Source organism: Alloalcanivorax sp. C16-2 (genome assembly GCF_046507615.1).
Lineage (GTDB): Bacteria > Pseudomonadota > Gammaproteobacteria > Pseudomonadales > Alcanivoracaceae > Alloalcanivorax > Alloalcanivorax marinus_A.
This window is the reverse complement of record NZ_JBKFTL010000002.1, coordinates 458,301-569,879: the sequence shown is the minus strand read 5'-3', so window position 1 is coordinate 569,879 and position 111,579 is coordinate 458,301. Positions and strand designations below refer to the sequence as shown.

109 protein-coding genes and 1 other RNA gene (2 of these 110 running past the window's edge) are annotated in these 111,579 nt (G+C 64.2%); 72 read left to right on the top strand and 38 right to left on the bottom strand.

Annotated elements, in window-relative coordinates:
• The 18 genes from rnpB to lpxC all read left to right on the top strand — a co-directional run.
• Positions 1 to 32, top strand: an RNA gene (gene rnpB, locus ACLD02_RS12865) — RNase P RNA component class A (it extends 329 nt beyond the left edge of the window).
• A 126-nt stretch (positions 33 to 158) separates the two neighbouring features.
• Positions 159 to 962: an MBL fold metallo-hydrolase gene (locus ACLD02_RS12860; protein ID WP_410298869.1), complete on the top strand. Its 804-nt coding sequence runs from the start codon at positions 159 to 161 to the stop codon at positions 960 to 962.
• A 321-nt stretch (positions 963 to 1,283) separates the two neighbouring features.
• Entirely contained in the window at positions 1,284 to 1,727 is a 444-nt protein-coding gene (mraZ, locus tag ACLD02_RS12855; protein WP_203105221.1) for a division/cell wall cluster transcriptional repressor MraZ, read from the top strand.
• A gap of 18 nt (positions 1,728 to 1,745) precedes the next feature.
• Positions 1,746 to 2,684, top strand: coding sequence for a 16S rRNA (cytosine(1402)-N(4))-methyltransferase RsmH (gene rsmH, locus ACLD02_RS12850; RefSeq protein ID WP_203105220.1), 939 nt, complete (start codon positions 1,746 to 1,748; stop codon positions 2,682 to 2,684).
• Positions 2,681 to 2,947 (top strand): cell division protein FtsL, encoded by a 267-nt coding sequence (gene ftsL / locus ACLD02_RS12845; RefSeq protein ID WP_203105219.1) that lies wholly within the window; start codon positions 2,681 to 2,683, stop codon positions 2,945 to 2,947. Before rsmH ends, ftsL begins: the two co-directional genes overlap by 4 nt.
• Positions 2,944 to 4,677 carry a peptidoglycan D,D-transpeptidase FtsI family protein gene (locus ACLD02_RS12840; RefSeq protein WP_410298868.1) on the top strand — a complete coding sequence of 578 codons (1,734 nt, stop codon included), beginning with the start codon at positions 2,944 to 2,946 and terminating at the stop codon, positions 4,675 to 4,677. Before ftsL ends, ACLD02_RS12840 begins: the two co-directional genes overlap by 4 nt.
• Complete coding sequence (locus ACLD02_RS12835; RefSeq protein ID WP_410298867.1) at positions 4,674 to 6,155, top strand: UDP-N-acetylmuramoyl-L-alanyl-D-glutamate--2,6-diaminopimelate ligase; 1,482 nt, start codon at positions 4,674 to 4,676, stop codon at positions 6,153 to 6,155. The genes ACLD02_RS12840 and ACLD02_RS12835 overlap by 4 nt, the downstream gene beginning before the upstream one ends.
• The gene (murF, locus tag ACLD02_RS12830; RefSeq protein ID WP_203105216.1) at positions 6,152 to 7,486 is read left to right on the top strand and encodes a UDP-N-acetylmuramoyl-tripeptide--D-alanyl-D-alanine ligase; all 1,335 of its coding nucleotides are present in this window, start codon (positions 6,152 to 6,154) and stop codon (positions 7,484 to 7,486) included. The genes ACLD02_RS12835 and murF overlap by 4 nt, the downstream gene beginning before the upstream one ends.
• Positions 7,486 to 8,568 (top strand): phospho-N-acetylmuramoyl-pentapeptide-transferase, encoded by a 1,083-nt coding sequence (gene mraY / locus ACLD02_RS12825; RefSeq protein WP_203105215.1) that lies wholly within the window; start codon positions 7,486 to 7,488, stop codon positions 8,566 to 8,568. The genes murF and mraY overlap by 1 nt, the downstream gene beginning before the upstream one ends.
• Before the next feature lie 17 nt (positions 8,569 to 8,585).
• Positions 8,586 to 9,911 carry a UDP-N-acetylmuramoyl-L-alanine--D-glutamate ligase gene (gene murD, locus ACLD02_RS12820; RefSeq protein WP_410298866.1) on the top strand — a complete coding sequence of 442 codons (1,326 nt, stop codon included), beginning with the start codon at positions 8,586 to 8,588 and terminating at the stop codon, positions 9,909 to 9,911.
• 7 nt (positions 9,912 to 9,918) lie between these two features.
• The gene (ftsW, locus tag ACLD02_RS12815) at positions 9,919 to 11,058 is read left to right on the top strand and encodes a putative lipid II flippase FtsW (RefSeq protein ID WP_203105382.1); all 1,140 of its coding nucleotides are present in this window, start codon (positions 9,919 to 9,921) and stop codon (positions 11,056 to 11,058) included.
• Positions 11,055 to 12,122, top strand: a complete 1,068-nt coding sequence (gene murG, locus ACLD02_RS12810; protein WP_203105213.1) for an undecaprenyldiphospho-muramoylpentapeptide beta-N-acetylglucosaminyltransferase — start codon at positions 11,055 to 11,057, stop codon at positions 12,120 to 12,122. The genes ftsW and murG overlap by 4 nt, the downstream gene beginning before the upstream one ends.
• Entirely contained in the window at positions 12,112 to 13,554 is a 1,443-nt protein-coding gene (gene murC, locus ACLD02_RS12805) for a UDP-N-acetylmuramate--L-alanine ligase (RefSeq protein WP_203105212.1), read from the top strand. Before murG ends, murC begins: the two co-directional genes overlap by 11 nt.
• Before the next feature lie 16 nt (positions 13,555 to 13,570).
• Positions 13,571 to 14,509 (top strand): D-alanine--D-alanine ligase, encoded by a 939-nt coding sequence (locus ACLD02_RS12800; protein WP_410298865.1) that lies wholly within the window; start codon positions 13,571 to 13,573, stop codon positions 14,507 to 14,509.
• Positions 14,506 to 15,324 (top strand): cell division protein FtsQ/DivIB, encoded by an 819-nt coding sequence (locus tag ACLD02_RS12795; RefSeq protein ID WP_338015229.1) that lies wholly within the window; start codon positions 14,506 to 14,508, stop codon positions 15,322 to 15,324. Before ACLD02_RS12800 ends, ACLD02_RS12795 begins: the two co-directional genes overlap by 4 nt.
• Positions 15,325 to 15,346: 22 nt before the next feature.
• The gene (gene ftsA, locus ACLD02_RS12790) at positions 15,347 to 16,582 is read left to right on the top strand and encodes a cell division protein FtsA (protein WP_410298864.1); all 1,236 of its coding nucleotides are present in this window, start codon (positions 15,347 to 15,349) and stop codon (positions 16,580 to 16,582) included.
• A gap of 174 nt (positions 16,583 to 16,756) precedes the next feature.
• A complete protein-coding gene (gene ftsZ / locus ACLD02_RS12785; protein ID WP_203105210.1) occupies positions 16,757 to 17,920 on the top strand; it encodes a cell division protein FtsZ in 1,164 nt (387 codons plus the stop codon).
• Positions 17,921 to 18,029: 109 nt separating this feature from the next.
• A complete protein-coding gene (gene lpxC, locus ACLD02_RS12780) occupies positions 18,030 to 18,944 on the top strand; it encodes a UDP-3-O-acyl-N-acetylglucosamine deacetylase (protein WP_203105209.1) in 915 nt (304 codons plus the stop codon).
• A gap of 117 nt (positions 18,945 to 19,061) precedes the next feature.
• Here the strand turns inward: lpxC and ACLD02_RS12775 are convergent, their stop codons facing one another.
• Entirely contained in the window at positions 19,062 to 19,511 is a 450-nt protein-coding gene (locus ACLD02_RS12775) for a hypothetical protein (RefSeq protein ID WP_410298863.1), read from the bottom strand.
• 128 nt (positions 19,512 to 19,639) lie between these two features.
• Between ACLD02_RS12775 and ACLD02_RS12770 the strand changes: the two genes are divergently transcribed.
• From ACLD02_RS12770 to ACLD02_RS12755, 4 genes are all read left to right on the top strand, one after another.
• Positions 19,640 to 20,566, top strand: coding sequence for a M23 family metallopeptidase (locus tag ACLD02_RS12770; protein WP_203105207.1), 927 nt, complete (start codon positions 19,640 to 19,642; stop codon positions 20,564 to 20,566).
• Between the two features lie 178 nt (positions 20,567 to 20,744).
• Positions 20,745 to 23,480 (top strand): preprotein translocase subunit SecA, encoded by a 2,736-nt coding sequence (gene secA / locus ACLD02_RS12765; RefSeq protein ID WP_410298862.1) that lies wholly within the window; start codon positions 20,745 to 20,747, stop codon positions 23,478 to 23,480.
• Positions 23,481 to 23,482: 2 nt separating this feature from the next.
• Entirely contained in the window at positions 23,483 to 24,685 is a 1,203-nt protein-coding gene (gene argJ, locus ACLD02_RS12760; protein ID WP_410298861.1) for a bifunctional glutamate N-acetyltransferase/amino-acid acetyltransferase ArgJ, read from the top strand.
• A 5-nt stretch (positions 24,686 to 24,690) separates the two neighbouring features.
• On the top strand, positions 24,691 to 25,629 hold the full coding sequence (locus ACLD02_RS12755; protein ID WP_203105204.1) for a Nudix family hydrolase: 939 nt from the start codon (positions 24,691 to 24,693) through the stop codon (positions 25,627 to 25,629).
• A gap of 57 nt (positions 25,630 to 25,686) precedes the next feature.
• On the opposite strand, the gene ACLD02_RS12750 is transcribed toward ACLD02_RS12755, so the two are convergent.
• The 5 genes from ACLD02_RS12750 to pilB all read right to left on the bottom strand — a co-directional run bounded on the left by ACLD02_RS12750 (position 25,687) and on the right by pilB (position 30,427).
• Positions 25,687 to 25,878 (bottom strand): DNA gyrase inhibitor YacG, encoded by a 192-nt coding sequence (locus ACLD02_RS12750; RefSeq protein ID WP_203105203.1) that lies wholly within the window; start codon positions 25,876 to 25,878, stop codon positions 25,687 to 25,689.
• Entirely contained in the window at positions 25,868 to 26,473 is a 606-nt protein-coding gene (gene coaE, locus ACLD02_RS12745; RefSeq protein ID WP_203105202.1) for a dephospho-CoA kinase, read from the bottom strand. The genes ACLD02_RS12750 and coaE overlap by 11 nt, the downstream gene beginning before the upstream one ends.
• A 109-nt stretch (positions 26,474 to 26,582) precedes the next feature.
• A complete protein-coding gene (locus tag ACLD02_RS12740; protein ID WP_410298860.1) occupies positions 26,583 to 27,452 on the bottom strand; it encodes a prepilin peptidase in 870 nt (289 codons plus the stop codon).
• A 3-nt stretch (positions 27,453 to 27,455) separates the two neighbouring features.
• The gene (locus tag ACLD02_RS12735; RefSeq protein WP_203105200.1) at positions 27,456 to 28,682 is read right to left on the bottom strand and encodes a type II secretion system F family protein; all 1,227 of its coding nucleotides are present in this window, start codon (positions 28,680 to 28,682) and stop codon (positions 27,456 to 27,458) included.
• Positions 28,683 to 28,705: 23 nt separating this feature from the next.
• Positions 28,706 to 30,427 carry a type IV-A pilus assembly ATPase PilB gene (pilB, locus tag ACLD02_RS12730; protein WP_410298859.1) on the bottom strand — a complete coding sequence of 574 codons (1,722 nt, stop codon included), beginning with the start codon at positions 30,425 to 30,427 and terminating at the stop codon, positions 28,706 to 28,708.
• A gap of 333 nt (positions 30,428 to 30,760) precedes the next feature.
• On the opposite strand from pilB, the gene ACLD02_RS12725 reads away from it, so the two are divergent.
• From ACLD02_RS12725 to ACLD02_RS12700, 6 genes are read left to right on the top strand one after another with little or no spacing between them, the layout of a single operon-like run.
• A complete protein-coding gene (locus tag ACLD02_RS12725) occupies positions 30,761 to 31,201 on the top strand; it encodes a pilin (protein ID WP_203105198.1) in 441 nt (146 codons plus the stop codon).
• Between the two features lie 43 nt (positions 31,202 to 31,244).
• Positions 31,245 to 33,215, top strand: a complete 1,971-nt coding sequence (locus ACLD02_RS12720; protein ID WP_410298858.1) for a hypothetical protein — start codon at positions 31,245 to 31,247, stop codon at positions 33,213 to 33,215.
• A complete protein-coding gene (locus ACLD02_RS12715) occupies positions 33,187 to 34,041 on the top strand; it encodes a glycosyltransferase family 2 protein (protein WP_238401089.1) in 855 nt (284 codons plus the stop codon). Before ACLD02_RS12720 ends, ACLD02_RS12715 begins: the two co-directional genes overlap by 29 nt.
• Before the next feature lie 38 nt (positions 34,042 to 34,079).
• Entirely contained in the window at positions 34,080 to 35,267 is a 1,188-nt protein-coding gene (locus ACLD02_RS12710; RefSeq protein ID WP_203105196.1) for a glycosyltransferase family 4 protein, read from the top strand.
• A gap of 7 nt (positions 35,268 to 35,274) precedes the next feature.
• A complete protein-coding gene (locus tag ACLD02_RS12705; protein ID WP_238401110.1) occupies positions 35,275 to 36,294 on the top strand; it encodes a glycosyltransferase family 4 protein in 1,020 nt (339 codons plus the stop codon).
• Position 36,295: 1 nt separating this feature from the next.
• Complete coding sequence (locus tag ACLD02_RS12700; RefSeq protein ID WP_410298857.1) at positions 36,296 to 37,024, top strand: hypothetical protein; 729 nt, start codon at positions 36,296 to 36,298, stop codon at positions 37,022 to 37,024.
• A 1-nt stretch (position 37,025) separates the two neighbouring features.
• Here the strand turns inward: ACLD02_RS12700 and ACLD02_RS12695 are convergent, their stop codons facing one another.
• The 5 genes from ACLD02_RS12695 to ACLD02_RS12675 form a co-directional block, all read right to left on the bottom strand.
• Positions 37,026 to 38,279: an oligosaccharide flippase family protein gene (locus ACLD02_RS12695; protein WP_410298856.1), complete on the bottom strand. Its 1,254-nt coding sequence runs from the start codon at positions 38,277 to 38,279 to the stop codon at positions 37,026 to 37,028.
• The gene (locus tag ACLD02_RS12690) at positions 38,272 to 39,579 is read right to left on the bottom strand and encodes a nucleotide sugar dehydrogenase (protein ID WP_203105192.1); all 1,308 of its coding nucleotides are present in this window, start codon (positions 39,577 to 39,579) and stop codon (positions 38,272 to 38,274) included. The genes ACLD02_RS12695 and ACLD02_RS12690 overlap by 8 nt, the downstream gene beginning before the upstream one ends.
• Before the next feature lie 100 nt (positions 39,580 to 39,679).
• Positions 39,680 to 40,054 (bottom strand): glycine zipper family protein, encoded by a 375-nt coding sequence (locus ACLD02_RS12685; protein WP_238401088.1) that lies wholly within the window; start codon positions 40,052 to 40,054, stop codon positions 39,680 to 39,682.
• Positions 40,055 to 40,127: 73 nt separating this feature from the next.
• Positions 40,128 to 40,976, bottom strand: a complete 849-nt coding sequence (nadC, locus tag ACLD02_RS12680; protein ID WP_203105191.1) for a carboxylating nicotinate-nucleotide diphosphorylase — start codon at positions 40,974 to 40,976, stop codon at positions 40,128 to 40,130.
• On the bottom strand, positions 40,969 to 42,303 hold the full coding sequence (locus ACLD02_RS12675; RefSeq protein ID WP_203105190.1) for an alanine/glycine:cation symporter family protein: 1,335 nt from the start codon (positions 42,301 to 42,303) through the stop codon (positions 40,969 to 40,971). Before ACLD02_RS12675 ends, nadC begins: the two co-directional genes overlap by 8 nt.
• Positions 42,304 to 42,653: 350 nt before the next feature.
• Here ACLD02_RS12675 and ACLD02_RS12670 point away from each other — a divergent pair, with 350 nt between their 5' ends.
• The 5 genes from ACLD02_RS12670 (at position 42,654) to aceF (ending at position 51,192) form a co-directional block, all read left to right on the top strand.
• Positions 42,654 to 44,939 carry a DUF1631 domain-containing protein gene (locus tag ACLD02_RS12670; RefSeq protein WP_410298855.1) on the top strand — a complete coding sequence of 762 codons (2,286 nt, stop codon included), beginning with the start codon at positions 42,654 to 42,656 and terminating at the stop codon, positions 44,937 to 44,939.
• A 151-nt stretch (positions 44,940 to 45,090) separates the two neighbouring features.
• Positions 45,091 to 45,627 (top strand): 1,6-anhydro-N-acetylmuramyl-L-alanine amidase AmpD, encoded by a 537-nt coding sequence (gene ampD / locus ACLD02_RS12665; protein WP_410298854.1) that lies wholly within the window; start codon positions 45,091 to 45,093, stop codon positions 45,625 to 45,627.
• Between the two features lie 136 nt (positions 45,628 to 45,763).
• Positions 45,764 to 46,591 (top strand): hypothetical protein, encoded by an 828-nt coding sequence (locus tag ACLD02_RS12660; RefSeq protein WP_203105187.1) that lies wholly within the window; start codon positions 45,764 to 45,766, stop codon positions 46,589 to 46,591.
• A 180-nt stretch (positions 46,592 to 46,771) separates the two neighbouring features.
• A complete protein-coding gene (gene aceE / locus ACLD02_RS12655) occupies positions 46,772 to 49,441 on the top strand; it encodes a pyruvate dehydrogenase (acetyl-transferring), homodimeric type (protein WP_410298853.1) in 2,670 nt (889 codons plus the stop codon).
• 20 nt (positions 49,442 to 49,461) lie between these two features.
• Positions 49,462 to 51,192 carry a dihydrolipoyllysine-residue acetyltransferase gene (gene aceF, locus ACLD02_RS12650; protein WP_410298852.1) on the top strand — a complete coding sequence of 577 codons (1,731 nt, stop codon included), beginning with the start codon at positions 49,462 to 49,464 and terminating at the stop codon, positions 51,190 to 51,192.
• A gap of 79 nt (positions 51,193 to 51,271) precedes the next feature.
• Here the strand turns inward: aceF and ACLD02_RS12645 are convergent, their stop codons facing one another.
• From ACLD02_RS12645 to ACLD02_RS12635, 3 genes are all read right to left on the bottom strand, one after another.
• The gene (locus ACLD02_RS12645) at positions 51,272 to 51,607 is read right to left on the bottom strand and encodes a Spy/CpxP family protein refolding chaperone (RefSeq protein WP_410298851.1); all 336 of its coding nucleotides are present in this window, start codon (positions 51,605 to 51,607) and stop codon (positions 51,272 to 51,274) included.
• Between the two features lie 136 nt (positions 51,608 to 51,743).
• Positions 51,744 to 52,427, bottom strand: coding sequence for a response regulator (locus tag ACLD02_RS12640; protein WP_203105183.1), 684 nt, complete (start codon positions 52,425 to 52,427; stop codon positions 51,744 to 51,746).
• Between the two features lie 87 nt (positions 52,428 to 52,514).
• A complete protein-coding gene (locus ACLD02_RS12635) occupies positions 52,515 to 53,876 on the bottom strand; it encodes an ATP-binding protein (RefSeq protein ID WP_410298850.1) in 1,362 nt (453 codons plus the stop codon).
• A 200-nt stretch (positions 53,877 to 54,076) separates the two neighbouring features.
• On the opposite strand from ACLD02_RS12635, the gene ACLD02_RS12630 reads away from it, so the two are divergent.
• Complete coding sequence (locus ACLD02_RS12630) at positions 54,077 to 54,652, top strand: cob(I)yrinic acid a,c-diamide adenosyltransferase (protein WP_203105181.1); 576 nt, start codon at positions 54,077 to 54,079, stop codon at positions 54,650 to 54,652.
• A 29-nt stretch (positions 54,653 to 54,681) separates the two neighbouring features.
• Here the strand turns inward: ACLD02_RS12630 and ACLD02_RS12625 are convergent, their stop codons facing one another.
• The gene (locus ACLD02_RS12625; RefSeq protein WP_203105180.1) at positions 54,682 to 55,572 is read right to left on the bottom strand and encodes a ketopantoate reductase family protein; all 891 of its coding nucleotides are present in this window, start codon (positions 55,570 to 55,572) and stop codon (positions 54,682 to 54,684) included.
• A 123-nt stretch (positions 55,573 to 55,695) separates the two neighbouring features.
• Between ACLD02_RS12625 and ACLD02_RS12620 the strand changes: the two genes are divergently transcribed.
• A complete protein-coding gene (locus ACLD02_RS12620) occupies positions 55,696 to 57,042 on the top strand; it encodes an AmpG family muropeptide MFS transporter (RefSeq protein ID WP_410298849.1) in 1,347 nt (448 codons plus the stop codon).
• A 108-nt stretch (positions 57,043 to 57,150) separates the two neighbouring features.
• On the opposite strand, the gene ACLD02_RS12615 is transcribed toward ACLD02_RS12620, so the two are convergent.
• A complete protein-coding gene (locus tag ACLD02_RS12615; protein ID WP_203105179.1) occupies positions 57,151 to 57,471 on the bottom strand; it encodes an MGMT family protein in 321 nt (106 codons plus the stop codon).
• A gap of 37 nt (positions 57,472 to 57,508) precedes the next feature.
• Complete coding sequence (locus tag ACLD02_RS12610) at positions 57,509 to 58,270, bottom strand: SDR family oxidoreductase (protein ID WP_203105178.1); 762 nt, start codon at positions 58,268 to 58,270, stop codon at positions 57,509 to 57,511.
• A 251-nt stretch (positions 58,271 to 58,521) separates the two neighbouring features.
• Here ACLD02_RS12610 and ACLD02_RS12605 point away from each other — a divergent pair, with 251 nt between their 5' ends.
• Together ACLD02_RS12605 and groL are read left to right on the top strand one after the other, a co-directional pair.
• On the top strand, positions 58,522 to 58,812 hold the full coding sequence (locus ACLD02_RS12605) for a co-chaperone GroES (protein WP_138774085.1): 291 nt from the start codon (positions 58,522 to 58,524) through the stop codon (positions 58,810 to 58,812).
• 88 nt (positions 58,813 to 58,900) lie between these two features.
• Entirely contained in the window at positions 58,901 to 60,547 is a 1,647-nt protein-coding gene (gene groL / locus ACLD02_RS12600; RefSeq protein WP_203105177.1) for a chaperonin GroEL, read from the top strand.
• Positions 60,548 to 60,648: 101 nt separating this feature from the next.
• Here the strand turns inward: groL and ACLD02_RS12595 are convergent, their stop codons facing one another.
• A complete protein-coding gene (locus ACLD02_RS12595) occupies positions 60,649 to 62,106 on the bottom strand; it encodes an SLC13 family permease (RefSeq protein WP_203105176.1) in 1,458 nt (485 codons plus the stop codon).
• A 126-nt stretch (positions 62,107 to 62,232) separates the two neighbouring features.
• Here ACLD02_RS12595 and rrtA point away from each other — a divergent pair, with 126 nt between their 5' ends.
• Genes rrtA through rimI form a run of 3 tightly spaced genes read left to right on the top strand, consistent with a single transcriptional unit; the run spans position 62,233 to position 64,209 of the window.
• The gene (gene rrtA, locus ACLD02_RS12590; protein WP_203105175.1) at positions 62,233 to 62,838 is read left to right on the top strand and encodes a rhombosortase; all 606 of its coding nucleotides are present in this window, start codon (positions 62,233 to 62,235) and stop codon (positions 62,836 to 62,838) included.
• Positions 62,839 to 62,881: 43 nt separating this feature from the next.
• On the top strand, positions 62,882 to 63,709 hold the full coding sequence (locus tag ACLD02_RS12585) for a hypothetical protein (RefSeq protein WP_410298848.1): 828 nt from the start codon (positions 62,882 to 62,884) through the stop codon (positions 63,707 to 63,709).
• Complete coding sequence (gene rimI, locus ACLD02_RS12580) at positions 63,709 to 64,209, top strand: ribosomal protein S18-alanine N-acetyltransferase (RefSeq protein WP_238401086.1); 501 nt, start codon at positions 63,709 to 63,711, stop codon at positions 64,207 to 64,209. The genes ACLD02_RS12585 and rimI overlap by 1 nt, the downstream gene beginning before the upstream one ends.
• 65 nt (positions 64,210 to 64,274) lie before the next feature.
• Here the strand turns inward: rimI and ACLD02_RS12575 are convergent, their stop codons facing one another.
• The 5 genes from ACLD02_RS12575 to flgA all read right to left on the bottom strand — a co-directional run bounded on the left by ACLD02_RS12575 (position 64,275) and on the right by flgA (position 67,589).
• Positions 64,275 to 64,694: a hypothetical protein gene (locus tag ACLD02_RS12575; RefSeq protein WP_203105173.1), complete on the bottom strand. Its 420-nt coding sequence runs from the start codon at positions 64,692 to 64,694 to the stop codon at positions 64,275 to 64,277.
• 89 nt (positions 64,695 to 64,783) lie between these two features.
• Positions 64,784 to 66,025: an EAL and HDOD domain-containing protein gene (locus ACLD02_RS12570; protein WP_338015228.1), complete on the bottom strand. Its 1,242-nt coding sequence runs from the start codon at positions 66,023 to 66,025 to the stop codon at positions 64,784 to 64,786.
• Between the two features lie 49 nt (positions 66,026 to 66,074).
• Complete coding sequence (locus tag ACLD02_RS12565; protein ID WP_203105172.1) at positions 66,075 to 66,524, bottom strand: flagella synthesis protein FlgN; 450 nt, start codon at positions 66,522 to 66,524, stop codon at positions 66,075 to 66,077.
• Between the two features lies 1 nt (position 66,525).
• Complete coding sequence (gene flgM, locus ACLD02_RS12560; protein ID WP_410298847.1) at positions 66,526 to 66,804, bottom strand: flagellar biosynthesis anti-sigma factor FlgM; 279 nt, start codon at positions 66,802 to 66,804, stop codon at positions 66,526 to 66,528.
• An 86-nt stretch (positions 66,805 to 66,890) separates the two neighbouring features.
• Complete coding sequence (gene flgA, locus ACLD02_RS12555) at positions 66,891 to 67,589, bottom strand: flagellar basal body P-ring formation chaperone FlgA (RefSeq protein WP_203105170.1); 699 nt, start codon at positions 67,587 to 67,589, stop codon at positions 66,891 to 66,893.
• A gap of 159 nt (positions 67,590 to 67,748) precedes the next feature.
• On the opposite strand from flgA, the gene flgB reads away from it, so the two are divergent.
• The 11 genes from flgB (at position 67,749) to flgL (ending at position 77,907) form a co-directional block, all read left to right on the top strand.
• Positions 67,749 to 68,159: a flagellar basal body rod protein FlgB gene (gene flgB, locus ACLD02_RS12550; RefSeq protein ID WP_410298846.1), complete on the top strand. Its 411-nt coding sequence runs from the start codon at positions 67,749 to 67,751 to the stop codon at positions 68,157 to 68,159.
• A gap of 32 nt (positions 68,160 to 68,191) precedes the next feature.
• A complete protein-coding gene (gene flgC, locus ACLD02_RS12545) occupies positions 68,192 to 68,596 on the top strand; it encodes a flagellar basal body rod protein FlgC (protein WP_203105168.1) in 405 nt (134 codons plus the stop codon).
• Complete coding sequence (gene flgD / locus ACLD02_RS12540) at positions 68,596 to 69,270, top strand: flagellar hook assembly protein FlgD (protein WP_203105167.1); 675 nt, start codon at positions 68,596 to 68,598, stop codon at positions 69,268 to 69,270. The genes flgC and flgD overlap by 1 nt, the downstream gene beginning before the upstream one ends.
• A 26-nt stretch (positions 69,271 to 69,296) precedes the next feature.
• On the top strand, positions 69,297 to 70,487 hold the full coding sequence (gene flgE, locus ACLD02_RS12535; RefSeq protein WP_203105166.1) for a flagellar hook protein FlgE: 1,191 nt from the start codon (positions 69,297 to 69,299) through the stop codon (positions 70,485 to 70,487).
• 15 nt (positions 70,488 to 70,502) lie between these two features.
• Positions 70,503 to 71,243, top strand: a complete 741-nt coding sequence (locus ACLD02_RS12530; RefSeq protein ID WP_203105165.1) for a flagellar basal body rod protein FlgF — start codon at positions 70,503 to 70,505, stop codon at positions 71,241 to 71,243.
• A 25-nt stretch (positions 71,244 to 71,268) separates the two neighbouring features.
• Positions 71,269 to 72,051 carry a flagellar basal-body rod protein FlgG gene (flgG, locus tag ACLD02_RS12525; RefSeq protein WP_410298845.1) on the top strand — a complete coding sequence of 261 codons (783 nt, stop codon included), beginning with the start codon at positions 71,269 to 71,271 and terminating at the stop codon, positions 72,049 to 72,051.
• A gap of 19 nt (positions 72,052 to 72,070) precedes the next feature.
• Positions 72,071 to 72,748: a flagellar basal body L-ring protein FlgH gene (locus ACLD02_RS12520; protein ID WP_203105163.1), complete on the top strand. Its 678-nt coding sequence runs from the start codon at positions 72,071 to 72,073 to the stop codon at positions 72,746 to 72,748.
• A gap of 18 nt (positions 72,749 to 72,766) precedes the next feature.
• Positions 72,767 to 73,885 (top strand): flagellar basal body P-ring protein FlgI, encoded by a 1,119-nt coding sequence (locus ACLD02_RS12515; protein ID WP_203105162.1) that lies wholly within the window; start codon positions 72,767 to 72,769, stop codon positions 73,883 to 73,885.
• A complete protein-coding gene (gene flgJ / locus ACLD02_RS12510; RefSeq protein WP_410298844.1) occupies positions 73,885 to 74,871 on the top strand; it encodes a flagellar assembly peptidoglycan hydrolase FlgJ in 987 nt (328 codons plus the stop codon). The genes ACLD02_RS12515 and flgJ overlap by 1 nt, the downstream gene beginning before the upstream one ends.
• 181 nt (positions 74,872 to 75,052) lie before the next feature.
• Positions 75,053 to 76,672, top strand: a complete 1,620-nt coding sequence (flgK, locus tag ACLD02_RS12505) for a flagellar hook-associated protein FlgK (RefSeq protein WP_410298843.1) — start codon at positions 75,053 to 75,055, stop codon at positions 76,670 to 76,672.
• A gap of 23 nt (positions 76,673 to 76,695) precedes the next feature.
• Positions 76,696 to 77,907 (top strand): flagellar hook-associated protein FlgL, encoded by a 1,212-nt coding sequence (gene flgL / locus ACLD02_RS12500; RefSeq protein WP_203105159.1) that lies wholly within the window; start codon positions 76,696 to 76,698, stop codon positions 77,905 to 77,907.
• 78 nt (positions 77,908 to 77,985) lie between these two features.
• On the opposite strand, the gene fliR is transcribed toward flgL, so the two are convergent.
• The 13 genes from fliR to fliF form a co-directional block, all read right to left on the bottom strand.
• A complete protein-coding gene (fliR, locus tag ACLD02_RS12495) occupies positions 77,986 to 78,765 on the bottom strand; it encodes a flagellar biosynthetic protein FliR (protein WP_203105158.1) in 780 nt (259 codons plus the stop codon).
• Positions 78,762 to 79,031 (bottom strand): flagellar biosynthesis protein FliQ, encoded by a 270-nt coding sequence (gene fliQ, locus ACLD02_RS12490; RefSeq protein ID WP_203105157.1) that lies wholly within the window; start codon positions 79,029 to 79,031, stop codon positions 78,762 to 78,764. The genes fliR and fliQ overlap by 4 nt, the downstream gene beginning before the upstream one ends.
• Positions 79,028 to 79,777 (bottom strand): flagellar type III secretion system pore protein FliP, encoded by a 750-nt coding sequence (gene fliP, locus ACLD02_RS12485; RefSeq protein ID WP_203105156.1) that lies wholly within the window; start codon positions 79,775 to 79,777, stop codon positions 79,028 to 79,030. Before fliP ends, fliQ begins: the two co-directional genes overlap by 4 nt.
• Positions 79,774 to 80,181, bottom strand: coding sequence for a flagellar biosynthetic protein FliO (gene fliO, locus ACLD02_RS12480; protein WP_203105155.1), 408 nt, complete (start codon positions 80,179 to 80,181; stop codon positions 79,774 to 79,776). The genes fliP and fliO overlap by 4 nt, the downstream gene beginning before the upstream one ends.
• Positions 80,178 to 80,654 (bottom strand): flagellar motor switch protein FliN, encoded by a 477-nt coding sequence (fliN, locus tag ACLD02_RS12475; protein ID WP_203105154.1) that lies wholly within the window; start codon positions 80,652 to 80,654, stop codon positions 80,178 to 80,180. Before fliN ends, fliO begins: the two co-directional genes overlap by 4 nt.
• The gene (gene fliM / locus ACLD02_RS12470) at positions 80,647 to 81,669 is read right to left on the bottom strand and encodes a flagellar motor switch protein FliM (RefSeq protein WP_203105153.1); all 1,023 of its coding nucleotides are present in this window, start codon (positions 81,667 to 81,669) and stop codon (positions 80,647 to 80,649) included. Before fliM ends, fliN begins: the two co-directional genes overlap by 8 nt.
• A 13-nt stretch (positions 81,670 to 81,682) precedes the next feature.
• Entirely contained in the window at positions 81,683 to 82,162 is a 480-nt protein-coding gene (locus tag ACLD02_RS12465; protein WP_410298842.1) for a flagellar basal body-associated FliL family protein, read from the bottom strand.
• Between the two features lie 321 nt (positions 82,163 to 82,483).
• Positions 82,484 to 83,620: a flagellar hook-length control protein FliK gene (locus tag ACLD02_RS12460; RefSeq protein ID WP_410298841.1), complete on the bottom strand. Its 1,137-nt coding sequence runs from the start codon at positions 83,618 to 83,620 to the stop codon at positions 82,484 to 82,486.
• 22 nt (positions 83,621 to 83,642) lie between these two features.
• On the bottom strand, positions 83,643 to 84,083 hold the full coding sequence (gene fliJ / locus ACLD02_RS12455; protein ID WP_410298840.1) for a flagellar export protein FliJ: 441 nt from the start codon (positions 84,081 to 84,083) through the stop codon (positions 83,643 to 83,645).
• The gene (gene fliI / locus ACLD02_RS12450) at positions 84,080 to 85,453 is read right to left on the bottom strand and encodes a flagellar protein export ATPase FliI (RefSeq protein ID WP_410298839.1); all 1,374 of its coding nucleotides are present in this window, start codon (positions 85,451 to 85,453) and stop codon (positions 84,080 to 84,082) included. The genes fliJ and fliI overlap by 4 nt, the downstream gene beginning before the upstream one ends.
• The gene (gene fliH / locus ACLD02_RS12445; RefSeq protein WP_203105148.1) at positions 85,450 to 86,166 is read right to left on the bottom strand and encodes a flagellar assembly protein FliH; all 717 of its coding nucleotides are present in this window, start codon (positions 86,164 to 86,166) and stop codon (positions 85,450 to 85,452) included. Before fliH ends, fliI begins: the two co-directional genes overlap by 4 nt.
• Positions 86,159 to 87,154 (bottom strand): flagellar motor switch protein FliG, encoded by a 996-nt coding sequence (fliG, locus tag ACLD02_RS12440; protein ID WP_203105147.1) that lies wholly within the window; start codon positions 87,152 to 87,154, stop codon positions 86,159 to 86,161. Before fliG ends, fliH begins: the two co-directional genes overlap by 8 nt.
• Positions 87,147 to 88,862 (bottom strand): flagellar basal-body MS-ring/collar protein FliF, encoded by a 1,716-nt coding sequence (gene fliF, locus ACLD02_RS12435; protein WP_203105146.1) that lies wholly within the window; start codon positions 88,860 to 88,862, stop codon positions 87,147 to 87,149. Before fliF ends, fliG begins: the two co-directional genes overlap by 8 nt.
• Before the next feature lie 241 nt (positions 88,863 to 89,103).
• Here fliF and fliE point away from each other — a divergent pair, with 241 nt between their 5' ends.
• Positions 89,104 to 89,442, top strand: coding sequence for a flagellar hook-basal body complex protein FliE (gene fliE / locus ACLD02_RS12430; protein ID WP_410298838.1), 339 nt, complete (start codon positions 89,104 to 89,106; stop codon positions 89,440 to 89,442).
• Positions 89,443 to 89,455: 13 nt separating this feature from the next.
• On the opposite strand, the gene ACLD02_RS12425 is transcribed toward fliE, so the two are convergent.
• On the bottom strand, positions 89,456 to 89,824 hold the full coding sequence (locus ACLD02_RS12425; RefSeq protein WP_203105144.1) for a flagellar protein FlaG: 369 nt from the start codon (positions 89,822 to 89,824) through the stop codon (positions 89,456 to 89,458).
• A 362-nt stretch (positions 89,825 to 90,186) separates the two neighbouring features.
• Entirely contained in the window at positions 90,187 to 91,464 is a 1,278-nt protein-coding gene (locus ACLD02_RS12420) for a FliC/FljB family flagellin (protein WP_410298837.1), read from the bottom strand.
• A 222-nt stretch (positions 91,465 to 91,686) separates the two neighbouring features.
• On the opposite strand from ACLD02_RS12420, the gene ACLD02_RS12415 reads away from it, so the two are divergent.
• The 20 genes from ACLD02_RS12415 to flhA all read left to right on the top strand — a co-directional run.
• Positions 91,687 to 93,351, top strand: coding sequence for an HD domain-containing phosphohydrolase (locus tag ACLD02_RS12415; RefSeq protein WP_410298836.1), 1,665 nt, complete (start codon positions 91,687 to 91,689; stop codon positions 93,349 to 93,351).
• Positions 93,352 to 93,483: 132 nt separating this feature from the next.
• Positions 93,484 to 94,833, top strand: coding sequence for a flagellar filament capping protein FliD (gene fliD, locus ACLD02_RS12410; protein ID WP_410298835.1), 1,350 nt, complete (start codon positions 93,484 to 93,486; stop codon positions 94,831 to 94,833).
• A gap of 25 nt (positions 94,834 to 94,858) precedes the next feature.
• Entirely contained in the window at positions 94,859 to 95,284 is a 426-nt protein-coding gene (fliS, locus tag ACLD02_RS12405) for a flagellar export chaperone FliS (protein ID WP_203105140.1), read from the top strand.
• Entirely contained in the window at positions 95,281 to 95,679 is a 399-nt protein-coding gene (locus ACLD02_RS12400; RefSeq protein WP_203105139.1) for a flagellar protein FliT, read from the top strand. The genes fliS and ACLD02_RS12400 overlap by 4 nt, the downstream gene beginning before the upstream one ends.
• Complete coding sequence (locus ACLD02_RS12395; RefSeq protein WP_410298834.1) at positions 95,676 to 96,836, top strand: flagellar hook-length control protein FliK; 1,161 nt, start codon at positions 95,676 to 95,678, stop codon at positions 96,834 to 96,836. Before ACLD02_RS12400 ends, ACLD02_RS12395 begins: the two co-directional genes overlap by 4 nt.
• Positions 96,826 to 97,119: an EscU/YscU/HrcU family type III secretion system export apparatus switch protein gene (locus tag ACLD02_RS12390; protein ID WP_203105137.1), complete on the top strand. Its 294-nt coding sequence runs from the start codon at positions 96,826 to 96,828 to the stop codon at positions 97,117 to 97,119. The genes ACLD02_RS12395 and ACLD02_RS12390 overlap by 11 nt, the downstream gene beginning before the upstream one ends.
• 341 nt (positions 97,120 to 97,460) lie before the next feature.
• The gene (gene flhD, locus ACLD02_RS12385) at positions 97,461 to 97,766 is read left to right on the top strand and encodes a flagellar transcriptional regulator FlhD (protein ID WP_203105136.1); all 306 of its coding nucleotides are present in this window, start codon (positions 97,461 to 97,463) and stop codon (positions 97,764 to 97,766) included.
• 9 nt (positions 97,767 to 97,775) lie between these two features.
• On the top strand, positions 97,776 to 98,321 hold the full coding sequence (flhC, locus tag ACLD02_RS12380; protein ID WP_203105135.1) for a flagellar transcriptional regulator FlhC: 546 nt from the start codon (positions 97,776 to 97,778) through the stop codon (positions 98,319 to 98,321).
• A gap of 160 nt (positions 98,322 to 98,481) precedes the next feature.
• Positions 98,482 to 99,357 carry a flagellar motor stator protein MotA gene (motA, locus tag ACLD02_RS12375; protein WP_203105134.1) on the top strand — a complete coding sequence of 292 codons (876 nt, stop codon included), beginning with the start codon at positions 98,482 to 98,484 and terminating at the stop codon, positions 99,355 to 99,357.
• Positions 99,354 to 100,226 (top strand): flagellar motor protein MotB, encoded by an 873-nt coding sequence (gene motB / locus ACLD02_RS12370; protein ID WP_203105133.1) that lies wholly within the window; start codon positions 99,354 to 99,356, stop codon positions 100,224 to 100,226. The genes motA and motB overlap by 4 nt, the downstream gene beginning before the upstream one ends.
• A gap of 2 nt (positions 100,227 to 100,228) precedes the next feature.
• Positions 100,229 to 102,298, top strand: coding sequence for a chemotaxis protein CheA (gene cheA / locus ACLD02_RS12365; protein ID WP_410298833.1), 2,070 nt, complete (start codon positions 100,229 to 100,231; stop codon positions 102,296 to 102,298).
• Positions 102,295 to 102,792, top strand: coding sequence for a chemotaxis protein CheW (locus ACLD02_RS12360; RefSeq protein ID WP_410298832.1), 498 nt, complete (start codon positions 102,295 to 102,297; stop codon positions 102,790 to 102,792). The genes cheA and ACLD02_RS12360 overlap by 4 nt, the downstream gene beginning before the upstream one ends.
• Before the next feature lie 42 nt (positions 102,793 to 102,834).
• Positions 102,835 to 104,490: a PAS domain-containing methyl-accepting chemotaxis protein gene (locus tag ACLD02_RS12355; protein ID WP_203105130.1), complete on the top strand. Its 1,656-nt coding sequence runs from the start codon at positions 102,835 to 102,837 to the stop codon at positions 104,488 to 104,490.
• Positions 104,480 to 105,334 (top strand): CheR family methyltransferase, encoded by an 855-nt coding sequence (locus tag ACLD02_RS12350; RefSeq protein WP_238401085.1) that lies wholly within the window; start codon positions 104,480 to 104,482, stop codon positions 105,332 to 105,334. The genes ACLD02_RS12355 and ACLD02_RS12350 overlap by 11 nt, the downstream gene beginning before the upstream one ends.
• A gap of 162 nt (positions 105,335 to 105,496) precedes the next feature.
• Positions 105,497 to 106,498: a chemotaxis response regulator protein-glutamate methylesterase gene (locus ACLD02_RS12345; protein ID WP_238401106.1), complete on the top strand. Its 1,002-nt coding sequence runs from the start codon at positions 105,497 to 105,499 to the stop codon at positions 106,496 to 106,498.
• Between the two features lie 37 nt (positions 106,499 to 106,535).
• On the top strand, positions 106,536 to 108,332 hold the full coding sequence (locus ACLD02_RS12340) for a methyl-accepting chemotaxis protein (RefSeq protein ID WP_203105127.1): 1,797 nt from the start codon (positions 106,536 to 106,538) through the stop codon (positions 108,330 to 108,332).
• A 49-nt stretch (positions 108,333 to 108,381) separates the two neighbouring features.
• Positions 108,382 to 108,771, top strand: a complete 390-nt coding sequence (gene cheY / locus ACLD02_RS12335) for a chemotaxis response regulator CheY (RefSeq protein WP_203105126.1) — start codon at positions 108,382 to 108,384, stop codon at positions 108,769 to 108,771.
• Between the two features lie 30 nt (positions 108,772 to 108,801).
• Complete coding sequence (cheZ, locus tag ACLD02_RS12330) at positions 108,802 to 109,491, top strand: protein phosphatase CheZ (protein ID WP_203105125.1); 690 nt, start codon at positions 108,802 to 108,804, stop codon at positions 109,489 to 109,491.
• A 113-nt stretch (positions 109,492 to 109,604) separates the two neighbouring features.
• Positions 109,605 to 110,741, top strand: a complete 1,137-nt coding sequence (gene flhB / locus ACLD02_RS12325) for a flagellar biosynthesis protein FlhB (protein ID WP_203105124.1) — start codon at positions 109,605 to 109,607, stop codon at positions 110,739 to 110,741.
• Positions 110,738 to 111,579 carry the 5' portion of a flagellar biosynthesis protein FlhA gene (gene flhA, locus ACLD02_RS12320; protein WP_203105123.1) on the top strand. 1,243 nt of this gene lie beyond the right edge of the window, so 842 of the gene's 2,085 nt are visible here — the first part of the coding sequence; it begins with the start codon at positions 110,738 to 110,740; the stop codon falls past the right edge of the window. The genes flhB and flhA overlap by 4 nt, the downstream gene beginning before the upstream one ends.

The window sequence follows — 111,579 nt, the reverse complement described above, 5'->3', positions numbered from 1 at the left end:
GACAGAACCCGGCTTATCGACCGGTCCACCCAAATTCCGCCGCGAGCCGGCTCGCGGCTTTTACCCCGTCTCTTGTCTAAAGGTCACTCTCTTGACCTTGATCAGTCCACCTGACGCCGCCGCTGGCTATGCTCCTGCCGGAGACAGACGGGGGAATCATGGCCAAAGCGGATATTCTGTTCGAAAGCGACGACCACCGGGTGGTGCGTTACGCCGATCTGGTGAAGGGCGAGGGCATTCAGGCCAATCAGTTCGCCATCCGTCATGGTTCCCACGGCGCCCTGATTGATCCGGGCGGCGACCTTACCTTCACGCCGCTCACCATCGAGTTGAGCCGGCATCTCAATCTCCAGGGTCTGGATTACATCCTCGCCTCCCACCAGGACCCGGATATCATCGCCTCGCTGCCGCGCTGGATGCTGCATTCCAACTGCAAGGTGGCGGTTTCCCGGCTGTGGTCCCGGTTCCTGCCTCATCTGGCGTCCACCTTCGTCACCAGTCGGGTGGGGGAGCAGTGGCAGTCGCGCATCCTGGCGTTACCCGACGAAGGCGCCCGGCTGCCCTTCGGGGACACCGAGCTGTGGGCCCTGCCTGCCCATTTCCTGCATTCGGTGGGGAATTTCAGCTTTTTCGATCCGATCAGCCGGATTTTGTTTTCCGGCGATATCGGTGCCTCCCTGGATGGCGAGGAAGCTGCGGTGGAGAAGTTCGACGACCATGTGTCCGCCATGGCCGGCTTTCATCGCCGCTATATGGCGGGCAACCGGGCCTGCCGGTTGTGGGTGCATATGATCCGGGAACTGAAGCCGGCGATGATCGTACCTCAGCACGGTGGTTACTTTGACCGCCCCGATACCGTGGCGAGCTTCCTGGACTGGCTTGAGCAGCTCGAATGTGGTCCGGATTTGATGGAGCCCCGTCAATACCGGCTTCCCCCGCGAGTCAGTACTTACCCGGAATAGAACGCTGTAAGCAAAAATAAGCCTTTCTTATAATAAAAAAGTCTAATACTTAAAGTATTTTCTCGGAAACGCCCGTCAGTGCCCTGATTCCGCACATAACAGCCTCCCCCACACCTTCCCCAGCCTCTTTGTGACTCAGCTAACAAACTGATTTGCAAAGAGTTTCTTTTACATTCGCCATTGTCGTCGTGCTTGACTTGCCGAATAGGGTGGACCTAGAGTGTCGCAATGTGGTGAAAAGTGGGATGAAGTGGAGAAAAACATTCATCCGGTGGCTCGAAGTGGGGTGAACCCGCACAGACCCGAGAGAGGGGAAGGCCAGTGTTCAACGGGCGTACGGCGCTCAATCTGGATGCCAAGGGTCGGCTGACCGTGCCGACCCGCTACCGTGAGTCGCTGAATAGCGCTTGCGGCGGTCGCCTTGTGCTTACCCAACACCCCTACGACGCCTGTCTGGTGATGTATCCCGCCCCGGAGTGGCGCGATATCGCCCGCCAGGTGGCGAGCCAGAGCGACGCCCATGCCCAGGTCCGCGCTCTTAAGCGGCGGTTTCTGGGTCAGGCCGCGGAAATGGAAATGGACGGCAGCGGCCGGCTGCTGGTGCCACCGGAGTTGCGTGACGTGGTTGGCCTGGAGAAGCGCGCCATGCTGGTGGGCTTGATGCACCGTTTCGAGATCTGGGCCGAGGACACCTGGAACGAACTGGAACAACAGAGCCTGGATCAGGAAGCCATGCCCGAAAGCGTGCAGGCCCTGTCCTTCTAGGGTCATAGGGCGGCGGGTATGAGCAACGACAACAAGCAGTACGAACACCAGCCGGTGATGCTGGAGGAGGTACTGGAAATGTGGTCCACCCGCGCGGATGGCTTTTACGTGGACGGCACCTTCGGGCGCGGCGGTCACAGTCGCGCGCTGCTGGGCCGTCTCGGTGCCGCCGCCCGGCTGGTGGGCGTGGATCGGGACCCGCAGGCGGTGGCCGCCGGCGAGGCCCTGGCCGCCGAGGACCCGCGTTTCCATATTCACCGGGCCCGTTTCGACTGTTTGCCGGAGCTGGTGGCGGCCGAGGGGCGCGCCATCGATGGCCTGTTGCTGGACCTGGGCGTGTCCTCGCCGCAGCTGGACGACGCCAGCCGTGGTTTCAGTTTCCTGCGTGACGGTCCGTTGGACATGCGCATGGACCCGGAGCATGGCGAAAGCGTGGCCGACTGGCTGGCCCGCGCCGAGGAAAAGCAAATTGCCGACGTGCTGTATCAGTACGGCGAGGAACGCAAGTCACGCCGCATTGCCCGGGTGATCCGGGAGCGGCGTGAGCAGACACCGATTCGCGGCACCGCCCAACTGGCGGAGCTGATCGAGTCGGTGGTAGGGCGTGGCGAGCCGGGCAAGCATCCGGCCACGCGCAGCTTTCAGGCGTTACGCATCCACATCAACGGTGAGCTGGATGCGTTACGCAACGTGTTGGATCAGGCTCTCGAGACGCTCGCCATCGGCGGGCGTCTCGCCATTATCAGCTTCCATTCCCTGGAAGACCGGCTGGTGAAGCGTTTCATTCGCGATCACTCCGGCCTGGCCCCCAAGGGCCGGGGCGGCCTGCCGATGATGGACGAGCCGCCCGAGCGGCTGCGACCGCTGGGCAAGGCCCGCCGTGCTGGCGAGGCGGAAGTGCGCGTCAACGCGCGCAGCCGCAGCGCGGTGCTGCGCGTGGCGGAGAAAGTAGCGTGAGCGCGCGCTGGCTGGCGCCGCTGCTGGTTGCCCTGGTGGTGCTGACCGCCCTGGGCGTGGCCTATAGCGTGCACGAGGCGCGCCGGCTCACCGACCGCGCCCAGCAACTGCAGCGAGAACAGGCACAACTGGAAACCCGTTGGGGCCAGCTGCTGCTGGAACACAGTACCTGGGGCAGCTACGCCCGGGTGGAGCGCCTGGCTCGCGAGGAGCTGGGTATGAAGTTACCGCAAAACGACGAGCGAGTGTTGATACGGCCATGAAAGGGGCGCGTCGAACCTCACAACCGGCCAAACGGCAAACCAACCGGACCCTGCGCTGGCGCTTCGTGCTGGGTTTCTGGGCGGTATGCGGTGCCGTTCTGGTGGGGCGCGCGGTGCAGTTGCAGGTCGTGGAGCAGGAGTTTCTCGCTCATCAGGGCCAGATTCGCAACCTGCGTGTGGAGCCGGTGGCCGCCCATCGTGGCGTGATCCGTGACCGTGAAGGCCGCCCCCTGGCCGTCAGCACCCCGGTCACTACCCTGTGGGCCAACCCCAGCGAAGCCCTGGAACACCCGGAGCAATGGAGCCGGCTGGGCAATAACCCGATCATCGACCGGGCCCGTTTCGCCAAGCGTATCGAGCGTCATCAAAACAAGGAATTCATCTACCTGGCTCGTGGGCTGGCCCCGGAGCAGGCGGCCACCGTGCTCGACAAGAGCGTGCCCGGCATCCACAAGCTCACCGAGTACCGCCGTTATTATCCGGCCGGTGAGGTCACCAGCCATGTGGTCGGTTTCACCGACATCGACGAGCGCGGCCAGGAAGGCGTGGAGCTGGCGTTCGAGGATCGTTTGTCCGGCCAGCCCGGCCGTAAGAAGGTTGTCCGTGACCTGCTCGGTCGGGTGATTCAGGACATCGAGGTAATCGAGCCGGCGGCGCCGGGCAAGGACGTCACCCTGAGCCTGGATCTGCGCCTGCAATACCAGGCCTATAAGGAACTGCTCGCCGCCACCCGCCGCTTCAAGGCCAAGGGCGGTTCCGCCGTGGTGCTGGACGTGAAGACCGGCGAGATCCTGGCGATGGTCAACCAGCCCGCCTACAACCCCAATAACCGGGGCAACCTGGATACCGCCAGCCTGCGCAACCGGGCGGTCACCGATCTGTTCGAGCCTGGGTCCACCATGAAGCCGTTCACCGTGGCCGCCGCCATGGAACAGAACCTGGTGACCCCGACCACGGTGATCAACACGCATCCGGGCTATCTGCGCGTGGGTTCCAAGACCATTCGTGACCACCGCGATTACGGCGTCATCGATGTCACCACCGTGCTCACCAAGAGCTCCAACGTGGGCACCAGCAAACTGGCCCTGGCCATGGAGCCGCTGGTGCTGCCCGGTTATCTGGAGCGGTTCGGTTTCGGCCAGCCCACCGGCATCTCCTTCCCCGGCGAGAGCAACGGCATGCTGCCGCTGCGCACCCGCTGGCGGGACGTGGAACGGGCCGCGCTGTCCTATGGCTACGGCGTGAGCGTGTCCGCGCTGCAGCTGGCCCAGGCCTACGCCATCATCGCCAACCACGGTCGCAAGGTGCCGCTGTCCCTGCGCAAGGTGGACACGCCGCCGCAAGGCGAGCAGGTGATCGCGCCGGAAACCGCCGATTCCCTGGTGCGCATGCTGGAAACCGTGGTCAGCCTGGAAGGCACCGCCCGGCGCGCGCGCATTCCCGGCTACCAGGTGGCCGGCAAGACCGGCACCGTGCACAAGGTCACCAGCCACGGTTACGCCGACGACCGTTACATCGGCCTGTTCGCCGGCATCGCCCCGGCGTCCAATCCGCGTATCGCCGCCGTTGTGGTGATCGATGATCCGCGCGGCGACGCCTATTACGGTGGCCTGGTGGCGGCGCCGGTGTTTTCCTCCATCGTTGGTGGCGTGCTGCGCACCCTGCATGTGCCGCCGGACAAGACCGACGGTCTGATCGCCGGCGATCTGGACGGGGAGGGGCGCTCATGATCACGCTGCGCGACCTGCTTCCCGATCAGCCGCTGCCGGCGGCCCTGCAGGCACGGAGCGTGCCTGCCTTGCGTCTCGACAGCCGCGCCGTGGAGCGCGGCGATCTGTTCCTGGCGGTGCCCGGCCACCAGGTCGATGGCCGCCGCTTCATCGACGCCGCGATCCGCGCCGGCGCCGCCATCGTGGTGGAGGAGGGTGACACCTTCGCGGTGCATGGCCAGGAGCCGGTGGCGCGTATCGTGGTGCCGGATCTGCGACGCCAGGTAGGCGATCTGGCCGCCCGTTTTTACGGCCAGCCCGGGCGGCAGCTGAAAGTGATCGGTGTCACCGGCACCAATGGCAAGACCAGCATCACCTGGTTCCTGCGCGATGCCCTGGACGCCCTGGGTTATCACTGCGGCCTGATGGGGACCCTGGGCCTGGGCCTCAAGGGCGAGGAGATCGCCACCGGCCACACCACGCCGGACCCGATCACCCTGCAGCGCGGCCTGCGCGAGCTGTGCGATGCCGGCGCCGATATCGTGGCCATGGAGGTCTCTTCCCACGCTCTGGATCAGCACCGCCTGGGCGACACTCCGGTATGGGCGGCGGTGTTCAGCAATCTGAGCCGCGACCATCTGGATTACCACGGTGACATGGACAGTTACCTGCTGGCCAAGGTGGCCTTGTTCACCCGCCCGGATCTGCGCGAGGCGGTGATCAATGGCGATGACCCGTCGGCGCCGGTGCTGCTCAGCCGGCTAAACGACGGCGTGCGCTGCATCATTTTTGGCGCCCAGGCCGGCGCCACGGTGCGCTGCGTGGCCAGCCAGCCCCATGAAGCGGGCGTGGACCTGCGGCTCACCGTGGGCGGTGAAGCGATCAACGTGTCGGTGCCGCTGTTCGGCGCGTTCAACCGCAGCAACCTGATGGCCGTGGCCGGGGTGCTGCATGGTTTGGGCGTGGAACCGGAGCGTCTGACCACGGCGCTCAACGCCATTACCCCGGTGCCGGGCCGCATGCAGCCGGTGCGGGAGCCAGGCAAACCCACCGTGATCGTCGATTACGCGCACACTCCGGATGGTCTGGAAAAAGCGTTGGCGGCGGTGCGCGAGCATTTCCCCGGTCGGCTGCACTGCGTGGTCGGCTGCGGCGGCGATCGGGACACCGGCAAACGCCCGTTGATGGCCGCCGTCGCCGAAGCCGGCGCCGACCAGGTGATCCTGACCAGCGACAACCCCCGTGGCGAGAACCCGCAAGCGATTGTCGACGCCATGCTGGAAGGCGCCACCAACGCGGCGGCGCTGATCGTGGAGCTGGACCGCCGGACGGCGGTGAACCAGGCCGTGGCAGCGGCCGGTCCCGGTGACGTGGTGCTGTTGGCTGGCAAGGGCCATGAGGATTATCAGGAAATTCACGGTGAGCGGTTGCCCCTGGACGATCGCCTTCTGGCCCGCGAGGCCCTGGCGGCCTGGACCGGCCAAGGGGGTGCGGCATGATGCGTTTGTCCGAGATTCGTGACTGGACCGGCGGCGAACTGCGCGGCGTGGATCACGCCATCACCTCGGTGAGCACGGACACCCGCTCCCTGGGCGAGGGCAGCCTGTTCGTGGCGCTGCGCGGCGAGCGCTTCGATGGCCACGATTTCCTCGCCAGTGCCCGTGATGCCGGCGCCCGGGCCGCCCTGGTGGAACGGGATCAGGAGGTGTTCGACAGCCAGGTGCGCGTGGCCGATACCCGTCAGGCCCTGGGCCGGCTGGCCGCCGGCTACGCCACCCGTTTCCCGATTCCGCGCGTGGCGGTGACCGGCAACGCCGGCAAGACCACCGTCAAGGAGATGATCGCCACTCTGCTGGGCGAGGGCACCCTGGCCACTCGGGGCAACCTGAACAATGACATCGGCGTGCCGTTGACCCTGCTGGGGCTCAATGAAAGCCACCGCCGCGCGGTGATCGAGCTGGGCGCCAACGCCCCTGGCGAAATCGCCTGGACGGTATCGCTGGTGAAGCCGGACGTGGTGCTGGTCACCAATGTCACCGGCGCGCATCTGGAAGGCTTCGGCAGCATGGATGGCATCGCCCGCGCCAAGGCGGAAATCTTCACCGGCTGCGCGGAAGGCGCCACCGCCATCATCAACAATGACGACAGCTACGCGGACTTCTTCGCCGAGCGGGCTCGGGAACAGGGTTTGACCCTGTGCCGCGTGGGCGGCACCGACGGTGATCTGCGCGCCGAGTTCGTCTGTCTGGATGACGCCGGCGCCGACTTCTTGCTGCAGCCCCTGGGCGTGCGCGTACGCCTGCCGCTGGTGGGTGCCCATCAGGTCGGTAACGCCCTGTTGGCACTGGCGGCGGTGCGGGCCCTGGGCGTGGATCTGGCCGAGGCGGCGCCGCGCCTGAACGAACTGAAGCCGGTGCCCGGGCGCATGAACGTGATCCCCTGCGCCGGCGGCACTGTGGTGGACGATACTTACAACGCCAACCCGGGTTCGGTGCGCGCCGCCATCGCCTGGCTGGCGGGCCGACCGGCGCCGCGCGCGCTGGTGCTGGGCGCCATGGGTGAGTTGGGGCCGGACGCCGAGGTGCTGATCGGTGAATTGGGCGAGGACGCCAAACAGGCCGGTATCGAGACGCTGATTACCCTGCCCGGGGCGGAAGCCGCCGCCGAGGCATTCGGGGACGGCGCCCGGCCGGTGGACAATCATGACCACGCCGCCCGTGAAGCCGGGGGAATCCTGGCCGTCGGCGGCACCGTACTGGTCAAGGGGTCGCGCTTTGCCCGCATGGAGCAGGTGGTGCAACGGCTTACCAACGAGGGGGAGAAGCACTGATGCTGCTTTGGCTGGCGGAGCAACTGGCCGATTTCTATAACGGCTTTCTGGTGTTCCAGTACATCACTCTGCGCGCCATTCTGGCGGTGCTGACGGCGCTGTTTCTGGCGTTCTGGATCGGTCCGGTGATGATTCGCAAACTCCAGGAAAAGCAGGTCGGTCAGGCGATCCGCGACGACGGCCCGAAAAGCCACCTGAGCAAGGCCGGCACGCCGACCATGGGCGGTGGTCTGATCCTGGTGTCCATCGCCATCGCCACCCTGCTGTGGGCGGACCTGGAGAACCGTTTCGTGTGGATCACCCTGGCGGTGCTGGTGGTGTTTGGCGCCGTGGGCTGGGTGGACGACTGGCGCAAGGTAGTGGAGAAGAACCCGCGCGGCCTGCCGGCGCGCTGGAAATATTTCTGGCAATCCGTGGGTGCCCTGGGCGCCGGGCTGGCGCTGTATTTCACCGCCCAGAGCCCGGCGGAAACGCAGTTGATCGTGCCGTTCTTCAAGACCGTGGCCATCAACATGGGCGTGTTCTACGTGGTGCTCACCTATTTCGTGATCACCGGCGCCTCCAACGCGGTCAATCTCACCGACGGCCTGGATGGTCTGGCGATCATGCCCACCGTGCTGGTGGCGGCGGCGCTGGGCATTTTCGCCTATGCCAGCGGTCACGCGGAGTTCGCTACCTATCTGCAGATTCCCTACATCGCCGGCGCCGGTGAGCTGGTGGTGATCGTTGCCGGCCTGTGCGGCGCCGGGCTGGGTTTCCTCTGGTTCAACGCCTATCCGGCCCAGGTGTTCATGGGCGATGTGGGCGCGCTGGCGCTGGGCGCGGTGCTCGGTGTGATGGCGGTGATCGTCCGTCAGGAAATCGTGCTGTTCATCATGGGTGGCGTGTTCGTGATGGAGACCGTGTCGGTGATGTTGCAGGTGGCCTCGTTCAAGCTCACCGGCCGTCGCATCTTCCGCATGGCTCCGATTCACCATCACTTTGAACTGAAGGGCTGGCCGGAGCCGAAGATTATCGTCCGGTTCTGGATCATCACCGTGATGCTGGTACTGGTGGGTCTCGCGACCCTGAAAATCCGCTAGGGGTTTTGAGTAAACGTATGACGAAAGACGCGTTCGATCTGGTCATTGGTCTCGGGGTAACCGGGCGCTCCGTGATCCGTTATCTGACGGATCAGGGCATGCCCGTGCGCGCCCTGGACACCCGGGAAGCTACCGCCGGGCTGGATGAACTGCGCGCCGAATATCCCAAGCTCAAAATCCACACCGGAGGTTTCAAGAACGGCTGGATGAAGCGGGCCCGGCGGCTGATCGTCAGCCCCGGCGTGGCGGTCTCCACGCCGGCCATCGCCGAGCAGGCCGCCGAGGGCAAGGAAGTGATCGGCGACATCGAACTGTTCGCCCGCGCCGCCAGTCGACCGCTGGTGGCGATCACCGGTTCCAACGCCAAGAGCACCGTGGTTACGCTGCTGGGCGAAGTGGCGCGGGCCTGCGACGCGCGCCCGGGCGTGGGAGGCAATCTGGGTGTGCCGGCCCTGGACCTGCTACGCGAGGAGGCGGGGTTGTTCGTGTTGGAACTGTCCAGCTTCCAGCTTGAGACCACCTACAGCCTCAACGCCCAGGTGGCCAGCATTCTCAATGTGTCCCAGGACCACCTGGACCGCTACGCCGGGTTTGGCGATTACCTGGCCGCCAAGCAACGTATTTACGACGGCTGCCAGGTGGCGGTGTGGAACCGTGATGACCTGGCCACCCGGCCGCAGAACCCGGCGCCCCGGGAGGTGACCTTTGGCAGTCACCCCGAGGCGCATTACCGTCTGGACACCGAGCAGCAGGCGCTGACCCGCCAGGGCGAGGTACTGGTGCGCCTGAACGAACTGGCGCTTACCGGCCACCACAACGCCATGAACGTGCTGGCGGTGCTGGCGATGAGCGATGCGCTGGGTTTCCCCCGCGACCTGACGCTGGCCACGGTGAAATCGTTCCAGGGCCTGCCGCACCGCTGTCAGCAGGTGGCGGAGGCCGGTGAGGTGCGCTGGATCAACGATTCCAAGGCCACCAATGTGGGTGCCACGCTGGCCGCGCTCACCGGCATTGGCGAGGCGGTTCCGGGCAAGGTGATCCTGATCGCCGGCGGTCAGGGCAAGGGGCAGGATTTCTCGCCCCTGGGCGAGCCGGCTCGCCAGTACCTGCGTGCCGCGCTGCTGCTTGGCCAGGACGCGGATAAGGTCGCCGACGGCCTGTCCGGGGTGCCCTGCGAGCGGGTGGCGGACATGGTCGCCGCCGTGGAGCGGGCCCGCAAGCTGGCCCAGCCCGGTGATGCGGTGCTGCTGTCGCCGGCCTGCGCCTCCTTCGATCTGTACAGCGGCTACGTGGCTCGTGGCGATCACTTCGCCGACCTGGCCAGGGAGGTGACCGGTGGCTAACCCCCTGATGTCTCTGCGTCAGCCCGGCCTGGACCGCCCCCTGCTGTGGACGGTGGCGCTGCTGTCACTGGCCGGCCTGGTGATCGTCACCTCGGCGTCGTTGCAGATCGCCGAGACGCGCCTGGGTAACCCTTTCTACTATGGCGTGCGCCATGGTCTTTATCTGCTGGCCAGCGTCGGCGTGGGCCTGTTCGTGTACTGCTGCGTGCCGTTGGCGCTGTTGGAAAAAATGCGCTTCGTCACTCTGCCGGTGGCGATGGTGGCCCTGGTGCTGGTGTTCGTGCCCGGCCTGGGTCGGGAAGTGAACGGCTCCACCCGCTGGATCGCCCTGCCGGGGCTCACCATCCAGGCCTCGGAAGTGGTCAAGCTGTGCTTCGTGCTCTACCTGGCCGGCTATATCGCTCAGCACAAGGCCGCTCTGGAGAAAAACTGGAAGGCGTTTCTGATTCCGCTCGGCGTGCTTGGCGTGCTGACCTTCATGTTGCTGTTGCAACCGGACTTCGGTGCCGTGGTGGTGTTGGGCATTACCGCCATGGGCATGTTGTTCCTGGCCGGCGTGCCGACCCTGCGATTCCTGCTGATTGGTCTGGTGGCCGTGTCCTTGGCGGCGGTGGTGGCCCTGGCCGAACCTTACCGGGTGGCGCGGTTGATGAGTTTCACCGACCCCTGGGCCGACCAGTACGGCGCTGGCTACCAGCTCACCCAGAGCCTGATCGCCTTCGGTCGCGGCCATTTCCTGGGCGTGGGGCTGGGCAACAGTGTGCAGAAACTTTTCTACCTGCCCGAAGCGCATACCGACTTCGTATTCGCGGTGCTGGCCGAGGAATGGGGCCTGATCGGCGTGCTGGCCATGCTGGGCGGCTTCGCGGTATTGGGCTGGCGGGTGTTTCTGATCGGCCGTGGCCTGGAGGAGCGGGGTTTCCTGTATCACGCCTATCTGGTGTACGGCTGCGCGTTGGTGTTCTGCGCTCAGGCTTTCATCAACGTGGGCGTGAACATGGGGGTGCTGCCCACCAAGGGGCTGACCCTGCCGTTCGTCAGCTACGGCGGCTCATCCCTGCTGATCTCGGCGGCCATGATCGGGCTGGTGCTGCGCGCCGGCGCCGAGCAAACCCGCCTCAAGGCCAGGGGGAGGGCGAAATCATGACCGGGACGGTTCTGATCATGGCCGGCGGCACCGGCGGCCACGTGTTCCCCGCGCTGGCGGTGGCCCGCGAACTGGCCGATGCCGGTTACCGCATTCTCTGGCTGGGCGCTGAAGGCGGCATGGAGACCCGGCTGGTGCCCAAGCACGGTTTCGAAGTGGCCACCCTGGGGGTGGGACGGCTGCGTGGCGGCGGGCTCAAGCGCAAGGTGCTCGGCCCACTGCAGCTGTTGCGTGCGCTGTGGCAGGCACGGCGCCTGATTCGTCGGGTGAAGCCGGTGCTGGCGGTGGGCTTTGGCGGTTTCGTCAGCGCCCCGGGCGGCCTGGCCGCGCGGCTTGCCGGCGTGCCCCTGGTGATCCACGAACAGAACGCCGTGCCCGGCCTCACCAACCGCATGCTGGCGCGCTTTGCCCAGGAGGCCCTGGAGGGCTTCGAGGGTGCCTTGGTGGGTGGCGTCTGGGTGGGCAACCCGGTGCGCGCGGAAATCGCTGGTCTGCCGTCGCCTGACGAACGCTACGAACAGCGCCGGGGCCCTCTGAGGGTGCTGGTGCTGGGTGGCAGTCAGGGCGCGCTGGCGCTCAACCAGGATCTGCCGGAGTTGCTGATGGCGGCGTTGGGCAGCCATCTGGAAGTGCGCCACCAGTGCGGCGCCGGTCGCGAGGAAGAGGCGGCGCCGGTGTACAAGGCGCTGGGACTGAATGCACGGGTCAGCGAATTCATCGACGACATGGCCGAGGCCTACGCCTGGGCGGATCTGGTGGTATGCCGGGCCGGTGCCCTGACCGTGGCGGAGGTGGCCGCCGCCGGAGTGGCGGCCCTGTTCGTGCCCTTGCCGACCGCGGTGGATGACCACCAGACGCTGAATGCGCGCTGGCTGGTGGATCGCGGCGCGGCCTTGATGATGGCCCAGCGCGACATGAACGCCGGTGCCCTGGCGCGCAGCCTGGCCGGCATGACGGAACGGGACGCCCTGGCGCAGATCGCGCGCCGCGCCCGCCAACTGGCGGTGCCGGACAGCGCCGCGCGGGTGGCGAAACTGTGTGAGGAGGTGGCCCATGGCGATTAAACATACCGTGCCGGAGATGCGCCGCATCCGTGGTATCCACTTCGTGGGTATCGGCGGCGCCGGCATGTGCGGCATCGCCGAGGTGCTGGCCAACCAGGGCTATGCGGTAAGTGGCAGTGATATCAAGGAATCACCGGTGGTGGCTCGCCTGCGCGAACTGGGCGTGCGGGTGGATATTGGTCATCGCGCGGAGAACATCGAGGATGCCGACGTGGTGGTGACCTCCACGGCGGTGAATACCGACAACGTGGAAGTGGCCGCCGCCCACGAGCGCCGGGTGCCGGTGGTGCCGCGGGCGGAAATGCTCGCCGAGCTGATGCGCTTCCGTCATGGCATCGCCGTGGCCGGAACCCATGGCAAGACCACCACCACCTCCATGGTGGCGTCGATTCTGGCGGAAGCCGGGCTGGACCCGACCTTCGTGATTGGCGGTCGCCTCAACAGCGCCGGTGCCAATGCGCGCCTGGGGCAGAGCCGTTACCTGGTGGCCGAGGCGGATGAATCCGATGCCAGTTTCCTGCATCTGCAGCCGATGAGCGCCATCGTTACCAACATCGACGCCGACCACATGCATACCTATGGCGGTGATTTCGCGCAGTTGGAAAACACCTTCATCGAGTTCCTCCACAACCTGCCTTTCTATGGCGTGGCGGTGATGTGCGTGGACGATCCGGTGGTGCGTAAGTTGCTGCCCCGGGTCAATCGCCAGGTGATTCGATACGGTTTTAGCGACGATGCCGACCTGCGCGCCGAGAACCTCACCCAGGACGGCATGAGCACCACCTTCCGGGTAGTGCGTACCGAGGGCGAACCGTTGCAGATCACCCTCAACATGCCCGGTCGCCACAACGTGCTCAATGCCCTGGCGGCAATCGCCGTGGCCGCCGACGAAGGCGCCGACGACGATGCCATCGTGCGCGGGCTGAGTGGCTTTGGTGGTGTCGGCCGGCGCTTCGACGTGCTTGGTGAATACCCCTGCGCCGACGGCGGCAGCGCCACCCTGGTGGACGACTACGGTCATCATCCCCGCGAGGTGGCGGCGACCATCGCCGCGATCCGCGAGGGCTGGCCAGAGCGGCGGTTGGTGATGCTGTTCCAACCGCACCGTTACACCCGTACCCGGGATCTCTACGAGGATTTCGTCGATGTGCTCGGGGATGTGGATCAATTGCTGATGCTGGAGGTCTATGGGGCCGGCGAAGCGCCGATCCCCGGTGCCGACAGCCGCGCGCTGATGCGCAGCCTGCGCCAGCGGGCCCGGGTCGAGCCGGTGTATGTGGACGATCCCGCCAAGCTGCCGGGTTTGCTGGATACCATTCTTCGCGACGGTGATCTGCTGGTGACCCAGGGCGCCGGCAACGTGGGTGCCATCGCCCGGGAACTGGCGGAACAGGTGAAAGGGCAAGTGAAAGGAGAACCGGACCGTGGTTAATCGCCTGGACAACGCAATGAAGCAGCGTCTGGCCCGTATCGGTCGGGTGGCGGTGTTGGCCGGCGGCGATTCCGCCGAGCGCTCGGTATCGCTGAAGAGCGGCGCCGCGGTGCACCAGGCGTTGCGCCAGTTGGGCCTGATCGCCGAGCTGGTGGACCCGGCGGACACCGGCGTCGCCACCCTCAAGGGGTTCGACGTGGCCTTTGTCGCCCTGCATGGCCGTGGCGGCGAGGATGGCGTGATCCAGGGCGTGCTCGATCATCTGGCCGTGCCGTACACCGGCTCCGGGGTCATGGCCTCGGCGATCGGCATGGACAAGGTGCGTACCAAGCAGCTTTGGAAAGGCGCCGGTCTGCCGACCCCGGATTTTTACGTGGACGGTGTGTCCGAGGCGCCGGCGGCGATGGGTTTCCCGCGCATGGTGAAGCCCTCCCACGAGGGTTCCTCCATCGGCATGGCCAAGGTGGACAACGAGACGGAACTGGCCGCCGCCCTGGCTGAAGCACGCCGCTATGACAGCGAAGTACTGGTGGAAGCCTGGGTTAACGGCCCGGAATACACGGTGGCGGTGGTCGGCGATCAGGCGCTGCCCGCGATCCGGTTGCGCACGCCCCATGCCTTTTATGACTTCGAGGCCAAATACCAGTCCGACACCACCGAGTATCTGTGCCCGGCGGGCCTGGATGACGCTGATGAGCAGGCCTTGCGCGAGCTGTCGTTGCGCGCCTTCCGGGTAGTGGGCTGCCAGGGCTGGGGCCGGGTCGACGTGATGCGCGACGAGCAGGGCCGCTGGCAGCTGCTGGAAGTGAACACCGTGCCCGGCATGACCGATCACAGCCTGGTGCCGATGGCCGCCAAGGCCGCCGGTGACGACTTCGCCACCCTGGTGGCGCGCATCCTTCTGGAGGCGGTGGACCGGTTCGCCGCCGACCGTGACAGGGAGCAACGGACGTGACACGCCAACACGCCGCCAAGCGCCCGGTGACCAAGCGGGGCGCGCGCAACACGGTACCGCAGCGCGGTGCCCGCCGCCGCGTCGCCAAACCGCAGCGTGCGCCGCTGCGCGAGCGGCTGGCGGCGGCGCTGCCCGGGGTGCTGGCGTCACTGGTGGCGGCGGTGCTGGTGGCCGGGGTGATCTGGCTGCCCCGGGTGCTGGATCACTATCCGATCCGCAAAGTGGGCGTGGATGGCGTTACCGATGTGCGCCGGCAGCAGCAGGTGCAAACCGCCCTGGCGGCTCTGGTGCGCGACGCCAACTATTTTTCGGCGCCGCTGGAAGATATCTACCAGCGCGCGGCCAGTCTGAGCTGGGTGTCCGATGTGTCGGTGCGCCGGCAGTGGCCGGACACGGTCAAACTGGTGATCACCGAGCGTGAGCCGGTGGCGGTGTGGAACGACACCGTGCTGGTGTCGCGTAACGGCGAGCCGTTCAAGGCGCTGAAACAGTACGACCTGACCGGTCTGCCGCGACTCAACGGGCCGGACCAGCGGCTGGAGGCGGTGATGGGCTTCTACCACAGCATGAGCAAGCTGTTGCGGGAGGTAGGGTTGGGCATCGAGCGGATGGAAGTGAACGCGCGGCTCACCGCCCGGCTGACCCTGGACAACCAGATGCAGGTGGTGGTGGACCGGGAAAATTACGTGGGTAAGTTACGCCGCTTCACGCGGCTCTACCGTGGCGTGCTGAGCAGCGACAGTCGCGGAGTGGCCCGGGTCGACCTGCGCTATGCCGATGGCATCGCGGTGACCTGGCGGGATCAAAAGGCATGAGCAAACAGAGGACGTACCTCTAATGGCGAACGCAGTGGACAACATGATCGTGGGCCTCGACATCGGCACCTCCAAGGTGGTGGCCATCGTCGGCCAGGTCACCGAGGAGGGCACCGTGGAGGTGGTGGGCCTCGGCTCCCAGCCGTCGCGGGGGATGAAGAAGGGCGTGGTGGTGGACATCGAGGCCACCGTGCGCTCGATCCAGCGTGCCGTGGAAGAAGCGGAGCTGATGGCCGGCTGCCAGATCCATTCGGTGTACGCGGGCATCGCCGGCTCCCATGTGCGCAGCCTCAATTCCCACGGCATCGTGGCGATCCGCGACCGGGAAGTGACCCAGGCGGACATCGACCGGGTCATCGACGCGGCCCAGGCGGTGGCGATCCCGGCGGATCAGAAAACCCTGCACGTGCTGCCCCAGGAATACGTGGTGGACAATCAAGAGGGCGTGCGCGAGCCGGTGGGAATGAGCGGCGTGCGCCTGGAAGCCAAGGTGCACCTGGTGACCTGCGCGGTGAACGCCGCCCAGAACATCGAAAAGTGTGTGCGGCGCTGCGGCCTGGAGGTGGAGGACATCATCCTCGAACAGCTGGCCAGCGCCCATTCGGTATTGACCGAGGACGAGCGTGAGCTGGGTGTGTGCATCGTCGACATCGGCGGCGGCACCACCGACATCGCCATTTTCACCGAAGGGGCGATCCGCCACACGGCGAACATCCCGATCGCCGGCGACCAGGTCACCAACGACATCGCCATGGCGCTGCGCACCCCCAAGCAGCACGCCGATGAGATCAAGATCAAGTACGCCTGCGCGCTGACCCAACTGGCCGGCGCCGACGAGACCATCAAGGTGCCCAGTGTCGGTGACCGGCCGCCGCGCACCCTCAGCCGCCAGAACCTGGCCGAGGTGGTGGAGCCGCGCTACGACGAGCTGTTCACCCTGATTCAGGCGGAAATCCGCCGCTCCGGGTTCGAGGACATGATCCCCGGCGGCATCGTGCTCACCGGCGGCTCCTCGAAGATCGAGGGCGCGGTGGAACTGGCGGAAGAGATATTCCACATGCCGGTGCGGCTGGGTACGCCCCAGGGCGTGGCGGGCCTCACCGACGTGGTGCGCAACCCGATTTATTCCACCTCCGTGGGCCTGCTGCTGTACGGCCACCGGATGGAGAAGGAAGGACGCAGCCCGCGGGCCCAGGCCGGCGGCGGCGAAGTGAACTGGATGGAACGCTTCAAGAAGTGGTTCCAGGGCAATTTATGATGAAGACGCGGGCACGCAACACGCCAGCACGCAACACGCTGAATCGGAGTGGTTTTCGCGTGTTGCGTGGAGCATGCAAGCGTGCAAGCGGCTTAGAGGTTTCAAACCCGTCCGGGTGGTCCGGTCGGGATTGGAAAAAGCAGTAAACAGGGAAGCATTAACGGGAGATCAACCATGCAATTCAAACTTGAAGATTCCGTACCCCATGGCGCGGTGATCAAAGTAGTGGGTGTCGGTGGTGGTGGCGGTAACGCCGTGGACCACATGGTGCGCTCAAACGTGGAAGGCGTGGATTTCATCTGCGCCAATACCGACGCGCAGGCTTTGCGCAACTCCTCGGCCAAGACCGTGATCCAGCTCGGCAGCCAGGTCACCAAGGGCCTGGGTGCCGGCGCCAACCCGGACATCGGTCGGCAATCCGCTCTGGAAGACCGTGAGCGCATCGCCGAGCTGCTGGACGGCGCCGACATGGTGTTCGTCACCGCCGGCATGGGTGGCGGCACCGGTACCGGCGCGGCGCCGGTGGTGGCCGAGATTGCCAAGGAACTGGGTATCCTCACCGTGGCGGTGGTTACCAAGCCGTTCCCGTTCGAGGGCAAAAAGCGCATGCGCTCCGCCCAGGAAGGCATCGAGGCGCTCAAGGAGCACGTTCACTCCCTGATCACCATTCCCAATGAGAAGCTGCAGTCGGTGCTGGGCGGCTCCACCACCCTGCTGGACGCCTTCAAGGCGGCCAACGAGGTGCTGCAGGGCGCGGTCAAGGGCATTGCCGACCTGATCGTGCGTCCCGGGATGATCAACGTGGACTTCGCCGACGTGCGCACCGTGATGAGCGAGCTGGGCACCGCGATGATGGGCACCGGCGTGGCCAGCGGCGACAATCGTGCCGCCGAGGCGGCCCAGGCGGCGATTTCCAGCCCGTTGCTGGAGGACGTGGACCTGCGCGGCGCCCGTGGCATCCTGATCAACATCACCGCCAACGAGTCCATCGCCCTGGACGAATTCTCCGAGGTGGGTGATATCGTCAGCGAGCTGGCCAGCGAGGACGCCAACGTGATCATCGGCACGGCCATCGATCCGGATATGGGTGACAATATCAGCGTGACCGTGGTCGCCACCGGGCTGGGCGCCGCCCAACAGGAACTGAAGGTGGTGCGTGGGCGTCAAACCCCCGTCGGCGCTGACGGTCGGGTGGATTACAATGACCTGGACCGCCCCGCCGTGGAGCGTAAACGCGCCCAGCAGCAGGCCGCGGGTGGCGGTCGGCAGGCGGTGAACACCGCGGAAGACCTCGATTTTATCGATATTCCGACCTTCCTCCGCCGTCAGGCTGACTGACGGCGGCGGATACGTGGTGCGAAAAGGGGATTTTTGCTATCATCGCCCCCTTATTTCGCGTTGAGGATGGACGTATCCTCGCGGATACCGGCAATTTTGTGACGGATCAATGATCAGACAACGAACCCTCAAGAACGTCATCCGCGCCACCGGCGTGGGTTTGCACACCGGTGAAAAAGTCTATCTCACGGTGCGTCCGGCACCGGCGGACACGGGCATCGTGTTCCGGCGGGTGGACCTGGATCCGGTGGTGGAGATTTCCACCGGCGCCGAGAACGTGGGCGAGACCACCCTGTCCACCACCCTGGTGAAGGATGGCGTCAAGGTGGGGACCGTCGAGCATCTGCTCTCGGCCATGGCCGGTCTGGGGATCGATAACGCCTACGTGGAGTTGTCGGCGCCGGAAGTGCCGATCATGGACGGCAGCGCCGGTCCCTTCGTGTTCCTGTTGCAGTCCGCGGGTATTCGGGAGCAGGAAGCCGCCAAGAAGTTCGTGCGGATCAAGAAGGAAGTCACCGTTCGCGAGGGCGACAAGGTGGCCACCTTCGTACCGTTCGACGGCTTCAAGGTGACGTTCTCCATCGAATTCGACCACCCGGTGTTCGAAGAGCGCAACCAACTGGCCAGCATCGATTTTTCCTCCACGTCCTTCGTGAAGGAAGTGGCGCGGGCCCGGACCTTCGGGTTCATGCGCGACATCGAGTTCCTGCGCAGCCAGAATCTGGCGCTCGGCGGCAGCGTGGATAACGCTATCGTGGTGGACGAGTTCCGTATCCTCAACGAGGACGGGCTTCGCTATGACGACGAATTCGTCAAGCACAAGATGCTGGACGCCATCGGCGACCTGTATCAGCTTGGCCACAGCCTGATTGGCGAATTCGTGGGCCATAAATCGGGCCATGCCCTGAATAACGCCCTGCTGCGTGAGTTGCTCAAGCAGGAGGACGCCTGGGAACTGGTCACGTTCGAGGACGCGGATACCGCGCCGATCTCCTACGTGAAACCGATCATGGCCGCGGAGTAACCGCGCCACTTGTATCGCCGCGATGGATCGCGGTGGATGCCTCCCTGTGCGCCCCGGTCGTCTCCCGCGACCGGGGCGCTCTCGTTTACGGCGGTGCGGTTCACCGCGGGAGCGGCTTCAGCCGCGATCAGCCCGCCCGGCCAGCCGCCGCAGCGCCGCCGCCAGATCCGCGTCCTCTATATAGTCCGCGGCCTGACGCAGATGCGCGGCGCTGCTGGCATCCAGCACCGGCCCCGCGTCGGCCTGGGCCGGCTTCGAGGTCGCGATACCCACCTCCCTCTTACCGGTGACCACGATCTTCAAATCACCGCCCGGTGGCAGGGCCCGTCGCAGGCGGGGCAGGTGAAAGCGCAGCAGCTGGGCGGTGGCGCTGGTTTCCACCAGGGCCAGCCAGCGATGTTCGGCCTCCACCAGGCGTACCCTGTCGCGCAGGGCCGGTGGCAGGCAGTCACGAGGGTCCTCGGCGGGTGCCGGACCATTGGCGCGGGCTGCCCGCGCCAAGCGCGCCAATCCCGGCGTGGCGCGGATCAGGCCCTGGAGTTCATCGGGCAGGGTTTTCTTGCTCATGCCAAATCCTTACGCTACCCTGCGATTGTAAAAATATTTTAAGGAACCCTTGATCAATCCGTAAAAGCCCGCTTACACGCGGAGCCCGGGGCCTTTTGCGACCCGGATTATCGGACGTCCTTATCACCATGAACATCATATTGTTGAACAGCAAGCGGGGCCACTCCCGCACCTTTTCGCTGCCGCGCTTCCTGCCGCTGATCGCGCTGGGCGTGCTGGTGGCGTTGCCGGTGCTGGTGGGCGTGGGGGCCTACTGGATCAGCTACCGTGTGGCGCCGCCGTCCTACACCGACGCCGTCGCGGAACGCTTTCAGGACAATCTGCGGGTTCAGGCCGACGAAGTGGCCGAGCTCAAACGCCTCAGCGAGGAACAGATTCGCGCCCTGACCCTGAAGCTGGCGGACGCCCAGGCCCGGCTTACCCGACTTGATGCCCTGGGGGAGCGGCTGGTGGATGTGGCCGGCATCGACAGCGATGAATTTGATTTCGGCGCCGATCTGGCCGTGGGTGGCCCGGAACCGGCGGAGAGTAGTGCCTTCACGCCGCCGTCCTTCATGGCCGAGCTGGAGTCTCTCACCACCACCCTGGAACGCCGCGAGCAGCAGTTGAACATTCTCGAGAACCTGCTTGCCAACCGTCATCTGCAGAATGAGACCTTCCTGGCTGGTCGCCCCATCGCGCAGGGCTGGATGTCCAGCCGCTTCGGTCGTCGCACGGACCCGTTCAGCGGCAAGCTGGCCTGGCACGAGGGCGTGGATTTCGCCGGCAAGGACGGTTCCGACATCGTCGCCACCGCCGCCGGTGTGGTGACCTACGCCGGCAAACGAACCGGCTATGGTCGTCTGGTGGAGATCAATCACGGCAACGGCATCAGTACCCGCTACGGCCATGCCAAGGAAGTACTGGTGGAGGTGGGGGATATCGTGCGCACCGGCGACGTGGTCGCCAAAATGGGGTCCAGCGGCCGCTCCACCGGCCCACACGTGCATTACGAAGTGCTCAAGAACGGCCGTCAGGTCAATCCGCACCCCTATATCTACCGCGCCCGCCGCTGATGGGGGAGCGGGTTGATCGCGGCTGAAGCCGCTCATACCGCATCCTGAGCACCGTAGGAGCGGCTTCAGCCGCGATTCCCGGCCCTTGAATAGTCGCCCCCCGCACCTTATCTCCCTGGTCTATTGTGTTTAGAATGGCATCCTTTCGCCCCACCCATTGATCGGAAACGGACGTTTCATGCTGGCTACCATCGTCAAGAAAGTCTTCGGGACCAAGAATGACCGCGAGCTCAAGCGAATCAGCCGCCTGGTGGCGTCGGTGAACGCCCACGGCGACGAAATGGCGCAACTGGACGATGCGGCGCTCCAGGCCAAGACCGCCGAGTTCAGAGCCGCCTACGCCGACGGCAAGACGCTGGACGAGTTGCTGCCCCAGGCCTTCGCCGTGGCGCGGGAAGCGGCCACGCGGGTGATGGGCATGCGACACTTCGATGTCCAGTTGATGGGGGGGATCGCGTTGCATGAGGGGCGCATCGCCGAGATGCGCACCGGCGAGGGCAAGACCCTGACCGCCACCCTGCCCACCTACCTGAACGCGCTCACCGGCAAGGGTGTGCACGTGGTGACGGTGAATGACTATCTGGCCGAGCGTGACGCCAACTGGATGCGCCCGTTGTATGAGTTCCTGGGCCTGAGCGTGGGGGTGATCTTCTCCCAACAGCCCCAGGAGCAGAAACGCGAGGCCTATGGCTGCGACGTCACCTACGGCACCAACAACGAATTCGGTTTTGACTACCTGCGCGACAACATGGCCTTCCGGCTGGAAGACCGGGTGCAGCGTCCGCTTTACTTCGCCATTGTCGACGAGGTCGACTCAATCCTGATCGACGAGGCGCGCACGCCTCTGATCATCTCGGGGCCGGCGGCGGATTCCTCCGAGCTGTACAAGCAGATGAACGTGCTGATCCCGAAACTCAAGGCGCAGACCGAAGAGGATGAGGGCCACTATTTCATCGACGAGAAGCAGCGTCAGGTGGAGCTCACCGAGGAAGGCCACCAGTTGATCGAATCGCTGCTGGTGGACAATAAGCTGCTGGAGGAGGGCGAGAGCCTTTACGCCGCCCACAATCTGAATCTGCTGCACCACGTGCACGCCGCGCTCAAGGCCCACGCCCTGTTCCATAAGGATCGTGAGTACGTGGTGCAGAACGGGCAGATCGTGATCGTTGACGAGCACACTGGCCGCACCATGCCGGGCCGGCGCTGGTCCGAGGGTATCCACCAGGCGGTGGAAGCCAAGGAAGGGGTGCGCATCCAGCAGGAGAACCAGACCCTGGCCTCCACCACCTTCCAGAACTATTTCCGTCTTTACGAGAAACTGGCCGGCATGACCGGTACCGCCGACACCGAGGCGGTGGAGTTCCGGCAGATTTACGGCATGGACGTGGTGGTTATTCCCACCAACCGGCCCATGGTCCGCAAGGATGCCAACGATCTGGTCTACCTGACCCTGCAGGAGAAGTTCGACGCCATCGTCGAGGCAATCCGCGACTGCGTGGAGCGGGGTGCCCCGGTACTGGTGGGGACCGCCACCATCGAAGCATCCGAATACCTGGCGCAGCGGCTCATCAAGGACAAGATCAAACACCAGGTGCTGAACGCCAAGCAGCACCAGCGGGAGGCGCAGATCATCGCCCAGGCGGGTCGCCCCGGGACCGTGACCATCGCCACCAACATGGCGGGCCGCGGTACCGACATCATGCTCGGCGGCAACCCCGAGGAAGAGATCAAGCACATGGAGGAGCCTTCCGAGGAGCTGGCGGAAAAGATCCGCTCCGAGTGGGAGGAGAACCACAAGAAGGTGCTGGAGGCCGGCGGCCTGCACATCATTGGCACCGAGCGCCACGAATCCCGCCGCATCGACAACCAGTTGCGAGGCCGTGCCGGTCGTCAGGGCGACCCGGGCTACACCCGTTTCTTCCTGTCCATGGAAGATGATCTGATGCGCATCTTCGCTTCCGACCGGGTGCGCAACATGATGCGCTCCCTCGGGCTCAAGGATGGTGAAGCCATCGAGCACCGCTGGGTAACCCGCGCGATCGAAAACGCCCAGCGCAAGGTGGAAGCCCGCAACTTCGATATCCGTAAGAATCTGCTCGAATACGACAATGTCGCCAACGATCAGCGCAAGGTGGTTTATAGCCAGCGCGAGCAGATTCTGGAAAGCGAGGATCTGTCCTCTTCCGTGGAAAGCATCCGTCGCGACGTGATTCCCGAGGTGGTACACAGCTACATGCCACCGGGTTCCGTGGAAGACCAGTGGGACGTGGAGGGCCTGGAAAAGACCCTGTACGCGGAGTACGGCTGTGACGTGCCGCTGCGTCACTGGCTGGAGGACGATAAGAACCTGCACATCGAAGGCATTACCGAGCGTGTCATTGAGCGCATGGAGCAGCTCTACGAGGGTAAACGCGCCGAGATCGGTGAAGACACGCTGCGCCAGATCGAGAAGCATCTGATGCTGCAGATTCTCGACCGGCACTGGAAAGAACACCTGGCGAGCATGGATCACCTGCGGCAGGGCATCCACCTGCGTGGTTACGCGCAGAAGAACCCCAAACAGGAATACAAGAAGGAAGCCTTCGAGCTGTTCCAGACCATGCTTAACCAGATTCAGCATGAACTGATCCGTGTTCTGCACAGCTTCGAGGTACGCCGCGACGATGAGGTGGAACGTCTGGAGGCCCAGCGCCGCGAGGAAGCCCGCGAGCAGGCCGAGAAGATGAACGCCCGGCAGGAACAACTGGCGGCACCCACCGCCGACGAAAGCACCGGTGGCGCCGCGCCGCCTTCACGGCAGCCGGAGAAGCCGCGCACCGTGGTGCGTGAAGGCCGCAAGGTGGGCCGTAACGAGCCGTGTCCGTGCGGCTCCGGCAAGAAATACAAGCAGTGTTGCGGGAAGCTGGAATCCTGATCATGACGCAGACGCAGTGGTTTCCGGTGGCCGGCGTCAAGCTGGCCGCCGTCGAGGCGGGCATCAAGAAAGCCAATCGCAAGGACCTGGTGGTGGTCGAGGTGGCCGAAGGCGCCCGGGTGGCCGGGGTGTTCACCACCAACCGTTTCCAGGCCGCACCGGTGCGCGTGGCGCGTAGGAACCTGGCCGAGGCCGCGCCCCGCTATCTGATGATCAACACCGGCTACGCCAACGCCGGCACCGGTGACAAGGGTTTCGCTTACTGCGAGGAAACCTGCCTGCTGCTGTCGGAGCTGGCTCACTGCCCGCCGGCGGCGGTGCTGCCATTCTCCACCGGGGTAATTGGCCAGACCTTTCCCATGAAGCCGTTCGAGGAAGGGCTTCCCAAGGCCCTGGGCGCGCTTGACGAGCACGGCTGGGGCCGTGCCGCGGAAGGCATCATGACCACCGATACGGTGCCCAAGGTAGCCAGTCGACGCATCGAGCTGGGTGGCGACACCATCACCGTTACCGGCATGGCGAAGGGGGCCGGCATGATCAAGCCGAACATGGCCACCATGCTGGGCTTCATCGCCACCGACGCCAAGGTGGCCAAGCCGTTGCTGGACCAGTGGGTCAAGCAGTTGGCGGATGCCTCCTTCAACCGCATTACCGTGGACGGCGATACCTCCACCAATGACGCCTGCATGCTGATCGCCTCCGGCCAGGTGGGTGCGGAAATTGATGACGGTGACGACCGCCCGGCGGTGCTGCTTTACCAGGCACTGGAAGCGGTGTTCGTGGAATTGGCCCAGGCACTGATCCGCGACGCGGAAGGCGCCACCAAGTTCGTCTCCATCGAAGTATCCGGCGCGTGCAGCGACCAGGATGCCCAGCTCGTGGCGGAAACCATCGGCCACTCGCCGTTGGTGAAGACGGCCCTGTTCGCCTCCGACCCGAACTGGGGCCGTATCCTTGCCGCCGTGGGGCGTGCTCCCATTGAGCGTTTGGATGTGGAGAAAGTGGCGGTGTGGCTGGATGACGTGCAGATCGTCGCCGAGGGTGGTGTCGCCGACAGCTATACCGAAGAGCAGGGCGCGCGGGTCATGGCGCGGCCGGACATCACCATCCGCGTGGACCTGGGAGCCGGTGATGGCCGGGGCCAGGTGTGGACCTGCGATTTCAGCTACGACTATGTGAAGATCAACGCCGAATACCGGACCTGACGCGGATGTCGTCCCCCCTCGCCGAAATCGTCGTCGTCGCGGCGATCATCCCGGACGGCGACGACCGTCTCTGCCTCAGTCGCCGCCCGGAGCACAAGCACCAGGGTGGCCTCTGGGAATTCCCCGGCGGCAAGGTGGAGGCCGGCGAAGCCCTGGACCACGCCCTGGCCCGGGAGCTTCATGAGGAGCTGGGCCTGGACGGCGTCCGCTCGACGCCTTTTCTTACCGTCCGTCATCGCTACCCGGATCTGGCGGTGACCCTGCATTTCCGCGAAGTGACCGCTTACAGTGGTGTCGCTCACGGTCGCGAAGGCCAGCCCGTGGAGTGGGTGCCCCGAAGCGAGCTTTCCGCCCGTGCCTTCCCGGAGGCTAACCGACCGGTGGCGGTGGCGCTGCAATTACCAGCGGAGTGGGTAATTCCGCCGCAAGACCTGGACGAAGCCGATGTCATCGAGGGGCTGGCGCGTTTGGACCCGGCGCGCCAGGGCGTTTATCTGCGCGGCTGGAGTGACCGCCCGGCGGTGACCGCGGCCTGCCGCGCCCGGGGATTGCGGTTCTGGATTCGCGACGACGCCGGGGCGGCCCGTCGGGAAGGAGCGTTCGGACTTCATCTCAGTGGCGAGGGGCTGACGCGGGCGGAACGGGATGGGGCGCCGACCTTCGGCGGTCTGCTGTCGGTGGCCTGCCATGACGCCGCGCAAATCGAGCGGGCTATGGCCCTGGGAGCGGATATGGCCACCCTGTCGCCGGTGCGCGCCACGCCCACCCATCCGGAAGCGGCACCCCTGGGCTGGGAAGGCTTGGCCGATCTGATCGCGGGCAACCCGCTGGTGTTCTATGCCCTCGGCGGCGTCGGCCCGGGCGACCTGGCCACTGCCCGCGCCCATGGCGCTTACGGGGTGGCGGGTATTCGCGGCTTCTGGCCCGCTCCCACCGATCTGTAGGAGCGGTCGTTCGACCGCGATTACCGGAAACGCCGCATCGGGGTCGAACGACCCTCCCTACGACAGATCGTCCAGGTCGTCCGTCGGTGCATCCGGGTCACCGGGAATGCCGTGGCGCTCCGACGCCCAATCCCCCAGATCAATCAGTTTGCAACGTTCGCTGCAGAACGGCCGCCAGGGATTGTCATCCCAACGGGTGGGCTTCTTGCATTGTGGGCAGGGGTAAATCCGAGTGGGTTTATCCGGCATGATGTTCCGCGAGTTTCAGATATTTTTGATGCAGGTGCTCAAGCTGATCGTGGAGCAGAGGTAACGGGCCGTGGTTTTCCACCACGTCATGGGCCTGGGCACGGCGCCGCTCCCGCGCCATCTGCGCCCGCATGATCGCCGCCACCTGCTCCTTGGGCACCTGGTCACGGGCGATGGTGCGCGCCACCTGTACCTCCGGCGGCGCATCGATCACCAGGATCCGATGGGTCATGTCCTTTTGCGAACCTTCCAGCAACAGAGGTGACACCAGCACCGTATAAGGCGTGCGGCTACCCCTGATCTGACGGCGCAACTCGTCGCCGATGGCCGGGTGCGTGATTGCCTCCAGATCGCGGCGCGCGGCCTCGTCACTGAACACGATCTCACGCAGCGCACGGCGGTTCAAAGTGCCGTCGTCCTGGAGTACCGGCTGGCCGAAACGGTCGACAATGGCGTCCAGGGCTGGTTGTCCCGGCTCCACCACCACCCGGGAGGCGAGATCCGCGTCCACCACGGTGATGCCGCGCCTTGCGAGATAGTCCGTGGCCGCGGTCTTGCCGCTACCAATACCACCGGTCAGGCCCACTACGAACATGGAAGGCTCCTGGAAAAGAGAGAGCCAAAAGATACAGGATCAGGCGCGAGGGATACAGGCGGGAGCAGTGATCGGGGCGGAAGCGAAACGCCGCTCCCAGTCACGTTCCTTACAGCGCGAATAACCCGAGATAGGAACTGACGATCCGTTCACCCCACAGAAGCGCGATCCAGCCAGCGATGGCCAGATACGGCCCGAACGGGATGCCCTGACCACGTTTGACGCTACCGGAGGCCATCATGGAGAGCGCGAATACCAGCCCCACCAGCGACGAAAGCAGAATCACCAGTGGCAGGAACTGCCAGCCCAGCCAGGCCCCCAGCGCGGCGAGCAGTTTGAAATCGCCGTAGCCCATGCCCTCCTTGCCGGTGAGCAACTTGAACACCCAATACAGGCTCCACAGGGACAGGTACCCGGCCATGGCGCCGATCACCGCGTCCGGCAAGGACACCGGCGATACTCCCAACAACGCGGCCAGCAGGCCCGCCCAGAGCAGGGGATAGGTGAGATCATCGGGCAGCAGCGTGGTATCAAGATCGATCACCGCCAAAGCCAGCAGCGTGAAGCTGGCCCCCAGGGTGAACAGCAACCAGGGGCCATAGCCAAAGCGCCAGGCACACAGGGCCGCCACCAGGGCGGTGAGCAGCTCGATAATCGGATAGCGCTTGCTGATCGCGGCGCCACACTGGCTGCAACGGCCTTTCAGGAGCAGCCAGCTCAGCACGGGAATGTTTTCATGCCAGCGGATGCCATGGCCGCACTTGGGGCAGCGCGACCGTGGCACCACCAGGTTGAACGCCGGCTCGTCCTCCGCCGGCTGCTCCAGCAGTTCGCGGGCCTCGCGGCGCCAGCCCGCTTCCATCATGCGTGGCACCCGGTGGATCACCACGTTCAGAAAGCTGCCCACCAGCAGCCCGAACAACGCGCAGACGGTGATCAGGGCGACCGGATAAGCCGCCAGCGGCTCCATTACCCCCATGCCTTACACTACCTGGCCGAGCTGGAAGATGGGCAGGTACATGGCAATGATCAAGCCGCCGATCAGCACGCCGAGCACGGCCATGATCAAGGGTTCCAGCATACTGGTCAGACCATCCACCATATTGTCCACTTCATCCTCGTAGTAGGTCGCCACCTTGGCCAGCATGGCGTCCAGGGAACCGGATTCCTCACCGATGGCGGTCATCTGCAGCGCCATGGCGGGAAACACCCCGGTGGCGCGCATGGCGAACTGTAACTGCTGGCCGGTGGCCACGTCTTCCTTCACCTGCAAAACCGCCTTGCGATACACCACGTTGCCAGTGGCCCCGGCACAGGCGTCCAGCGCCTCGATCAGGGGAACGCCGGCGGCAAAGGTGGTGGACAGCGTTCGCGCGAAGCGGGCCACCGTGGCTTTGTGGGTAATGGGGCCGATGATCGGCAGCCGCAATAGCAGGCGGTCCACCGCGTCGTGGAAGCCCTTGGAGCGCTTGCGGCCCTCCACGAAGCCGAAAATCAACCCCGCCGTGATAAGAAGAATGGGAAGGAAGTTGGCTTGCAGTCCTTCGGATAGCCCGATCACGAATTGAGTGAAGGCGGGTAATTCGGCGCCGAACCCCTGAAACAGTTCCTGGAAGGTGGGTACCACCTTCACCAGCAAAATGCCGGTGACGATCACCGCCACCACGACGACCGCGATGGGGTATTTCACCGCCTTCTTGATCTTGGCCTTCAGAGCCTCGGTCTTTTCCTTGTAGAGTGCCACCCGGTCGAGCATGGTTTCCAGGGAGCCGGAGGCCTCGCCGGATTCGATCAGGCTGCAGTAGAGATCGTCGAACAGGCGTGGATGCTGGCGCAGGGCGCCGGCGAAATTGTTACCGCCTTCCACATCCGTTTTAAGGCGCATCACCACGTCGCGCATGGATGGATTGTCCAGGCCGTCGGCAACGATCTCAAAGGCCTGCACCAAGGGCACCCCGGCTTTCATCATGGTGGCCATCTGCCGGGTGAAGAGGGCGATATCGGCGGGCTTGATTTTCTTCTTGCCGCCCAGAATGGAAATTTCCCGCTTCTTGACCACCTTTTTGGCCTGGATGCCCTGCTTGCGCAGTTCGGCGCGCACCAGGGCCGGGCCTTTGCCGGAGATTTCCCCCTTTACGCGGGTACCCTTGCGATCGATCCCCTCGTAGGTGAACGTGGCCGTTTTTTCTTGAGCCGCTGTTTTCGCCATAATGCTTGTCCCCGCCGTCGCCGTCAGTGGCCGCTGGTCACGCGGCTCACCTCCTCAAGACTGGTGACGCCCTGCATGACCTTGACCAGGCCGGAACGGTACAAATCGTTGAACCCCTCTTTGCGGCATTGATCGCCGATCTGGATGGAATTCCCTTCCTCCATGATGATCCGGCTGATGCCATCGGTAATACGGACGACCTCGTAAATCCCCACGCGCCCCTTGTAGCCGCCCCGACACTTGTCGCATCCCTCGGCGTGGGGCGCGTACACAGTAAAACCGGTTTGCAGGTCGGCGTCCGTGAAACCCATCTCAAGCAATGACTGCTCCGGCACGTCCACCGTCTCCTTGCAGTGCTCGCATAACCGCCGCGCCAGACGCTGAGCGATGATCAGGATCACCGAGGTAGCGATGTTAAACGACGGCACGCCCATATTGCGTAAACGGGTCAGCGTCTCCGGCGCACTGTTGGTGTGAAGGGTGGAAAGCACCAGGTGACCGGTTTGCGCCGCCTTCACGGCGATTTCCGCGGTCTCCAGGTCACGGATCTCGCCGACCAGCACCACGTCCGGGTCCTGACGCAGAAAAGCCCGTAACGCGGTGGCGAAATCCATACCCTGCTTGGGGTTCACGTTGACCTGGTTGATGCCCTCCAGGTTGATCTCCACCGGGTCCTCCGCCGTGGAGATATTACGCTCCGGCGTATTGAGAATATTCACCCCGGTGTACAGAGACACCGTCTTACCGGAGCCGGTGGGGCCGGTCACCAGAATCATGCCCTGGGGCTTTTCGAGCGCGTCCAGATACATCTGCTTCTGCTCCGGCTCATAGCCCAGGGCGTCGATGCCCATCTTGGCGCTCTCCGGATCCAGAATCCGCAGTACGATTTTCTCCCCGAACAGGGTCGGGCAGGTATTCACCCGGAAATCGATGGCGCGGGTCTTGGAAATCTTCAGTTTGATGCGCCCGTCCTGGGGCACCCGCCGCTCGGAAATATCCAGCCGCGCCATTACCTTCAAGCGCGCCGCCAGCTTGCTGGCGATATTCACCGGCGGCTTCGACACCGTTTGCAGAATGCCGTCCTGACGGAAGCGCACCCGGTAGGCCTTTTCATAGGGTTCGAAATGCAAATCCGAGGCGCCGCCCTTGATCGCGTCCAGCAGCAGCTTATTGACGAAGCGAACGATGGGCGCGTCATCCGAGCCGGAGCTGGCATCGTCGCCGCCGGACGGCGCCGTCTCGGTATCCGCTGCCTCCAGGTTATCCAGATCGTCATCCAGATCCTCGAACGCCTTGCCCTCCTGCTCGGATTCCAGCAGCTCGATCCGCCGGCGCAGCTTATCGTCCTCGACGATCACGGTCTCCACATTGAGACCGGTATTAAAGCGAATCTCTTCCAGAGCCGGCAGGTTGGTGGGGTCCGACACCGCCACGAACAGACGGCTGCCACGGCGCAACAGTGGCAGGATGGTGTGTTTGGTGATCAGTTTCGGGTCCACCACGTCCTTGACCACGGAATCCCGCGCGATCGCGTCCAGATCCACGAGAGGGTCACCGAACTCTTCGGCGGCGGAGCGGGCCACCACCGCCGCCGATACACGGCCCCCAGCCACCAGATGATGAACCAGCGCCGCCCGCGCTTCCCGTGCCTCCGACGCGGCGGCCTGAGCCGCCTCCATGGAGAGATGCCCTTCCTTCACCAAACGGCGGGCAAGGCCGCTCAAGGACGATACCGAATTAGTCATGGGTCATAGTCAGGACGATCATTGTGGTTATGAGAAGAAGGGCCTACCCCCGGAAAGAGATTGGCAGCCTTCCCCGGCCCTGTAAAGAGCGCTGAATCAGGCAGTTGGCGCAAACAGCTGCGACCGCTTCTTAAACTGACAAAGAAGGGCAGGCGGGCTGACACAAGCTGTCACACGGTGACAAAAAAGGGCATGGGAACCGTATCACAAAAGCTCTGAAACAAGGGCAAACCGGGTGCTGCAAAACTTGGCCCAATAGCTGCATAAAAGGGGTGCAGGCGCTCGCCTCGGGGGTGAGCACACATAAAAAGTTTCCAGTGTGGAGAGACTGTTATGAAACAAGTGCAGAAGGGTTTTACTCTTATCGAACTGATGATCGTGGTCGCGATTATCGGTATTCTGGCGGCCGTGGCGATTCCTGCTTACCAGGATTACACCATCCGTTCGCAAGTTTCCGAGGGCCTGAATCTGGCGGCTGGCGCGAAAACTGCCGTGGCTGAGTACTACAACCAGAAAGGGGCTTTCCCAAGCACCAACGCGTCGGCAGGATTGGCTGATGCTGGTGATATTCAAGGCAGTTACGTCGACGAAGTGGATGCAGCTTATGGCACCGGCGGCGTTATTCAGGTCAAGTTCGGCAATGATGTCAACGCTAATATTGACCAATCAACCCTGCTTATTTCTGCTATCACTACGGCGGGTAGCATTAAGTGGAAATGTAAGACTGGCGGTTCCATCGACGAAAAGTATGTTCCCACTAGCTGTCGCAATTAATTAGAAGTTAGTCACGAAAAGCCCGCCGAAGGCGGGCTTTTTTATGGTTGGCATTATGACTCGTCAAACGGCCATTGCATTAGGCATTATTGCGCTTTTCTACTCAGCTCTTTCTGTCGCATGGGTGATATATCAGCCTGGGCTCACTGGCAGCTTCATTTTCGACGATCTAACAAACCTTGCGCCTTTGGGGGGCAATGCAGGGGTAGTGGATTGGCAGAGCTTTACTAATTACATAAGAAGTGGTTTCTCTGGACCAACAGGGAGGCCTCTATCATTGCTTAGCTTTTTGATAGATGCGAACAACTGGCCTGCTCCGCCTGAACCATTTAAAAGAACAAATATACTCCTCCATTTACTAAATGGTTGCCTCCTTTTTTGGTTGACGCATTTGCTGGTGTCCGTCATGGATGACGGATTGTCGTCAACAAAGAAAAAAATCGTTGCTTTGATCGTTGCCGCTCTATGGCTTTTCCATCCCTATCTCGTGTCAACGACATTGTATGTCGTCCAGCGGATGGCAATATTATCCACATTATTCGTTTTCTTCGGGTTGATAACCTGGCTGAAAGGCAGAATGCTGCTGGGCCAAAAACCAAGGCTGGCATACTGTTTGATGAGCTTGGGACTTTTTGTTTTTTCGGTATTGGCCGTCCTGTCAAAAGAGAACGGCGCGATTCTGCCTGCGTTGGCGCTAGCAATGGAATTTTTCCTGCTTAGGGATCTGAAAAACCTAAAGCGCCCGGCCATGCTTTGGCAGGCCACATTTTTGTTGCTTCCTACTTTAATTATCCTTTCTTACCTTGTGTACATTCCAATGAGGAATGGTCTTTTTTCTGATTATGTATCCAGGGACTTTTCTCCTTGGGAGAGGTTGCTTACGCAATTTAGAGTTCTTTGGATTTATATCTTTCATTGGTTTGTGCCTAAAATGACCACGACTGGCGTTTTCCATGACCAGATTTTGGTAAGCCAATCAATAATTAAGCCCTGGACAACTTTATTGTCGGTGATTGGGTGGTTAGGTACTATTTTTGTAATATGGAAGCTCAGAAGACGACTGCCTCTGCTTGCTATGTCGTTGTTCGTTTGGCTTGGAAGCGTTCTGATTGAGTCCAGCACCGTGGGCCTGGAAATGCTTTTTGAACACAGGATGTATATGGGGGGAGGGTTCCTATTTCTTCCTGCGGTGTATTATGGATCACTGTATGCAAAACCATGGAAGTTCACGATTTGCGGCGGTATAGCCCTGATGGTATTGGCTTCCTTCTGCTGGCGAGGGGCCATGCTTTGGGGGCATTACCCTACCATGATAATGGTTTGGGCTGAGAAAGCCCCTGATTCCGCCAGAGCCCAGATAGAGGTGGCGCGAATGCTGTATGAAACTGGGAATCATCTGCAGGCAGCGGCATGGCTGGACAGGGCGTCCCAGCGAATCCCCCAAGATTTTCCGTTAAGATTTAGTCAAATGCTGACCCGGTGTCGAACGGATCGGGTGAGCAAAGAAGATAGAGATGTTTTAGTTCAATTATCAAATAGCCAAAAATATTCGCATACATGGTTTAATTTAATGCAAAGGTCCATCGACTGGTCTTCAAAAGATAGCTGCATAGGGCTGTCTCCAGTTTTCGTTGGTGAGCTCTCCAAGAATTTTCTCGATCAGGGTCGTTATCCAAGTAATACACAGTCGTATGCACAGCTTACCTATTTGTTTGGAATTTCGCAGTTGTATGCTGGAAAAATAGATGTGTCTGTAGAGTATTTGAATGCCTCGGTATCGAGCCGGGAGGATGCTCAGAAATTAATGTCCTCGGCAGCTTACTTGGCCACGTTCGGGGTTTTGGGTAAGGCTTTGGAATACGCTGAGAGCGCGAAAAAAATCGTCGAATCAGGCAATCTACACGGCAGGGCGTTGGGGGAAGCTCCCCAGCTTTCTGACATCAATGTGTTTATAGAAGCAGTAAAAAAAGATGGAAAAGATAAGATTGAGCATCGTCATTCCGGCCAAAAATGAAGCAGAGGGCCTAGGCATACTTCTGCCAGAGCTTGTGGATTGGGCCGGATATGATGAATTGATAGTGGTCAGTGACGGATCATCAGATGCAACGGCTGAAGTTGCAAGGTCTTACGGGGCTAAAGTTATAGTTCACAATGAAAGCATGGGAAATGGAGCATCCATTAAGAATGGCTTTCGTGAGGCTACAGGCGAATGGGTTTTGTTCATGGACGGAGATGGCCAGCATCGGGTTGAAAGCGTCATTGCCATATTGCAGGAGATGAAGAAAGGAGAGGCGGCTATGGTGGTTGGGGCGCGATCTTCCGATGGGCAGGCCAGTAAATGGCGCCATCTGGCTAATGCGTTCTATAACCGCTTTGCCAGTTTCGTGACGGGGAACAAGATTCGAGATCTTACTTCGGGCCTCAGAATTGTTGTTGCCAGCCGTTTTTCTGAAGTGCTTGATTTGCTCCCTAATGGGTTTTCATATCCCACGACATCAACGATGGCTTTCATGAGGAGCGGTTATGTCGTGAGGTATGTTGGTGTTGATGTTTTAAAAAGAAAGGGAAGAAGTCATATCAGGGTTTTCAAGGACGGAATGCGATTTCTATTGATAATTTTTAAAGTCGCGACCCTGTACTCACCACTAAAAGTGTTTATCCCCATTTCCTCTTTGCTCTTTTTGCTTGGGCTGGTTCGTTATATTTACACCTATGCGACAATGGGTACCTTTACAAACATGTCCGCGCTTCTCATGGTGTCTGCTGTACAGGTTTTCCTCGTAGGGCTGGTTTCCGAGCAAATAACCGCACTGATGTATCAGGCGAAAAGTCGACGTTGAGGTCTGGCATGTCTAGTAAGAGGAGGCGCATTCTGGTGATGGCTTCTACCTTTCCTCGCTGGTTGGGAGATCATCAGCCGAGATTTGTCTTGGACTTATGTAAGACGCTGCGAGGCCGGTTTGATCTGACAGTGCTGGTCCCGCATTGCGAGAAGGCTAAGACGAAAGAGAATCTGGAAGGTATTGATGTTGTTCGATTCCGCTACGCTCCACCTTGCTTTGAAAATCTTGCTTACGATGGAGGCATGATTAACCGACTCAGAGAAGCCCCTTTTCGTATTTTGCTTCTTCCCGTTTTCTTCATGTCCATGTTTTTTCGCGCAACGTTTCTTGTTTTTAAAAATAAAATTGATGTTATTCATGCTCATTGGATTATTCCGCAGGGCGTGGCGGCCGTCGCGATAAAGAAGATATTCAGGCGGAGGGGAGTGATGGTTGTAACTACTTCTCACGGTGCTGACCTGTTTTCTTTAAGAGGCAAAGCGTGGGGAGTACTAAAGAAGTGGGTTCTCGAGAACTCCGATGCCATTACAGTGATGAGCTCGCCAATGGTTGAGGAGGTCGCTCGCATATCGCCTTCCTTAGAAGAGAAGACGCATGTTGCGCCAATGGGAGTGGACTTGATAGACACCTTTTTTCCAAATACTAATTTCCCCGAGGGTTCGGGGGGGCGTAAGCTGGTTTTTGTCGGCCGGTTAGTCGAGAAAAAAGGGGTGGAGTGTTTATTAAGGGCTTTTCCAAAGGTTAGAAGTATCTTTCCCGATGCCTCTCTTGATATCGTTGGCGACGGGCCTTTAAGGAAAAATTTGAATGGTATTGTTTCGGCTTTGGATCTGGATGACGCGGTTTTTTTTAGAGGCGCCGTTAGTCATGCCGGTCTTCGTGATATTTTCGGTGGCGCGGATGTGGCGGTTTTCCCATTCCTGGAAGCAGAAGATGGGGATCAGGAGGGGTTTGGTTTAGTCGTGGTCGAGGCTATGGGGTGCGGCTGCCTGGTCGTTGCCTCTGAGGTTAAGGCTATGAAAGATACTATGAAGGCGGGCAATTCTGAAAGGCTGTGTGCTCCGGGTGATAGTGACGGTCTGGCGCATCGAATTATAGAAACGTTAAGCTTGAACAAGGTGGATGCACGGAAGGCTCGAAAGAAAAATCGAATTTTTGTTCTAAATAAATTTGATTGGTGTGTGGCAGGAAGAAGGTACGAAGCTCTCTTTGAAAAGAGATAAGGTGTCCATGTTGGCAAAAGGTGGTCTTGGTGTTTGGTTTCCCGCCATTAAAACAGGAACCGGCGTGGATACATTCACAAAAATGCTCTGCGATGGTTTGTCTGCCAGAGGTGTCAGGGCGGAAATTCATTGGATTCCCCATGCGGCGGAATTTTTTCCATGGCGCATAAAGACTCCGGCTATTCCGCCGTGGGTGAACGTGGTACATGTTAATACTTGGCTCCATCACCGCTTTGTCCCGAGTCAAACGCTGCCTGTTGTCGCCACCTCTCATTTGTGCGTCCACGACCCGGCGCTGAAAGAATACAAAAGCATGGCCCAAAGCCTGTACCACAGGCTGTGGATTAAAAGTCTAGAAGCTGCATGGATGTCGCGTGCATCACGTGTCGTTGCGGTGAGTGACTATACGGCACTTAAGACAAAAGAAGCGTTTAATATAGAAAGTGTGCTTACCATTAGAAATGGGGTTCCTGAAAGCTTTGGGCGAAGTGGGTTGAAAAAAATAAGGAACAAGCCGCTTAAGTTGCTGTTTGTGGGCACATGGGCTCGGCGCAAGGGCGTTGATATGCTTTTTCCAATAATGAGAGAGCTGCGGGGCTATGCTGAACTATTTATCGTGTCTGACAGTGTGGATAAAAGTAATATGCCGGGTAATTGTTTTTTTCTCGGGCGCCTCGATCACGATGAGGTGTTATGTAAATATTCGGAGATGGATTTTTTGTTGTTCCCTTCCAGGCTGGAGGGGCTGCCCATTGTAGCGGCTGAAGCTATGATAAACGGCGTTCCGGTCATTGCGTCGAATACGTCATCACTGCCCGAGATTGTTGGGAACTCCGATGGGGTATTGTGCCAAAAGGATAATGTTTCGGATTTTGTTAGCAAACTGAAAAAGCTTTCCCTTGAGGATGGCGACGCATACGTGTTGAGATCTGATAATTCCAGAAAAAAAATAAGAGAAAATTTCACTTTGGATAAGATGGTTTCCAGTTACATCCGTTGTTACGAAGAGTTGTTGTTTCGAGGTTAAGATGAAGCTTCGCTTGATTGTTTGGCAGGCGGTTGTTTTTACTTTTAAAGTATATATGTTTTTGAAGGGTTTTTTCTCTAGAAAAAGAACCCCCGAGCTGACTGACCACGGCGTGCTGTTTGTGCATCCGCCTAAATCGGCGGGTTTGGCTATACGGAAAATTTATTTTTCCGATGAGGTTTTGAGGGGGCATTTGCCGGCCGTTTACTGGCGATCTGCTTTAGGTAAGGAATACAAAAAGGTCAAAGTTTTTTCCATAATCAGAGATCCTGCCAAAAGGTTTAGGTCAGCATTTTTTTTTATGAAAAATGGAGGGTTGACCGATAGGGATCGTAAAGTTTCTCGCCGACTTGGATTTCACCGTATGGAGTTCTCGGATTTCGTCGAGAGGCTGGAATCGGATCTGTTGTTCTCATGTCGGGTTCTACTAATAAAGCATTTTCTCCCCCAGGTGTGGTACGTCACGGATTGCTTTGGGGATGTTATCGTAGGTGATTTGCTGCCGCTTGAGCAGCCTGAAAAAATTGAAACATGGATGTCGCAGAATATCGGTATAAAAAAGGAGCTTGAACGGGTAAATGAAACTTTTTATCCGGATTTGGATAAAACAAATGTGGATATAGAGAGTTTTATTGATAGCTGTTTTTTTCAAAAAATATACGGGAAGGATGTTGCTTTGTGGAAAGGGCTTGTTGGCCCATTTAATGCCAGGTCCAGCGGGGAGGGTTGAGTCAGTCCTCGCTTTTCCTTCTTATTGTAATAATAATGATTAAAAGTCCTGCGGTGGCGGTTATCCATTGAGACAACATATAGGATGTAGCCAGTCCCACAGCTTTCAGGTGCAGTGTAAGTGGTATCGAAGCCCCTAAAAAGAAAACTATCCCCGCGGCTTCGCACCAGGTACGGCTTGCTGGTTTGCTGAGCGATAAAAGTGTATTGTTGCTTACTATTCGTAGCGTCATGGCGGGAACGCCAAAGCAAAGTATCCGGAGTATTTCTTCTATTCCTGCGTAACCGGGGCCGAATAAAAGATGCACCCATGGGGCGGCAATCCATAATGGCAGGGAGATGATGATCGAGTATGCGGTTGCACTCAATATAGTAAGAGTTAGCAGTCTGTTTTCATTCTCTCCACGTAAAAGCCGAGGTAGTGCTGAGAGCATCAGCGCGGTTATCGGCATGGTTAAAGCCGCTGTTGTGCGTGCGGCGACGGTATAAACACCGGAAAGGCCGGCTCCTATCAGAGAAGGAGCGATAGCTTTGTCGATTTCTGATGGTGCGGCGGATGTTATGTCCATTATCGAAAAGGAAATGGACTCCCTCAGCTCTCCTGAGGTTGGGCAACGCCAGAGTCGGGGGCGTGGAATTTCTGTGGGCCTCGTGTAAATAATGGTTGAAAGAACAAAAAGGGGGGCAAGGAGGTAAAGTCCGGCATATACCATTAGGGGGTTGGTTGGGGGTGATATAAAAATAAGAGAAATGGCGAGAACCCTGAATCCCAAAGGAGCGGACTGGATGGCTTGCGATGCGGCTACGTTGTTTTTGCCTAGTTGGGTCATCGCGAACAGAGTTATCAGTGGTGCGCCAATTAATTCGGCCAGGCCTATCGCCATCACTGGCCATATGCCCAAATTATTATAGTCGGATGTTAGATAATGTGTGGCTGTAAAAAAAATGATGAAAATAAAAAGACCAGAAAAAATTGTCGTGGGTATTGCGTAGCTGAGAGTTTTTTCTTCTGATTCGTTTTCTTTTGCTGCTGCACGAAGGAGAGGGTACTGTGTACCCATTGTCGCCAATTTTCCGAGCAGAAGAGCAGATGCCATTATGGCGGCGAGAACACCGAATTGGCTGGCCCCTAGCAGGCGAGCAAGCAGTATTATGTGGATGGCTTGGAAAAGAACCCTAAAGCCAAATATGAAGGTGGTGTGGATGCTTGATCTGGCAATTGGGCCCTTTGCCCAAAAGAGCAATTTTTTAAGCATGAACAACTTTACTCGATGACTCCGTGCGGAACTTGCCGCGTGTGTCGATTATGAGTGCGCTGTTGTTTTTTATAAGATTGTAATCAAAGGCGTCGTGCTCGGTACATAGAATGGACGCGTCAAAAAGAGGAAGGGTCTGGTCATTTAGCGGGGTACTATTTAATTTGTACTGTTTCTTTCTTAGCATTGGAAAAACAGGTACATGCGGGTCGCTGTACTCGATAATCCCGCCTTTCGATTCAATTAGCTGCATAATCTCCACGGCTGGTGACTCACGCATGTCGTCGACGTTTTTTTTATAAGCGATGCCGAGAATCAATATTCGGCTGCCCTTGAGCGCCTTGCCCTGTTGGTTCAGGCCATCCATCAGTTTGCCTACCACGTATTCGGGCATGGCGCGGTTCACTTCCCCGGAGAGTTCGATAAAGCGCGTGTTGACGCCGTACTCCTTGGCTTTCCAGGTGAGGTAGTACGGGTCAATGGGGATGCAGTGGCCTCCAAGTCCGGGCCCTGGGTAGTAGGGTGTGAAACCAAAGGGCTTGGTCGCGGCGGCGTCGATAACCTCGAAGATGTCGATTCCCATCTTGTCGGCGACGATTTTCATTTCGTTCACCAGGCCGATGTTGACCGCGCGATGAATGTTCTCCAGTAATTTGGTCATTTCGGCGACCTTGGTGCTACCTACGGGGACCACTTTGGTAATGCAGCCTTGATAGAGGGCGATGCCGGCTTGCAGGCAAGCTTTGGTGTGGCCGCCTACCACTTTTGGAATGTTCTGGGTTTGGTATTGTGTATTGCCGGGGTCTTCCCGTTCCGGTGAGTAGACAAGGAAGATGTCCTCGCCGACGGAAAAGCCCTGGCTTTCGATACGTGGCAGGAGTTCTTCTTCGGTGGTGCCGGGGTAAGTGGTGCTTTCCAGGGAGACAATCTGGCCCGGTTTCAGGTGAGGGCTGAGTGCATCCACGGTGCTGGTGACGAAGCTGAGGTCCGGCTCTCGGTATCGGTTGAGAGGCGTGGGGACGCAGATAATCAGTGCATCGCATTCAGCGGCTCTTTCAAAATCGCCGGTGGCTTCAAAACCTTGTTCGCGAGCCTGGGCGATTTGTTCTGGTGTGATCCTTTCAATGTAAGAGCCGCCATGGTTGAGGGTGCGCACCTTGCCGGAGTCTATATCGAATCCTCGCACCTTGAAGCCACTTTTGCCGTAGGCAAGGGCGAGCGGTAGCCCGACATAGCCGAGACCAATGATGCCGATGCGTGCCTGGCGGCTTTCCAGCTTGCTAAGCAGGGTGCAATGCATATCCAAGAGTATTCCCCACCCGATGTTCGGAAGCGTTCTCTACTTATTTACTCGTATCTTAATGCTTGGTGGGGAGCCGCGGATAGCCGCCGATGCGGACTCAGTTCAAAACCCGATAACCCCGCCCGCGCATACAATTCTTGAGCACCTGTTCCTTTTCTTGCTGAGCATCGCCGGCCTTGCCGGCGGCGCCGACCACCGCGCCGCCGCCGGCCATGCGGCCGGCGGTGCCGGAGTTGCCGAAGATGGCGCCGAGCACGCCGCCGATGAGCGCGCCGCCGACGGCGCCTTCGGCGGCATCGCGGCCAGTGCCGACCTGGTCGGCGATGGCGCGGCAGTCGCTGAGGTCCTGCTGGTACCGGGCTTCATCCACGTTCTGTTTGTCGACGATGACGCGGTCGGTGGAGGCGCAGGCGGCCAGTAGCAGGGCGCTGAGGCCCAGGGCGGCGGTGCGGGGGTGGGTCAGGCGCATCATTGGGGGCTCCTTGGCATGGCCGGCCGGACGATTGCTTTCATTCTAGGAGGCCGTCGAGCCCGGGGCCAGTGCGTCAGCCGAGGCGCAGGGAGAGGTCCACGGCCTGCACGTGCTTGGTGAGCGCGCCGGAGGACAGGTAGAGGTCGCGGCTGCCGGGCAGTTCGCGGGCGTCTTCCAGGGTGCGGTTGCCGGAGATCTCCAGGGCGGATTGCGGCGCCAGGTCCATGGCCTGGGCGATCATGTCCGGGCTGAAGTTGTCGAGCATGATCTGGTCCGGGGCCAGGGCCGCGGCTTCGCGGAGTTCGTCCAGGTTCTCTACCTCGATGATGATTTTCTTGCCGGGGCCTTGCTCGCGGGCGGCGCGGATGGCGCCGGTGATGGAGCCGCAGGCGGCAATGTGGTTTTCCTTGATGAGGAAGGCGTCGTGGAGGCCGAGGCGGTGGTTGCGGCAGCCGCCGCAGAGAACCGCGTATTTCTGGGCGGCGCGCAGGCCGGGCAGGGTCTTGCGGGTATCCAGCACGGTGACCCGGGTACCGGCCACGGCGTCAGCGTAGCGGCGCGCGGTGGTGGCGGTGGCCATCAGTGTCTGCAGGAAGTTGAGCGCGGTTCGTTCGCCGGTGAGGATGCGCCGGGTGTTGCCGCGCAGGGTGCAGAAGGTGGCGCCGGCGGAGAGCCGGTCGCCGTCGTGGGCGTGCCATTCCAGGTCCACGCCGCCGAGTTGGCGGAACACTTCCTCGGCCCAGGCGGTGCCGCAGAGCACGGCGTCTTCGCGGGTGAGGATGGTGGCCGTGGCGGTGGCGTCTTCCGGGATCAGCCCGGCGGTGAGGTCGCCGTCGCCCAGGTCTTCCTCGATGGCGAAGGCCACCACTTGATGCAGATGTTCGCGGGCGTAGTCCGGCAGTTGCGGTGCGGCGTTATCCATGGGTATCGAAAAACTCTTTGCTCAGGCGCACCACCACGGGTGCCAACAGTAACAGGGCGATCAGGTTGGGCACGGCCATCAGGATGTTCATGATGTCCGCCAGGGCCCAGACCAGGTCCAGGCCGACGATGGCGCCCACCGGCACCACGATCACCCAGATCAACCGGAACGGCAGCAATGCCTTGTCGCCGAACAGGTACTGGGTGCAGCGTTCGCTGTAGAGGCTCCAGCCCAGCAGGGTGGTGAAGGCGAACACCGCCAGACCGCAGGCCACCACGATATCGCCGAGGGTGCCAAAGGTGCTGGAAAAGGCCAGCGCGGAGAGGGGCGCGCCTTTTTCGCCGCTGGTCCAGGCGCCGCTGGCGATGATCGCCAGGCCGGTGACGGAGCATACCACGATGGTGTCGATAAAGGTGCCCAGCATGGCGATCGTGCCCTGGCGGGCCGGGTGGTCGGTATTGGCGGAGGCGTGCGCGATGGGGGCGCTGCCCAGGCCGGCCTCGTTGGAGAAGATCCCCCGGGCCATGCCGAAGCGGATCGCCTCCTTGACGGCGGCCCCGGCGAAGCCGCCGGCGGCGGCGGTGCCGGTGAAGGCGTCGCTGAACGCCAGGGTCAGGGCGTCGGGCAGCGCGGCGGCGTGGTCGAACAGAACGAACAGGCCGGCCAGCAGATAGGTGATGGCCATGAACGGCACGATGAAGGTGGCGACCCGGGCGATGCGTTTCATGCCGCCAAGCACCACCAGGCCCACCAGCACCGCCAGAGTCAGGCCGGTGATCCAGGTGGGGACGCCGAAGCTGTCGTGGAGACCGTCCGCAACGGAGTTGGCCTGCACGGTATTGCCGATGCCGAAGCCGGCGAACATGCCGAAAAAGGCGAACACGACCGCCAGCCAGGTCCAGTTACGGCCCAGGCCGTTGCGAATGTAGTACATGGGCCCGCCGACATACTGGCCGAGGCTGTCCTTCTCCCGATAATGCACGGCGAGCACCGCCTCGGCGTATTTGGTGGCCATGCCCACCAGGGCGATCATCCACATCCAGACCAGGGCGCCGGGGCCGCCGGAGTGGATGGCGGTGGCCACGCCGACGATGTTGCCGGTGCCGATGGTGGCGGCCAGGGACGTGGCCAGGGCGGCGCCGGCGCCGATGGTGCCCTCGCCGCTGGCCGGGCCGAAAACTTGCCGGAAGCCGAAACCGAGCCGGCGCAGGGGCAGGAAGGTCAGGCGCACGGTCAGATAGAGCCCGGTGCCGGCGATCAGCACCAGGGCGGGCCAGCCCCACAGCACCTCGCTGATGGCTTTCAGGATAACGACGGCTTCGCTCATGAGGGCGGTTCCCCGTGATGTTGGTTGTTATCGGTCTTGCAGGGAGCGTGCCGGACCGCCGGCGCGCCTTCACACAGCGCTCAAGGGTAGGGAAATAGACTGGTCCATGGAAGCGTCCCGCCAGGCGGGGCGCCCCGCTACGTCATTCCGGGTAAATGCCGAAGCTGCAAACTGGTTCAAAATTCCGATACCCGGGTCGTGATAGCGTCGTATTCGGGTGAGGAAGAGTTGAGTTTTCTGAGTTTGCTGGCAGAGTTTGCCGAGAGTCCCCGTGCTGGCCGACTTTCCGCCGGCACCCTTATCCGAACCAGGCAATCCAGAGTCGAGCAGTCGACAGAGTCGAGAGTCCCATGGCCAAAGTGACGCGGTTGACACCGGTGGGCGGCGGAAAACAGCCCGCGCGAGGCCTGCCCCGGCCGCTGGAGCAGGTGCGAGAGCATGTGCGTGGCCGCGCCGCGACGTTATTGTCGGATATGCTTGATGGCGCGGACGACACCCTGTTCGACCTGGCCGAGAAAGAGACCGACAGCGAGCGCGACCGCTATTTCGACGCCATGCGTGAATTGCGTATCCAGCGCGCCGGCATTGAGGCGGGTTTCCGCCAGGCACTGGATAATCTGTTCCAGGGCGTCGTGCGCGAGCCGGAGGCCGCCGAAACCGTGAGCGACCGGGTTGATGTGGAGAACCTGTCGCTGGTCAAGCACGACGAGCTGGAAATCTCCGTGGCCCTGGACAACCTGGCGCGTCGCGCCCGGCAGGGCTGCGACGATGCCCTGGGCGTGCTCCGGCACCGGCTGGAGTATCTGTTCGAGGGGCAGCGCCCGGTCACCGAGAAGACCAATCCCCTGGAGCCACGTAATCTGGCGGCCTGCTTCGCCGCCTGCCTGGAACGCCTGCAGTTGGATATTCGTGCCCGCCTGATCGTGCTTAAACTGTTTGAACGGGTGGTCATGGACGAGGCTGGCGCCCTGGTGTCCGAGGCCAACCAGATGCTGGCCGACGCCGGCGTGCTGCCGGATCTGAAAAGCGTCCCGGTGGGCCGCCCCCGCCAGATGGGCGCCAGGAGCGGGCCCGGTCGCGATCAGGACGCCGACGCCTCGATTCGCCAGAACGAAACCGCATCGGCTGGAGAAGCCGGAGCCGCCGCCGCCGCCGGTAATGACCAGATGTTCGGCCTGCTGCAGGAGCTGCTGACCACGCTGCGAGGCCTGGGCGGCGCCGCGTCGGCGAGCGGAACCCCGGCCGCCGGTGGCGTGCCCGCCGCGCCGACGCCGTCGTCCGGCATGGCGGTGATGTACAACGGCGTGCCCTATATGGACGGCGCGCCACTTGCCGCCGATGCTCGGGTGGAGTCACTCAGCACCCGGGATCTGTTCGGCATGCTCACCCGGCTGCAGCGTCTGGAGCAGGCCCTGGAAGGGCCCGAGCAGAGTGAGCGCAACGTCCGCGAGGAGCTCAGTGAGCTGCTCGACAGCGAACACGGCGAGGCCATCCATGCTCTGGAGCAGGCCGATGACGACGTCATCAACCTGGTCTCCATGCTGTTCGACTTCATCCTTGATGATGATGGCCTGCCTTCGGAGATCAAGGCGTTGATCGGTCGCCTGCAGATTCCGCTGCTCAAGGTGGCCATCGCCGACAAGACCTTCTTCAGTAACGACAGCCATGAAGCGCGCCTGCTGCTCAACATGCTGGCCCGGGCCGGCAGCCAGTGGGACACGCAACAGGGGCGCGACGACGAATTGTTCCAGCGCATCGAAGGGGCGGTGCACGCGATCATCGATGACTATGACGAGGACGCGGGTCTGTTCCGTGCCCTGCTGGACGATTTTGACCGTTATTTCAGCGCCCAGCGCGACCGCGCCGAGCGCGTCGCTGAACGGGTCCGCGAGGCGGAGGAGGGCGCCGCCCGCGCCGAACAGGCCGGTGAAGCGGTGCAGGCCTATATCGATACCCGCCTGGCGGGCCGCTCGGTACCCGACGTGGTGGTGCGGTTATTGAGCCAGGGCTGGCAACAGGTGCTCTACCTGACCTGGTTGCGCGAGGGAGAGGACAGCGACGCCTGGCGGCGTCAGACCAAGGTGGTGGACGCCTTGATCTGGAGCGTGCTGGCGCCGCGCGACCAGGCGGCTCTGGCGAAGCTGCGTGATCTTGTGCCCAAGCTGCGGCGGGCTCTGGAACACGGTTTGGAGAGCATCGAGTACGACGTGGTCGAGCGCCGCGCCGTGCTGGACGATCTCGCCCGGGTGCACGAAGCGCTGCTCGAAGGGCTGGAAACCGAGCGCGTGACGGTGCCCAGAGTGGCGCGGCAGGAGGCGCCGCGGGCCGAGGCCGAGCGTCCCCTGCTGGCGGAGGACCACGAGCGGGTGGTCGCGGCGCGGCAACTGCGCGCCGGCCAGTGGCTGGAGTTGGGATACGGCGAGGAGGCCCAGCGGGTCAAGCTGGCCGCCAACCTGCGCGACGGCGCCAAGCTGGTATTCATCAACCGCCGAGGCATCAAGGTGCGTGAGTACGAAGCCCGGGAACTGGGTACCGCCCTGGAAGCCGGTGATGCGCGGCTGATCGAGGACGGCGCCTTGTTCGACCGTGCCCTGGAAGCGGTCATCGGCGACCTGCGCCGTCGCCACGACGGCTAACCCGGGCGGTGCCCCCACGGCCACCCTGGTGCGGTAGGAGCAGCTTTAGCCGCGATCCACGCCCCGCCGCATCCACCTCGCTTGGCAGGACTGACATCCGCCGCGACACTCCCGCTTGCGGTCCGCCGCCAACGGTCGGACACTACCGACCATGCTCACCCTCACCGACCACTGGATCGACCAGGCACGCCGGGTGCCGTCGCCGAATTTCAATGAACGGCCGGACCCGGACGACCTCGCCCTGGTGGTGATCCACAACATCAGCCTGCCGCCGGAGCGTTTTGGCGGCGCCCACATCGAAGCGTTCTTCCAGAACCGCCTGGACCCGGACGCCCATCCCTATTTCCAGACCATCCGTGACCTCAAGGTGTCGTCGCATTTCCTGATCCGCCGCGACGGCGAGCTGGTGCAGTTCGTGGCCTGCGACCGCCGCGCCTGGCACGCCGGGGTGTCGAGCTGGCGAGGCCGGGACAACTGCAACGACTTCGCCCTGGGCATCGAGCTGGAAGGTGCCGACCATATTCCCTACGAGGAGGCCCAGTACCGTCGCCTGAACGCGCTGCTGGACACGCTAATCGCCCATTACCCCGGGCTCTCGCGGGACACCATCACCGGCCATGAACACATCGCCCCGGGCCGCAAGACCGACCCGGGCCCGGCGTTTGACTGGTCCCGCCTGCCATCCTGATTTCCCACCGCCGCCTCATCCCCGCCCAGTCGCTCCTGCGGCGGTGGGGGAATCCGCTGCCGGTGGTGTGGCCGTGATCGCGACGTGCCCGCCGCTCCCGTATGATGCGGAGTGAACGCTGTTGGGAGGAACCGGGATGAAGTTCTTGGTATTGCTTCTGGCGCTGGCCCTGCGCCGCCGCGATGGTGGTTGGCCGGCCTGGTTGAGCCGCGATGACAGGCACCGGCGTCTGCTGGCCTCGTTGTCGGCGGGGGAGGGCGCCCTGGGCTGGTGGTTGGCGGTGGCGCTGCCGGCGTTGTTGGTGGCTCTGCTGTTCAGCTGGTTCGACGGTGTCCTGGGGGCGCTGGCCACGCTGGTGTTGGGCACCGCCCTGGTGCTCTGGATGGTGGGCGTGGAGAGCGAGTTCCGCCGCCTGGATACCCTGCTGGTCCGTGGCCGCATGAACGATCGTCAGGCGCTGGCCCGGGGCGCCGATGAGGCGTTCGGGCAACCCGCCGGCGAATGCGACCGGGCCTGGTTTCAGGGCTTGGAGCAATGCGTATTGAGACGCGCCGCTTTGCTGTTCGCCGTGGTGTTCTGGGTCACGGTGCTGGGCTTCGGCGCCGCTTTGTTGTTGGTGCTCAACCGGGCCTGGTTGTGGCGGCACCCGGACGGTGGCGATTGGGCGCGCAGCCTGGACGCCGCCCTGTGCTGGATTCCGGCGCGGCTGACCACCCTGGCCCTGGCGCTGGTAGGCCACTTCGGCGCCGTCACCGCCGCCGCCACGGGGCGACTGTGGCGCCTGGATGACGGCGGTGCCTTGTTGGCCGCCGTCGCCGAGGCCGGCCTGGAACGTGAAACCTCCCCCGACGACGATGGCTTCCAGCACGGCGTGGACCGCCTGGAAGCGCTGCAGGGCCTGTTATTGCGGGCCCTGGCGGTGTGGCTGATCCTGGCCGCCCTGTGGACCCTGCTGGCGGCTTGAGGCCGTCGCCGCCCGGAGCCATGCTCTGTTGCAATTTGGCGCCCGGGCCTCCGTGGCTGCCCGGTCACGGGACCTGTTAAGATACCGAGAGACGGCCTATTTACCCCGGCCGTTTTTCTTACCCATGTCGGCGTGGCGATCCCGCGCCGGCCTTGGCAACGCGATAAAGGACGCACGCCCATGCAGAAAAGAAACTTCTTCGACGATGTCGATCCGGCGGAAACGCGGGAGTGGCTCGAGGCCCTGGAATCGGTGCTCGAGCGGGAGGGGCCGGAACGGGCTACCTGGCTGCTGGAAACCCTCACCAACGAAGCCCAGGAACAGGGCGCGATTCGGACCCACCTCAACACCCCCTACCTGAACACCATCGCGCCCAAGGACGAAGCGCCGATTCCCGGTGATATCTACATGGAACGCCGTATCCGTTCCCTGATTCGCTGGAACGCGCTGGCCATGGTGGCCAAGGCCAACCTCAACGACGATGAACTGGGCGGGCACATCGCCAGCTTCGCGTCCTCGGCCACCCTCTACGACATCGGTTTCAGTCATTTTTTCCGCGCTCCGCACGACGACAATCCCGGTGACCTGGTCTATTACCAGGGCCACTCGGCGCCGGGTATTTATGCGCGGGCCTATTTGGAAGGGCGCATCAGCGAGAAGCAGATGGACAACTTCCGCCGCGAGGTGGATGGCGAAGGTTTGTCCTCCTACCCGCACCCCTGGCTGATGCCCGACTTCTGGCAATTCCCCACGGTGTCCATGGGGCTCGGCCCGATGCAGGCCATCTACCAGGCCTACGTCATGAAGTATCTGCAGAACCGGGAGCTGATCCCGGACCGCAAACGCAAAGTCTGGGCGTTCCTGGGCGACGGCGAGATGGACGAGCCGGAATCCCTGGGCGCGCTGTCCATGGCCGGTCGTGAGCAACTCGACAACCTGGTGTTCGTGGTTAACTGTAACCTGCAGCGCCTGGACGGCCCGGTGCGCGGCAACGGCAAGATCATCCAGGAGCTGGAAAGCCTGTTCCGTGGCGCCGGCTGGAACGTGATCAAGGTGGTCTGGGGCCGGCTCTGGGACCCGCTGCTGGAGAAGGATTCCCAAGGTCTGCTGCGCCGCCGCATGGAAGAAGCGGTGGACGGTGAGTACCAGGCCTACAAGAAAGAAGGCGGCGCCTACACCCGCGAGCATTTCTTCGGCAAGTACCCGGAGCTGAAGAAAATGGTCGAGCACATGAGCGATGAAGACGTGTATCGCCTCAACCGTGGCGGCCACGACCCGTTCAAGGTGTACGCGGCCTACCACCAGGCGGTGAACAGCGACAAGCCCACGGTGATCCTGGCGAAAACCGTGAAGGGCTACGCCACCGGCGCCGGCGAGGCGGTCAACAAGGCCCACCAGATGAAGAAGATGGATCTGGACAGCCTCAAGGAATTCCGCGACCGCTTCGACATTCCCCTCGATGACGATCAGCTCAAGGAGCTGCCCTATTACCACCCGGGCGCCGATTCCCCGGAAATGCGCTACATGAACGAGCAGCGCGAGAAGCTGGGCGGCTACATGCCGGTGCGCCGGCGCGAGGCCAGCCAGTCGCTGACGGTGCCGGAACTGGATATCTTCCAGAACTTCCTGGAGGGCAGTGGCGACCGTGAGCTGTCCACCACCATGGCGTTCGTGCGCATGCTCAGCGCCCTGATCAAGGACAAGAATCTGGGCAAGCGCGTGGTGCCGATCGTCCCGGACGAAGCCCGTACCTTCGGCATGGAAGGCATGTTCCGGCAATTGGGCATCTATTCTTCCAAGGGCCAGCAGTACGAGCCGGAGGATTCCGGCCAGATGATGTTCTACCGGGAAGACAAGAAGGGCCAGATTCTGGAGGAGGGCATCAACGAAGCCGGCGCCATGAGCGCCTGGATCGCCGCCGCCACCAGCTACAGCGTGCATGACTTCACGCTGATCCCGTTCTTCATCTACTACTCCATGTTCGGACCGCAGCGCACCGGTGACCTGTGGTGGGCGGCCGGCGATAGCCAGGCCCGGGGCTTCCTGCTGGGCGGTACCGCCGGGCGTACCACGCTGAACGGCGAGGGCCTGCAGCATCAGGATGGCCACAGCCATATCCTGACCAGCACCATCCCCAACTGCGTGAGCTACGATCCCACCTATGCCTACGAGCTGGCGGTGATTCTGCAGGACGGCCTGCGCCGCATGTATCAGGACCATGAGAACGTGTACTACTACCTCACCCTGATGAACGAGAACTATCAGCACGGCGCCATGCCCAAGGGCGCCGAGGAAGGTATCCGCAAGGGCATGTACCTGCTGCGCGAAGGCAAGGGCAAGAGCGGCAAGAAAGCCAAGCGCGTGCAACTGCTGGGTTCCGGCACCATCCTGCGTGAGGTGGAAGCGGCCGCCGAGCTGCTGCGCGAGGACTTCGGCGTGGCCGCCGACGTGTGGAGCGTGACCAGCTTCAACGAACTGCGCCGCGAAGGGCTGCGCGCCGACCGCGACCGTATGCTCAAGCCGGATATGAAAGTGGCCCCCACCTGGGTGGAGCAGTGCCTGGACAAGCGCCTGGGCCCGGTGATCGCCTCCACCGACTACATCAAGGCCTATGCCGACCAGATCCGCCCCTGGGTGAAAGCGCCCTACACGGTGCTCGGCACCGACGGCTACGGTCGCAGCGACTCCCGCGCCAAGCTGCGCAGTTTCTTCGAAGTGGACCGTTACTTCGTGGTGCTGGCGGCCCTCAGCGCGCTGCGTGACCAAGGCGAACTGGACGCCGCCACCGTCAAGGAGGCGATCAAGAAATATGGCATTGATCCGGAAAAACCCTATCCGGTGACGCACTGAACTCTCAGAAGGAGTGACCTGTGAGCAAGGAAACCATCCGGGTACCCGATGTCGGCAGCAGTGATCCTGTTGACGTCATTGAGGTGTCCGTAAAAAAAGGCGATACCGTCGAGGCCGAAGACACCATCGTGGTGCTGGAGTCCGACAAGGCGTCGCTGGAAGTGCCCTGCCCGAAGGCGGGCACGGTACTGGAATTGAAAGTCAAAGCCGGCGACCAGGTGAAGGAGGGCGACCCGCTCCTGGACCTGGACGTGGCCGGTGAAGACGGCGGCGACGGTTCTGGCGACGAAGCCGGCGACGACGAGTCCAAGGACAACGCCTCCGACGAGGACGCCTCCGACGAGGAAGCGCCCGATCAGCAGGACGACGCCGACCAGCAAGACGACGAGTCCGCCGCCAAACCGGCGGCCGGCGGCACCCGCACGGTGGCGGCGCCGGACCTGGGCGACATCGATGCCGCCGAGATCATCGAGATCAACGTGGCCGAGGGCGACAGCGTCGAAGCCGAGCAGACCATTCTGGTGATCGAATCCGACAAGGCCTCCCTGGAAGTGCCCTCGCCGGAGGCGGGCACGGTGAAGAAGCTGCTGGTGAAGGTGGGTGACAAGATCGGCACCGGCACCGACCTGATGGAGCTGGAAACCGCCGGTGGCTCCGGGGAACAAGCCTCCGACAAAGGCGCTCCGCGGAAACCGGCGTCGGAGAAACAGTCCTCGGAAAAATCCGCCGCGAAGGAAGACCGTGACGCGAAAGCGGCCCGCTCCCGCAAATCCGACCTGGACGAGAAGCCCTCGGAAGCCGGCCGCCAGAGCGTCGCGCCGGAAACCCCGGAGCGGGTCGAGGGCAAGCCTTCGGCCTCGGTGCATGCCGGCCCGGCGGTGCGCAAGCTGGCCCGGGAAACCGGCATCGATCTGGCCGACGTCACGCCCAGCGGGCCCAAGGAACGTATTCTCAAGGAAGATGTGCACGCGCTGATCAAGCAGCGGCTGGAGAACCCGCCCGCTGCCGGTGGCGCGGGCATGCCGGACCTGCCGGAGATCGACTTCAGCGAGTTCGGCCCGGTGGAACGCCAGGAGCTCAACAAGCTGCGCAAGGTGGCGGCCAAGAACCTGCACCGCAGCTGGATCACGATTCCCCATGTGACCCAGTTCGACGAAGCCGACATCACCGAGCTGGAAGCTTTCCGCAAGAGCCAGAACAAGGCGCTGGAGAAGGAGGGCGTCAAGCTCACCATGCTGGCGTTCCTGGTCAAGGCATGCGCCAACGCGCTGCGGGAATTTCCGCGCTTCAACAGCTCCCTGGAGCTGGGCGGCGAAGCCCTGATCATGAAGGACTACGTGCACATTGGTATCGCCGTGGACACGCCCAATGGTCTGGTGGTGCCGGTGATTCGCGACGCCGACAAGAAGGGGCTTAAGGACATCGCCCTGGAAATGGGCGAGCTGGCCGGCAAGGCCCGGGACCGCAAGCTGTCACCGGCGGACATGAAGGGCGCCACCTTCAGCATCTCGTCGCTGGGTGGTATCGGCGGTACCGCCTTTACCCCCATCGTCAACTGGCCGGAGGTGGCGATCCTGGGTGTCAGCCGTTCCGACACCAAGCCGGTGTGGGACGGCAAGACGTTCCAGCCGCGCCTGACGCTGCCGTTGTCGCTGTCCTACGATCACCGCGTGATCGATGGCGCCGACGCGGCCCGCTTCACCAGCTATCTGAGTCAGCTGTTGAGTGATATGCGGCGGGCGTTGCTGTAACGCGTACCCGCGGGGCACCCGCCACGAAAAAAGCCCCGGCCTGACGGTCGGGGCTTTCTCGTTTCAGCAAGGTTGTCGATCAGCGCGGGTCGCGGCGCTCCTTCATCTTGTCCTTGCGCGCTTCCCATTTTTCCTTGCGCTCCTCGCGCAGTTCCTCCGCCTTGGCGCGCTGCTCCTTGGTGAGCACGCCGTCGATGCGCTGGCGGGTTTCCTCATGCAGGGCGCGCATTTTTTCGCCCTGCTCCTCGAAGATCGTGTTCATGCGGGCTTGCTGGTCCTCGGTGAGGTCCAACTGGCGGCTCATGTGCTCCACCATCCGTTCCGGTTGCGGGCCGCGGGGCGGCTCGGCGCTGACGGTGCCGGCCAGGGTGGCGCCGGTGAGGAGAACCAGGGCGAGGGTCGTGACTTTTTTCATGGTGAACCTCCTTGGGTGATGCTGTGCAAGGCCGGCCCATGCCGGCGTTGTAATCAGTATCGCCCGGCAATGTGCATCAAGGATGCACGAACCGTGGAAGCTTCGCGGTAGGAGCGACTTCAGTCGCGATAGCCCGCTAGGCGTTTTCCTCCGGCGTCTGCAACCGGTAACCGACCCCGTACACGCTGCCGATCCAATCGTGATCACCGCCCAGGCCCTCGCTCAGCTTGCGGCGTAGCTTGCGGATGTGGCTGTCGATGGTGCGGTCGGACACCACCCGGTGGTCCGGGTAGATCACGTCCATGAGGCGGTCGCGGCTCCAGATCCGACCGGGTTGGCGGGCCAGGGTGGCGAGCAGTTCGAATTCGATGGCGGTCAGCGCCACCCGGGCTTCGCCGTGCACCGCCTCGAAGCGGTGCCGGTCCAGGGTCAGCCCGGCTTCCTGGTCGCGGGGTTCACCCCGCGCGCGGCGCAGCACCGCCTTGACCCGGGCCACCACCTCGCGGGGGCTGAACGGCTTGCAAATGTAGTCGTCGGCACCGATCTCCAGGCCCAGCAGACGGTCTACCTCCTCGACCCGGGCAGTGATCATCAACACCGGCACCTCGGAGAAGCGGCGGATCGCCTTGCACACCTCCATGCCATCGCCATCGGGCAGCATCAGGTCCAGCAGCACGGCGTCGAAGTGGCCCTCGCGCACCCGCCGTTCCGCCTCCACGGCGCTGGCGGTGTGCTCGGGCTGAAAATGGCTGTGGCGCAGATAATCGGCCAGCAACTCCGCGAGCCGGGGCTCGTCCTCCACGATCAGAATGTTCGTCATTCCGGTTTCCTTTATTTGAGCCCCTTTGCCTGGGGCGCCCTGCCGCGCAGGGTTCCGCCAGCCCCGTAGGAGCGGCTGTAGCCGCTCCTACGAGCCGCTCGGCAGGCGCACGATGATACGTAGCCCGCCCAGCGGGCTGTGGGCCGCGCTCATCGTGCCACCATGGGCCTCCACGATACGCTGGCCGATGGCCAGCCCCAGGCCGGCGCCACCGGTGTCCCGGTTGCGCGAGCTTTCCACCCGATAGAGGTGGTCGAACAGGCGCGGCAGTGCCTCGTCCGGCACCCCGGGCGCGCTGTCGTCCAGGGTCAGCCGCCACTGGTCGCCTTCGGCCTCCAGCTCCAGCCGCACTCGACCGCCCGGGTCGGTGTACTTGAGGCTGTTTTGCAGCAGATTATCCAACAACTGGCGCAGCCGCACCGGGTCGCCGCTGATGGGCGCCGCGGGCAGCGTCGTCTCCAGACTCACCTGGCGTCGCTCCAGAGCGGGGCGCACCGCGTCCACGGCGTCCTCGCACAGGCTGTCCAGGTCCAGCGGGCGGAAGTGGTAGCGCAGATTGCCGCCGTCGGCGAGGGCCAGATCATGCAGGTCGTTGACCAGGTGGGTGAGCTGGCGCACCTGGGCTTCCAGAGCGGCGATGCCGTCCTGGTTGAGCGGCCGCACGCCATCGACCATGGCCTCCAGTTCACCCTGCAGCACCGACAGCGGCGTGCGCAGCTCATGGGCGATGTCCGAAAACCAACGCTGACGGGCGCGCCGGCCCTGGTCGAGGCGCTCACCCAGGCCGTTCACATGGCGGATCAACTCGCCCAGCTCATCGCGGCGCCGGCTGGTCAGCCGCGCTTCGTACTCCCCTTCTCGCAGACGCCGGGTGTGGCGGGTCAGCGCGGTGACCGGCGCCACCAGGTGACGTGCCAGTAACCAGGACACCAGCAGCGACAGCACCAGGCCGACCACCGCCATGGTGGCCATGAAGCGCAGCAGGCGTTCCTGAAAGCGACGGTCCAGCTTGTCGCGGATCGCCTCCTGGTCCGGGTAGGCGAGCCAGCCCACCAGCTCGCCGCCGGCGTGGATCGGCACTTGCTGGCTCAGCCGTGATGGCGGCGGCGGGCCCAGCAGCGGGCGTTTGTTCGGCGTCAGCAGGGTGAGGTGGCGGGGGGCATCCGGGCGCTTGTCGTCGCCGCGCTCGCGGCGCGTCTCACGGTCGCCGGCCAGCCAGTACAGCCGCCCCAGCAGGCGGGGCTCCTCCAGCAGGAAGCGCCAGCTGCCGCGCTGGCTGTAGAGCACGCCCAGATGCTCGGCCAGGCGCTCCACCTGAGCTTGCTGGCGCTCATCGATGTATTTGCTGAGGCTGCGCTCGAAGGCGAAGAAAAAGAAACCGCTGGCCGCCAGGATCAGCACCAGGAAAGTGGCCAGGAAGGTCACGAAGAGTTTATTGCGAATGCCCATGACGGCGGCGGCCTTGCCGGGAAGTGAGCCGCCAGTTTACGAGCCCGGCGCCGGCGGACCCAGTGTCTTGCACATTCTTTCAAGATCGTCACCGGCGGGGTTCGTGCACGGACCGTCATCCTGGCAACTTTGGACTTTCAACTCCCGCTTCGCCCGGTTCTAATGAGGCCCTTATCTCAAGCCAATCCGGACGGTGATTTATGAGCGATGACGGCAATGGCAAGACCCGCATCAACCGGGTGATCACGCGCAGCGGCGATGATGGGCGCACCGGCCTGGCCGACGGAACCCGGGTGGCCAAGGACCACCCCCGGATTCAGGCCCTGGGCAGTCTGGACGAGCTCAACAGCGCCCTGGGCGTGTTGCGTGCCAAGGGCCTCGACCCGGACCTGGACGGCCTGCTGGAAACCGTGCAGCAACTGATGTTCGATCTGGGCGGTGAACTGGCGGTACCGGGCACCGTGACCCTCACCGAGGAAGACCTGGTGGAGATGGAATCCCAGGCCGATACCCTCAACGCGGAACTGCCACCGCTGCGGGAGTTCGTGCTGCCCGGCGGCCATCCGGCGGCGGCCTGGTGCCACCACTGCCGGACCCTGGCGCGTCACGCCGAGCGCGACCTGGTGACGCTGGCGAACACCGGCGACGATACCGTCAATCCGGAAAGCCGGGCGCTGCTCAACCGCCTCGGTGACCTGCTGTTCGTGATGGCCCGGCTGATCAACCAGCGTACCGGCACCCCGGAACCGCAGTGGGTGCAACGCCGGGACCGCTAGGGCGGAGCACGGGGGGCCGCCCGGTGCTCCTACTGGGGAGAGGGGTGGCGTTGGCGAACGGCGGCGACGATTTCTCGGTGGGCCGGCAACTCCAGGCCCAGCCGGTCCGCTTCCCGCAGCAGCCAGCCGTTGATTGCCTCGATTTCGGTGATCGCGCCGCGCTGCATATCCGCGCGCATGGAAGAGGTATTGCCGGCGGTGGCCCGCGCCACCGCCATCACCTGGGCCCGGGAGTCGCCGGGCCAAGCCGGGTCCAGGGCGCGTAGCAGGGTGTCCGCCTCGTCCGCCAGCCGCGCCGCCCGAGCCGTCAGGTCCGGGGCCTCCAGCAGCTGCCCGTTGGGCACGTCGTACAGCCCTGTGAGCGGATTGATCACCGCGTTGGCCACCAGCTTGCGCCATTGCCGGGGGCGGATCGGCGACGTCCACTCAAGGCCCGGCCAGGCCGCCGCCAGGCGCGGAAACCAGTCTGGAGCCGGCCCGACCCCGGCGCGCCCCATCCAGGTCTCGTTCTCCGCCACCAGCCGGTGTTCCGGATGCTGGCCCTTCACCGCCGAGGTGGTGACCACCTCGATCAGATCAGCGCCCTCGGGGAGCAGACCATCCAGGCTGCCGAGGCCATTCTGCAAGCGCAGCACGGTGGCGTCCGGGGCCAGTGGCAGCCCGTCCAGCGCGGCGGCGGACCAGGGCGCCTTGCAGGCCACGACCAGGCGCCGGATCGGCGCCGCCGGCATCGCCACCGGCAGGCTCAGCGCGCGCGCGGGCCGGCCGTCCTCGAAGCTCAGGGTCTTGTCCAGGGTGGCGCCGGCATGGCGGCGCAACACCATCACAGGCAGGCCGGCGGCCAGTAAATAGCCGGCGGCCAGGGTGCCCATGTTGCCGGCGCCGGCCAGATACCAGATAGGGGAGTCGGGCGTGGTCATCGGGCCATACTAGGGCCTGTTCCGCCGCTTTGCATTACCTTCTCCGGCGGCGAACTCCGGTTGTGCCGCGTCCCCGAAACCGGGACCATGTGCGTTTTCCGGTCGTAACGGGACGGAGCCCCGATGCCCGATCTGCTTGATACCCTGCGCACCGCCTGGCGGCTTTACAGCCATCCCAGGGTGCTGGTGATGTTGTTCCTGGGTTTTTCCGCCGGGCTGCCCTACCTGCTGGTGTTTTCCACCCTGTCCGCCTGGCTCGCCGACGCCGACGTGGACCGTGCCGCCATCGGCTACTTCAGCTGGGTGGGCATCATGTTTTCCATCAAGGTGTTCTGGGCGCCGGTGGTGGATCGCCTCAAGCTGCCCTTGCTGGGGCGGGCCCTGGGCCAGCGGCGTAGCTGGTTGCTGCTCGCCCAGATCGGCATCGGCCTGTCCCTGGCGGCCATGGCGCTGGTGGAGCCGGTGGGGCACCTGGAGCGCTTCGCGCAACTGGCGCTGCTGGTGGCGTTCTGCTCCGCCACCCAGGACATCTGCATCGATGCCTACCGCATCGATTCCGCCGACGATTCCTTCCAGGGCGCCATGGCGGCCACCTACATCCTCGGCTACCGGGTGGCGATGCTGGTGGCCGGCGCCGGCGCCTTCTACATCGCCAGCTACGACTCCTGGAACGGCGCCTACCACGTGATGGCCTGGCTGATGGCGGTGGGCATCGTCACCACCCTGATTATCCGCGAGCCGGACACGCCGCCCCGGCAGAGCTTCGGCCGGCACCCGGCGCAGTGGCTGGAAACCGCCCTGATCGCCCCGTTCCGGGATTTCTTCGGCCGCTACGGCGCCCTGGCCCTGGGGCTGCTGGCGCTGGTGGCGATCTATCGGATCAGCGACATCACCATGGGGGTGATGGCCAATCCCTTCTATCTGGACATCGGCTACACCAAGAACGAGATCGCCACGGTGGCCAAGTTCTTCGGCTTCTTCATGACCATCCTGGGTTCCGCCGTGGGTGGCCTGGCGGTGCTGCGCTGGGGGCTGGGGCGTTCGATGCTGATGGGCGCGGTGGGCGTGGCGCTCACCAACGTGCTGTTCGCGGTGATGGCCACCTATTCACCGGTGACACCGTTGCCGGTCACCGAGGTGCCAGTGGAGCAGGTGCGTTGGCTGGCCCTGGCCTGGCTGGCGGCGGTGATCAGCGCCGACAATCTGTTCGGCGGCTTCGCCAACGTGGCCCTGATCGCCTTCATGTCCAGCCTCACCAACCGCAACTTCAGTGCCACCCAGTTCGCCCTGTTCAGTTCGCTGATGACCCTGCCGGGCAAGTTCATCGGCGGCTTTTCCGGCGAGGTGGTGAAGGCCGCCGGTTACCCGACCTTCTTCAACTACGCGGCCCTGCTGGGCGTGCCGGCGATATTGCTGACCCTGTGGTGGATGCGGCGGGGGCGGGCGGCGCCGGACCAGGGTCGCGGCTGAAGGGAATCGCGACTGAAGTCGCTCCTACGGCGGTGGCAGGATGGGGTAGGAGCGGTCGGGCGGCGATCCGCTTCAGCCGCGAAATGGTGGAGGCGGCGTTCGCCACCGTCAGCTCCGGCGATCCTCACCGGGCGCCCAGAAGCAGCGCTTCGGCACCCGGTTACCGACCACCGCCACCCCTTCCTCGGCGAGCCGGCGCAGTTGGACCTCGCCGCTGGGCGTGCCCGCCAGGGGCAACCCGCCGTCGCCGCGAATCACCCGGTGCCAGGGCAGGACGGTGCCCTTCGGCAGCTGGCTCATCAAGCGCCCCACGAAGCGGGCGTGGCGGGGCCAGCCCGCCTGCCGCGCCACCTGGCCGTAGCTGGCCACCGTGCCGGCCGGGATGGCGGCCACGATCTGGTAGACCGCGTCGCGGAATTCCTGGTTCATCTCCGCCTCTCCCGTAGGAGCGGTGGAACCACCGCTCCTACCTCAATCCGCCGTCGGTCTCGATCACCCGACCGGTGAAGTAGTCGTTCTCGAAGATGAAACGCACTGACAAGGCGATGTGCTCCGGCTCGCCGAGGCGCTTGAGCGGTACGCCGGCCACCAGCCGGTCACGGGCCTCCGGTTTCATGGCGGCGATCATGTCGGTGTTGATGGTGCCCGGCGCCACCACCCCGGTGCGGATGTTGTAGCGGGCCAGTTCCCGGGCCCACACCTCGGCCATGGCCACCACGCCGGCCTTGGCGGCGGCGTAGTTGGTCTGCCCGAAGCTGCCATGGCGGGCAATGGATGAGATATTGACGATCACGCCCTCGTCGACGCCGGCTTCGAGCATGCAGCGGGCCGCCTCGCGGCCACACAGGAACACGCCGGTCAGGTTCACGTCGATCACCGCCTGCCATTGCTGCAGACTCATGGTGGATTGCAGCTCGCCGTCCTTGTATTTGATCAGCAGGCCATCGCGGGTGATGCCGGCGTTGTTGACCAGGCCGTGCACGGCGCCGAAATCCGCCACCACCTCGTCGAACAGGGCGGTTACCTCTTCTTCCCGGGCCACGTTGGCGAGGTAGCTCTTGGCGTCGCCGCCGGCGCCCTCGCAGCGCGCCACGGTGTCGCGCAGGTCGTCCTCATTGAGGTCCACGCAGGCGATACGCGCGCCCTGGCCGGCCAGATTCTCGGCGATGGCGCGGCCCAGGCCGCGACCGGCACCGGTGACCACCACTACTTTGTCGTTGAGATCCATGGGTCGCTCCTTGTCGAGGAAAACCCGGAGTATGCCCATCGAACCGGGCCGGGCCAATGACGCAACGGTCCCTTGAAACCCGCCTTCACGTCCCCATCTCGCTGAACACGGTGCCGGAGCGGCATTTCCCGCCCGCGCCTATTGACTGAAAAGTCGCGGTAACTATGATTAGCACTCAAACCGTGAGAGTGCTAATCCGGTTCTCGGGTGACCCCGCTAACCTTTGATTACGACCTTGGAGAATGGAGACCATGAAAATCCGTCCTTTGCATGATCGCGTGCTGGTGCGCCGCGAGGAGGAAGAAACCAAGACCGCCGGCGGTATCGTGCTGCCGGGTTCCGCCGCCGAGAAGCCGTCCCGTGGCGAAGTGATCGCCGCCGGCAACGGCAAGATCCAGGACAGCGGCGAAGTGCGCCCCCTGGACGTGAAGGTGGGCGACAAGGTGATCTTCGGTCAGTACTCCGGCAACACCGTGAAGGTGGATGGCGAAGAGCTGTTGATCATGAGCGAAGCCGAGATTCTGGCCGTCATCGAAGGCTGATCGACCGCCAAGGCGAGGCCGCCGGACCGTCCGGTCGTGCCAGTGCCGATTGGTGCCGGTAATAACGAATTTGCAGAGGTAAGACACAATGGCGAAAGAAGTATTGTTCCGTGACTCCGCCCGTCAGCGCATGGCCAAGGGCGTGAACACCCTGGCCGACGCGGTCAAGGTAACCCTGGGCCCGAAAGGCCGCAACGTGGTGCTGGAGAAATCCTTCGGCGCGCCCACCATCACCAAGGACGGCGTGTCCGTGGCCAAGGAAATCGAGCTGGAAGACAAGTTCGAGAACATGGGCGCCCAGCTGGTGAAGGAAGTGGCTTCCAAGGCCAACGACGAAGCCGGTGACGGCACCACCACCGCCACCGTGCTGGCCCAGTCCATCGTCAACGAAGGCCTGAAGGCGGTCGCCGCCGGCATGAACCCGATGGACCTCAAGCGCGGCATCGACAAAGCCACCGACGCCGTGGTCGAGCAGCTCAAGTCCCTGTCCACCCCGTGCGACAACACCAAGAGCATCGAGCAGGTGGGCACCATCTCCGCCAACTCCGACAAGTCCGTGGGTGAAATCATCGCTCAGGCCATGGAGAAAGTGGGGCAGGAAGGTGTTATCACCGTCGAGGAAGGCCAGTCCCTGGTCAACGAACTGGAAGTCGTGGAAGGCATGCAGTTCGACCGTGGCTACCTGAGCCCGTACTTCATCAACAACCAGGAAAAGATGCAGGTCGAGCTGGAAGACCCCTACATCCTGCTGGTTGACAAGAAAATCTCCAACATCCGCGAGCTGCTGCCGGTACTGGAGAACGTGGCCAAGGCCGGTCGTCCGCTGATGATCATCGCCGAGGACATCGAAGGCGAAGCGCTGGCCACCCTGGTGGTCAACAACATGCGCGGCATCATCAAGTGCGCCGCCGTGAAAGCACCGGGCTTCGGCGACCGCCGTAAAGCCATGCTGCAGGACATCGCCATCCTTACCGGCGGTACCGTGATTTCCGAGGAAGTGGGCCTGAGCCTGGAAAACGTGTCCCTGGAAGACCTGGGTTCCGCCAAGAAGGTCAACATCGACAAGGAAAACACCACCGTGGTGGGTGGCAAGGGCGAGCAGGGCGACATCGACGCCCGTGTTGAGCAGATCCGCAAGGAAATCGACAACTCCTCTTCCGATTACGATCGCGAGAAGCTGCAAGAGCGCGTGGCCAAGCTGGCCGGCGGCGTGGCCGTGATCAAGATCGGTGCCGCCACCGAAGTGGAAATGAAAGAGAAGAAAGCCCGCGTCGACGACGCCCTGCACGCGACCCGTGCGGCCGTTGAAGAAGGCGTGGTGCCTGGCGGTGGCGTGGCCCTGGTACGTGCCCTGACCAGCATCGGTGACCTGAAAGGCGACAACGAAGAGCAGAACGCCGGCATCGCGCTGGTGATCCGCGCCCTCGAGTCCCCGCTGCGCCAGATCGTCCACAACGCCGGCGGCGAGCCGTCCGTGGTGGTACAGGAAGTGCGTAACGGTTCCGGCAACTACGGCTACAACGCCGCCAGCGGCGAGTACGGTGACATGCTGGAAATGGGTATCCTGGACCCCGCCAAGGTAACCCGCTCCGCGCTGCAGGCAGCGGCGTCCATCGCCGGCCTGATGATCACCACCGAAGCCATGGTGGCCGACAAGCCGGAAGAAAACGCCGGCGCCGGTGCCCCGGACATGGGTGGCATGGGCGGTATGGGTGGCATGGGCGGCATGATGTAAGCCTCCCGGTCATACCGACCCCCTATAAAAAAACCCCGCTTCGGCGGGGTTTTTTTATGTTTGCTTGTCCTTGAGCGGGAAGCGAAGGCCGGACCCAGACCCTACATCAACTTCATCAGCGGCAGCGCCAGCAGGGTGATCAGCACCACGCCGACCAGATTGAGCACCAGGCCGGCGCGGATCATCGACTGGATGCGCATGTGGCCGGCGGCGAACACGATGGCGTTAGGTGGCGTGGCCACGGGCATCATGAAGGCGCAGCTGGCGGCCACCGCCGCCGGGATGGTGGTGAGCAGTGGAGAGATGTCCTGGGACACCGCCAGCGCGCCCAGCAAGGGCAGGAAGGCGGCGGCGGTGGCGGTGTTGGAGGTGACCTCGGTAAGGAACAGGATCACCAGTACCACCAGACCCACGATCATCAGGATCGGGAAGCCATGCAGCACCTGCAACTGCTCGGCGATCCATTTCGCCAGCCCGGAATCGGAGATCGCCGCCGCCAGGGACAGGCCGCCGCCGAACAGCAGCAGCACGCCCCAGGGCAGGTCCCGGGCGCTGTCCCAGGTAAGCAGCCGTTCCCCCCGCATACGACCGCTGGGCGCCAGAAACATGATCAGACCGGCGGCGATGGCGATGCCGGTGTCGCTGAGCCAGGTAAGGCCCAGGTGGCTGCTCAGGAAAGGCCGGCCGATCCAGGCCACGGCGGCCAGCACGAAGATCGCCGCCACCCGCTTCTCGGCGCTGTCGATGGGGCCCATCCTGGTCAGCTCTTCGTTGATCAGGGTGGCACTGTCACCGCCGGTGCCGAGCTTGAAGCCGCCCCGGGTCAGCCACCACCAGGCCACCAGCATCATGGAAATGCTGATCGGCACGCCCACGATCATCCACTGAGCGAAGCCCAGATCGATACCCTGGTTGTCATGCAGATAGCCGGCCAGCAGGGAGTTCGGCGGGGTGCCGATAAGGGTGGCCACGCCACCGATGCTGGCGGAGTAGGCGATGGCCAGCAGCAGGGCGGTGGCGTAGCGGTTCACCTCGCGACGGTCGCCGCCGCCGTCGTCCAGCAGGCTGATCACGGACATGCCGATGGGCAGCATCATGATCGCGGTGGCGGTGTTGGAGACCCACATGCTGAGGAAGCCGGTGGCGATCATGAAGCCGCCGATCTGGCGGCGTGGTTGCGGCCCCACCAGCCGCAGCACGTGCAACGCCAGCCGCCGGTGCAGGTGCCAGTGCTGCATCGCCAGGCCGAGCAGGAAGCCGCCAAAGAACAGAAACACCACCGGATTGGCATAGGCGCTGGCGGTGCGGGACATGTCGGTGATCCCCAGGGCCGGCGACAGGGCCAGCGGCAGCAAGGCGGTGGCTGGAATCGGCAACGCCTCGGTGGCCCACCAGGTGGCCATCAGCAAGGCCAGACCCACGCAGGCCCAGGCCGGGTCCGGCATGCCCGCCGGCGGTGGTGCCACCAGGGTGATGATCAGCCACAGGGGACCGAGCCACAGGCCGATCACGGCGGCGCGCCCGGGTTGGGTAATGGGGGAAGAAGACGGAGAGGACATGGCGTCTCGGTGATTGCTGATTGAAGTGCGTGGATGGCGCGGGGGGCACCGGGAAGCGGGTTAGTTTAACCAAGGCGGGGCCTGGGCGCAGTGGGCAATTCCGGCCGGCCGGCGTATGCTGCGCCCATGACCGCCCGCGACCCCAAGCTGTTTGTCCATGCCGCTGCCTTCTCCGCTCTGGTTCTGATCCTGGGCGTGGCGCATCCGTGGGTCAATTCGACGTTGCGCTATGACCGGGTAGCCCTTGAGGCGGGTCAAATCTGGCGGCTGTTCAGCGCCCATCTGGTGCATCTGAATCACTGGCACACGCTGATGAACCTGGCCGGGCTGGGGCTGATCCTGTGGTTCTTCCGGGACCTGCTGGACCGCCGCCGGTTCTGGTTGTGGTTTCTGGTCAGCGCGCCCCTGGTGAGCCTGGCCATGTTCCTGATTGATCGGGACCTGGACTGGTACGTGGGCCTCTCCGGCCTGTTGCAGGGGCTGCTGGTGTACTGCCTGCTGATCGGCTGGCGCGGTAACCCGGTGCTGCATTCCCTGGTGCTGGCGCTGGTGGCGGGGCGTCTGATCTGGGAGCAGACCCCGGGCTACGATCTGGATTATCTGCGTGCCTGGATTCACGGTCGGGTTTATGTGAACGCACACCTGTATGGCGCGCTGAGCGGCGCCTTGCTGGCCGCCGTTCAGGGGCTGACGGCCCGCTTTGCGCGTCCCGCGATACAGCCGCCGGCGTGAATTTGCTAAGCTGCGTCTCATCCGTTTTTTCACCGAGCCGACCATGAACGAAGCGCAACGCCAAAGCTATCTGCGGGCCCTGGGGCTGACACCCTGGGTGGCGCGGGTGCCCCTGCCCGGCGCGGCGCCCAGTGAGACGCTGGACTGGGAGGCGGAAAGCGACGGCCAGCCCACGCCCATGGCCGACGCGGTACCCGCCTCCGTGGTGCCGCGCCCGGTACGGTTGCCCCAGGCCCCGGCGGAGGAAGAGCCTTCAGCGCTCTTGGATCAGCCTTCAGCGCGCTTGGACGAGCCTTCAGCGCACTTGCAAGAGCCTTCAGCGCTCGACAAGCCTTCCGCGCCAGTTAAAGAGCCGCCCCGGACCCGGGAGAACACGCGCGCGCCCGAGACCCGCAACGCCTTCGCGGAGGAGGGCGGCCGCGCGGGCATCCTGGTGTTCACCCTGGAGGCGCACCTGGCCGGCGACACCTGGGTGGTGTTCCAGCAGGAAGACCCGAGCGCGCCGGAGTTGGGCCGCCATACCGGTTCCCTGGCCGGTGCCTTGCTGGCGGTGTTCGGGGCGGGCCGGGAGCGGCCCCGTCGTTTCTACTGCCCGCTGGCCGGCCAGCCCACCGCCGCCGGCGAGGCGGTCCAGGCATTGGGGGCTTTTCTCGCCGGCCTGGCCGGTCGTCAGGGGGGTAAGCGGGTGCTGATGTGCCTCGACGAGGCACTTGCCGGCGCCCTGTTCGAGCAACCGCGCTATCAACCGTTCCGGTTCGGCGAACTGCCGGCCCTGGTGGTGAGCAGCCTGGAAGAGATGCTTGCCGAGCCGGTGCGTCACAAGCGCGATAGCTGGCGGGCCATGGTGGCCGAGGGGTTTGGCGGTCGTTGATGATGGGCACGGCGGGCAAGCCCCGGGCGACCGGCCCGGCCGGCGCGCGGTTGCGCGCTCTCACCAGCGCTGATCTGGAGCGGGTGCAGGCCATTGAAGAGGCCAGCCAGGTCACGCCCTGGAGCAGCGGCAACTTCCGCGATTGCCTGCGCAGCGGCTATCGCTGCCAGGTGGCCACCGTGGAGGGAATGCCGGTGGCCTTCATGATTCTTTCCAGCGTGCTCGATGAATGCCATCTGCTTAACATCGCCGTGGCTCCGGCCTGGCAGCGCCGTGGGCTGGCCCGCTGGATGCTGGGTCGGGCCTTGGCGGAGGCGGAGGCCGAGGACATGGCGGTGATGTTTCTGGAGGTGCGCGCCGGCAATGTCGGCGCTCAGTGTCTCTACCGGGCGCTGGGGTTCGAGGAGACCGGCCGCCGCAAGGGCTATTACCGTACCCGGGGCGAGGGCCGGGAGGACGCGGTGCTGATGATGGCCGAGATCGCCGGCAGCCATAAGTAGGGTCGAACCCTCCAGCCGGGTCGCGACGAGACGCTCCTACGGGGACGTGGCGGGCGCCGCTACCGCTACGGGCGTGGGATGCGCCAGCCGTCCTCGGTGCGTTGCAGGTCCAGGCGGCGCTCCTGGTTGAACGTGTCGCCCTGCTCGAAATCGCCGAATTCCACCCGCACCGCCGCCAGGGCCATGACCATGGCGAAGCGGTCCATGGCGTCACGCTCCTCGTCATTCTTGACCGTCCGGCTGTACTCGGACAGCCCCTGGCGCGCTTCCATGGTGTAGCGTACATCCAGGGTGATCTGGTCGTCGCCTTCCTGGGGGTAGGCCTGGAGAATCTCCACCTCGGTGACGGTGAACAGCTCAGCCAGATGAGCCTGCTTCAGCTCCTGCTCCAGGGCATCACGGATGACATCGTCGTCTGGGGTATTACTGCAGGCGGCGAGCAGGGCGAACACGGCCAGCAAGGGGGCAATAAAAAGCGCGCGCATGGGGCATCCTTGTTATCGATTATGGGACTCCGGTCGCGCGCTACTGTAGCACGGGTGTTCACTTGTCGTCCGTTATTCGGGAAACACCCTTATTCGGGAACCATGGCCTGCTGCACCTGGCGGGCCCAGGCCACGCTGTGGCGGTAAGCCACTTCGTAGTAGCGGCGGTCGTCGAGCAGGCGCAGAGCGTCGAAGCGGCCCGCCTGGTAAGCCTCCACTTCGGTGAGGATCTCGCCGGGGCCGCCGGCGCGGTTGAGCAGGGCGGTCTTTACCTCCTGGCTGAGCGGTACCTGCTCCATCAGTTCCGGCATGCCGATGTCGAGCAGGGCATCAAGCTGTGAAAGCAGGCCGACGATGAAGTGGTCCACCGGATTGTCACGTTCGCACAACTCCGCGAGCGCTTCGCACATGCGGCCACGCACCAGCATGTCCCGGGTCAGGGCCTCCGGTTTGTCCGGCGCGCCCTCCACCAGGAACAGGTTGGCCCAGCGGCGGATTTCGTTGAGGCCGAGCAGGGCGATGGCGTGGGAAATGGAATTCACTTCCCGGCGCAGCCCGGTGGCCGCGGAGTTCACCGTGCGCAGAATACGCCAGGTCAACTGGGCATCCTTGATGGCGATTTCCTCCAGCCGCGCCGGGGACGCGTCCGGGCTGTGCAGTTCCGATAGAAGCTGCAGTAACAGCAGCTTGTTGCCGGCGATTTTCTTGCCCCTGACCGGTTCCGGTTCACGCAGGAAGTCGCCCTGGAAGTAGTCGAAGCCCAGTTCCACGCATTGGCGGAAGGCGATGCGGTCGTCCAGGTAATCGGCCAGCATTTCCACGCCGTGGCGGCGCAGCCGCTGAGTGGCGCGCCGTACGCCGTCGTGGTCCAGATGGCGGGTGTTGACCTTGGCGATGTGCACCACCTCCAGCAGCACGTCCAGTTCGTCATCATCCGGATCATAGTCCGCCAGCGCCAGGCGGTAGCCGCGCCGGGCCAGACCGCGCAACCGCTCCACCAGGTCGGAGGTAAGCAGCAGGTCGCCGGGGATTTCCAGGATGTACTGCTTTTTGGGTAACGCGGTGAGCTGGGGCGCGAGCAGAACTTCCTCGCTAACGCGCAGAAAGCTGGGCACCGCTTCCACCCGGCCATTCTGGAACAGCGAGGCGTAGGTGCCGAGGATCACCGGCGAGGAGTGCTCCAGGTCGGACAGCGAGGCACCCTGGTCGCCTCCCTCCTGATCCAGCAACAACTGGATGGCGGCCACGTCCTGGCCGCGGTTGAACACCGGCCGGCAGGCCAGCAAGACATCGATTTTTTCGTCCTCGTCGAGCATGTCCTGGGTTTTCACGGATTGGTGTTCCTGTGATGGTGTGGCTTGTCGTGGTGATGGAAGGGGGTCAGGCGTGCTGGTCGACCCGCCCGCCGCCGGTCCGCGCCTGGCCGTCCGGTCCATACAGGCCGCGCCCGGCCCATTCCCGCAGGCCGTTGAGCAGGCGTTGATTGCTTTCCATGCGCACGCCGATCAGCACGCCGTTGGTGCGGTTGAGGTCGGCGGCACGGTGCGCGGTGGTCAGGATGGCGGCCCACAGGTCGGCGCAGCCGGCCTGGCGGGCGGCGCGACGGTCGCCTTCGTGATCGTCGCGGTAACCGAGGCGGCGCTGAACCTCCCGGCGGCGCTGCTCGAACTCATTCAGCGCCGTCAGGCAAGCCTGTTTGCGTTCCGCCAGGCGGCCCAGTTCCGCGCCATCCACCGGCCCCGCCGCCAGGTGAGCGCGTTCCTGTTCCAGCAGGGTCACCAATTCGTCCAGGCGCTCACGGTGGCGCCGCAGGTGGACCGCCAGGCTCATGTCAGTGATCCTCGCCGAGCAGGTCCCGGACACTTTGAATCAGACCGTCGGCGATGCGGTCGGCGCGGATTTCCAGGCGCCCTTCGGCGATCGCCTGGCGCACTTCTTCCACCCGGGCCCGATCGATGTCCTGGCCGTCACCGGCGGGCGCGCGCAGGTGCGCCACCTCGCCGGCCTCGGTGGCGTCGGGGCGCTGGCCGTCGCTGCCGACCCGCTCGCCGGCCTTGCCCTGATTCACCGTGTTCGACGGATACAGGTGGGAAATGTTGTCGATTTTCAAGGGAAACCCTCCATCACGCTGTCATCCCGGACTATCGGCGTGGCCGGTGGGAACTTTAGTCCCAATCCGTGATGACGGTCCCATTTTCAATAGTCCACCCGCGCTTCGCCGGGCCCGGTGACCCGCGCCGTCACCACTTCCCGGTTGGGCAGGCGCACTCTTACCGGATCGCCCAGGCCGGCTTCGTCCAGGGCGCGGCCCTCCCGGCTGATGCGAAAGCCCTCGCCGCCGGCCACCAGGTTCACGGTCTGGCGCCGCGCCACCAGGGGCGGGCGACGGATCTGATGGGCCCTTGGCACCTGGCCGGCGGCGAGGGTCCGCCGTGCCTCCCGGCCCAGCAGGGCCTCCTTGCTCAGCACCGCCTGGTCGGGCAGGGCCGCCAGGTCGCCGTGGCGGCGCTCCAGGGCGCCGTCGTCAATCACCGTGCCGGCTTCCAGGCGGCGGGCGGTCACCCAGTAATCGCCGATCACCGACACCCTGGCGCGCCGGTACCGCACCATGGCGCCGAGGTCATCGCAATGGATGCCCACCGTCACCCGGCCCGCCAGCGGCTGGTCCCGGCCTGGCATGAACGGGCGCGGAGATGGGCAGGGCGGCAGCTCGGCGGTGGCCGGGGCCACCGTCACCGACACCTGGCCATCAAGGCCGGCGGCGCGTTGCGCCAGAAAGGCGCGCACCCGCGCCGCCAGGAGGTCGTCCGCCGCCATGCTGGCGGTCGGTGCCAGCAGCAGCCCGGTCAGTAGCAGGGCGGACCGCCGCCGGCGTTGAAGGAATCGGGCGATCATCACCGGTGGCGCTCCCATCGTGTATCCATTCCGCCATTCTAGAGCGCCGTCAGCGTGGCGAAGAATCGAAATGGGGCCGAAACCGTGCCCTGTTCGCGCCTTTGTTGTTTCCGGCTCCTGGTTAGTCTGCCATCGACCGTATTTTCTTGGAGTTTCGGCATGATCGACCGGCTCGCCGCCGCCCTGAATTATGACCAGGAGGCGCTTGGACTGCGCCACCAACGGCAACAGGTGCTGGCCAATAACATCGCCAACGCGGATACCCCCAACTTCAAGGCCCGCGATTTCGACTTCGGTCGGGAGCTGTCCCGGGCCATGGATAACGGTGGCGGCGAGGGTGGTCTGGCGCTGCGCACCACCGCGGTCGGTCACATCCCGGCCCGGGGCCGCGCCAGCGCCGTGGGTGATTTACTGTACCGGGTGCCGGCTCAGCCCAGCCTGGACGGCAACACCGTGGACATGGATGTGGAGCGGGTCCGGTTCGCCGACAACGCGGTGCGCTACCAGGCCGCGCTCAGCCTGCTCAACGGTCGTATCCAGGGTCTTAAATCCGCCATGCAGTCTGAATAGAGGCAGCCCGAATAGAGGTGCGAGGAGATTCCATGTCCATGTTTTCGATTTTCGATATTTCCGGCTCGGCCATGGCGGCCCAGTCGCAGCGCATGAACGTCACCGCCAGCAATCTGGCCAATGCCGACAGCGTGGCCGGCCCGAACGGTGAAGCCTACCGTGCCAAGCAGGTTCTGTTCGAAGCGCGCGGTCAGGACGGCGGCATCGGTGGCGTGGCGGTGCGCGGGGTGGTGGAGGACGACGCGCCCATGCGTCAGGAATACCAGCCCCACCATCCGCTGGCCGACGACCAGGGTTACGTGACCATGCCCAACGTGGAGCCGGTCCACGAGATGGTCAACATGATCTCGGCGTCACGTTCCTACCAAGCCAATGTGGAAGTCCTCAACACTGGCAAGCAACTGATGATGAAGACACTGACCCTGGGAGAAAACTGATGGCCTCGACCATTGATACCAGCGTCCTGAACGGGATCAACGGCGTCGCGCCCAACGGCGGCGCTGATCAGGCCGCCGATCTGCAGGACAGTTTCATGACGCTGCTGGTTGCTCAGCTCAAGAACCAGGACCCGATGAATCCGATGGAAAACGCCGAGATGACCTCTCAGCTGGCGCAGATCAACACGGTCAGCGGAATCCAGGATCTCAATGCCACCCTGGAATCCATCACCGGGCAGATCGATGCTGGCCAGGCGATCCAGGCCGCCGGTCTGATCGGCAAGGGCGTGCTGGTGCCCGGGCAGCGGGTATTGGTGGGAGAGGACGGCACCACCACGCCGTTTGGCGTGGAACTCGGCCGTGGCGCCGATGAGGTGACCATCACCATTCGCAATGAGAGCGGCGAAGTCGTGCGTCGCTTCGACAGCTTCCCCATGGAAGCCGGCGTGGAATCGTTCACCTGGAACGGCGAAATGGACAACGGCGAAACCGCGCCCAAGGGCGCCTACACGGTATCCGTGGAAGCCACCGCCGATGGTGACAGCGTCGATGCCACGCAACTCAACTATGCCCTGGTGAACGGCGTCAGCCTGGACCAGGAAGGGGCGCCGCGTCTGGATCTGGGCGGCATTTCCGAACCCGTGGCTCTGGCGGACATCCGCCAGATCCTCTGACCCGCACACTCTCGAGGAGCAAACAAATGGGCTTTTCACAGGCACTCAGTGGTCTTAACTCCGCCGCCATCAACCTGGACGTGGTGGGCAACAATATCGCCAACGCCCAGACCGTGGGCTTCAAGGGCGCCAGCACCCAGTTCGCCGATGTTTACACCGGTGCCATGGCCGGCCAGGGCGTGCGCGTGGCGGCGGTGCTGCAGGATTTCTCCAACGGTACGCTGGAAGCCACCGGCCGTAACCTGGATCTGGGTATTAACGGCGCCGGTTTCTTCCGCTTCCAGCAAGGTGAGGAAATCGTCTATTCCCGCAATGGCCAGCTTAAACTGACCAGCGACGGCTACCTGGTCAACGCCCAGGGCGCGCGGCTAACCGGCTTTCCCGCCGGTGTCGGTACCGGTGGCCAGCCGGAGACCCTGCGCGTGCCCGCCGGCGCCATGCCGGCGGTGGCCACCAGCGCGGTGCAGGCCTCGTTCCAGATGGACGCCACCGCCGACACCATTGACCGGGCCACCACACCCTTCGACGCCGCCGACGGTGACAGCTACTCCTACGCCAACACCGGCACCGCCTACGATTCCCTGGGCGTGCAGCACACCATGACCACCTATTTCACCAAGACCGCCGACAACACCTGGGAAGTACGGGTGGCGTTGGACGGTACCGCCGACCCCGCCAACGTGGGCGAACTGGTGTTCGACGGCAACGGGGTGCTCGACGAGGGGGCCAGCACCTTCCCCACCTACGCCTTCACTCCGGGCGGCGGCGCGGACCCGCTCAACTTCACCATCGACTTCGACGGCACCACCCAGTTCGGTAATGGTTTCGCCATGGATACCCTGACCCAGAACGGCGCCGCCGCCGGCTCCCTGGTGGGCATCACCTTCGATGAGGCGGGCAACATCATCGGTAATTACTCCAACGAAAAATCCCAGGTGCTGGGCACCATAGCGCTGGCCAATTTCCGTAATCCGGAAGGCTTGGAGATGGCCGGCGACAACGCCTGGAAGGAAACCGGCACCTCCGGCCAGCCACTGCTGGGGCTGGCCGGCGAAGGGCAGTTTGGCGGGCTCGAGTCGGGCACCGTGGAGAAGTCCAACGTGGACCTGACCTCGGAACTGGTGGACCTGATCGTCGCGCAACGCAACTACCAGGCCAATACCCAGACCATCAAGGTGCAGGACGAGGTGCTGCAAAGCGCCGTCAACCTACGCTGATAGGGGGCCGCCACGATGGACCGCATCCTCTACACCGCCATGAGCGGGGCCAAGCAGACCATGGATCGCCAGGCGGTGGTCAGCAACAACCTGGCCAACGTTTCCACCGCCGGCTTCCGGGGGCAGCTGCATGCGATGCGCGCGGTGCCGGTGCAAGGTGACGGCGTGCTGGCCACCCGCGCCTCGGTGGTGGCCAGCACGCCGGGCTCGGATTTTTCCGCCGGGCCGATGAACGCCACCGGCCGCGATCTGGATGTGGCCCTGCAGGGCGATGCCTGGCTGGCGGTGCAGAGCGACGACGGCGGCGAGGCCTACACCCGGCGCGGCGATCTTCAGGTGGACGCCGACGGCGTGCTCAACAGCGCCGGCCGTCCGGTGATTGGCGAAGGCGGCCCGATCATGGTGCCGCTGGGCGCGCGGTTGTCCATGGGCGCCGACGGCACTCTCAGTGCCATCGGTCCCGGGCAGGACCCGGATGCATTGGTCCGCGTCGCTCGGTTGAAGATGGTGAGCGGCGCCGACGCCGGCCTGACCCGGGGCGAGGACGGCCTGTTCCGTCCCGACGACGGAGGCCAACTGGCTTTGGATGAAGAGGCGAGGATGATCTCCGGCGCCCTGGAAGGCAGCAACGTGAGCGCCATCGACGGCATGGTGGCGATGATCGACAACGGTCGTCGCTACGAAATGCAGATGAAGGTGATCGAAAGCGCCGACGAAAACGACCAGCGGGCCAACAGTCTGCTGTCGATCAACTGAGCCCCGTTAACCACGAGGAAATACCATGATCAAATCCCTGTGGACCGCGAAAACCGGCCTTGAATCCCAACAGGTGAAGATGGACGTGATCGCCAACAACCTGGCCAACGTCAGCACCAACGGTTTCAAGAAATCCCGCGCCGTGTTCGAGGACCTGCTGTATCAGAACCTGCGGCAACCCGGCGGCGCCAACGACGTGCAGAACTCGCTGCCTTCGGGCATGCAGGTGGGCTCCGGCGTGCGCCCGGTGGCCACCGAACGCCTGCACAGCCAGGGGGGGCTGGAGAACACCGGCAACTCCCGGGATCTGGCCATCAACGGCAAGGGTTTCTTCCAGGTCCGTTTGCCCGATGGCAACGTGGCTTTCACCCGTGACGGCAGTTTCCAGCTTGATCAGAACGGCCAGATGGTCACCTCCAGCGGTTACCCCCTGGAGCCGGCGGTGATGATCCCGGAGAACGCCCTGCAGGTGATCATCGGCAAGGATGGGCTGGTGTCGGTCACCGAGCCCGGTTCCAGCGAAAGCGTGGAGGTGGGCCAGCTCACCGTGTCCACTTTCGTCAATCCGGCGGGCCTGGAGAGCATTGGCGAGAATCTCTATCTGGAGACCACCAGCTCCGGTCTGCGTACCGAAAGCATGCCCGGCATGAACGGCGCCGGCAGCCTTTACCAGAAGTACGTGGAGACCTCCAACGTCAACGTGGTGGAGGAGATGGTGAACATGATCCAGACCCAGCGCGCCTACGAGATCAACAGCAAGGCGGTGCAGACCTCCGACGAAATGCTGTCCCGGCTGGCGCAGCTGTAACCGATCCCGGGAGAGCCTGATGAACCTCGTGCCGCGCCGTCTTTTGCTGGCCTTGATGATCGCCGTCCTGGCGCTGTCCGGCTGTGCCCAGCTACCGCGGCCCTCGGTGGTCGGCGAGCAGGAGAAGGTGGCGATTCCGCAACCGCCACCAGCACGGCCCGATGGCTCCCTGTTTCAGGCGCGGCGCGGTTATCGACCGCTGTTCGAGGACCGCCGCCCGGTCATGGTGGGGGATGTACTCACGGTGCTGCTCGACGAGCAGGTCAGCGCCTCGAAAAGTTCGCAAAGCAACGCCGACCGTAACGGCTCCGCCGCCCTGACCCCCACCGCCGTGCCCAAGGGTCTGGAGGACCTGAGCGATTACGGTTTCGACCTGGCCGGCGAGAACACCTTCCAGGGTGGCGGTGGTTCCCAGGCGCGCAACACCTTCACCGGCACCATCACGGTGACGGTGCTGGAAGTGCTGGGCAACGGCAACCTGCGGGTGCGTGGCGAGAAGCAGATCCTGATCAACCAGGGCACCGAGTTCATTCGTTTTTCCGGCGTGGTGGACCCCCGGGAAATCAGCGTTGGCAACCGGGTTGCCTCGACCCAGGTCGCGGACGCGCGCATTGAGTACGTCGGCGATGGTTACATCAACGAGGCGCAGACCATGGGTTGGCTGCAGCGCTTCTTCCTGAACATTTCCCCCTTCTGACGGCGAGGCCCCGGGAGCATGGCATTTATCGTGGAATTGGTTCGTCGTGCCGGCATCGTGGTGTTGCTGGCGGCTCTGCTGCCGGCGTCGCTGCGTGCCGAGCCACTGCGCGAACTGGCGGATTTCGCCGGCGTGCGCGACAACGTGCTGGTTGGCTATGGCCTGGTGGTGGGGCTCGACGGCAGCGGCGACCAGACCATGCAAACGCCGTTCACCACCCAGAGCCTGCGCAATATGTTCAGCCAGCTCGGCATCACCATCCCCGAAGGCACCAACATGCAGTTGCGTAACGTGGCCGGCGTCATGGTCACCGCCGACCTGCCGCCTTTCGCCGCCCCCGGCCAGCGCCTCGACGTGGTGGTGTCGTCGATCGGCAACGCGCGCAGCCTGCGCGGCGGTACCCTGCTGATGACGCCCCTCAAGGGCGCCGACGGCGCCACCTACGCCCTGGCCCAGGGCAACCTGCTGATCGGCGGCGCCGGCGCCGAGGCCGGCGGTAGCAGCGTGCAGATCAATCAACAGGCCAGTGGTCGCATCGCCAACGGCGCCCTGGTGGAACGGGAAGTGCCGTTGGCGCTGGGTGAGGCCAACGGCGTGCTGGAACTGCAACTCAAGGACGCCGATTTCGGCACCGCCGAACGGGCGGTACGTGCCATCAACACCGAGTTCGGGCGCTCCGTGGCCAGTGCCGCCAACGCCCGCACCCTCCGTTTGCAGGGGCCCACCAGCGCCAACGAGCGGGTCAGTTTCATGGCCCGTGTGGAGCGCGTCTATGTGACCCCCACCGAAGCGCCCGCCAAGGTGGTGATCAACGCCCGCACCGGTTCGGTGGTGCTCAACGGGCGCGTCACCCTGAAGCCGGCGGCGGTAGCCCACGGCAACCTGTCCGTGGTGATCGATACCAATTACGGCGTCAGCCAGCCGGCACCGTTCGGCCAGGGCGATACCACCGTGGTGCCGAACAGCGATATCAGCATACGCCAGCAGCAGGGCGCTCTGCGGGTGGTGGAAGGCGCCGACCTGATGCAGGTGGTCGATGCTCTCAATGCCCTGGGCGCCACCCCCCAGGATCTTATGTCCATTCTTGAGGCGCTTAAGGCCGCCGGGGCCCTGCGCGCGGAACTGGAGATACTGTGATGAGCACCGATGGCGTACAGGGCGGTTTCGCTCTCGATGTGCAGGGGCTCGATCGCCTTAAACGGGGCGCCGCCCGGGACCCCGGCGGCGCCCTGCGGGAAACCGCCGAACAGTTCGAGTCGCTGTTTCTGCACCGCATGATCAAGGCCATGCGCGATGCCGGACCACGGGCCGACCTGCTCGACAGCAGCCAGACCCGCTTCTATGAATCCCTGTTCGACCAGCAGCTTTCCCAGCACCTGGCCGGGCGCGGCGTGGGGCTGGCGGACCAACTGGTGGCCCAGCTCTCCGACCGTGCCGGCATTCCCAAGGGCACGCCCCGGGCGCTGCCCGGCGTATCGCGGGCGGAGGGCGGCGCGGCCACCGACGGGGCAGCGACCGGGCGCGAACTCGCTGGCACCGACCGTGCCGATCGATCCGCGCGCGCCGAAGCACCCCGGCCGCCGCTGCTGGCGGCGGCCAACCCGCCGGCCACCCCGGAAGCCTTCGTCGACCAGCTGGCCGGCCCGGCCCGGGACGCCGAGCGCCGCACCGGCGTGCCGGCGCCGCTGATTCTGGCCCAGGCCGCCCTGGAAACCGGTTGGGGCCGCCACCGCATCACCACCGAGGACGGCGCCGACAGCCACAACCTGTTCGCCATCAAGGCCGGTACCGGCTGGCAAGGCAAGACCACCGACGTCACCACCCACGAATACATCGACGGCCAGAGGGTCAAGCGCGTGGAACGCTTCCGCGTTTACGACTCCTATCAGGAGGCGTTCGCCGACCATGGCCGTCTGCTTACCGGCAACGGCCGCTACGCCGGCGTGCTGCGCGCCGACAGCGCCGACCAGGCCGCCCGCGCCCTGCAGGACGGCGGCTACGCCACCGACCCGGCCTACGCGGACAAACTGGTGGCGGTGATGGATCGCATCGGAGGTATTGCGGCGGAGCGGCTGGCCAGCATGCCGCCCGGTCGCTCCCGCCATGATCGATTGGCACCGTAGGAGCGACTTGAGTCGCGATCATCGCCGTGCCAGCTTCATCGCGACTGAAGCGCAACGCCGCCACTGCTACGGAGCCGCCCGTGACGCGTTCCGGCTGGAGAGCACGCACTAAAAGCGCGATGAAACTCAAGAAAACCCGCCCGCCGCCGATAACGGGCATAACGGTTAAAGGAAGGCGACCATGAGTCTTTTCTCCATCGGTCTGAGCGGTCTGAACGCCGCCCAGAACGCGCTCAACACCACCAGCAACAACATCAGCAACGTCTATACGCCCGGTTACAACCGGGAACTGACCCTGCTGGGCGAGCGTAATGTCAGCGGCGGTGTTCAGGTCAACGATATTCAGCGGCAGTACGACTATTACGTGGCCGGCCAGCTCAACGCCGCCACCAGCAAAGCCAGCGCCCTGCAGAGTTACCATACCCAGATCAGCCAGATCGATAACCTGCTCGCCGATCGTGAAGCCGGCCTGGCGCCGCTGATGCAGAACTTTTTCTCCTCCCTGGAGGATCTAGCCTCCACGCCATCGGACCCGGCCGCCCGCCAGGGCGTGATGGGCGCCGCCGATACCCTGGCCGCCCAGTTCCGCGCCTTCGACGGCTACCTCCAGGACCTGCGGGATGGCCTGAAAGGAAAACTCCAGGACGAGGTCACCCAGATCAACAACAGTGCCGAGCAGATCGCCGGCCTGAACCGGGAAATCGCCCTGGCCAAGGCCAAGAACGGCGAGGCGCCCAACAGCCTGCTCAACCAGCGGGATCAACTGGTGGCCGAACTTAGCGAGCGGCTCGATGTGTCCCTGACCATTCAGGAAAGTGGCACCTACAACCTGTCCATCGGCAACGGCCAGCCCCTGGTGGCCGGCTCGCGCAGCTTCTCGCTGACCACCCAGGCCTCCGCCGAGGACCCCACCCGTCTGGTGATCGGCTACAACGATTCCGCCGGCAACCAGGTGGAATTGGATCAGGACACCCTTGCCGGTGGCAGCCTGGGCGGCTTGCTCACTTTCCGTGATGAAACCCTGGATAAAACCCAGAACCAGTTGGGGCGCCTGGCGGTGTCCCTGGCCACGGCGCTGAATTATCAGCACCAGGCCGGCACCGATCTCAACGGCGATCCGGGCCAGGCGCTGTTCGACGTGGGCCAGCCCCGAGCCTTCGTGAATGACGGCAACGCCGGCGGCGCGACCATCAGCGCCGCCTACGGCGACGTGGATCAGCTCACCGCCAGCGACTACGACCTGGTGGTGAGCGACGCCGCCGCCGGTGAATTCCAGGTCACCCGTCGAGATAGCGGCGAAACCTTCACCGCCACCCTGGACGCCAGCGGTGAAATGGCGATCGGTGGCACCGTGATCACCATTGGCGGCGCGGCGACCCTGGTGGATGGCGACCGTTTCCAGTTGCAGCCTACCCGGCAAGCCGCCAGCGGCCTGGAAAACCGCATCCACGAGGCCGGCCTGATCGCCGCCGGCCAGGGCGGTGGCAGCGGGGACAATGAAAACGCGCTGGCCATGCAGGATCTCCAGGACGCTCTCCTGGTGGGCGGCAGCGCCACCCTCAACGGCGCCTATGCCTCCATGGTCGGCGATGTGGGTAACCGCACCAACATCGTTCAGGTGAACCTGGAAGCCCAGCAAGGGTTGAGCGAACAACTCAGGGAGGTGCAGCAATCCGAATCCGGGGTCAACCTGGACGAGGAGGCCGCCAACCTGATCCGTTACCAGCAGTTTTATCAGGCCAACGCCAAGGTGATTCAGACCGGCTCGGCCATCATGGACGCCATTCTGGGTCTGCGCTAAGCGCCAGCGCCGGGAGATCGAAGATGCGCATCAGCACCGTAACCATGTATGAACAGAGCCTCACCGCCATGAACCGCCAGCAGGGGGAGTTCACCCGGGTCGGGCAGCAGATCGCCACCGGCCGCCGGGTGGTCAATCCCTCCGACGATCCCCAGGCCGCCTCCCGGGCGGTGCAGGTGTCCCAGTCCCTGGCCGTCACCGAGCAGTACGCCGACGCCCGGGTCAGCGCGCGCAATGCGCTGTCCCAGGAAGAGAGCGTGCTCAATAGCGTGGGCGATGCCATCGCCAGCGCCAAGACCCAGATCATCCGTGCCGCCAGCGACACCCTCAGCGACGCTGATCGGGATTCCGTGGCCAGTGACCTGCGCGGCATCTACGAAACCCTGATCGGCCAGGCCAACGCCACCGACGGCAACGGCCGTCACCTGTTTGGCGGTTACCAGGATGCCAGTGAGCCTTTCGTGCGCGCCGCCGACGGCACCGTCGATTATGTCGGTGATGGCAACGTTCGACAGCAGCGTATCGACGCCTCCCGTGTCATGCCGGTCACCGATAATGGTGAAACCATATTCCAGAGCGTTCACGGCAGCGCCGGCTATGTGGCCGAGGCCGCCGCCGGTAACGGTGGCGACATGACCTTCACCGGCCCGCTGATCATCGACGAAAGCGACCCGGCGTTTGGCAACGCGTTCCAGATCGATTTCCAGGTCGGCGCCGGCGTCACCACCTACACCATCAACGGCGGCGCGCCCCAGCCCTATGAAGAGGGCACCCCGATCACCACCGGAGGGTTGTCCATCACCCTGGATGGTGCCCCGGCGGACGGCGACAGCCTGACCATGGACCGCGCCGCCAACATGAACACCGACCTGTTCAAGACCTTCGAGAAAGCCCTGGCGGTGCTGGAACAGCCCGCCGGCACGGACGCTGAAAAAGCAGCCCGCAAGAACACCCTGAACACGGTGATGCGCGAGCTCGATAACAGCCTGGATAACGTGCTCACCGTGCGTGCCTCGGTGGGCGCCCGGCTTAACGAGCTGGACGTGGTGGACGCGGTGGGCGGCAACCGCAAGCTCAACTACACCGAAAACCTTTCCAACCTGATCGGCGATCTCAGTGATCCGGCCACCTTCGCCGAGGTGATCTCGGAGTACAGCCTGCGTCAGGTGAGCCTGGAAGCGGCCCGCAAGGCGTTCGTCGACATCAAGGGCACCAGCCTGTTCGACCGTCTGTGATGATCGCGACTGAAGCGGTACGCCGCCCGGTCGCTCCTACACTGCGGCCCTGCCCCGTAGGAGCGACTTCAGTCGCGATCAGGCCAGCGCCGCCACCAACTGTTCCAGGAACCCCAGCCCTTGCCCGAACAATCCCTGCAGAAAGCGCCCGAAGTCGGTCATCAGCACCATCAACAGGAACAGCCCCAGGGTCAGGGACGTCGGGAACCCCACCGAGAACACGGTGAGCTGCGGCGCCGAACGGTTGAGAATACCCAGCGACAGGTTGACGATCAGCAACGGCGCCACTAGCGGCAACGCCAATAGCAAACCGGACACGAAGATGGTGCCGCCATAGCGCACCAGCATTTCGAAGGCGCCCGGGTTCAGGCCCAGGGTGTCGATGGGCAGAGTGCGGAAACTGGTGGCCAGGATATCGATCACCACGAGATGGCCGTTCACCGCCAGGAACATAAGCAGGGTGATCATGTAGAACAGCCGTGACAGGATCATGGTGTTGACCCCGTCCGGCGTCACGAAGGTGGCGAATGCCAGGCCCATCTGCAGGCCGATGAACTCCCCCGCCGCCTGCACCGCGGTGAAGGTGACGCGCAGCGCCAGCCCCATGGCGACACCGATCAGTGTCTGTTCCACCATGATGCCCAGGCCGGTCCAGGACCACACCGGCGCCGCCGGCATGGGCGGCAGCAGGGGCGCCACGACCACGCTGAGCAGCGCCGCCAGGCCCACCTTGACCTGGCGCGGCACGGCACTGTGGCCGAGCAGAGGCGCCGCCATGAAAAACGCGGACAGGCGCATGAACGGCCACAGAAACGCCGTCAGCCAGGCGTGCAGTTGATCGAAGGAAATCCCGATCATTGCACCAGGAACGGGATGTTCTGAAACAGAGTACGGGTGAAATCGGTGATCAGAGCCAGCAGCCAGGGGCCGGTGATTACCAGCACGGCGAACACGCCCAGAATCTTTGGAATGAACGACAGCGTCATCTCATTGATCTGGGTGGCGGCCTGGAACAGGCTCACCAGCAAACCAATGGCCAGCGCGGTGATCAGCAGCGGCGCGCCCAGGTAAAGCGTGGTCATCATCGCCTGATAGGCGATCGACATAACGGTTTCGGGAGTCATACGAAAAAGCTCCGCGCCAGGGAACCGATGATCAGTTGCCAGCCGTCCACCAGGACGAACAGCATCAGCTTGAAAGGCAGGGAAATCGTGGCCGGGGGCACCATCATCATGCCCAGTGCCATCAGTACGCTGGCCACCACCAGGTCAATGATCAGAAACGGGATGAAGATGGTGAAGCCGATCTGAAAGGCGGTTTTCAACTCGCTGGTGACGAACGCCGGCAACAGTACCCGCAGGGGCAGATCCTCCGGTCCCTGCAGCGGACCGGTTTCCGCCAGCCGGGCAAACAGGGCGATGTCCGGTTCCCGGGTCTGGCCAAGCATGAATTCGCGAAACGGTTGCACGCCGCGCTCGGCGAACTCGGCGAACTCGATGTCACCCTGTTCCAGCGGCACCCAGGCATCGTCATACACCTGGTTGAACACCGGCGACATGACGAAGAAGGTAAGGAACAGGGTCAGGCCCAGCAGTACCTGGTTGGGCGGCGCCGCCTGGGTACCCATGGCGGTACGTAGCAGGCTGAGCACGATGATGATGCGGGTGAAACAGGTCATCATCAGCAAAATGGCGGGGATGAAGGCCAGGCTGCTGAGCAGCAGCAGCGTCTGCAGCTTGATCGACCATTGCTGGCCACCGCCGGCGGTGGGTTCGGTGACGATGCCGGGCAGGGTCGCCTGGCTCCAGGCCAGGGCGGGCAGCAACCCCGTGGCCAGGATCAGCCAGGGCAGGGCGCGGCGGGCCGTCATGAGCGGCCCCCGCCGAGATTCTGTTTAAGGGCCTCGGCAAAGCGGGTGGCGAAGCGTTCGCTCCGCGCCATTTCATCGGGCGGCGCGGTCGGTGGCGCGGTGCTTTCATGGAGACGGGTGACCCGGCCACCGCCCACGCCCAGCACCAGCCGGGTGCCGTCCACATCCACCACCACCACCCGCTCCTTGGCGCCCACCGCCTTGCTGGCCACCACCCGCAGCAAGCGCGTGTCCTGGCCCTGGCCGGGCCCCAGCCGGCGTACCAGCCAGCCGAACAGCACGATCATGCCCACCAGCAGCGCCAGTACCAGGGCGGTCTTGCCCAGGGCGGCCAGGCCGATCATCGCCTCGCCGCCGGTGCTGACGGCCTGAAGGGCGGCTTCGCGGGTGGCGTCGGTGCTCATCGGTTCAGCTTCTGCACGCGCTCGGACGGGGTGATGATCTCGGTGATACGGATGCCGTACTTGTCCTCCACCACCACCACTTCGCCTTGGGCCACCAGATAGCCGTTGATCAGGATGTCCATGGGCTCGCCGGCCAGGCCGTCGAGCTCGATCACCGAGCCCTGGGCCAGTTCCAGCAGCTGTTTGATGGTGATACGGGTGCGGCCCAGCTCCACGCTCAGCTTGACTGGAATGTCCATGATCATTTCCAGGTCACGGGCATCTCCGCCACGGTCGGCGCCCACGCCACCGCCATCCAGCGGCTTGAACACCTGGTCGCCGGCGGCCTGGGCGCCGCTGTCGCCGGCACCCTGCTCGGCCAGGGCCTCGGCCCAGGGATCGGCGTCTTCGCCGCCGTCGCCTTGCTGCTCCGCGAGGGCCTTGTCCCAGTCGTCGTCGCTGGCGTTGTGATCGGGTTTGTTGGGGTCACTCATGGTCGGGGTCCTTGCTCTTCACGAAACCGGCGTTGGTGGCCGTGTGGGCATTGGCGTGGTCGATCACCCGCGACACTCGCAGCGCGCGCTGCTGGTCACGGCTGCCGTACTCGCATTCCAGCACCGGTACGCCGTCGACGCGGGCGGTGACGGTGGCCGGCAGTTCAATGGGCAGCACGTCGCCGGGCTGCAGGCGTATCATTTCGGAGATGCGGCTGGACACGGTGACGAACTCCGCCACCAGTTCCACCTCGGACTGGCGAATCTCGCCGGCCATGCGCTGGCTCCAGGCGTGATCGCCACTGTCGTGGCCGTCCACCACCGGGTTGTTGAGTTGCTCGCGCAGCGGCTCGATCATCGAGTAGGGCATGCACACCTGGAAATCGCTGGCCAGGTTGCCTACTTCCAGATGGAAGGTGGTGTTGACGATGATCTCGTTGGGCGAGTTGGTGATGTTGGCGAACTTGGCCTGGATTTCTGACCGCAGGTAGCTGATGTCCAGGGCATACACCGATTTCCAGGCGTCCTGGTAGGCATCGATGGCGAGCCGCAGGATACGCTGGATGATGCGTTGCTCGGTGTTGGTGAACTCGCGCCCTTCGGACTTGGTCACGAAGCGCCCGTCGCCACCGAACAGGTTGTCCACCACCATGAACACCAGGCTGGGCGGAAACACCATCAGGCCGGTGCCGCGCAGCGGCTTCATGGCGATCAGGTTAAGGTTGGTGGGCACCGGCAGATTGCGGGCGAAATCCTTGAAACTCTGGTAGCGCACCGAATCCACGGTGATGTCGGCGCTGCGCCGGATCAGGTTGAACAGGCTGACGCGGAACTGGCGCGCGAAACGCTCGTTGATGATGTCCAGGCTGTGCAGACGCTCGCGGATCACCCGATGCTGGGAGGCCGGGTCGTAGGGCCGCGGACTGGATTCCGCCTGCGGTGCCTCCTGGTCCTCGCCGGGACCGTTGAGCAGCGCGTCGATTTCTTCCTGGGAAAGCAGGTCGTCTTGTGCCATGGGCCCGTCCCCGTTACTGCACGATGAACTCGGTGAACAGCACATCCCGCACCGCCAGGTCCGGCTGCGAGGCGGTGAGCGGTTCCTCGAAGCTGGCCAGGACCTGCCGGGCCAGGGCGTGTTTGCCCTCGACGGTGGCGGCGGTTTCCGAGTCCTGGCTGGAGAGCAGCATCAGCAGGCGGCTGCGCAGTTGTGGCAGGTGATCGAGCAGGTAGCTCTCGGTGGCGGCGTCGGCCACTTCCAGGGAGAGGCCCACGTAGAGCAGCCGCTGGCCGCACAGTTCGCCCTGAATATTGACGGTGAAGGGGTCGAGTCGTACCAGCCGGGTGGGTTCTGGCGTTTTGTTGTCGACGGAGGTCTCCGCTTCCGGTGAGGGAGCGTCGTCATTGCCAAGCAGCAGGTACAGGTTGACCGCCACCAGCGCGGCCACCAGGACCACCATCAGGGCGATCAAGACGCCGGTTTTGCGCGACCGCTTCGGGGAATCTGCCATTGCGGGGAATGTCCTTGCCTGAGCTGTGAGTGTCTTGGGGGGAGTATGCCGGGGTGGTGCCTGGGCGCATGGGGAGAAAAGCGCCTGATAAAGGGCTTATTTTCGGTTCGTGGTGTTTTAACGGGATGGTGGTTGCTCTCCATCAGGACCACGACGAGACGCTTCGAGGTAGCATCCCGCGCGGCTCCGTGGTGCGCTGACGGTTGGATTGTGCTGTAGGAGCGACTTCAGTCGCGATGGGGTCTGGCACCGCCATTTGATGGCGATTGAAGCGGAGCGCCGCCCGGTCGTCCCTACGGCCCCTATCTACCGCGCCTGCCGTCAGGCGTAGAGATCCACGCCGCTGGTGGGCAGCGCGGCGGCGCGCACGGGTTCGGCGCCGGTCACGGTGGCGTCGTCACCGGTGTCGGCGAGGGCGGGGGCCGGGGCGCCATTGGCCTGGCCGTCACCGGTCTGGCCGTTGAATTGCTGCTGGGGCTGGTCGCCGACCATTGCTTCGCCCAGGGCGATGCCCTGTTCGGCCAGCGCCTCGCGCAGTTGCGGGATGGCCTGTTCCACGGCGCCGCGTACCGGCGCGTGGCTGGAAAAGAAGTGGGCCTGGGCGCCGTGATCATCCAGTTTCAGGGACACACTCAAGGGGCCCAGGTCGCGGGGGTTGAGGTGCAGCTCCATGTGCTGGTCGCCGCGTCGGGTCAGGCTTACGACTTGCTGGCCCAGTTCCTGGCCCCAGCCAGAGGCCGCCACCGGAGTGTGCAGGGTGGTCACGGTGGTGGTTGTCGCCGGGGAGGGAGCGGATGACGAGTTGGTGGTGACGTGCTGCATGGTTGGCGCGGTCGGCGTGGCGGGCTCCGCGCTGGCACCAGGGCGGTCGGCGGCGCGTTGCGTTTCCGCCATCACCGGCGCCGCCGGGGCTTGCTGGGTGTCGCTTCTGCTCAATGACGGCGGACGTTCCGCCAGGGTGGGTGGCTGGCCGTTGGCCTCGCCTTCCCGGGGACCTGCCTGGCGGGCCAGGGCGGCCGGGTTGGTGCCGGTGTCACCGTGGGACGCCGCCGGCGTCGCCGGGGGGGCGTCCGCCACGGTGGAGGCCGGGCTGGTGGTTGGCGCCGGGGCACCGGCCAGGATCGTCAGCCCCTCCGCTGCCGGGCTATCCTCGTCGCCCGCTTGCGCGGCGGGGGGCTCGGATTCGTCGCCGGGCGTTGCCTGGCCGGTGGTGGCCACGCCCGGTGCCAGCAGAGTGGCGGCGTCGCCGGCCAGCAGGGTGAGGGGCAGGGCGGATGGAACCGGCACCGTCTGGCCGCTTCGCGGATTCAGAGTAGCGGTTCGCATGGCCAGGCCGGCTGGCATGGCCTGGGCCCGCGCCGTTTCCAGGGTGTCCCGGAAGCCCTCGCCGGAGGTGTTTTCCGCCTGGCGGGGCGTGGTGCCGTTGGCGCTCACATTGAGCAGTGCATTGATGTCCATGGGAACTCCTTGCGACGCGGGGTCAGCGGGAACGGGGCCGGCGGGCCATGGCGTGGGCGGTCATTTCATCGGTGTCGCGGCGTTCGCGGCGGGTTTCCCGGGTCCGCTCCTGGCGGGCCCGGCGGTTGGCCAGGGTGTCATAGGAGGACAGCCGCCGCTGCCGCTGCTGGAGCTGGTCGCGGCTGGCCATCACCCTTTCGCTTTGCTGTTCCAGAGCCCGGCGGGCATGCTCGATGGCGTCGTCCAGGGAGCGGATGAAGCGCCGGTAGTTGTCCAGGCTGGAGGCATCGATGCCGGCGCGCATGGCGTCTTGGAGCTGGCGCTGGTAGTCGGCGCGGTATTGCTCCAGGGCACGTAATTGCTCGGCGCTGTGTTGCTGGCCGCGGCGTTCCTCGGCCAGGGTCCGGCCGGCGTTGTCGCGGGCCTGGCGGCTTTGATCAATGAGCGTATCGAGTGGATTCATGGGTCCCCCATCAGGGCGTCAAGCGCCTGTCGCGAGTGCTCGATGTCGGCGCGTTCGCCGATTGCCTGTTGCAGAAAGCCTTCTATCTCCGGGTACAGACGCACCGCTTGGTCCAGCAGCGGATCGTTGCCGGCGCTGTAGGCGCCCACGCTGATCAGGTCGCGGTTGCGCTGGTAGCGGGAGAACAACTGTTTGAAGCGCTGCGCCAGCCGCCACTGGTGATCGTCGACGATGTGGTTCATGGCGCGGCTGATCGAAGCCTCGATGTCGATGGCCGGGTAGTGGCCGGCCTCGGCCAGATCCCGGGACAGCACCACATGGCCATCAAGGATGGCGCGGGCCGCGTCGGCGATCGGGTCCTGCTGGTCGTCGCCTTCGGTGAGCACGGTATAGAAGGCGGTGATCGATCCGCCGCCGGCCTCGCCGTTGCCGGCCCGTTCCACCAGGCCGGGCAGCTTGGCGAACACCGAGGGCGGATAGCCCTTGGTGGCCGGCGGCTCGCCAATGGCCAGGGCGATTTCCCGCTGCGCCATGGCGTAGCGGGTCAGCGAATCCATGATCAGCAGCACATCGCGGCCGGTGTCGCGGAAATATTCCGCCACCCGGGTGGCATAGGCGGCGCCCTGAAGGCGCTGCAGTGGCGAGGTGTCCGCCGGCGCGGCCACCACCACGGCACGGCGCCGGCCCTCGTCGCCGAGAATGTTGTCGATGAAGTCCTTTACCTCGCGGCCCCGCTCGCCGATCAGCCCCACCACGATCACGTCGGCGCTGGTGTAGCGGGCCATCATGCCCAGCAGCACGGATTTGCCCACGCCGGAGCCGGCGAACAGCCCCATGCGCTGGCCACGACCGATGCTCAGCAGGCTGTTGAGCGCGCGGATGCCGACGTCGATGCACTGATCGATGGGGGCCCGGGACAGCGGGTTCAGGGGCGGTGCCGTGAGGGTGCCGTGGGGGGCTTCGTCCACCGATTCGCCGTCGTCCAGGGGGCGGCCATTGCCATCCACCACCCGTCCCAGAAGGTCGTCGCCCAGCGGGAACCGGCGTGCTCCGGCGCCGTCCTGGCCGAGCGGGAAGACCCGTGCCCCCGGGGTCAGGCCGCTGATTTCCGCCAGTGGCATCAGGAACAGATTGTCGCCGGAGAAACCCACCACTTCCGCCTCGGCGAAGCCGGCGGGTTCACCGCCACCGGCGGACAGCTCGATACGGCAGGCGCTGCCCAGGGGCACGCGCAGCCCCACCGCTTCCAGCACCAGGCCGGCGGCGCGTACCACCCGACCGCTGGCCTGGTAGGTGGGCACCGTGGCGACCCGACCGGCGACGCTGCTCAGGGTGGCGCGCCAGTGCTGGTGGTGGCGGGCGGCACTCACGATGTCGGTTCCCCGCTGTCCTGGCCCGGGCGGCGGCGCCGGCGCACCCGGCCACTGACCGCCGCCCAGCGGCTTTCCCAGGTGGCGTCCAGCTCGCCGCTGGGGCTGGTGACGCGGCAGCCGCCACGGCCAAGCTGGTCGTCCGGATGCAGTTTCCAGCCCGCCGCCGCCAGTTCCGCGCCCAGTTCCCGTTCCACCAGGGTCAGATCGTCCGGGTGCAGCCACAGCCGGGTTTTACCATTGAGGCTGGGTTCGTCGTGGATCAATTCGCGGACCACCGCGAGCACCTGCTCCGGGCGCTCGCGCAGGGCATCGCCGGCCAGTTGCCGGCCGGTGGTCAACGCCAGCTCCACCAGCTCCTCGGCGACGCCCTCGTCCAGGCTCGCCAGCGCGTCACCGAAGCCCCGGGCCAGCTCCGCCAGCGGGGCCAGGGTCTCGGCACGTTGGCGATCGGTTTCTTCCTCGCCCTGGCGACGGCCCTCTTGCAGGCCTTGGGCATGGCCCTCCCGGTGGCCTTCCTCGAAGCCGGCCCGGTAACCTTCCTGGCGCGCTTGCTCGCGTACTTTGTCGCGCAAGGCGCGCAGCTCCGACTGGTGATCGAAGGTGGCATCGCGGTCGTCGTCCATCACCGCGCCGGCGCGGTGGCGGTCGTCCAGCTCGCCCATGCGCCAGGGGCGCCAGCCAGCGAGATTGGAGAAGCGCGTTTCAGACATAGGCGTCGTCCCCGCCGCTCAGCACGATCTCGCCGTTGTCGGCCAGGCGCCGCACCACCTGCAGGATGGCTTTCTGTTCGTTTTCCACCTGGGATACGCGGATCGGACCGCTCGCCTCCAGGTCCTCGCGCAGCAGGGTGCTGGCGCGGGTGGACATGTTGCGCAGGAATTTTTCCTTGAGGGCGTCGTCGCAGCCTTTCAACGCGATCACCAGGGAGTTGCTGTTGATTTCCTTGAGCAGCAGTTGGATACCGCGATCGTCGATGTCCAGCAGGTTTTCGAACAGGAACATCTCGTCGATGATCTTTTGCGCCAGATCCTCGCTGTGGGCACGCACCGTCTCGATCACCCTCTCCTCGGCGCTGGAATTCATCAGATTGAGGATCTCGGCGGCGGTGCGCGCGCCGCCCATCTTGCTGCGTTTGAGGTTCTGGCCGTCGAGCATGCCGCCCAGCACTTCGGTGAGTTCCTGCAGGGCCGCCGGCTGCACGCCACTGAAGGTGGCGATGCGCAGCACCACGTCGTTGCGCAGTTTGTCGTCGAAGTACTCCAGCACGTCGGCGGCCTGGCGGCGTTCCAGGTGCACCAGGATGGTGGCGATGATCTGCGGGTGCTCGTCGCGGATCATTTCCGAAACGATGTTCGCTTCCATCAGGTTGAGCGCGTCGATCCCGGAGTTGGCGCCGCTTTGTTCGAGAATGTCCTCAAGCAGGCTGGAGGCGCGTTCGTTGCCGAGCGCCTTGGTCAGTACCGAACGGATGTGATCACTGGAATAAAGATTGAGCGCGGCGAACTGGTCGGATTCATCATAGAAGTCGTCCAGCACCTGGCGCATTTCATCCTGGGACACATGACCCAGGGTGGCCATCTCCTGGCTTACGTCCTGTACTTCCCGGGCGGACAGGTGCTTGAACACTTCCGCGGCGCAGTCCTCGTCCAGGGCCAGCAGCAGGATGGCGGCGCGGCGGGCATTGGTCAGTTCAGTCATGGCGGTTCATCCAGCCGCGTACGATCATTGCCACCATGGCAGGGTCTTCCTGGGCCATCTCCTGCAGATCCTTGAGGTTCTGTTCATGGGCGCTGGAGCGACGCCGGCGGCGGCGTGGTGGCGGTTCCGGCTGCTCCTCGTCGCGTTCGGGCTGCGCATAGGGGGCGGCGGCCACCGGCGCGGGGGCGGCCTGCGGCGCCGGCGTCGGGCGCTGGTCCTGGTAGCGGCGCAGAATCGGGCGCAGCAGCAGTGTGTACAGCAGCAGGGCGGCCAGGGCCACGAGCAGCCAGCGCCCCACGGACATCAACAGCCCCTGCCAGAACGGGTCACGCCACCAGTCGCGATCGGCTACCACCTCGGTTTCCCTGGTGAACGGGCTGTTGACCACTTCCAGCCCGTCGCCGCGGGCCTCGGAATATCCCATCGCCTGGCGCACCAATTGGCGGATGCGTTCCAGACGTTCCGGGTCGAGCGGTTCGTTGACCGGCTTGCCCTGGTCGTCGACGCCATTCTGGTAGTCCACCACCACGGCCACGGACAGCCGTTGCAGGCGGGCGCGCTGGTGCTGCACGTGGGTGACGTTGCGATCCACTTCGTAATTGATGACGCTTTCGCGGCGCAGGCTGCCGGTGGTGTTGTCGGCCTCGCCATCGTCGGTGCCGGCGTTGTCGCCGTCTTCATCGCCGGCCGGGTCCTGCACCGGCGATGGCGCGGCGCCGGGCGGCGTATTGCTGAGCGCGCCCGGCACGCCGGCGGCCAGGGCCCGGTCGCCCTGATAATTGCTGTTCATTTGCCGGCTGCGCACCGCCGCCGGATTGTCGTCCTGGTTGGGGCCGTAGCGCTCGCTGGTTTCCTCGCGGCGGGAGAAATCCACATCCGCGACGACCTGGGCGCGCACCCGGTCGCGACCGAGGATCGGCGCCAGGATGCTTTCGATGCGTTCGCGGTAGCCGCGTTCCAACTCACGCACATAGTCGAGCCGGGTGCCGTCCAGGCCGGCGCCGCCATCGTCCGGCCGGGACAGCAGCCGGCCCGCCTGATCAACCACGGTGACGTCCTCGATGGCCAGTTCCGGCACGCTGCTGGAGACCAGGTGAACAATGGCGTTGACCTGGCCTTCGCCCAGGGTGCGGCCCGGCGCCAGGGTCAGCACCACCGAGGCCTTGGCCGGTTCGCGGTCGCGAATGAACACCGAAGGCTTGGCCATGGACAGATGCACCCGGGCGCCGGATACCGGGCCCAGGGATTCAATGGTGCTGGCCAGCTCGCCCTGCAGGCCACGCTGGAAGTTGACCCGCTCGGCGAACTGGCTGATGCCGAACGCCTGCCGGTCCATGATGTCGAAGCCCGCGTTGCCGCCCTCCGGCAGGCCCTGTTCCGCCAGTTGCAGGCGCAGCCGGTGCACCTGGTCGCCGGGCACCATCAGGGCCTGCCCGCCTTCGGCGAAACGATAGGGCACGGCGCGGCTTTCCAGTTCACTGATGATGCGCCCGCCATCCGCTTCGCTCAGATTGCTGTACAGAACCCGGTACTCCGGAGCGCTGGCCCATAGCGTCAGCGCCGCCACCACCGCGATGACCGCGGCACCGGCCACCAGCAGGGGCACCAGGGGGTTGGCGCGCAGGCGCGCCCATAGCTGCTCGATGCCTTGCGCACCGGCGCCATCACCGGTGGCTTGCGAGGCGGGGTTGGCGGCGCCGGTGCTCATGCCATTCCCCGGGTGTAGCGGCTGTGATGCTGAAAGGGCATTGCTGCGTCATCTCTTTATCTGGCTCGACCGCCGGGCGATCCCCGGCCCGGACGGTAATGCGACCCTTGCCATTATCGGCACCGGTGGTCCTGGCAAAGGAAAGAAAAGCCCGGCTTTTTGCCGTCAATTGAGCGCTTGGCGAGCGCCCCGGCGCTGCTAGTCTTTGCCTACCTTAACGATGAACCCCAGGGAGTCCCGGATGAGCGCACCGGTCGTGTCCCCCGCCATGCAGGCGGCCCTCAACCAGATGCAGGAACTGTCCGCCCAGGCCGGCGCCCGGCCCGCCGGCGAGCGACTCGACGCTACCGTGGGCAGCGGCGGGTTCGCCGACGCCCTGCAGTCCAGTCTGGAGCGCATTAATCAGTTGCAGATTGAATCCGGCGACAAGGCCCGTGCCTTCCAGTCCGGCGAGCCGGGGGTGGAGTTGCACGATGTGATGATCACCGGGCAGAAGGCAAGCATCGCCTTCGAGATGGGTAAGCAGGTGCGCAACCGCCTGGTAACCGCCTACAAGGACATCATGAACATGCAGGTGTAAGGGCGGCGGGCCGTCAGCCCACTTCGCTCAGCAACAAACCCTTGATCTCATCCAGACGCTGGGCGGCGTTGAGCGCCTCCTCCGGCGGAATCTGACGAATCAATTCACCGGTATCCCGATCCACCAGCCGGATCAGGGTACGCCCGGAATCCTCGCTGATATCGAACTGCACGCCGTAACGGCGCAGCACCTCATTGACCTGTTGCACCGGGCGCACCAGCTCCTCCTGGGCGACGGCGCGCGCCTCGGTGGCGGTGGTGTGGTCGGCATCCGGCCGCACGGCCAGCTGCTGGAGCACCTTTTCCACCCGTTGCCGGGCGGCGAGATAGGAAAACTGGGACGCCTGCGTGGAGGAGGCGGAACCGTCAATGGGGTAACTCATGGCAGGGCCTTTGCAATATTCAGCATAGTCTTCCGCTGATATCGGCCACGGCGTCGCGGACTTTAATTACCTGCCCGGCGCGAACGGTCGAGGGTGTGGAAATAAAAAAAGGTTCATCGCGCTTTGGCGGGAAATCGATGCGGGCGGTCTCTATCCGGGACGCGGATCTGTGTGGGTGCCTTCCGGGATCGCTCAAGCCGTCCCTGGGCGCTCCCGTTTTTGGCATCCCTGCCAAAAAGGGTCCCGGAAGGCACCCACACAGCTCCGCTTCGAGGCGGCGGCACCGTTCCGGGTGCGAACAACGATGAACCATAAAAAAGGGCCCCGAACGGGGCCCTTCATGGCGACCGGATGGAACCGGTTTAGCCGAGCAGGGACAGCACGCCCTGAGGTACCTGGTTGGCCTGGGCCAGTACCGAGGTGCCCGCTTGTTGCAGGATCTGGGCGCGGGTCATGTTGGACACTTCCACCGCGTAATCGGCGTCCTCGATGCGAGAGCGGGCCGCGGTCAGGTTGGTTTCCGTGGTGCTCAGGTTGGTGATCGCGGACTCGAAGCGGTTCTGCATGGCACCCAGCTCGGAGCGCAGGCTGTCGACGCTGCTCAGGGCGCCGTCCAGGGCCTTCAGCGGGTCCACGTTCACGGCTTCGCCTTCGGTAACGGTGCCGTCGTCGGCGATGACGACTTTGTTGTAGGTGCCGTCGCCGTTGTCACGCAGGTACTCACCGGTACCGTTGCCTTTGGCGTCATTGATCTCGGTGATGTCGGCGCTGTCCAGGCTGGTGGCGGTGTCCAGGGTCACGTCGGCCATCACGCTTTCCACCGGACCGTTCTCGGTGTCCACGTCGGCGGCGTCCACGGCGGTGCCGGAGCTATCGAAGGTCAGGGCGGACGCGTCGGAGGTGTCCACCGCGTAGTAGTTGCCGTCCGCGGCCAGGGCCACGTAGCCGGTGCCGTCGGCTTTCTCGTAGATATTGCCTTCCGCGCTTACGTCGGCCAGGGCGGTGCCGCCGGTGCTGTCGGTGAGGTCGGCCAGGCCGGAGGTGCTGAACTTGGCGGTAACGGAATCACCATCGGCGGCGGTGGCGCCGAAGTTGGCGGATTGCACGGATTCCTTGGTGACGTCGAAGCTGTCCAGGTTCAGGGTTTCGGCGTTGATTTCCTTCAGGTTCATGGTGATTTGCTCACCATCGTTGGCGCCTACCTGGATGGAGAATTCCTGGTTTGATGCCAGAACCTTCACGCCGTTGAAGTTAGTCTCCTGGGAAACACGGTCGATTTCGTCCAGGCGCTGGTTGATCTCGTCCTGGATGGAGGACAGGTCGGATTCACTGTTGGTGTCGTTCTGAGCCTGTACGGTCAGTTCACGAATCCGCTGCAGGTTGTCGTTGACCTGGTTGAGGGCGCCTTCCGCGGTCTGGGCCACGGAGATGCCGTCATTGGCGTTGCGCTGAGCCTGCGCCAGACCGGTGGTCTGGGCGGTCATGCGGTTGGCGATGGCCTGGCCGGCGGCGTCGTCGGCGGCGCTGTTGATGCGCAGGCCGGAGGACAGGCGCTCCATGGAGGTTTGCAGCGCGCTCTGGGATTTGCCCAGGTTCTGCTGGCCGATCAGGGCCGTGATGTTGGTGTTGATGACTGACATAGCGATGTCCTTCTCTGGTTTTTCACCGTTTGGATTGAGAGCAACGGCGCGGGCCGTTACCCCGTTTTTCGGCGGCGACCGGTCAGGCTTTAGGGTTGACCGAAAAAAAACGCATTAAGCCAGTTTGCCCTTTGCCTGACGCGGGCCGGCAAAATTTGCATATAAAGGATGCGGAGTGGGAACCGATACACTGATTTCAGGCGTTATTCGAGGACATTGGCCATGACACCCTCTCCAGAAGCATTCGACCGGGTCGAGCATCCGGGCCGCATTGAGGAATTGCTGAACGCACTGGCTCGCCCCGGTGGGGCCGCGCTGGCATTGGAAGGGCGCGACAGCGATCCGTTACCGGTGGTGCTGGCGGAATTCGAGCCCGGTCGCGTGCTGGTGCTGGATGTCACCGCGCTCGGCGAACGGGTCGGCAAGCTGCGTCGTGGGCTGGGCTTCCGACTGGTGGGCCAGGGTGATGGAGGCATGGTGCGCACGCCGTTACTAAAGGCCATTCGTGTGCAGGAAGAGTCCGGGCGCCACTGGTTGCACTGCGCCTACCCCGGTGAGCTGGAGTGGCAGCAGCGCCGGGATGCCTTCCGGGCCGCTCTGCGCGTGGGCATGGAGGCGTCGGTGCTGGTGCGTCATGAGGAAAGCGGCGTTTCCGGGCTCGGTGATCTGCGTGACCTTTCGCTGACCGGATGCCGGGTGGAACTGGTGGCCGGCGGTCTTAACGACGAGCTTGAGGACGAACGGCAACTGTTGTTGGAGATCACCTTTCCCGATGGCAGCCGCTTCAAGAGCGCCGCCCGGGCCCGTCACCTCAAGGCCGATCCCGGTCGTGGCACGGTCAGCGCGGGGTTTGAGTTCGAGACACCGGATCCGGCCCAGGAACGGCGCCTGTGGTTCATGGTGCGGGAGGTGGAGCGGGAGGCCGCCCGGGTGGCCGGTGGCGACCGAACTGACCTGGCCGCCTCGTCACTATTCCGCCCGGCGGCGCCGGCGCCGCTGAGAGCGCACCCGAATTCCCGTTTCCCGGTACCGCCGATGGTCGACCGCCTGGCCCCCAGCGCCGCCTGGCTGGACACCCAGATGCTGGCGTTGCGCCAGGGGGAGCATGTCGACGCGGTGCAGCTTTCCCGTCAGGCCGAGCGGCTGCTGGAACTGCAGGAAGAAGACCGGGAAGGGCTGCTGTTCGCCACCCGCTGTTTGAACAATGAACCGCTTCTGGTGCGCCACGGCCTGGGCGTGGCGGTGCATTTGCTGGATTTCGCCCGTGCCCGTGATATGCCCCGGGCGCTTTGCAAGGCGCTGACGGCGGCGGCCATGGTGCATGACCTGGGCAAGGCCCTGTTGCCCAGGGAATTGCTGGCGTTGCCGGTGCTGGACGAGCGTCAGCATCGCTGGGTGCAGGGCCATGTGCCCCTGTTGCTGCAGCGTCTCGACACCTGTGGCTGGCTGTCCACGCCGGTGGTGCAGGCCGTGGTGCGTGATATCAATGAACGGCTTGATGGCAGCGGTTACCCTCATCGTCGCGACGGCGACGAACTGAGCGACCTGGCGCGGCTGGCTTCGGTGGTGGACGTGGCGGACATTCTGTCTCGCCAGCGGCCCGGGCGCGAACCCTGGTCGATCACGGATATTCATCGCTGGCTGGAAAAGAACGACAGCCGCTTCGACGCGCAATGGGTGGCGCGTTACCAGGCGCATTTTGGCCGTTGGCCGGTGGGATGTCTGGTGCGCTACCCGGACGGCCTGATCGGTCGCGTGGCGTCACTCGACGAACAGGGGCTTCCCGTGCGGGTCCGGTTGCGCTCCGACGACGGTGGCTGGCTGGATGGCGAGGCGCTGACGCGGCGCGGCGAACCGGAGAGCTCGTTGCCGGCGCCGGCGGATTGAAATGCTTCCTAAAGTCCTGTGTGGATACGCCGATAGCCTGGAAAAGCGACCCTTGCCGGGCGTTATTCCGCCGCTACCGGGGCGGCCGGTCCGGCGACAATACTCCCCGGCGAACACAGGAAGCACAGTCAGATGGCCTCAATTTCCTCGTTGGGTATCGGTTCCGGGCTCGACCTCAACAGCCTGCTGGATCAGTTGGAAGCCTCCGAGCGCCAGCAACTGACACCCATTACCCTCAAGCAGCAAAGTTATCAGGCGAAAATCTCCGCCTATGGCAAGCTGGAGAGCGCGCTTACCAGCTTTCAGGACGCGGTCGCCAAGCTCGCCGACGGTAAGCAGTTCGAGGCGGTAAAAAAAGAGGTCTCCGGTGATGCGCTGAGCGCCACTCTGGGTGATGACGCGCTGACCGGGAATTACGATCTGGACGTCAGCCAGCGCGCCCGGGGCTACAGCATCGCCACCCAGGGCATCGCCGCCGCGAATGAAGCCCTGGGCGCCGGTACGCTGAACATCACGCTTGCCAACGGCGACACCCTGGATCTGGAAATCGGCGAGAAACAGAGCACGCTGGAGGGCATTCGCGATGCCATCAATGACGCCGGCGGTGGTATCCAAGCGTCGCTGATGAACGACGGTGGCGATACCCCTTATCGCCTGGTGCTTTCCTCCACGGCCACCGGCACCGAGGCCGCCATCGATTCGGTGACCTTCGGCGGCGGGCTGGGCCCGTCCCTGGCCCTGGACCCGGATTCCGAGGTGCCGGCGCTGAACGCGCGGCTCACCATCAACGGCATCGCCGTGACCAGCCAGAGCAACCAGGTGGAGGATGCCATTCAGGGGGTCACCCTCAACCTCAAGGAAACCGGCACCGCCACCCTGGACGTAACCCGTGACGGCGCCGGTATCAAAAAGGCGGTGAAGAGCTTCGCCGATGCCTACAACACCCTGCAGGAAACCCTCGATAACCTGACCCGTTTCAATCAGGACACCGGGGAGAGCGGCGCTCTGCTGGGCGACGCCACCTTGCGTGGTATTGAGTCCCGGCTGCGTTCGGTGGTCAGCGGCGGCGGCACCGGCGGGGCATTCAATACCCTCGCCGACATCGGCATCACCCTCAAGGTGGATGGAACCCTGGAGGTGGATGAGGAAGCGGTGGACGACGCCGTCGACAACCAGCTTGGCGCGCTGGCTGATTTCTTCACCGGACGCGCCGACAAGGATGGCCTGGCCGTGCGCCTCGATGACGCGCTTGCCGACATGGTGGATGACGGCGGCACCCTGGACGATGCCACCGAGGGGCTGGAAACCAGCATCGAGACCCTGCAGACCCAGTACCTCCGTACCGAGGACCGCATCAACAGCACGTTGGCTCGTTACCGGACACAATTCCAGAAACTGGACAGCATGATCGCGGAGATGAACTCCACCAGTTCCTACCTCACGCAGCAATTCGACGCCCTCAACGCACAGCTGGGCCAATAAACCGCCACGTCGGAAGGAAGGGGTTATGACAACATCGCATGGAGCGGCCGCCTACGGTCGCGGCGCCGGGGCCTATGCCCGGGTGGGAGTGGAAAGCGGCGTTCTGTCCGCCAGTCCCCATCAACTGATTACCATGTTGTTCGACGGCGCGGCCTCGGCGATCCGTACCGCCCGGCTGCACATGGAGAACCAGCGCCCGGCCCGCAAAGGCGAAGCCATTTCCAAAGCCCTCGACATCGTCAATAACGGCCTGCTGGCGGCGCTGGACCGGGACAAGGGCGGCGAGGTGGCGGAACGGCTGGCGGCCTTGTACGACTACATCGCCAGGCTGCTGCTCAACGCCAACCTTCGCAACGACCCGGCCAGCCTGGAAGAGGCTGGCCGTCTGCTTGAGGACATCGCCTCCGCCTGGCGCCAGATCGAGCCCGCGAAGGCCCAGGGGGGCGAATGACGAAGACCGCGCCGAGCCGGGCTCCCAGTACCGGCGAACAGGTTCTGCAGGCCTATGAAGGGTTGCTGGTGCGCACCGGACGCATGCTCGAACACGCCCGGGGGCAGGATTGGAACGCGCTGATCGAGGAAGAAAGCCTGTACGTGCTGGACGTGGAGCGTCTGGCCCGGGGGGAAGTGTCCGTGCGGCTCAATGAACGTCAGCGCCACCGCAAGGCGGAACTGCTGGAACGGATTCTGGAGAGAGAGCGCGGTGTGCGTCTCTGCCTGGAAACCCGTCGCGAGGAACTGGATCAGTTGATCGGGCTGTCACGTCGCCGACGGGATTTGAACCGCTCCTACGGTGCCCAGGAGGCCGCCGTGGTGGACGGGCGCTTCGATAAAGGGCGCTCGTGAGCGGCATTACGCCGATTCTCGACACCTTGTTGCACCAGGTACTGGGCAAACGGGTGGACGTGCCTCTGGTGCGCCCTCAGCCAGACCCGGTGCGCCCGCTGTTGGGGGCTGAGGCGCTCACCGCGGTGCGTAGTGACTCCCGTCTTGATCCACGGGCGTTGCCGGCCCGGGAAGGCGGCGCGCCCGCCACCGAGGGCGAGGCCGGCCGGCCGACGCCAGCGAAGGCCGACCCCGTCAGCGGCTCCACTCGTACTCATTTCAGCCCCGCCGCGCGCACCATCGCCGATCTGCTGGCCCGTTATCCGGCGCCGCCGTCGGCGGTCCGTCAGCCCACCCCGCTGATGCCGGCCGGCCAGCAAGGGGCGCCGGAGCTGGCAACCCGGCTACGCGGCAGCCTGGAACAAAGCGGTCTGTTCTACGAGTCCCATCTGCAAGGCTGGTTCCAGGGGAGACGGGACGCCGCCACCCTGGTCCGGGAGCCGCAGATGCGCGTTTTCCTGGAAGCCCGTGGTGTTTCACCGGCCCCGCTTCGGCCGGAGGGCGCCGGGGTCGATCCGGCACCGGGTGGCGCGGTACCCGTTCGCCCGGCGAACGTGGCCGCCCCGACGGTGGGCGGCTCGTCATCGACGACGCCTTCCGGAGCCGGGGACCGCTCCGCCCCGGGGTCCACGTCTCCCGGCGTGGAGGCGGCCGGGCGAGCGCTCCCTGGCGATGAGCCGGCGCGCTCCGCGGCGCCAGCCTTTTCCGAGACCCAGCGGGATGTCCTGCACGGCGTGTTGCGCCACCAGCTGGAAATGCTCGCCACGCCGGTATTGCGCTGGGAGGGGGATGTCTGGTCCGGCATCTTCATGGCGTTGATGATCCAGCTTCCCGAGAAACCGCCGCAACACCGGGAGCACGCCTCCGGAGAGGAAGCCGGTGGGGACGAAGCCGGCCAGCCCTGGCGCACCGGCCTGACCCTGAGCCTGCCCGCCCTGGGGGAGGTGCGGGTACGCCTGGCGCTGGAGCGGGACCGTCTCGATCTGACTCTCGGCGCCGCCGAGGACACGGCCCGGCGGCTGCGCGCCGGCAGTGCCCGTCTGCGGGAGCGGCTGGTCAATCTGGGGTTGGGCGGCGTCCACCTCAGGGTTGTGGAGGAGGGCGCCGATGAGCGATGAACGAGGCCCCGAGGGGGGCCGTCGCCGCGCCGTGGCGCTGGCCTACCGGGATGGCGATGACGCCCCCCGGGTGCTGGCCCGGGGCTATGGGGAACTGGCCGAGCGCATCATCGCCGAGGCGCGGCAACGCGATATCTTCGTGCATGACGCCCCGGAACTGGTGGCGTTGCTGATGCAACTGGATGTGGATGAGCGTATTCCATCGGCGCTGTACCAGGTAATCGCCGAGCTGCTGGTTTGGGTCAGAGACCTGGACGAGCGGGAGGGGGAGCGTTCCCGCTGATAGGTTAAAAGCATGATTTTCCCGCCCTTCAACTCCTTCACGTGGCACTAACAGGTCTCTATTTTGACCAAATCCTTTAATGTGAATTGCGTCACAAAAAAACAATCGATATGTGATTTTATTCACAATAAAGTATGAGCTTCACGCCAAAACTGTGATACGTTTCAACCATAAAATGCCAACTCAAAGTGACTAGACATTGGCCTGGTCTAATGATTTTCTCGTATCACCCGGTGCCCGTCACCACATGGACGGATGGGGCCGGATGGAAGCCAGAGGCTTTCATTTCAATGGGAACCGGGTTCTACCCGGTTGGGGTTATCGAAGGAGCAAGCGCACCCATGAACATCGACGGCGTTCTCAATGAAATCCAGGATCTGAATCTGTCCTACATGCTGCTGGCGCAGCGTCTTCTTAACGAGGACTACGCCACCGCCCTTTTCCGGCTGAAGATCGACGAATCGCTGGCGCGGGTGCTGGTGTCATTGTCCGCCAAGCAGCTGGCGCGCATGGCGCGCACCAATCAACTGCTGTTCCGCATGCACCTCGATGACGCCGACCAGGTCACCCAGCTTACCCGTGACAAGCGTGAACAGGGGCTGGGCCAGACCCACGCCTCCCTGCTCATGGCAGCCTGCGACTACTGAGGGGGCGTCATGGTGGAGAAGAGTCTGGTCGGCGAAATGCAGCAGGTGCAGCTCGCCATTGAACTGATTGAACTGGGGGCACGGCTTCAGGTACTGGAGTCGGAGATCGGATTGAGCCGGGGGCGGTTGATTCGTTTGTACAAGGAGGTGCGGGGTGCCTCGCCGCCCAAGGGTATGCTGCCGTTTTCCACGGACTGGTTCATTACCTGGTTGCCGAACATCCACTCATCGCTGTTCTATGGTTATTACCGTCAGCTTACCGTCCAGCACGGCTGTGAGCGCATGGAGGGGTTCGTCAAGGCTTACCGGTTGTACCTGGAGCAGGTGGCCCTGGACGAAGCGGAGCCGGTTCTCGGGCTGACCCGCGCCTGGACCCTGATCCGCTTCTTCGAAAGCGGTTTGTTCGAGCTGTCCGAATGCACCTGCTGTGGTGGACGGTTCGTCAACCATGCCCACACGCCCAGCCAGGACTTCGTGTGTGGTATTTGCCAGCCGCCGTCCCGGGCCGGCAAAACGCGAAAGAAGTCGGTCGCCGGTAAGGCCATTGGTGCCTGAGACCGGCGTTGTCCGAGCCGCCCGCCGCGCGCCCGCGCGGCGGGTGACGGGCCGCTAGCGGCCCGGCCACCGATAAATTCCTGTCCGTTTTCCTCAAGTCCCGGGTGTTTCCGCCGATACGCACGGTAATGCGATACACGCTGTAGGAAGGACACCCGTTGTGCTGATAGCTCTAGGTTTTCTGATCGTCGCGATTTCCGTGTTCGGTGGCTTCTCCCTGGCCGGCGGACATCTGGGGCCGCTCTATCAGCCCACCGAGATCCTGATGATCGTCGGCTCGGCCGTGGGGGCCTTCGTGGCCGCCAACAATGGCAAGGCGATCAAATCCACTCTGCGTTCCGCCAGTCGTCTGAAGCGCACCAAGCGCTACGACAAGGACATGTACATGGAACTCATGGCGCTGCAGTACAAACTGCTTACCAAGATGCGTCGCGAGGGGGTGCTGGGGGTGGAAAAGGACATCGAGAATCCCGGCGAAAGCGTGTTGTTCACCGAGCACCCGCGCATTGCCAGCGACCCGCTGATCATGGGCTTCCTGACCGACTATCTGCGCCTGATGATCAGCGGCAGTGTCGACCCGCTCGAGCTGGATGAGCTGATGACCCACGAGATCGAGGCCTACGAACACGAGGCGCACATTCCCGCCGACGCCCTGCTCAAGGTGGGCGATGCCTTGCCCGCCTTTGGCATCGTGGCGGCGGTGCTGGGGGTGGTGAAGGCGCTTGCCTCCGCGGATTCCGGTGCCGACGAAATGGGCATGATGATCGCCCACGCGCTGGTGGGCACCTTCATGGGCATTCTGCTTGCCTACGGCTTCGTCAATCCGGTGGCCAGCCGCATCGACCGCCAGGTGGCGGAAGGCGTGAAAATGCTGCAGTGCGTGCGCGTCACCCTGCTCGCCAACCTGAACGGTTACGCGCCGCAGTTGGCGGTGGAGTTCGGGCGCAAGGCGCTGCACAGCGCCGAACGGCCTTCCTTCGATGAACTCGAGGAGCATGTGCGTTCAGCGCGCTCCGGCGGGGGCGGCCAGGCATGAGCAACAGCCAGCGCGCCATCGTCATCCGGCGCCCGCGGCGTAACCAGCCGGTTCATCATGGCGGCGCGTGGAAAATCGCCCTGGCGGATTTCATGACCGCCTTGATGGCGTTGTTCCTGGTGCTGTGGATTCTTTCCACCGCCTCGCCGGCGGAGTTGCAGGGGCTGGCGGAATACTTTCGCACGCCCCTGAAGGTGGCGCTCACCGATGGCGACCGCGATTCCTCCAGCACCAGCGCGATTCCCGGCGGCGGACCCGACCCGGTTCATTCCGACGGCGAGCAAGCGCGCATCGATCTGCGCCGGCAAAGTCGCCCGGCTCAGGAAAGGCAGCGCTTCATCGACCTGCGTCGGCGCATGGAAAACGTTATCCAGAGCGATCCCAACCTGCGCGACATGCGCCAGCAGATGCGCTTCGAGATGACCCCGGACGGCCTGCGTGTGCAGCTTATGGACACCCAGGAAAAGCCCATGTTCGAGCTCGGCAGTGACCGGTTGTCCGAGGCCATGCGCCGGGTACTGCGTTCCCTGGCGCCGATTCTCAACGACGTGCCCAACCGGCTCAGCATCAGCGGCCATACCGACAGCCTGCGTTACGCCGGTGGCGGCACCGGCTACAGCAACTGGGAGCTTTCCGCGGACCGGGCCAATGCATCGCGCCGGGCACTGGTGGCGGCCGGCCTGGACCCGGACAAATTGCTGCGCGTCACCGGCATGGGGGATCGCGTGCCGGTGCCGGGCAGCAACCCCGGCGACCCGGTCAACCGCCGCATCACCCTGGAGGTGCTTACCGATCAGGCGGCGCGACGTCTGAGCGCGGCGAGTCGCCCGGACAGCCTGGGCACCCCCACACAACCGGTTGTGGAGTGATCATGGATATCACCGATTTCTACGACACCTTTTTCGAGGAAGCGGACGAACTGCTGGCGGAGATGGAGTCCCATCTTCTCGAGCTGGACGTGGACAACCCGGATCAGGAACGGCTCAACGCCATCTTTCGCGCCGCCCACTCGATCAAGGGTGGTGCCGGTACCTTCGGGTTCGAAGCGCTGCAGCGTACCACCCACATGCTGGAGAACCTGCTCGACTACACCCGGCGCGGGGAACTGGCCCTGCGCCGTGACATCGTCGATACCTTTCTGGAAGCCAAAGACATGTTGAACGACCAACTGGAAGCCTATCGTCAGGGCGGCGAGCCGGACCCGGAGGCCCTGGAGCGGATCTGCGAAACCCTGCGGCGGCTGGCCCTGGAGGAAATCGGCGAGGAGGCGGACGTGGAAACCGCGCCCACCACCACGTCCAAGGCGCCGGAACCGAAAGCCGCGCCGGTGGCGTCCGCCAGCGGAGGACGTTTCGAGGTGGCCTTGTTGGAGGTGGAAGACAAGGACCGGGATCTGCTGATCGAGGAGCTGGGGCAGCTTGGTGACATCGAGACCCGCGACGGTGACGCGGAGCGCTATCGGGTGATCCTGTCGTCGTCCCTGAGCGCGGACGACATCGAGGCGGTGATGTGCTTCATCGCGGAGCCCGAGCAGTTGGAGATTAAGGCGCTTGACGTGGCCCCCGCCGAACCTGCCCACGCTGCGCAACCCGCCGCCGCCGAAGCCGCTTCCGCCACGGCCACGGCGAGCCCGGAGCCCGGCGAGGCCAAGGCCGGCGGCGACAGACCGCCGGCGCCCGCCGAAAAGGCACCGGCCAAGACCGCCAAGGGCGGTGAATCCACTTCCATTCGCGTGCCGGTCACCAAGGTGGATCAGATCATTAATCTGGTGGGCGAGTTGATCATCACCCAGTCCATGCTCAATCAGGTCGCCGAGGACTCCGAGACCCTGGACGATGGCGCCCTGGTCAACGGTCTCAACCTCCTGCAACGCACCGCCCGGGATCTGCAGGAAGCGGTGATGTCGGTGCGCATGGTGCCCATGGACTATGTGTTCAGCCGGTTCCCGCGTTTGGTGCGCGACCTGGCCGGAAAGCTTGGCAAGGATGTGGAGCTGGTCACCGAGGGTAAATCCACCGAGCTGGACAAAGGTCTCACCGAACGGATCATCGACCCGCTCACCCACCTGGTGCGCAACAGCCTGGACCATGGCATCGAAACCCCGGAACGCCGCGAGGCCGCCGGTAAGCCGCGCACCGGCAAGCTTACCCTGTCCGCCCAGCACCAGGGCGGCAATATTCTCATCGAGGTGATTGATGACGGCGCCGGCCTGAACCGCGAGAAGCTGCTCGCCAAGGCGCGCAGCAACGGGCTGCCGGTGTCTGATTCGATGAGCGACGATGAAGTCTGGCAACTGATCTTCGCGCCGGGGTTTTCCACCGCCGAGGAGGTCAGCGACGTATCCGGACGTGGCGTCGGCATGGATGTGGTCAAGCGCAATATCCAGGCCATGGGCGGCCATGTGGAAATCCTGTCACAGCCGGGACAGGGCACCACCACCCGTATCGTGCTGCCTCTGACCCTGGCGATCCTGGACGGTATGTCGATCCGGGTTGGCACGGAGACCTTCATCCTGCCGGTGAGCGCGGTGGTGGAGTCCCTGCAGCCCGCCGCCGGTGACCTCTATGCCATGGCCGGCGACGACACCCTGCTCAAGGTTCGCGAGGACTATTTGCCGGTGGTGGCGGTGCACCAGGCCATGGACGTGGCCGGCGCCATCGACGAGCCGACCCGCGCCATCGCCGTTATCGTGCAAGGGGAGGGGCGCCGTTACGCGCTGCTGGTGGATGAACTGGTGGGCCAGCAGCAGGTGGTGGTCAAGAACCTGGAGACCAATTACCGAAAGGTGCCTGGCGTGTCCGCCGCGACCATTCTCGGCGATGGCCGCGTGGCGCTGATTCTGGACGTGGCCGACCTGCACCGGCTTAGTCAAAGCAAGAAGGAAAACCGTATTTTCGGGAATCGCTCCCAACCTTTGCAAAAAGAGGTAGAACCGTCATGAGCAACGCCACCGCTTTGGAACACACCGTCGTCGCGGAAGCCGGCAGCCAGGAATTCCTGGTGTTTTCCCTGGGCGACGAAGAGTACGCCATCGACATCCTCAAGGTTCAGGAAATCCGTGGCTACGACAATGTCACGCGCATCGCCAATGCGCCGGAATTCATCAAGGGCGTGGCCAATCTGCGTGGCGTGATCGTGCCAATCGTCGATCTGCGCATCAAATTCCGCCTTGCCAAGGCGGACTATGACGACCAGACCGTGGTGATCGTGGTGAACATCGCCGACCGCGTGGTGGGTATCGTGGTCGACCGGGTCTCCGACGTCATGACGCTGACCGCCGAGCAGCGCAAGCCGGCGCCGGAGTTCGGTGTCAATCTGCCGCTGGATTACATCCACGGTCTGGGCAACCTGGACGAGCGCATGCTGGTGCTGGTGGATATCGAGAAATTGCTGACCAGCGAGGAGATGGCGCTGGTGGAAGAGGCCAGCGAGTAAAGCCCCGGCGCATGAACGACAACCACGAGAAAAGGAGCCCTGATGCGTGACAATCAGCCGGTGACACAACGAGAGTATCAGCTTGAATCCGAGGACTTCCTGATCTCTCGCACCAATCTGCGCGGACGCATCACCTACGCCAATCCGGCTTTCGTCACGGTCAGTGGCTTCGATAAGGACGAGCTGGTGGGCGCGCCGCACAATATCGTGCGCCATCCGGACATGCCGGAAGCCGCCTTCGAGAACCTTTGGGAGTGCATCAAGGCCGGCGACATCTGGATCGGCCTGGTCAAGAACCGCCGCAAAAACGGGGATCATTATTGGGTGCGTGCCCATGTGACACCGATCACCGAGGACGGTGAGATCGTCGGCTTCGTGTCGGTGCGCCTGAAGGCGGACCGCCCCTCCATCGAAGCCGCCGAACGTGATTACACGGCGATTCGCGAGGGCCGGGGCCGGCATCTCTATCTGCACAAGGGGGAGGTGCGCCGTCGCGGCCCGTTGGCCGCCCTGCGGCGTTGGAACCCGCATTCGGTGAGCAGCCGCATGGGCTTCCTGTTCATCGCCGCCGCCGCTTTGGTGCTGGCCACCGCCGGCGTCGGGCTGCGCGGTCTCGGCGACGGCGAAGCGGTAGCGCGCGCCTGGCTGATCGCCCTGGTCTGTGGCGGCCTACCATTGTTGGCGCTGGGCTTCCGCCTGGTAACCCGCTCGGTGCTGGCGCCGGTGCTGACGGCGGGCCGCTTCACGCTGCAGATCGCCGCCGGCAATCTGGCGGCGCGCCCGCCGGAGCGCATGGGCGGTGAGTTGGGCATGCTGGTCATGGGCCTGAAGCTGATGCGTCGAAGTCTTGGCAGCATCGTCGGCCATATGCACCGGGGCATGGCCGTGGTGGCGCCGGCGGCCCACGACATCGCCCAGGGCAACGAGGACCTTTCCTCCCGCTCCGAGCAGCAGGCCAGTTCCCTGCAGCAGACCGCCGCCAGCATGGAGCAGATGACCGCCACCGTCAGCCAGAACGCGGACAGTGCCCGCCAGGCCAGCGAGCTGGCGTCCGACGCCTCCAGGGCGGTGTCCGAGAGCGGTCGGGTAATGGGTCAGGTGGTCGAGACCATGGGGCGTATTACCACCAGCTCCGAGCGCATGGCGGTGATCATCGGCACCATCGACGGTATTGCCTTCCAGACCAATATTCTTGCCCTCAACGCTTCGGTGGAGGCGGCCCGCGCCGGTGAGCACGGCAAGGGATTCGCGGTGGTGGCCGAGGAAGTGCGCAACCTGGCGGGTCGCTCCGCCGAGGCGGCCCGGGAGATCCGTGAGTTGATCGATGGTTCCGGTCGCGAAATTGAAAGCGGCGCCGGCCTGGTACGGCGGGCGGAGAGCGCCGTCGAATCGGTGGTGGCTTCGGTGACCCGGGTCAACGACATCATGGATGATATCCGTGCCGCCTCCGAGGAACAGAACACCGGCATCAACCAGATCAACCAGGCGGTGGCGCGGATGGACGCGGTGACCCGGCAGAACGCCGACCGGGTTCAGGCTTCCGCCACCGCCTCCGCCTCCCTGGAACGGCAGGTGAGGACCCTGACCCATTCCATGGGCGTGTTCCGCCTGCACGGTGGCCCGGAGACGGCGCCGCGCACCGCTACCGGGCGCCGCGTCGCGGTCGCCCATGAGGAGCCCACCCATCTTGAGCGATAACGCTGAACGTCAAAGTACCGAAGCCGTGGTTACCCCGGACCGGGATCTGGTGTTCCGCGACGCCGACTTTGACCGCATCCGGGCGTTGATTTACCGGCGCGCCGGAATCGTACTCGCCGGGCACAAAAGGGACATGGTCTACAGCCGGGTGGGGCGGCGGGTGCGCCAGCAGGGTCTGACCCGCTTCCAGGACTATCTGACCCGGCTGGAGCAGGACCCCGGCGGCGCCGAGTGGGAAGCCTTCACCAATACGCTGACCACCAATCTCACCGCCTTCTTCCGTGAGGCCCACCACTTCCCGTTGCTCGCCGACCACCTGCGTGGTCGTACCGGGCCGGTGCGGGTATGGAGCGCCGGCGCCTCCACCGGCGAGGAACCCTATTCCATCGTCATGGCGTTGCTGGAAACCCTGGGCGACCGCGCCGACATCGAGGTGCTGGCCACCGACATCGATACCGATGCCCTGGACCGGGCCCGCCTGGGGGTGTACCCACTGGCCCAGGTCAACAAGCTCGAGGAAAGCCGCCGCCGGCGCTTTTTCCAACGCGGCAGCGGCCGGCGCGCCGGCTTTGCCCGGGTGCGCCCGGAGGTGGCGGCCCGTGTGCGTTTCGAGCCTCTCAATCTGGTCGCCCCGGGGTGGCGGGTGACGCCGCCGTTCGATGCCATCTTCTGCCGCAATGTGATGATCTACTTCGACCGTGACACTCAGGCTCGCATCCTGGAGCGCTTCGCGCCGCTCCTGAAAACGGATGGCCTGCTGTTCGCCGGCCATTCCGAGAGTTTTTCCTATATCAGCGACCGCTTCCGGTTGCGCGGCCAGACTGTTTACACGCCGGTGCGTTAAGGCTCCCTGGGGCAGGCCCTAAAGAACCTGGCGACGCCGCCGATAACCACAGCATGGAAGACGCTCGCCACGTGCCGGCGTCCGTAGCAGGGGGGACTGATCTTGGGCGGGAAAAAAATAACGGTGCTGTGCGTCGATGATTCGGCGCTGATCCGTGACCTGATGACCGAAATCATCAACGACCAGGATGACATGGAAGTGGTGGCGGTGGCCCCGGACCCGTTGGTGGCCCGGGACCTGATCAAGCGTCACGACCCGGATGTGCTGACCCTGGACGTGGAAATGCCGCGCATGGACGGTCTGGATTTTCTGGAACGGCTGATGCGGCTGCGGCCGATGCCGGTGCTGATGGTGTCCTCGCTGACCCAGGCCGGTTCGGAAGTGACGTTGCGGGCGCTGGAACTGGGCGCGGTGGATTTCGTGCAGAAGCCGGCGCTGGGCATTCGCACCGGCATGCTGGAGTACGCCAATTGCATCGCCGACAAGATACGCGCCGCCGCGCAGTCGCGGCCCCGCCGTTTACAGACGGCGCCCGCCGCGGCGGCACCGCAACTGAAGCCGGTAATGGTATCCAGTGAAAAACTGGTGATTCTGGGGGCGTCCACCGGCGGCCCGGAAGCGATTCGTCAGGTGCTGGAGCCGTTGCCGCCGAACTCGCCGGCGATCCTGATCGCTCAGCATATGCCCGGCGGCTTCACGCGCTCCTTCGCGCAGCGCCTGGACCGGTTGTGCCGGGTGTCGGTGAAGGAGGCCGAGGATGGCGAGCGGGTGCTGCCCGGTCATGTCTACGTGGCGCCGGGGGATCACCACCTGAAGCTGGTTCGCAGCGGCGCCAATTACGTGGTGCGCCTGGACGACGGGCCACCGGTGAACCGGCATCGGCCATCGGTGGACGTGCTGTTTGAATCGGCGGCCCGGCAGGCCGGCGGTAACGCCATCGGCATCCTGCTTACAGGCATGGGCAAGGATGGCGCCGAAGGGTTGCTGACCATGCGCCGCGCCGGCGCCCACACCCTGGCGCAGGACCAGGACAGCTCGCTGGTGTTCGGCATGCCCCGCGAGGCGATTGCCCGGGACGGCGCCACCGAGGTGCTGCCCCTGGATCAGATGGCGCCGCGCCTGATGGCGCTGGTGGCCGCTTCCGGCCGCGCCCAACGGGTGTGAACAACGACGAGAATCCCTGACAGAGGAAACCCTGGTTATGCTTAATCTCCCTCGTAACCTGAAGATCAATACAGCGGTGGCCGGCGCGCTGGTGGTATGCGCCCTGCTGATCGCTCTGTTGTTCGGCCTGCGCCTGCTTAACAACCGCATGGCCGACGATGCCATCGGCACCCTCAACCAGGTCAACGTTGAGCAGCTCAATCAGGTGAGTCGCGCCACCACGCTACTCAACCAGGCGCGCATCGAAATGGATCTGGCCGCCGATTACCTGGACATGGGAATGCGCATGATCGCGGCCGATCAGGTGCAGAACGTGGGCGGCTTGCTGGACCGTGCCGAGGGGCGTTTCAAACGTTTCAGTGAAACCGAGACCACCGAGGCCGGGCGCGAGCTCGCCGTGGAACTGAGCACCGCCTTCGGCAAGGTAATGGAGCTTACCCGTCAGCAACTCGACACCCTCAAGGATGGCTCGCTTAGTGATTATCGCGCGCTGCGCCAGCAGTTGCTGGGGCCGGGCACCAACCTCAACAAGCGCCTCACCGACTTCACCCACTACGCCGATCAGCGCGGCAGCGAGGTGATGGACGGTTACCACCAGGAATCCACGTTGTTCTCGCGCATTGCCCTGGGCGCGGTGATCAGTGCCGCGCTGGTGATGCTGTTCATCTACCTGGGTCTGCGTCGTATCGTCGTTCAGCCCCTGGAGAAAGCGGTCGATACCCTGCAGCGGATTGCCCGGGCCGACCTGTCCGAGCGCATCCCGGTGTATGGCCGTAACGAGGTTGGCAAGCTGTTCGCCGCGATGCGAGACATGCAGGACAGCCTTGGCGGCATCGTTACCGACGTACGCGCCAGCAGCGGCTCGATCCTGGTGGGCAGCTCCGAGATCGCGCGGGGCAACATCGATTTGTCCTCGCGTACCGAACAGCAGGCCGCCTCCCTGGAGGAGACCGCCACCAGCATGGAAGAGCTCACCGCCACGGTGAAGCAAAACGCGGACAACGCGCGCCAGGCCAGTAGTCTGGCCAACGACGCTTCCGGCACCGCGTCCCGGGGCGGTGACGTGATGGATCAGGTTACCGTCAAGATGCAGGGCATCAATGAAAGCTCCCGCAAGGTGGCGGAGATCACCGGGATGATCGACTCGATCGCCTTCCAGACCAACATTCTGGCGCTCAACGCCTCCGTGGAGGCGGCCCGTGCCGGTGAGCAGGGCCGGGGCTTCGCGGTGGTGGCGGGGGAAGTACGCAATCTGGCCGGCAACAGCGCCGACGCCGCCCGCGAGATCAAGCAACTGATCGAACGTTCCGCGGTGGAGGTGCAGGAAGGCTCCGCGCTGGTGGAGCAGGCCGGTGAAACCATGAAGGAAGTGGTGGCCGCGGTGAAGCGTGTCACCGACATCATGGACGAGATCTCCGCCGCCTCCCAGGAACAAAGCGGCGGCATCGAACAGGTCAGCCAGGCGGTCAGCCAGATGGACGAAGCCACCCAGCAGAACGCCTCGCTGGTGGAACAGGCCGGTGCCGCGGCGGCATCCCTGGAAGAGCAGGCCAAGCGTCTGGAGCGGGCGGTGGCGATCTTTCGCCTGGCCGACGCCACCGGCCCGGAAGCGGCGCCGATGATGGTGTCCCTTGCCGATGATGACAACGACCGCCCACCGGTGGTCGCTGAACCCGGCGCGGCGCTGGAACCCGAAGAGCAGGCATGGGCGCCGACGGTGGACGATGAAGAGCAGGCCGGGCCCCGCCGCGATGCCCGCGCCGAGCCCCGCCCGGTGCGTGAGACGTCGCGCCGGGAGGCGGTCACCACCGAGGACGATTGGGAAGAATTCTGAACCTTAACGCGCCGGGCCACCGCCCGGCGCCGCGACGCAGTGAGAGGAAATGATGGACAAGGGCATGAGTATTCTGGTGGTGGACGACTTCCCCACCATGCGGCGCATCGTTCGCAGCCTGCTCAAGGAACTGGGCTTCACCAACGTGGAGGAAGCCGAGGACGGCCAGGAAGCCTTGACCAAGCTGAAAGCCGGTGGGTTCGACTTCGTGGTGTCGGATTGGAACATGCCCAACCTGGATGGTCTGGAAATGCTCAAGCAGATCCGTGCCGATGACGCGATGAAATCCCTGCCGGTGTTGATGGTCACCGCCGAGGCCAAGAAGGACAACATCGTCGCCGCCGCCCAGGCCGGTGCCAATGGCTACATCGTCAAGCCGTTCACCGCCGTGACCCTGGAAGAGAAGCTCAACAAGATTTTCGAGAAGCTGGGCAAATAACGCCCGGTCTTCGCGATAGGAGAAGCGACTATGAGTGGTGACGCGCGGCCGACGAACGAGCAGACGCATAATGACGATCTGGTGCAGCGGATCGGCCAATTGACCCGCATGCTACGCGACAGCATGCGAGAGCTGGGGCTGGACAAGGAAGTGGAGAAAGCCGCCGAGGCGATCCCGGATGCCCGCGCGCGGCTCAATTATGTAGCCTCGATGACCGAGCAGGCCGCCAACAGGGCTCTCAATGCCGTGGATCGCGCTCAGCCGCTCCAGGACGAGATGGAAAGCCGTGCCCAGGCGCTGGATGAAAAGTGGGGCGCCTGGTTCGAGAACCCGATCGAGCTGGATGACGCCCGCGAACTGGTCACCGAAACCCGCCGCTACCTGGGCGCGGTGCCGGCCATGGCCCGGGATACCAACAAGGAGTTGTTGGAGATCATGATGGCCCAGGATTTCCAGGACCTGACCGGCCAGGTGATCAAGAAAATGATGGAGGTGATTCAGGAGGTCGAGCGTCAGCTGCTGCAGGTTCTTCTGGAGAGTGTTCCGGAAGGCGAGGAGCGGGAAGCCATGCGCCAGCGCATGGACAACAGCTCCGCCGAGGTAGCCCGCCAGCGCGAGGAAGCCGGTTTGATGAACGGCCCGCAAATCAAGCCCGAGGGCGAGGATGTGGTCAGCAGCCAGGATCAGGTCGACGATCTGCTCGACGAACTGGGTTTCTAGCGACCGCGCTTCCCAGGAATAGCCGCCGATAGCGGTCGCTTATCGGCGGTTTGCTGTTCGCCGGCCTGGCCGACAATGCTCCGCGAGAGCAATAGCGCGCGGACGTCGCCATCATGGCCGATCAGACCGAAGACCAGGAAAAAACCGAAGAGGCCACGCCCCGAAGGCGCGAGAAAGCCCGCGAAGAGGGGCAGGTGGCCCGTTCCCGGGAGCTCACCACGGTACTGCTGCTGTTCGCCGGGGTGGGCGGCCTGTGGGCACTGGGGCCGGCCCTGTTTGGCCGGGTCGGTCTGGTCATGGAGCAGTCCTTCCTGTTCGACCGCCAGCAGGCGTTCGACGCCACCGTGATGCTGACCCACGCCGGCGACCTGGGGGCACGGGCTTTGTTCGGCCTGTTGCCCCTTTTTCTTTTGCTGGCGGTGACCGCCCTGATCGCCCCCAATCTGCTCGGCGGTTTCCTGATCTCGGCCAAATCCCTTAAGCCGCAACCCGGCAAGCTCAACCCGGTCAAGGGTTTGAAACGCCTGTTCTCATCACAGGCCCTGGCGGAACTGGCCAAGGCGATCGCCAAATCGGTGCTGGTGGGGGTGGTGGCGGTGAGTTTCATGATTGCCCACCGGGGCGAATTCATGTCGCTCATGGATCAGCCCCTGCGGCAGGCCCTGGCGGACGCCCTGCGCCTGGCCGCCATGGCCTGTGGCCTGATGGTGCTGTCGCTGATCGTGGTGATCCTGATAGACGTGCCCTACCAGCTCTGGAGCCACGCCAAGAAGCTGCGCATGAGCAAGGAAGAGATCAAGCGCGAGCACAAGGAGAGCGAGGGCGATCCCCAGCTCAAGGCCCGCATTCGTGGCCAGCAGCAGGCCATGGCCCGCAACCGCATGATGACCAAGGTGCCGGACGCCGATGTCATCGTCACCAACCCCACCCACTATGCGGTGGCGCTGAAATACGAGGAGCGGAGCATGAACGCGCCCCGTGTCGTGGCCAAGGGCGCCGACGCGGTGGCGGCGCGCATCCGTGAGTTGGGTGTCGAGCACCGGGTGCCGCTACTGGAAGCGCCACCGCTGGCGCGTTCCCTGTACCGTCACGTGGACCTGGACCGGGAAATTCCCGGTCCGCTCTATACCGCCGTGGCGGAAGTGCTGGTGTGGGCGTTCCGCCTGAAGCGGGCCCGGGAAGAGGGCACCGAGACTCCGGTTACCCCCAGCGGCCTGACCGTGCCGCCGGAGCTGGAGGTGGCGCCATGAAAGCGCTGAGCCCTTATCTGGGACCGATGCGCGGCCTGGCCGGCGCCGACGGCAAGCTGCTGGCCGGCCCGCTGTTGATCCTGCTGATCATGGCGATGCTGATCCTGCCGTTGCCACCGTTCGCCCTGGATCTGTTCTTTACCTTCAATATCGCGCTGTCGCTGATGGTGCTGCTGGTCAGCATGTTCACCCTGCGTGCCCTGGATTTCTCCGCCTTCCCGGCGGTGCTGCTGTTCACCACCCTGCTGCGCCTGGCCCTCAACGTGGCCTCCACCCGGGTGGTGTTGATGGAAGGCCACGAAGGCGGCGCCGCCGCCGGCAAGGTGATCGAGGCGTTCGGCCAGTTCCTGGTGGGCGGCAACTTCGCCGTCGGTCTGGTGGTGTTCCTGATCCTGGTGGTGATCAATTTCATGGTGATCACCAAGGGCGCCGGCCGTATCGCCGAGGTAGGCGCGCGCTTCATGCTCGACGCCATGCCCGGCAAGCAGATGGCCATCGACGCCGACCTCAACGCCGGCCTGATCGGCGAGGAGGAGGCCAAGCAGCGGCGCGCCGAGGTGTCCCAGGAGGCGGACTTCTATGGCTCCATGGACGGCGCCAGCAAGTTCGTGCGTGGCGATGCCGTGGCCGGCCTGGTGATCATGGCGGTGAACATCATCGGCGGGCTGATTATCGGCATGGTCCAGCACGACCTGTCGTTCGCCGACGCCGGCCGTACCTATACCCTGCTCACCATCGGCGATGGCCTGGTGGCGCAGATCCCGGCACTGGTGATCTCCACCGCCGCCGGCGTCACCGTGTCCCGGGTCAACACCGAGCAGGACGTGGGCCAGCAGAT

What these genes read in the sequence shown, in the direction of transcription:
- fliQ (WP_203105157.1), bottom strand. Translation starts at nt 79,031, where the DNA reads ATGACTCCCGAAACCGTTATGTCGATCGCCTATCAGGCGATGATGACC.
- ACLD02_RS12735 (WP_203105200.1), bottom strand. Translation starts at nt 28,682, where the DNA reads ATGGCGAAAACAGCGGCTCAAGAAAAAACGGCCACGTTCACCTACGAG.
- ACLD02_RS12705 (WP_238401110.1), top strand. Translation starts at nt 35,275, where the DNA reads ATGTTGGCAAAAGGTGGTCTTGGTGTTTGGTTTCCCGCCATTAAAACA.
- flgG (WP_410298845.1), top strand. Translation starts at nt 71,269, where the DNA reads ATGATCAAATCCCTGTGGACCGCGAAAACCGGCCTTGAATCCCAACAG.
- flgC (WP_203105168.1), top strand. Translation starts at nt 68,192, where the DNA reads ATGTCCATGTTTTCGATTTTCGATATTTCCGGCTCGGCCATGGCGGCC.
- cheA (WP_410298833.1), top strand. Translation starts at nt 100,229, where the DNA reads ATGGATATCACCGATTTCTACGACACCTTTTTCGAGGAAGCGGACGAA.
- fliE (WP_410298838.1), top strand. Translation starts at nt 89,104, where the DNA reads ATGAGCGCACCGGTCGTGTCCCCCGCCATGCAGGCGGCCCTCAACCAG.
- ACLD02_RS12690 (WP_203105192.1), bottom strand. Translation starts at nt 39,579, where the DNA reads ATGCATTGCACCCTGCTTAGCAAGCTGGAAAGCCGCCAGGCACGCATC.
- flgL (WP_203105159.1), top strand. Translation starts at nt 76,696, where the DNA reads ATGCGCATCAGCACCGTAACCATGTATGAACAGAGCCTCACCGCCATG.
- ACLD02_RS12800 (WP_410298865.1), top strand. Translation starts at nt 13,571, where the DNA reads ATGAAGCAGCGTCTGGCCCGTATCGGTCGGGTGGCGGTGTTGGCCGGC.
- murG (WP_203105213.1), top strand. Translation starts at nt 11,055, where the DNA reads ATGACCGGGACGGTTCTGATCATGGCCGGCGGCACCGGCGGCCACGTG.
- rsmH (WP_203105220.1), top strand. Translation starts at nt 1,746, where the DNA reads ATGAGCAACGACAACAAGCAGTACGAACACCAGCCGGTGATGCTGGAG.
- ACLD02_RS12635 (WP_410298850.1), bottom strand. Translation starts at nt 53,876, where the DNA reads ATGGGCATTCGCAATAAACTCTTCGTGACCTTCCTGGCCACTTTCCTG.
- ACLD02_RS12710 (WP_203105196.1), top strand. Translation starts at nt 34,080, where the DNA reads ATGGCTTCTACCTTTCCTCGCTGGTTGGGAGATCATCAGCCGAGATTT.
- coaE (WP_203105202.1), bottom strand. Translation starts at nt 26,473, where the DNA reads ATGTTCGTAGTGGGCCTGACCGGTGGTATTGGTAGCGGCAAGACCGCG.
- flhC (WP_203105135.1), top strand. Translation starts at nt 97,776, where the DNA reads ATGGTGGAGAAGAGTCTGGTCGGCGAAATGCAGCAGGTGCAGCTCGCC.
- ACLD02_RS12465 (WP_410298842.1), bottom strand. Translation starts at nt 82,162, where the DNA reads ATGGCAGATTCCCCGAAGCGGTCGCGCAAAACCGGCGTCTTGATCGCC.
- ACLD02_RS12755 (WP_203105204.1), top strand. Translation starts at nt 24,691, where the DNA reads ATGTCGTCCCCCCTCGCCGAAATCGTCGTCGTCGCGGCGATCATCCCG.
- flgD (WP_203105167.1), top strand. Translation starts at nt 68,596, where the DNA reads ATGGCCTCGACCATTGATACCAGCGTCCTGAACGGGATCAACGGCGTC.
- motB (WP_203105133.1), top strand. Translation starts at nt 99,354, where the DNA reads ATGAGCAACAGCCAGCGCGCCATCGTCATCCGGCGCCCGCGGCGTAAC.
- flgB (WP_410298846.1), top strand. Translation starts at nt 67,749, where the DNA reads ATGATCGACCGGCTCGCCGCCGCCCTGAATTATGACCAGGAGGCGCTT.
- ACLD02_RS12645 (WP_410298851.1), bottom strand. Translation starts at nt 51,607, where the DNA reads ATGAAAAAAGTCACGACCCTCGCCCTGGTTCTCCTCACCGGCGCCACC.
- mraY (WP_203105215.1), top strand. Translation starts at nt 7,486, where the DNA reads ATGCTGCTTTGGCTGGCGGAGCAACTGGCCGATTTCTATAACGGCTTT.
- groL (WP_203105177.1), top strand. Translation starts at nt 58,901, where the DNA reads ATGGCGAAAGAAGTATTGTTCCGTGACTCCGCCCGTCAGCGCATGGCC.
- ACLD02_RS12750 (WP_203105203.1), bottom strand. Translation starts at nt 25,878, where the DNA reads ATGCCGGATAAACCCACTCGGATTTACCCCTGCCCACAATGCAAGAAG.
- ampD (WP_410298854.1), top strand. Translation starts at nt 45,091, where the DNA reads ATGCTCACCCTCACCGACCACTGGATCGACCAGGCACGCCGGGTGCCG.
- fliR (WP_203105158.1), bottom strand. Translation starts at nt 78,765, where the DNA reads ATGATCGGGATTTCCTTCGATCAACTGCACGCCTGGCTGACGGCGTTT.
- fliF (WP_203105146.1), bottom strand. Translation starts at nt 88,862, where the DNA reads ATGAGCACCGGCGCCGCCAACCCCGCCTCGCAAGCCACCGGTGATGGC.
- ACLD02_RS12610 (WP_203105178.1), bottom strand. Translation starts at nt 58,270, where the DNA reads ATGGATCTCAACGACAAAGTAGTGGTGGTCACCGGTGCCGGTCGCGGC.
- ACLD02_RS12675 (WP_203105190.1), bottom strand. Translation starts at nt 42,303, where the DNA reads ATGAGCGAAGCCGTCGTTATCCTGAAAGCCATCAGCGAGGTGCTGTGG.
- murD (WP_410298866.1), top strand. Translation starts at nt 8,586, where the DNA reads ATGACGAAAGACGCGTTCGATCTGGTCATTGGTCTCGGGGTAACCGGG.
- lpxC (WP_203105209.1), top strand. Translation starts at nt 18,030, where the DNA reads ATGATCAGACAACGAACCCTCAAGAACGTCATCCGCGCCACCGGCGTG.
- ACLD02_RS12695 (WP_410298856.1), bottom strand. Translation starts at nt 38,279, where the DNA reads ATGCTTAAAAAATTGCTCTTTTGGGCAAAGGGCCCAATTGCCAGATCA.
- ACLD02_RS12660 (WP_203105187.1), top strand. Translation starts at nt 45,764, where the DNA reads ATGAAGTTCTTGGTATTGCTTCTGGCGCTGGCCCTGCGCCGCCGCGAT.
- flgA (WP_203105170.1), bottom strand. Translation starts at nt 67,589, where the DNA reads ATGATCGCCCGATTCCTTCAACGCCGGCGGCGGTCCGCCCTGCTACTG.
- ftsZ (WP_203105210.1), top strand. Translation starts at nt 16,757, where the DNA reads ATGCAATTCAAACTTGAAGATTCCGTACCCCATGGCGCGGTGATCAAA.
- ACLD02_RS12700 (WP_410298857.1), top strand. Translation starts at nt 36,296, where the DNA reads ATGAAGCTTCGCTTGATTGTTTGGCAGGCGGTTGTTTTTACTTTTAAA.
- flgE (WP_203105166.1), top strand. Translation starts at nt 69,297, where the DNA reads ATGGGCTTTTCACAGGCACTCAGTGGTCTTAACTCCGCCGCCATCAAC.
- ACLD02_RS12515 (WP_203105162.1), top strand. Translation starts at nt 72,767, where the DNA reads ATGGCATTTATCGTGGAATTGGTTCGTCGTGCCGGCATCGTGGTGTTG.
- fliP (WP_203105156.1), bottom strand. Translation starts at nt 79,777, where the DNA reads ATGACGGCCCGCCGCGCCCTGCCCTGGCTGATCCTGGCCACGGGGTTG.
- ACLD02_RS12670 (WP_410298855.1), top strand. Translation starts at nt 42,654, where the DNA reads ATGGCCAAAGTGACGCGGTTGACACCGGTGGGCGGCGGAAAACAGCCC.
- ACLD02_RS12520 (WP_203105163.1), top strand. Translation starts at nt 72,071, where the DNA reads ATGAACCTCGTGCCGCGCCGTCTTTTGCTGGCCTTGATGATCGCCGTC.
- ACLD02_RS12340 (WP_203105127.1), top strand. Translation starts at nt 106,536, where the DNA reads ATGCTTAATCTCCCTCGTAACCTGAAGATCAATACAGCGGTGGCCGGC.
- fliH (WP_203105148.1), bottom strand. Translation starts at nt 86,166, where the DNA reads ATGTCTGAAACGCGCTTCTCCAATCTCGCTGGCTGGCGCCCCTGGCGC.
- nadC (WP_203105191.1), bottom strand. Translation starts at nt 40,976, where the DNA reads ATGGATAACGCCGCACCGCAACTGCCGGACTACGCCCGCGAACATCTG.
- fliM (WP_203105153.1), bottom strand. Translation starts at nt 81,669, where the DNA reads ATGGCACAAGACGACCTGCTTTCCCAGGAAGAAATCGACGCGCTGCTC.
- flgJ (WP_410298844.1), top strand. Translation starts at nt 73,885, where the DNA reads ATGAGCACCGATGGCGTACAGGGCGGTTTCGCTCTCGATGTGCAGGGG.
- fliO (WP_203105155.1), bottom strand. Translation starts at nt 80,181, where the DNA reads ATGAGCACCGACGCCACCCGCGAAGCCGCCCTTCAGGCCGTCAGCACC.
- ACLD02_RS12605 (WP_138774085.1), top strand. Translation starts at nt 58,522, where the DNA reads ATGAAAATCCGTCCTTTGCATGATCGCGTGCTGGTGCGCCGCGAGGAG.
- ACLD02_RS12720 (WP_410298858.1), top strand. Translation starts at nt 31,245, where the DNA reads ATGGTTGGCATTATGACTCGTCAAACGGCCATTGCATTAGGCATTATT.
- ACLD02_RS12630 (WP_203105181.1), top strand. Translation starts at nt 54,077, where the DNA reads ATGAGCGATGACGGCAATGGCAAGACCCGCATCAACCGGGTGATCACG.
- secA (WP_410298862.1), top strand. Translation starts at nt 20,745, where the DNA reads ATGCTGGCTACCATCGTCAAGAAAGTCTTCGGGACCAAGAATGACCGC.
- fliS (WP_203105140.1), top strand. Translation starts at nt 94,859, where the DNA reads ATGACAACATCGCATGGAGCGGCCGCCTACGGTCGCGGCGCCGGGGCC.
- ACLD02_RS12770 (WP_203105207.1), top strand. Translation starts at nt 19,640, where the DNA reads ATGAACATCATATTGTTGAACAGCAAGCGGGGCCACTCCCGCACCTTT.
- ACLD02_RS12530 (WP_203105165.1), top strand. Translation starts at nt 70,503, where the DNA reads ATGGACCGCATCCTCTACACCGCCATGAGCGGGGCCAAGCAGACCATG.
- cheZ (WP_203105125.1), top strand. Translation starts at nt 108,802, where the DNA reads ATGAGTGGTGACGCGCGGCCGACGAACGAGCAGACGCATAATGACGAT.
- fliD (WP_410298835.1), top strand. Translation starts at nt 93,484, where the DNA reads ATGGCCTCAATTTCCTCGTTGGGTATCGGTTCCGGGCTCGACCTCAAC.
- ftsW (WP_203105382.1), top strand. Translation starts at nt 9,919, where the DNA reads ATGTCTCTGCGTCAGCCCGGCCTGGACCGCCCCCTGCTGTGGACGGTG.
- ACLD02_RS12725 (WP_203105198.1), top strand. Translation starts at nt 30,761, where the DNA reads ATGAAACAAGTGCAGAAGGGTTTTACTCTTATCGAACTGATGATCGTG.
- ACLD02_RS12615 (WP_203105179.1), bottom strand. Translation starts at nt 57,471, where the DNA reads ATGAACCAGGAATTCCGCGACGCGGTCTACCAGATCGTGGCCGCCATC.
- flhD (WP_203105136.1), top strand. Translation starts at nt 97,461, where the DNA reads ATGAACATCGACGGCGTTCTCAATGAAATCCAGGATCTGAATCTGTCC.
- ftsA (WP_410298864.1), top strand. Translation starts at nt 15,347, where the DNA reads ATGGCGAACGCAGTGGACAACATGATCGTGGGCCTCGACATCGGCACC.
- ACLD02_RS12620 (WP_410298849.1), top strand. Translation starts at nt 55,696, where the DNA reads ATGCCCGATCTGCTTGATACCCTGCGCACCGCCTGGCGGCTTTACAGC.
- ACLD02_RS12425 (WP_203105144.1), bottom strand. Translation starts at nt 89,824, where the DNA reads ATGAGTTACCCCATTGACGGTTCCGCCTCCTCCACGCAGGCGTCCCAG.
- ACLD02_RS12595 (WP_203105176.1), bottom strand. Translation starts at nt 62,106, where the DNA reads ATGTCCTCTCCGTCTTCTTCCCCCATTACCCAACCCGGGCGCGCCGCC.
- ACLD02_RS12740 (WP_410298860.1), bottom strand. Translation starts at nt 27,452, where the DNA reads ATGGGGGTAATGGAGCCGCTGGCGGCTTATCCGGTCGCCCTGATCACC.
- flhB (WP_203105124.1), top strand. Translation starts at nt 109,605, where the DNA reads ATGGCCGATCAGACCGAAGACCAGGAAAAAACCGAAGAGGCCACGCCC.
- ACLD02_RS12360 (WP_410298832.1), top strand. Translation starts at nt 102,295, where the DNA reads ATGAGCAACGCCACCGCTTTGGAACACACCGTCGTCGCGGAAGCCGGC.
- ACLD02_RS12565 (WP_203105172.1), bottom strand. Translation starts at nt 66,524, where the DNA reads ATGAGCCTGGCGGTCCACCTGCGGCGCCACCGTGAGCGCCTGGACGAA.
- cheY (WP_203105126.1), top strand. Translation starts at nt 108,382, where the DNA reads ATGATGGACAAGGGCATGAGTATTCTGGTGGTGGACGACTTCCCCACC.
- argJ (WP_410298861.1), top strand. Translation starts at nt 23,483, where the DNA reads ATGACGCAGACGCAGTGGTTTCCGGTGGCCGGCGTCAAGCTGGCCGCC.
- fliN (WP_203105154.1), bottom strand. Translation starts at nt 80,654, where the DNA reads ATGAGTGACCCCAACAAACCCGATCACAACGCCAGCGACGACGACTGG.
- ACLD02_RS12585 (WP_410298848.1), top strand. Translation starts at nt 62,882, where the DNA reads ATGAACGAAGCGCAACGCCAAAGCTATCTGCGGGCCCTGGGGCTGACA.
- ACLD02_RS12860 (WP_410298869.1), top strand. Translation starts at nt 159, where the DNA reads ATGGCCAAAGCGGATATTCTGTTCGAAAGCGACGACCACCGGGTGGTG.
- flgK (WP_410298843.1), top strand. Translation starts at nt 75,053, where the DNA reads ATGAGTCTTTTCTCCATCGGTCTGAGCGGTCTGAACGCCGCCCAGAAC.
- ACLD02_RS12460 (WP_410298841.1), bottom strand. Translation starts at nt 83,620, where the DNA reads ATGGACATCAATGCACTGCTCAATGTGAGCGCCAACGGCACCACGCCC.
- ACLD02_RS12625 (WP_203105180.1), bottom strand. Translation starts at nt 55,572, where the DNA reads ATGACCACGCCCGACTCCCCTATCTGGTATCTGGCCGGCGCCGGCAAC.
- pilB (WP_410298859.1), bottom strand. Translation starts at nt 30,427, where the DNA reads ATGACTAATTCGGTATCGTCCTTGAGCGGCCTTGCCCGCCGTTTGGTG.
- murC (WP_203105212.1), top strand. Translation starts at nt 12,112, where the DNA reads ATGGCGATTAAACATACCGTGCCGGAGATGCGCCGCATCCGTGGTATC.
- rrtA (WP_203105175.1), top strand. Translation starts at nt 62,233, where the DNA reads ATGACCGCCCGCGACCCCAAGCTGTTTGTCCATGCCGCTGCCTTCTCC.
- fliJ (WP_410298840.1), bottom strand. Translation starts at nt 84,083, where the DNA reads ATGAATCCACTCGATACGCTCATTGATCAAAGCCGCCAGGCCCGCGAC.
- murF (WP_203105216.1), top strand. Translation starts at nt 6,152, where the DNA reads ATGATGCGTTTGTCCGAGATTCGTGACTGGACCGGCGGCGAACTGCGC.
- aceE (WP_410298853.1), top strand. Translation starts at nt 46,772, where the DNA reads ATGCAGAAAAGAAACTTCTTCGACGATGTCGATCCGGCGGAAACGCGG.
- ACLD02_RS12355 (WP_203105130.1), top strand. Translation starts at nt 102,835, where the DNA reads ATGCGTGACAATCAGCCGGTGACACAACGAGAGTATCAGCTTGAATCC.
- ACLD02_RS12775 (WP_410298863.1), bottom strand. Translation starts at nt 19,511, where the DNA reads ATGAGCAAGAAAACCCTGCCCGATGAACTCCAGGGCCTGATCCGCGCC.
- fliG (WP_203105147.1), bottom strand. Translation starts at nt 87,154, where the DNA reads ATGACTGAACTGACCAATGCCCGCCGCGCCGCCATCCTGCTGCTGGCC.
- ACLD02_RS12840 (WP_410298868.1), top strand. Translation starts at nt 2,944, where the DNA reads ATGAAAGGGGCGCGTCGAACCTCACAACCGGCCAAACGGCAAACCAAC.
- rimI (WP_238401086.1), top strand. Translation starts at nt 63,709, where the DNA reads ATGATGGGCACGGCGGGCAAGCCCCGGGCGACCGGCCCGGCCGGCGCG.
- ACLD02_RS12835 (WP_410298867.1), top strand. Translation starts at nt 4,674, where the DNA reads ATGATCACGCTGCGCGACCTGCTTCCCGATCAGCCGCTGCCGGCGGCC.
- ACLD02_RS12420 (WP_410298837.1), bottom strand. Translation starts at nt 91,464, where the DNA reads ATGTCAGTCATCAACACCAACATCACGGCCCTGATCGGCCAGCAGAAC.
- ACLD02_RS12415 (WP_410298836.1), top strand. Translation starts at nt 91,687, where the DNA reads ATGACACCCTCTCCAGAAGCATTCGACCGGGTCGAGCATCCGGGCCGC.
- ACLD02_RS12685 (WP_238401088.1), bottom strand. Translation starts at nt 40,054, where the DNA reads ATGATGCGCCTGACCCACCCCCGCACCGCCGCCCTGGGCCTCAGCGCC.
- ACLD02_RS12400 (WP_203105139.1), top strand. Translation starts at nt 95,281, where the DNA reads ATGACGAAGACCGCGCCGAGCCGGGCTCCCAGTACCGGCGAACAGGTT.
- ACLD02_RS12390 (WP_203105137.1), top strand. Translation starts at nt 96,826, where the DNA reads ATGAGCGATGAACGAGGCCCCGAGGGGGGCCGTCGCCGCGCCGTGGCG.
- ACLD02_RS12640 (WP_203105183.1), bottom strand. Translation starts at nt 52,427, where the DNA reads ATGACGAACATTCTGATCGTGGAGGACGAGCCCCGGCTCGCGGAGTTG.
- ACLD02_RS12575 (WP_203105173.1), bottom strand. Translation starts at nt 64,694, where the DNA reads ATGCGCGCGCTTTTTATTGCCCCCTTGCTGGCCGTGTTCGCCCTGCTC.
- ACLD02_RS12345 (WP_238401106.1), top strand. Translation starts at nt 105,497, where the DNA reads ATGACCGAAATCATCAACGACCAGGATGACATGGAAGTGGTGGCGGTG.